The following is a 115,343-nucleotide window of genomic DNA, read 5'->3' as shown; positions in this document are numbered from 1 at the left end:
TGCGCCGGTTTCCGTCACCCGTGGTGGCGGTTATCTGGTCCAGCTTTTCGGGCTGTTGTGATGTCGACATGGTGTCGTACCTATCGTGCAGGGCTGTGGTGCCGGTACGGGTGGGATTTCGACGAGAACTGTACGGACCCACGGCGCGGGCGCCGTGACTCAGGTTACGGACGTCGACCGACGGCCTCGTTAGCGTCATTCATCGATGCCAACCCGTTCAGAAGGCCACGTTCCCGGTGCGCGATGCGTACCGGGCGGCGGGAATTCTGGACCGAAAAAGGAGAAAGTCATGCCGACCGGCTACGACACGGGCACACAGCGGCAGGAGCTGTTCATCGGGGGCGGCTGGACGGCGGCGGCCGACGGCGCCGTGTACGAGTCGCTGGACCCGTACACGGGCGAGGTCGCCTGCCGGGCGGCCGCTGCCTCGGCGGCGGACGTCAACCGTGCGGTGGATGCCGCGAGCGCGGCCTTCCCGGACTGGGCCGGCCGTTCGCCCGCCGAGCGGTCACGAATCCTGCTCGCCTGCGCGGACGCGATCGAGGCGCGTTCCGCGGAGATCTCCGAGGCGGTGACCGCGGAGATGGGCGGGCCGTCCGGGTGGGGTCACTTCAACATCAAGATCCTGGTCGACAAGGTCCGGTACGCCGCGATGTCCGCCTATGAGGGGCTGACGGGCGAGGTCATTCCGTCGGACGATCCCCGTCGCACCGCGCTGGCCGTCCGCAAGCCGGTCGGCGTCGTGGCGAGCATCGTGCCCTGGAACGCCCCGGTCCTGCTCGTGGGCGCGTCGGTGCCGGCGGCTCTCGTCCTCGGCAACACCGTGGTGATGAAGGCTTCCGAGCAGACCCCCCGCACGCACGGACTGGTCGCGTCCTGCTTCGCCGAGGGCGGCCTGCCGGACGGCGTGATCAACCTGATCACGAACGCCCCCGAGAACGCGGCCGAGGTCGTCGACGCGCTCGTCTCCCACGAGGCCGTGCGACGTGTTCACTTCACCGGATCGACGCGGATCGGGCGGGTCATCGCCGACCTGGCCGGCAAGACGCTCACGCCGGTCGTGCTGGAGCTCGGCGGCAACTCTCCCTTCATCGTCCTCGCCGACGCCGATCTGGACGTCGCGGTCAGCGCGGCCGCCTTCGGCTCGTTCGCCAACACCGGACAGGGCTGCCTGTCCACCGGCCGGATCGTGGTGGACCGCAGCATCGCCGACGAGTTCAGCCGCCGCCTGGTCAAGGTCGCGAATTCGATCGTCTACGGCGACCCCCGCCGCAAGGAGTCGATGTACGGCCCGCTGATCAACGCGAACTCCGTGCGGCACCTCCAGGAGCTCGTCGCCGACGCGGTCGCAGGAGGAGCCGACCTGCTCGCGGGCGGAGTCGCCGACGGGCCGTGTTTCGCGCCGACCGTGCTCGCCGGAGTCACCCCGGCCATGCGCGCCTACCGGGAGGAGTCGTTCGGGCCCATGGTGACGGTCATTCCGGTTGACGGCCCCGAGGAAGCCCTGGCCGTCGCCAACGACAACGAGTACGGACTCAGCTCGGCCATCTTCAGCCGGGATGTGACTCTCGCGCTCGATCTGGCCAAGCGGCTGGACGTCGGCATGTGCCACATCAACGGCGCGACGCTGGACGACGAGGCGCAGATGCCCTTCGGCGGCGTGAAGAACAGCGGCTACGGGAAGTCCGGTGGCCGCACCGGCCTCGCCGAGTTCACCGAGGTCCAGTGGATCACTATCGAGGGCCCGGACACCCCGCACTACCCGATCTCGGAATGACCGAGGTCATGCCCACCACCCGCCGGGGCGCCACGGCCGACACCGCACGGCGCCCGGAAGGAGCAGCAATGGAGTTCTTGGTCAGGTTCGAGACCAACCTCCCCGACACGATGCCCGCCGCCGAACGGAACCGGTTGAAAGCTCTCGAACGCGACCGCGCTCAGCAGCTGCGGAGCGAGGGAACGCTTCTGCGCCTGTGGCGGGTCCCCGGGAGGCAAGCGGTGATCGGTCTCTGGAACACCACGGACGCCACCCACCTGCACGACGCGCTGGTGTCCCTGCCCGCCTTCCCCTGGATGGACGTCACGGTCGAGGCGCTCGCCACCCATCCTCAGGAGCAGCGATGACCACCAAGCCGGACGTGCCCGGGACGTACGTCTTCGACATCGCGGACAGCCGTCACGGCCATGCGATCAACGAGCTGTGCTCGACGCTGACGACGCCGGCGCACCGCGCCCGCTTCCTCGCCGACGAGGCGGGCTACTGCGATCACTTCGACATGACGCCCGCGCAACGCACTGCCGTGCTGCAGCGTGACTGGCGGTCGCTGCTGGACCTCGGGGGCTCGATCTTCCACGTCTTCAAGCTGGCGACGGTGGACAAGCTGTCGATGCAGCACCTCGGGGGCGTCTTCACCGGCATGACGACCGAGGACTTCATCGCGGCGATGAGAGCAGGAGGACGCCGCTGTGGCTGAGGTGACATGGGGGCTGGCGACGAGCCACGTCCCGTCCATCGGCGCCGCCATGGACAACCACAGGACGCAGGAGCCGTACTGGAAACCGCTGTTCGACGGCTACCGGCAGGCCCGCGACTGGATGGCCGACCACACGCCCGACGCCATCGTCCTGGTGTACAACGATCACGCCAACGCGATCGGCCTGGATCTCGTCCCGACCTTCACGTTGGCGACGGCGGCCAGCTTCCCGGTCGCCGACGAGGGCTGGGGACCCCGTCCGGTCCCGACCGTGTACGGCCATCCCGAGCTCGCGCAGCACCTCGTCGAGTGCCTTGTCGACGACGCGTTCGACATCACGGTCGCCCACCGGCTCGCGGTCGATCACGGCTTCACGGTCCCGCTCTCGGTGTACCACCCCGACCCCGGTGACGCCTGGCCGTGTCCGGTGATCCCGCTGCTGGTCAACGTCATCCAGTACCCGCAGCCCACCGCGGCCCGGTGCTACGACCTCGGCAAGGCCCTGGGCAGAGCCATCCGCGCCTACCCCGAGGACCTGAAGGTCGCCGTGTTCGGGACCGGCGGGATGTCGCACCAGCTCGCCGGGGAACGCGCCGGACTGATCAATCCGGTCTTCGACGCGATGTTCATGAGCAAGATCCAGAGCGACCCGCAGACGCTGGCGTCCCTCAGCCGCGAGACGTACATCAGGGAGGCCGGCTCCGAAGGGATCGAGATGATCATGTGGCTGGTCATGCGCGGTGCGATGGACGAGGACATCACGAGGATCTCGGACACCTATCACGTGCCGGCGTCCAACACCGCCGCGGCGCTGGCGCTCTTCGAGAACAGGGCCCCGGGACGGTGACCACCTTTGTGCTCCTGCATGGAGCGTGGCACGGAGGCTGGTGCTGGACGAGGGTGGCCACCCGTCTCCGCGACGCCGGGCACTCGGTGTTCAGCCCGACGTTCACCGGCGTGAGTGACCGCGCGCACCTGCTGTCCCCGCAGATCGACCTGCACACGCACGTCGACGACATCGTGCAGCTGATGGACGCCGAGGATCTGCACGACGTGATCCTCGTCGGCCACAGCTACGCGGGAATGGTGGTCGCCGGCGTCACCGAGCAGCGCCCCGACCGGATCCGGACCCGGGTCTACCTGGACGCCTTCCTCCCGCGCGACGGCGAGTCCGCGATCGATCTGCTGCCCGACCACATCGCCCGTCACTACCGCAAATCCGTCAGCGGCCCGGGATTCGGCTGGCTCATCCCGCCACGGTCGCTCGAGGTGCTGGGCGTCACGGCCACCGAGGACCTCGACTGGCTGACTCCCCGGCTCACGCCGCAGCCGTGGGCCACCTACACGGCGCCGCTCACGCTGACCGCGCGGGAACGAGACGTACCGGCGGCCTACATCGAGTGCACGTCCTGGATGCGCGTCTTCGCTCCGTCGGCCGAACGGGCGCGCGAGCTCGGGTGGCCCGGATACGAACTCGACACCGGACACGAGGCGATGGTGACCGCGCCGGAACCACTGGCGCTGCTCCTCGACCGACTGGCCGGCTGAGAGAAGGGCCGGCACGCGGCGGTGATGTCTCGACTTCGTCGGGCGCGCCGCCGTCACGGTCGCATGCCCGCCGGGGATCCGGGACACCCCTTCGCCGATCAGGGCGTCGACCACGTCATGTGGGAGGATCGGCGGGGCCGCTGAGGATCCTCGGGCGGCGGCATGGTGTCCTTCCCGTACCAGCGGTGGCGATCACCCGGACGGGCGTGTCTCCGCGGTGTGCGGCGCCGTGCGAGAGAGAGCGAGCGCGGTGCATGAATGCTCCGGAGTCCTTCCCCGCAGCGGCACGGGCCGCGTGGAACGACAGTCTGCTCGCCCAGTTCCCGGAACACGCCGCCGGGATCCTGGCTGAGCGGGCCACGCTGAGGCACTTCGCCAGCGGCGACGCCATCCGCGGTGCGGGGGAGCCGTCGGGGGTGGTGTACCTGATCGTCGAGGGGCTGGCCCGTGTCTTCGTCAGCTCGACCACCGGCCGCGAGGTGACGGTGCGGTACGCGGCACGAGGTGAGCTGGTCGGCCTGCCCGCCCTGGCAGCCGGCCGCCACAACCCGGACGTCGCGGTCAAGGCCATGATCGACACCGATTGCGTGTCGTTGTCGGCGAGCAGCCTGTCCCGCCTCGCGGCGACCGAGGTCGGGGTGGCGTGGCCCGTCGCGCGGTACGTCGCGGAGACGCTGCACCTCTCCGAGCAGCTGTGGAGCAACAACGTGTTCCAGCAGGTGCCGCCCCGCGTGGCCTTTCACTTGTTGGAGCTGTGCACGCGGGAGGCCGGCGGTCTGGTCGTGCACGCCACGCAGGACGAGCTCGCGCGCGCGGTGGGATCCGTGCGCGAGGTCGTCGCCAGAACCCTCGGGGACTTCGCCTCCCGCGCCCTCATCGAGCGGGAGCACCGCGTCATCCGCCTGCTGGACCCCGCGGGCCTGCACCGGATCGCGGCCACCCAGCCGCGTTGAGTGCCCCGTCCGCCCACCCTCCCGTGCCACGACGGCGGCGCCGAAGGCGTGAATGCCGGTCACGGGCGCAGTACGTCGGCCTTTACCGCCGTGACGAACAGGGCCCAGCTCGTACGCGGGAAGACCACCGCCGGGCCGTGCGGGGTCTTCGAGTCGCGGACGGGGATGCCGACGGCCTGGTCGTCCAGGACTTCCAGGCAACTGCCGCCCTCGCTGTTGCTGTAGGAGGACTTGCGCCAGCCGCCGGGTATGGGCGCGTTCGGATTGCCGGTGTTCTCAGCCATGGTGTCCGTACTCCTTCGCCGTCATCCTGAGCAGCGCCAGTGAGTCCCTGAGCGGCAGTGCGTCGCTCAGGGCGAGATCGTAGCGATGCTGTAGCCGCTGCACCACGGACGGGGCGTCGTACAACTTCCCCGTCAGCAGGCCTTCGCTGTACGCGAGCGGTGGTTGGTCCTCGAACCACATCAGCGTCAGCATGCCCTCCAGCAGGGGGTAAAAGCCCGCCGCGTACGGGATCACGTGGAGGCGGATGCGCTTGGCCTCGACCAAGTGAATGAGGTGCCTGATCTGCTCAGCCATGACGTCAGGGCCGCCGATCGCACGTCGCGGCACCGCCTCGTCCAGCAATGCCCACATCACGGGAGTGACAGGGGAGTCCAGGAGTTCGGCCCGTCCGAGCCGTGTGACAACGAGCCTGTCACATTCCTTCTCACCCACCGGAGGGAACGACGTGCTCAGAACCGCACGTGCGTACCTTTCCGTCTGGAGGATGCCGGGGACGAACGACAGGGCGAACTCCCGGATCATCACCGCCTGTTGTTCGAGCAGGCGGGCCGACTCGAAGTAGTCGGCGACCGCCGCCTCCTCCGGTGGGAGGAAGCTGCTGAGCACGTTTCCCGTGTTCAGCGCCCTGTCCAGGCGGCGGGCGTCCTCCTTGGACGGGGTGCGGCGGCCCGCCTCGATGTGGGCGATGTGTGAACGCGTCATCACCGCCGCGTCCGCCAGCTGCTGCTGCGTCAGTCCCGCCTTCTCGCGCTGCTGTTTGAGCCAGTCGCCGTAGATGCTGCCCAATCGGGCCTCCTCGTGTGACAGATCATTCGTCACGCTCCAACCTCTGGCGGGCCTAGCCGCGACCACTCCACTCTGTGAGTGAGTCGCTACAGAAAGCGAGACCCCCGCGACCGCGCGACCGGTCCGGGGGCATGGCCCTCAACCCGCTGAGCTCCAAGGAGTTGACGACGTGCGTCACCGTATCGCCAGGCTCGTCGAGCCGTTGCTGCGGCTGCTGTATCCCCCGGAGGGCAGGCACCGTGTCGAGCCGCGCCCGGCACCTGCCCCCATCGCGGTCGAAAACCCCCTCCGGCAGTGCTACTTCGCCGACGGGCCCTGTCCCGAGGCGCGTCGGCGCGCGCTGGAGCGGCGGCGTGAGCTGTGGCGTGCGGAGTACGCCGCCGGGCTCGCGGCGCACCGCGCGGCGGCCGGACACGCGACGGGAGCCCGTCGATGAGGGCGGCCGGTCCCGGTGAGACCCGCCTGCTGCCGTGGGCCGGGGAGGACGGCAAGCCCTGCTACCTGGTCACGGACGGGGACGGGCCGCTCTCCCGCGCCGCCGACGCCGTCGAAGCCGTACAGCTCTCGATGGCCGTCGGGCTGCTCCGGCACGCCGACGACCTGCTGGGATACGAGCGGGCGTCCGCCGTCCAGCTCCGGTATCTGCTCGCCCGGATGTCCGAGTCGCTGCGTGACGTGCACCGGGTCGCCGAGAGCCGGGGCGCACGGCTCGTCGATGCGGACGGGAGTGTCAGTGGGGACAAGTAGCCTGGGGCGCAGGGGAGTTACCTGACGCTTACGGGGGGTTACGGGTTGAGGCCGTTGATCGCTGTGGTGGGGAGCGCGGATCCGGTGCGGGTGTACGACCCGCCGCTCGTGTCCGGGGAGCGGGTCGAGGGGGCGTGCGGGGAGATCGGCGCGGCGCTCGCCGAGGCCGGGTGCGACCTCGTCGTCTACTCCAGCGAGGCGCAGTTCGTGGAGGACTGGGTCATCACCGGCTACCTCGCGGCGGGCGAACCCGTGCCCGGGTCCATCCACGTGCGGCCGCCGTACGGGGACGTCGACACGGAATTCCCGCTGCTCGACGAGCGGCCCGAACTGTACGACGTGCGGCACGAGTCGGGGTCGGAGTGGGAGAGCGGCTACTACCGCTCGCTCGCCGAGGTGCACGGCGTCGTGCTGATCGGCGGCGGCCGCTCGACGCTGATCACCGGCATGGTCTGCCTCGCCTTCGGCATCCCCGTGTACGCGGCGGCCTGCTTCGGCGGGGCGGGCCGCAAGGTGTGGGACGTGATGAACAGGGTCGACCGGCACCCCACCCCCGAGGAGGTGTCGGCGATGGGCGCGGAGTGGGGGCGGGACACGGCGGCCCGGTTGGTGCGGATACTGGCCGCGCAGCGGGAGCGCAAGGACGAGCGGCGCCGTCTGGACACCCGCGCGGTGCGCCGCGCGGCCTGGCGCAGCGCCTTCGGCATCACGGCCGGGCTGCTGCTGCTCTGCCTGGGGCTCGGCATGATCCCGCTGACCTACGCCCTGGACGCGAGTGCCGCCGTCAACCTCACCGGGCTGATCGTCGGCGCGCTGGCCACCGGCACCTCCGGTGCGATCACGCGTAACGCCTTCGACCGGGGGGAGCACTGGGCGCGTACGGCGGCGCTCGGGATGTCGGCGGGCGCCGTCGCGTTCCTGCTGTTCGTCTCGGCGCAACTGGCGGCCTCGCCGGACATCCTGACCGGCGAGGGCGCCCGCCGCCTGCTCTTCTTCGTGCTGACGGTCGGCTTCGTCTCCGGGTTCACCTTCGACGCCGTCTACGGCCGCCTCAAGCAGACCGAGCCGTCTCTGCCCCCGCCCCCGGGTCCCCCGCCCGGCCCGCCGAACGGAACGTGAACCCCGTGGTCTCCCCTACGTCACCCGCGCCCCCTACCGTGGCGCGCATGCGTCTGCGAAACGTGATTGCCGTTGCCGCCGCCGGTCTCGCGACCGCCGCCTGCCTGACCGCCGCCGGGCCCGCCGCCGCCCACTCCCCGAACGGGAACGGGAACGCCTGTTCGTCCGCCGTCTCCCTCGCCGGGTTCTCCGACGTCCTGGACAAGACGTCGTACGACGGCACCTACGTCGGGAACCTCTCCGCCCTCGCGCGGGACCGGGACGGCGCGCTCGTCGCGCTCTCCGACCGGTCCTCACTGTTCCGGCTGGACGCGAAGACCCTCCGGCCCAAGGGGGTTGTCGCGCTCGCCGACGAGAGCGGAACCGCGCTCGACTCAGAGGGGGTCGTCGTCGACCGTGACGGCAGCCGGCTGGTGACCTCCGAGGTCGAGCCCTCCGTACGGCGCTACTCCCCGGACGGCCGCCTCCTCGGCCGGCTGCCCGTGCCCGCCTCGCTCCAGGTCGCCCCGGCCGGCCGGGCCACCGCCAACGGCACGTTCGAGGGGCTCACCCTGCTGCCCGACGGCCGTACCCTCGTCGCCTCCATGGAGTACGCGCTCGCGGGCGACAGCGCCGGCACCGTCCGCCTCCAGACCTGGCGGCGGCACGGCGCGCACTGGCGGCTCGGCGCGCAGTACGCCTACCGCGCCGACGACGGCCTCGGCGTCCCGGAGATCACCGCCACCCCCGACGGCCGGCTCCTCGTCCTGGAGCGCGGTTTCACCTCCGGCGTCGGCAACACCGTCCGCCTCCACCTCGCCGACCTCCGGCACGCCACCGACACCAGCGGGATCGAGCACCTCACCGGGCAGCGCGGCGTACGCCTGGCGAAGAAAACCCCGCTCGCCGACATCGCCGACTGCCCCTCCCTCGGCGCCACCGCCAGGCAGCCCCAGCCCAACCCCCTCCTCGACAACATCGAGGGCATGACCGTCACCGGCCGCGACCACCGCACCGGCCGCCTGGACGTCCTCCTCGTCAGCGACGACAACCAGAACGCCGCGCAGACCACCCGGTTCTACCGCCTCACGGCGCGCGTCCGGTAGGCCGACCGGGGCCGGGGGTCCTACGCCTGCGGTCCCGCCTCCTCCGCCCATGGGCCCGTCATTGTTGCGGCGGGATGAAATGCCACGTCACCGATGTTGGTGTCTTCCGGACGAGCAGGACCGGCAGGAGCGACGGAAGGCACCCGCGTGGCAGCGCAGCAGGGGCAGGAGCAGGGGCGAGCGGGATCCGGGTGGGCCCGGCGGCTCGCCGGGTACGCCTGGCGGTATCCGAAGGACGTCGTCCTCGCGCTCGGTTCCTCGCTGGCCGGCATGGCCCTGCTCGCGCTCGTCCCGCTGATCACCAAGGTGATCATCGATGACGTGATCGGCGACCACAGCCGCTCCATGGGCCCCTGGGCCGGCTCGCTGGTCGGCGCCGCCGTCCTCGTCTACGGGCTCACCTACGTCCGCCGCTACTACGGCGGACGGCTCGCGCTCGACGTGCAGCACGATCTGCGCACCGGGATGTACGACACGATCACCCGGCTCGACGGCCGCCGCCAGGACGAGCTGTCCACCGGGCAGGTCGTCGGCCGCGCCACCAGCGACCTCCAGCTCATCCAGGGGCTGCTGTTCATGCTCCCGATGACCATCGGGAACGTCCTGCTCTTCGTGATCTCCCTGGTGATCATGGCGTGGCTGTCGCTGCCGCTCACCCTCGTCGCGCTCGCCGTCGCCCCCGCCGTCTGGTTCATCGCGGGGCGCAGCCGGTCCCGGCTGCACCCCGCCACCTGGTACGCGCAGGCCCAGGCCGCCGCCGTCGCCGGGGTGGTGGACGGCGCCGTCAGCGGCGTCCGCGTGGTGAAGGGGTTCGGGCAGGAGGAGCAGGAGACCGGCAAGCTGCGCGAGGTCGGCCGGCGGCTGTTCGCGGGGCGGCTGCGCACCATCCGCATGAACGCCCGCTACACCCCCGCCCTCCAGGCCGTGCCCGCGCTCGGGCAGGTCGCGATGCTCGCGCTCGGCGGCTGGCTGGCGGTACGCGGGCACATCACGCTCGGCACGTTCGTCGCGTTCTCCGCCTACCTCGCCCAGCTCGTCGGCCCCGTCCGCATGCTCGCCGTCGTCCTCACCGTCGGCCAGCAGGCCCGCGCGGGCGCCGAGCGCGTCCTGGAGCTGATCGACACCGAGCCGTCGATCGTGGAGGGCACCAAGGAACTGCCCGCCGACGCCCCTGCCACCGTCGAGTTCGACGACGTCTCCTTCGGCTACGAGGACGGCCGTCCCGTCCTCCAAGGGCTCAGCTTCGAGATCCGCCCCGGCGAGACCCTCGCCGTCGTCGGCTCCTCCGGCTCCGGCAAGTCCACCGTCTCCCTCCTCCTCCCGCGCTTCTACGACGTCACCCACGGCGCCGTCCTCGTCGGCGGCCACGACGTGCGCGAACTGACCTTCGAGTCGCTGCGCGCGGCGATCGGACTGGTCCCCGAGGACTCGTTCCTCTTCTCCGACACCGTCCGCGCCAACATCGCCTACGGCCGCCCCGACGCGACCCAGGAGGAGATAGAGGCCGCCGCGCGCGCCGCCCAGGCGCACCGGTTCATCGCCGAACTGCCGGGCGGCTACGACACCAAGGTCGGCGAGCACGGACTCACCCTCTCCGGCGGCCAGCGCCAGCGCGTCGCGCTCGCCCGCGCGATCCTCACCGACCCCCGTCTGCTCGTCCTGGACGACGCCACCTCAGCCGTCGACGCCCGCGTCGAGCACGAGATCCACGAGGCGCTCAAGGAGGTCATGCGCGGCCGTACGACGCTGCTCATCGCGCACCGCCGCTCCACCCTCAACCTCGCCGACCGCATCGCCGTCCTCGACGACGGCCGCCTCGCCGACGTCGGCACCCACGAGGAACTCCAGGCCCGCAGCCCCCTCTACCGCAGGCTCCTCACCGATCCCGACGAGCTCGGCGGCGTCTCCCCGGGCCACACCCCGCCCGCCGCCGCCCTCCAGGAGGAGGACACCTCCGTACGGGCGGAACTGGACGCCGAGTTCGACGCCGAGCGCGGGGTCACCCCCCGGCTGTGGAGCGGCGACCGCGAGCCGAAGGACACCGCGCTGTCCGGGATGCCCGCCACTCCCGAACTCCTCGCCCAGGTCGACGCGCTGCCCCCGGCCACCGACAGCCCCCGCGTCGACGAGGCGGCCGCGGTACGGCCCGAGGAGTCCTACGGGCTGCGCCGCCTGCTGCGCGGCTTCGGCAGGCCGCTGCTGGTCAGCCTCGCGCTGGTCGCCGTCGACGCCGGAATGGGCCTCCTCCTGCCGATCCTGATCCGGCACGGGATCGACCAGGGCGTCGACAAGCTCGCCCTCGGCGCGGTCTGGGCCGCCGCCGCGCTCGCGCTGCTCGCCGTCGCCGCGCAGTGGTCGGCGCAGGTCGCCGAGACCCGGATGACCGGCCGCACCGGCGAACGCGTCCTGTACGCACTGCGCCTGAAGATCTTCGCCCAGCTCCAGCGTCTCGGCCTCGACTACTACGAGCGCGAGCTGACCGGCCGCATCATGACGCGGATGACGACGGACGTCGACGCCCTGTCCTCCTTCCTCCAGACCGGCCTGGTCACCGCGTTCGTCTCGGTCGTCACCTTCTTCGGCATCATGGTGGCGCTGCTCGTCCTCGACCTCCAGCTCGCCCTCGTCGTCTTCGCCACCCTGCCGCCGCTGATCCTCGGCACGTTCTTCTTCCGCCGGGCCAGCGTGAAGGCGTACGAACTGGCGCGCGAGCGCGTCTCGGCCGTCAACGCCGACCTCCAGGAGTCGGTGTCCGGGCTGCGGATCGTGCAGGCGTTCGGGCGTGAGCGCGACGGCCGGACCCACTTCGCCGCCGGCAGCCACAGCTACCGCGAGGCCCGCATCCGCGGCCAGTGGCTGATCTCGGTCTACTTCCCCTTCGTGCAGCTCCTGTCGTCGGTGGCCGCCGCGGCCGTCCTGGTCGTCGGCGCCCACCGGATCGGCGCGGGCACCCTGACCACCGGCGCGCTGGTGGCGTACCTGCTCTACATCGACCTGTTCTTCGCCCCCGTGCAGCAGCTCTCCCAGGTCTTCGACGGCTACCAGCAGGCCACGGTCTCGCTCGGCCGCATCCAGGAACTGCTGCGCGAGCCCACCTCCACGAAGAGCGCCGGGGCCCCCGCCGAGGTGGGGCGGCTGCGCGGGGAGATCGTCTTCAAGGACGTCCACTTCTCCTACGGCGACGAGGAGGAAGCCCTCTCGGGCATCACCCTCACCATCCCCGCCGGGCAGACCGTCGCCTTCGTCGGCGAGACCGGCGCGGGCAAGTCGACGCTGGTCAAGCTGGTCGCCCGGTTCTACGACCCGACCCGGGGCCGGGTCCTGGCCGACGGCACCGACGTGCGCGACCTCGACCTCACCGCCTACCGGCACCGGCTCGGCGTCGTCCCGCAGGAGGCGTACCTCTTCCCCGGCACGGTCCGGGACGCCATCGCCTACGGCCGCCCCGACGCCACCGACGCGGAGGTGGAGGCGGCGGCACGGGCGGTCGGCGCGCACGAGATGATCGCCACGCTGGAGGGCGGCTATCTGCACGAGGTCGCGGAACGCGGCCGCAACCTGTCCGCCGGGCAGCGCCAGCTCATCGCGCTGGCCCGCGCGGAACTCGTCGACCCCGACGTGCTCCTCCTCGACGAGGCGACCGCCGCGCTCGACCTGGCCACCGAGGCCCAGGTCAACCAGGCCACCGACCGCCTCGCCGGCCGCCGCACCACCCTCGTCGTCGCCCACCGCCTCACCACGGCGGCCCGCGCCGACCGCGTCGTGGTCATGGACCACGGCAAAGTCGTGGAAGACGGCACCCACGAGGCGCTGCTGGCCCGGGAGGGCCGCTACGCCCACCTCTGGCGCACGTTCGTGGGCGAACCGGTGGCGGCACCGACGTAGGAAGCGCCCCCGAGGGGCCGCATCCCTCAGGGGCACGGGGCTGTGCCGGTCCGCGGCCACCGCCGCACGGGCGTGAGCATCGCGCCCCCAAGACCCTGTCCCACGGTGCCGCATCGCCCTTGTGGCGGGCTTGTGGCGGGCTTGTGGCGGGCGGCCCGGTACGGAGATCCCCGGATCAGCGCGGGCACTGGGCGCGGTACTGACCGGGTGCCACGTTGTAGGCGCGCTTGAACGCCTTGCCGAACGCGTACTCCGAGCTGTAGCCGCAGCGGGCGGCGACCGCGCGGAGCGAGGCGTCGGACTCGCGGAGGAGGCGGGCGGCGGTCGTCATCCGCCACCAGGTCAGATACGCGAGGGGAGGCTGGCCGACGACCGTGGTGAAGCGTTTGGCGAACGCCGCGCGGGACAGGCCCGCGACCGCCGCGAGGTCCTCGACGGTCCACGGCTTCTCCGGGCCGTGGTGCATCTGGCGCAGCGCGCTCGCGATGGCAGGGTCGCGCAGCACGGTGGCCCACCCGGCCGCGTCGCCGGGCTGCTCGGCCAACCACGCCCGCAGCACGTACAGCAGCAGCATGTCGATCAGTGCCGGGAGCGCTGCCTCGGCGCCGGGGCGCGGGTCCAGCAGCTCGTTGCCCAGCAGCTCCACCACGCTGCGCAACGACGGGTGCTGCCCGTCCCGCGCCGGCAGGTGGATGATCGCCGGGAGGTCGGCCACCAACAGGTGCGGGCGGGCCGGGTCGAACATGTAGTAGGCGCACAACAGCTCGGTGGCCACGCCGGCACCGTCGATGCGCATTTCGCTCATATGGGTGGCGTCGTCGGGTCGCGGCTCGTATTCGACGATCGGGCTGCCCAGCTTGTCGACGAGCGCCAGGCCGTCTCCGTGCGGGGTGAACAGGACGTCACCGACGCCCAGTGCGAGCGGCTCGCCATGGTCGGACAGAAGCCAGCAGTCGCCCGCCAGGACGACATGGCAGCCCGCCATCGTGCTCTGCTCGAAGCGCACACCCCACGGGGCGTGGTTGATGGAGCGGGACGCCTTCGGGTTTCCGGTGCGCATGGCCACCAGCACGTCGCTAAGTACATCCACGCGAAAGACTCTAAGACATCTTTCTGCGATTCTGGGCCATCCACAGTCTTCCTGTGCGTCGATAACTTCGAGGGCATGACATTCCATGTTGTTGTTGGTGCCGGACCGACCGGCACCGCCACCGCGCTTCTGCTCGCCGAGTCCGGGGACGACGTCCGGGTGGTCACGCGACGCGGCACCGGACCGGAGCACCCACGGATCGAGCTTGCCGCCGCGGACATCACGTCCGGGCTGGCCGGCCTGGTCACGGGCGCCGCCACATTGATCAACTGTGCGATGCCGGCCTACACCCGATGGCCGGAAGAGGCGCCCGCCTTGTCGGACGCCCTGGTGAACGCGGCCGAGCAGACCGGCGCGGGGTACGTGAGCCTGAGCAACGGCTACGGCTACGGCCCGGTCGACGGTCCGCTGACCGACGATCTGCCACTGCGCCCGACCACCGTCAAGGGCCGCGTGCGGGCGCGGATGTACAGAGACGGCCTCGCCGCGCACGAGGCGGGCCGGCTGCGGTTCGCGGAGGTCCGGGCGGCCGACTACCTCGGCGTGAACGCACTGGCCACGTTCAACCTGTTCGTCGGTCCCCAGGTGCGGGCCGGTCAGGAGGTCGTGGTCCCGGCTGATCCGGACGTGGCACACAGCTGGACCTACACGGGTGACGTGGCCAGGACGCTCGTTGCGGTGGCGCGGTCCGAGCGGTCGTGGGGCGGCGTCTGGCACACGCCGCAGACCTCGGACCTGTCGATCCGTGAGCTGGCGAACCGGTTCGCGGCGGTGGACGGCCGTCCGCGCCCGGCCGTCCGCGAGATGACGCCGCTGGAGCTCCACACGGCGATGGCGGACCCGATGATGGTCGAGCTGGCGGAGATGCAGTACCTGTTCTACCGCGAGAGCGTCCTGGACGGGTCACGGACGGCGGCCGAGTTCGATCTGAAGCCGACGCCGCTCGACGACGTGCTGCGGGAGTCGGCCGCCGCGGTCTAGGGAGGTGGGTCCAGGCTGTGTGACGGCCTGACGCAAGGACTGGACGGGTGAAGGGCCCCCGGTCGTGGAGCAGCGCCGTCCAGGCGCCGCTCCACGACCGGGGGCCTTCGTGATGCACGGCAAAACGGCTTTGACCCCGCGCGCACGTCTGGGTCCGGCGCGTCTGATCGTCGAAGACCGGGATCCGGCCAGTATGTGACCGGCTGACCGACCCGGAGGAACTGTGGCGCGGCCCTTGTGAGGGGCGCGGGGAACTGCGCGGCGCACCCCCACCGGCCGGCAGCCGACAACGCACCCCGGGGTTCAAGGGGCAGCGCCCCTTGAAGGGACGAGGGGGGTCCCCTGCTCGAACGAAGGTGAGAGCTTGGGGGAGGGCAGGGGCGGCGGGGGCGAAAACCCCTTACGCCCCCGTGCAACCACCTCCACCCCTCACGCGTCCGTACGCCTGTACGGAAACAAGCCCGTGCGGCGAACGGAGACGAACCCGTACGGAACCACCCCGCACCCCCGAAAGGACACCCACGTGACCCGCGGCGCACCCCACCGAACCGCCGCACTCACCCTGGCCGCACTGATCACCACCGGCCTCCTCGTCCTCGCCGCCCCCACCTCCGCGACCGCAGCCACCCCCACCACAAACGCCACCGCCCTCTGCCCCGGCCACAAGGTCCGCACCCTCTCCTTCAGTACCGGCTCCGTCCAGGTCTTCCGCCGCGGCGACTACCTCTGCGCCCTGACCTACCCGAAGAAGAAGAGCGGCAAGAAAACGATGTCGGTGAGCGTCCAGGCCCGAGGCAGCCGCGCGGTCGTCGACAGGGGCCGCTTCACCCACCACGCGGGCCCCATCAGCGTGCACGCGGGCCACCGCTGCGTCTGGATCCGCGGCTCGGTGGACTCCGGGTCCGTCAGCTCGGGCTGGATCCTCTGCTGAAACCCGCCTCCCGAGGCACAAGCACCCCTGGTGCCAGGCCAGTTGCTCCGCTAGGTTCCGGCGGACATCTGGACTCCCAGGAGGACCCATGCGCAAGGCGCTCAGATGGCTGCTGGCGCTCACCGTGCTGATCGGCACGCTGGGCGCGGCGGGCACGGCCACCGCCGCCCCACCGGCCGCCGGCAGTACCGGTGACCGGGCCGCCGCCGGCGACACGGCCGACATCAAGGACCGGCTGCTCGCCATACCCGGCATGAGCCTCGTCGAGGAGAAGCCGTACACCGGTTACCGCTTCTTCGTGCTCAACTACACCCAGCCGGTCGACCACCGGCACCCGGACCGGGGCACGTTCCAGCAGCGGATCACCGTGCTGCACAAGGACGTCTCCCGCCCCACCGTCTTCTACACCGGCGGCTACAACGTCTCCACCACCCCCGGCCGCAGCGAGCCGACCCGGATCGTGGACGGCAACCAGGTCTCCCTGGAATACCGGTACTTCACCCCGTCGCGGCCCGCGCCCGCCGACTGGTCCAAGCTGGACATCCGGCAGGCCGCCAGTGACCAGCACCGCGTCTTCACCGCGCTGAAGCGGGTCTACGACAGGCGGTGGCTCTCCACGGGCGGTTCGAAGGGCGGCATGACCGCCACGTACTACGAGCGGTTCTACCCGCGCGACATGGACGGCGTCGTCGCGTACGTCGCGCCCAACGACGTCGTCAACGACGAGGACTCCGCGTACGACCGCTTCTTCACCACCGTCGGCACGGCCGACTGCCGCGCGCGGCTCGAAGGCGTGCAGCGGGAGGCGCTGGTGCGGCGCACCGCGCTGGAGAAGAAGTACGCGGGCTACGCCGCCGACAACGGGTACACCTTCACCACGATCGGCAGCCTCGACCGCGCGTACGAGGCGGTCGTCCTCGACTACGTCTGGGGCTTCTGGCAGTACAGCCTGGTCTCGGACTGCGGCACGATACCGGCCGACGCCAAGTCCGCGACGGACGACGAGATCTGGGGCTCCGTCGACACGATCTCCGGCTTCTCCGCCTACACCGACCAGGGCCTGGAGCGCTACACGCCGTACTACTACCAGGCGGGCACGCAGCTCGGGGCGCCGACGATCCACTTCCCGTACATCGGGAAGGGCCTGATCCGGTACGGGTACCAGCCGCCGCGCAACTTCGTTCCGCGCTCCATCCCCATGCGGTTCGACCGCGCCGCGATGCCGGACGTGGACCGGTGGGTGCGGCACCACGCGCGGCACATGCTCTTCGTGTACGGGCAGAACGACCCGTGGGGCGCGGAGCGGTTCCGGGTCGGCGCGGGGGCGAAGGACTCGTACGTCTTCACGGTGCCCGGGATGAACCACGGGGCGAACGTGGCCGGGCTGCCGGCCGGGCAGCAGGAGCTGGCCACGGCCCGGATCCTGAGCTGGGCGGGCGTCGCTCCGGCCGGGGTCGAGAGCGGCGCGGCGGCGGCGAAGCCGCTGGCCCCGTTCGACGCGCGACTGGACCGCCAGGGAGTGGAACGGGGGTTGCGGCCGTAGGGCCGACGGTGGGGTGCGGGCGCCTCCCCCGTGGCGCGCCCGCACCCCACCGACGTTCGGTATTCCGGGCCTCAGCACCCCGGGCCTCGGTACCCGGGCCTCAGTACCCCAGCCCGTACCCGATCGGGTAGAGGGTCTTCTCCGGATCGTCCGCCCGTGCCACCGCCACCGGCAGGTGCCCGCGCGGGCGCACCTTGCCCGCCAGGACCCGGGCTGCCGCGCGGACCTCGACGTCCGTCCATGTGTACGAGGCCAGGACGGCGTCCGCGTCCGGGAGATGGGCGACGTCGTACGGGTTGCGGACGGCGACCGCGATCACCGGCACCCCCGTGGCGGCGAGTTCCCGTACCAGCGTCGCCTGGGCGCTGTCCGCAGTCACGTTGTACGTCGTGACGACTACCGCGTCCATGCCGTCGGCCGCCGCCACCGCCGCGGCGATCGTCGCGGCGGAGGGCGCGGTTCCCGTGGACAACGAGGTGGCGGAGAAGCCGAGTTCGGCGAGCGCGCCGGCGAGGACGACGGTGGGCGGGCCGTCGGTGCCGGACGGGGAGGCCGGGTCCGCGCCCGCCACCAGCAGCCGGCGGTGGGTGCGGCGGGACAGCGGGAGCAGCCCGCGCTCGTTGACCAGCAGCGTGGTCGTCCGGTCCGCGAGGCGGTCGGCGGCGTGCAGATGGGACTCCGTGCCCACCGCCCGGTCCACGCCCCGCCGGGTGACGTACGGCTCGTCGAACAGGCCCAGTCTCGCCTTCAGCCGGAGGATCCGAAGAAGCGATGCGTCGAGGCGTTCCTCGGTCAGCTCGCCCGCGTGGACCGCGTCGAGGACGGCGTGGAAGGCGACGTCGAGGGAGGGCGGGTTGAGGAGCTGGTCGACGCCGGCCCGGAGTGCGAGGACGGGGACGCGGGCGTCGCCGTACTTGGTGCGTACGCCCTGCATGCCGAGGGAGTCGGTCACCACCACGCCGTCGTAGCCGAGCTGTCCGCGCAGGATCCCGGTCAGGATGGGGTGCGAGAGGGTGGCGGGGTCGCCGGAGTCGTCGAGCGCGGGGACCATCAGGTGCGCGGTCATGATCGCGTCGATGCCCGACCGGATCGCCGCGCGGAACGGCACGGCGTCCAGCGTCTCCCACGTCTCGCGGCTGTGGGTGATGACGGGGAAGCCGGTGTGGCTGTCGACGGCGGTGTCGCCGTGCCCCGGGAAGTGCTTGGCGGTCGCCGCGACTCCCGCCGACTGATAGCCCTTCACCTCGGCGGCGACCATCCCGGCCACCGCCTCCGGATCGGCGCCGAAGGACCGTACGCCGATGACCGGGTTGGCCGGGTTGACGTTCACGTCGGCGACGGGGGAGTAGTCCTGGCGGATGCCGAGCGCGCGCAGCTCGGTGCCGGAGATCCGGCCGAGGGTGCGGGCGTCGGCGCGGGAACCGCCGGCGCCGAGGGCCATCGCGCCGGGCAGGAGGGTGGCGGGCCTGCCCACGCGGGCGACGATGCCGTGCTCCTGGTCGGTGGCGATGAGCACCGGCAGGCCGTTCGGGCGGGCGAGGGACGCCTTCTGGATGCCATTGGAGAGCCCGGCGATCTGGTGCGGGTCGCGGGTGTTGTGCGCCCAGGTGAAGTAGATGATGCCGCCGACGTGGTACTTCTCCACCAGCTCGGCGGCGGTGCGGACGCCCAGTTCGGTCAGGTTGGCGTCGATGTCGGCCTGGTCCGGGTCGGTGGCCGAGTGGCCGTAGACCCGGCTGACGAAGAGCTGGCCGACCTTCTGCTCCAGGCTCATCCGGGAGATCAGCGCCCGCAGCCGGTCCTCGTTCCCGTGCCCGTTCCGGTTCCCGTTCCCCTCCCCGTTCACGCCCTCGGGCTCGTGCGGGACGTCGGCGTGGGCCCGTCCGCTGCCGAGGGAGCCGAGGGCGAGCGTGGCGGTCAGCCCGGCGGTGGCGGCGAGGACGGTACGTCGTGCGGGCGGCTCGGCGGGCTCGCCGGCCCCGCCGGGACCGCCGTGTCTGTGGGGGTCGGCGGCGTCCGAGTGGGCCGCGCTGATGTCGGGCACGTGCGCTCCTTCCGGAGAAAGATCCACTGAAGGAAACTTCCGTGAGGCCACGAATAACCGGAAACTAACTTCCAGTCAAGAGACGGCGCACGCGGAAGAGGGCGCGCCCCACGGGGCGCGGAACGTGTCCCTCCGCGGCTCCGCGGCTCCGCCACCGGGCGCGGGCCGTGCTCCCTCATGGCCCGACACCGGGCGCGGGCCGTGCTCCGTGGCCCCCAGGCTCCGTGGCCCCCATGGCTCCGCCGTCGGGCGGAAGCGGCCGCATCAGGCCCGTATCGCCGCCGCGCCACCTCCCCCGAGCGGTCACATCAAGCCCGTACCCGTCACCGCGCCACCTCCCCGGTGCGGGACGGCGCCCCGCACCGAAGGGGGCGCGGTTCCTTGTGCGGCCGGGGCGGGCCGGAGCGGCGGCAGCCGCCCGACCTCTCGCGGGCAACGGAACGTTGACGCCAAGTTCACCCCATGCCCCTGACAACTATCGCCGCCCGCGCGCACAGTGAACGGCAGGGCCCGCCCCGCAGTCACCGCACCGCCCGACGACACGAAAGGGCACCGCATGACCCCGCCGCCGCTCACCCGCCGCAGACTCCTCGGCTCCGCCGCCGCCGCGTCCACGCTCACCCTCCTGCCCCCGAGCGTCCAGAAGGCCGTCGCCGCCGGACCCCCGAAGCAGGGTTCCCTGCGCGACATCGAGCACGTCGTCCTGCTGATGCAGGAGAACCGGTCCTTCGACCACTACTTCGGCACCCTCTCCGGCGTTCGCGGCTTCCACGACCCGCAGGCCCTCAAGCTCGACACCGGCCGCTCCGTCTTCTTCCAGCCCGACGCCCAGAACCCGCGCGGCTACCTGCTCCCCTTCCACCTCGACACCCACACCTCCAGCGCCCAGGCCATCCCGTCCACCAGCCACGCCTGGACCGTGCAGCACGAGGCGTGGAACGGCGGCAGGATGGACCAGTGGCTGCCGGCCCACCGCAAGGCCGACGGCGTCAACGGCCCCTACGTCATGGGCTACTACACCCGCGAGGACATCCCCTTCCAGTTCGCCCTCGCCGAGACGTTCACCGTCTGCGACAACTACTTCTGCTCGGTCTTCGGCCCCACCTGGCCCAACCGCCTGTACTGGATGACCGGCACCATCGACCCCGGCGGCACGCGGGGCGGCCCGATCCTCACCAACAAGGCGCCCAAGCCGTACCAGTGGACGACGTACGCCGAGCGGCTCCAGGCGGCCGGGGTGAGCTGGAAGGTGTACCAGCAGGACGACGACTACGGCTGCAACATGCTGGAGGAGTTCGCCGCGTTCCAGGACGCCGAGCCCGGCTCCGACCTCTACGAGCGCGGTATGCGCCCGCAGCCCGAGGGCACCTTCGAGGACGACGCCCGCAACGACCGCCTCCCGGCCGTCTCCTGGATCATCCCGACCAGCTACCAGTCCGAGCACCCGGACTACCTGCCCGCCGCCGGCGCCGACTTCGTCGCCTCCAAGATCGAGGCGATCGCGTCCAACCCGAAGGTGTGGCGCAAGACCGCCTTCATCCTCAACTACGACGAGAACGACGGGCTGTTCGACCACGTCCCGCCGCCCACCCCGCCCGAGGGCACGAAGGACGAGTTCGTGAAGGGGCTCCCGATCGGCGGCGGCTTCCGGGTGCCGGCCATCGTCATCTCGCCGTGGACGGTGGGCGGCTGGGTCGCCTCCGAGTCGTTCGACCACACCTCGGTGCTCCAGTTCCTGGAGCGCTTCACCGGGGTGGCGGAGCCCAACATCAGCGACTGGCGCCGGGACACCTTCGGCGACCTCACCTCCGCCTTCCGCTTCCACTCCGCGCACCGGCACGTGCCCCGGCTGCCCGACGACACCGCCGAGCAGCTGGAGAAGGCGAAGGAGGAGGTGGCGACCCTGCCGGAACCGACGCTCCCGGGCGCCGACCAGTCCTATCCGCCGCAGGAACGGGGCCGCCGCCCGCACGCGTGAGCGGCCCCGGTCCGGGCCCCCGCCCGGCGCCCCGGAAAAATCTTGTACGCCCGTGCAACCGTCGGCGCCCGTCGCGGGTCGTACGTGGCATCAGGACCGCTGGGGGGAGGATCTGGGGGGATCCGCGGGGGTTCTGACATGGGGAGGCGCGAGGGGCCCGGTCGACGACCGGGCCCCTCAGACGTACCCGGCCCCCGTCCGGCGGCCGTTCCTAGAAGAACACCCCGCACCGCAGCAGCACGTTCGCGTACGGGCGTGCCTCGCCGGTGCGCACCACCAGGCGGGCCCCCGCCGACAGTTCCTTCAAGCGTTCGTGCGGCACCAGTGCCAGTTCGCGCCCGGGGCCCGCGAAGCGGGCCCGCAGCACGTCCGCCGCGGCCGGGTTGGCCGCGTGGACCTCCTCGGCCGCGACCGCCCCCTCCACCACCAGCTCCTCGAGGAGACCGTCGAGCACCTCGACGAACGCCGGGACACCGGCCCGGAACGCCAGGTCCACCACGCGCGGCCCGGCCGGGATCGGCATCCCGACGTCGCACACCAGCACCCCGTCGCCGTGCCCCAGTTCCGCCAGCGCGCCGGCGAGATGACGGTTGAGGATCCCGGACCGCTTCATACCGCCGCGACCTCCTCCGCCGTCGGGAACGACGCCTGCGCCCCCGCCCGCGTCACCGCCGCCGCGCCCACCCGGGCCGCGTACGCCGCCGCGTCCGCCAGGGCCTCGCCCGCACCCAGCCGCCAGGCCAGCGCGGCGGTGAACGCGTCGCCCGCGCCGGTGGTGTCGACCGCGTCGACCTTCACCGACGGCACCCGCACCGGGGCGCCCGTGCCGTCGGAGACCACCGCGCCCGCAGCGCCGAGCGTCACCACGACCGACCGCGGCCCCAGCGCCAGCAGCGCCGCCGCCCACTCCTCGGGGGTGTCCCCGAGCCCGGCGTCGCCCGCGACGACCCGCGCCTCGTGCTCGTTGACGATCAGCGGATCGCAGGCCGCGAGCACCTCGCCGGGCAGCGCCCGGGGCGGCGAGGGGTTCAGCACGAAACGGGTGCCGTCCGGCAGGTTCCGTACGACCTCCACGACCGTCTCCAGCGGGATCTCGAGTTGCGCCGAGACGACCCGGGAGGCGCCCAGCGGACCGCCGGCGGCGCGGACGTCGTCCGGGGTCAGCCGGGCGTTGGCGCCGGGGGAGACCACGATGCTGTTGTCCCCGGAGGGGTCCACCGTGATCAGGGCCACCCCGGTCGGCGCCCCGCCGACCAGCACGCCCGCCGTGTCCACGCCGGACGCCCGCTGCGAGTCCAGCAGCAGCCGCCCGTGCCCGTCGTCGCCGACCCGCGCCAGCAGGGCCGTACGGGCCCCGAGCCGGGCGGCGGCGACGGCCTGGTTGGCGCCCTTGCCGCCCGGGTGGACGGCGAGGTCCGAGCCGAGGACGGTCTCCCCGGCCGCGGGCCGCCGCTCGACCCCGATCACCAGATCGGCGTTGGCCGACCCCACGACCAGCAGGTCGTAGTCGTACATGCGTCGTCTCCCTGTAGAGGGAACGGGGCTCGCCCGTTCCGCGCGGTGGTCCCTCAGCCGGCCCGTCAGCCGGTGAATCCGGCGACGTTCTTCTTCGTGACCACCTTCACCGGCACCTTCACCGTCGCGTCGACCTTCTTGCCGTCGACCGCCCGCAGCGCGTTGTCCACCGCGATCCGCCCGAGCTGGGAGGGCTGCTGCGCCACGGACGCGTACAGCGTGCCGTCCTGCACCGCCTTCAGCCCGTCAGGCGTGCCGTCGAAGCCGACCACGGCCACCGACTTCCCCGCCTTGGAGCCCAGCGCCTTGATCGCGCCGAGCGCCATCTCGTCGTTGGCCGCGATGACGCCCTGCACGTCGGGGTGGGCCTGGAGCAGGTTGGACATCACGTCGAGCCCCTTGGTGCGGTCGAAGTCCGCGGGCTGCTCGGCGAGGACCTTGATGCCGGGGTAGGCCTCGAGCCCCTTGGCGAAGCCCTCGGCGCGTTCCCGGGCGGCGGAGGTGCCCGCCTGGCCCTGGAGGATGACGATCCTGCCAGTGCCGCCGAGCTTCTCGGCGACCGTCTTCGCGGCGAGCTCGCCACCGGCGACGTTGTCCGAGGCGACCAGCGTCCTGGTCTTCGCCTTGTTGACGCCGCGGTCGACGGCGACGACGGGGATGTCGGCCTTGTCGGCGGCGCGTACGGAGGGTGCCGCCGCATCCGAGTCGACCGGGTTGACGATGATCGCGCCGTAACTCGAACTGGTGAAGTTCTGGAGCTGGTTGGCCTGCTGGGAGGCGTCGTTCTGGGCGTCGGTGACCGTCAGGTCCACGCCCCGCTTCTTCGCCTCCGCCTGCGCGCCGGACCGGATCTGCACGAAGAACGGGTTGTTGAGGGTGGACAGCGAGAGCCCGACCTTCGGGTTCTTCGAGGCGTCGGACCCGCCGTGCAGGAAGGAGGTCGCGCCCACGACCGCCACGGTGACCACGGCCGCGAGGACGTACGTCGTCGCCTGCTTCCTCCTGTCGCCCGGCGTCCCGGCGCCCGCGGCCGGCGTGCTCGCCCCCGCCTTGCGCCGCGCGGTGTCCAGCAGTACGGCCAGCGCGATGACGACGCCGATGACGACCTGCTGCCAGAACGCGGACACCGACAGCAGGTTGAGGCCGTTGCGCAGCACCGCGAGGATCAGAGCGCCGATCAGCGTGCCCGACGCCTTGCCGGTGCCGCCCGCGAGCGAGGCGCCGCCGATGACGACCGCGGCGATCGCGTCCAGCTCGTAGCCGTCGGCGGCCTGCGGCTGCGCGGAGGAGAGCCTGGAGGCCAGCACGATGCCCGCGGCGGCCGCGAACAGGCCGGAGAGGGCGTAGATGGCGAGCTTCTGCTTCTTCACCCGCAGCCCGGAGAGCCGGGCCGCCTCCTCGTTGCCGCCGATGGCGTACATGGAGCGGCCGATGTAGGTACGGCCCAGGATCAGCGCGGCCACGAGGCCGAGGACCACCATGACGAGGACCGGCACCGGCAGCCAGCCGCCGAGGGTGTCGCCGAGGTGCGAGACCGAGGCGGGGAACGGGATCGGGGAGCCGCCGGAGACGACCAGCGACAGACCGCGGCCCACCGACAGCATGGCGAGCGTCGCGATGAACGGCGGCAGCTTCCCGTACGCGATGAGGAAACCGTTCACCAGCCCGGCCGCCACACCGGTGGCCACCGCGAGGAGCACGGCGAGCACCACCGGCACCCCGTGGGAGGTCGCGGACCAGGCGAGCACGGTGGCCGACAGCGCGGCCACCGAGCCGACGGAGAGGTCGATGCCCGCCGAGACGATCACGAAGGTGACGCCGAAGGCGAGGATCGCCGTCACGGCGGCCTGGACGCCGACGTTGAGCAGGTTGTCCGTGGTCAGGAAGTCGCCGGACAGCGCCGACATGGCGATGACCAGGACGATCAGCGCGGTGAGGGCGCCGTTGTCGAGAAGCAGCCGGCGCAGGCCGGCCGTGGCGCCACCCTGCGCGCCCGGCTCTTTCTTGAGCGTGTCAGTGGCCACCGTCGGCCTCCGTTCCGTGCGTTCCGTTCGTTCCGTGTGTTCCGTCTGTGTGCTTGCTGACGGCGAGGGCCATCACCGTGTCCTGCGTGGCCTCGGCGGCGCTGAGTTCACCGGCGACGCGGCCCTGTGCCATGACGACCACCCGGTCGCTCATGCCGAGCACCTCCGGCAGATCGCTGGAGATCATCAGCACGGCGGCACCGGCGGCCGTCAGTTCGTTGATGAGCTGGTAGATCTCGACCTTGGCGCCGACGTCGATGCCGCGCGTCGGCTCGTCGAGGATCAGCACCTTGGTGTGCGCCAGCAGCCACTTGCCGATGACGACCTTCTGCTGGTTGCCGCCGGACAGCGTGCGCACCTGCTGGCCGAGCCCGGCCATCCGCACGCCGAGCTGCCCGGCGACCTTGGCGGCGGCGGCCCGCTGCCCCTTGCGGTCGACCAGCCCGGCGTGGGTCGCCGACCGCATGGTGACCAGGCCGAGGTTCTCCTCCACCGAGGCGTCCAGCACGAGGCCCTGGCCCTTGCGGTCCTCCGGCACGAGCCCGATCCCGGCTTCCATGGCGGCGTTCACGTCGTGACGCCGCAACGGCGCGCCCTCGACGCGCACGGCGCCGGCGTCGTACGGGTCGGCGCCGAACACGGCCCGGGCGACCTCGGTCCGGCCGGCCCCGACGAGGCCCGCGATGCCGACGACCTCACCGGCCCGCACCTCGAACCCGATGTCGTGGAAGACGCCGCTGCGGGTCAGCCCCTGCACGGTGAGGAGTGCCTCGCCGGTGTCGGGGCGCTGACGCGGGTACTGCTGTTCGATCGAGCGGCCGACCATCAGCCGGACCAGCTCGTCCTCGGGCGTGGACGCCGGCACCTGGCCGACGCTGCGGCCGTCACGGAGGACGGTGACCCGGTCGCCGAGCGCGGCGATCTCCTCCAGGTGGTGCGTGATGAACACGATTCCGACGCCGTCCTCGCGCAGCCGCCGCACGATGGCGAACAGCTTCTCGACCTCCTCGGAGGTCAGCACGGCGGTCGGCTCGTCCATGATCAGGACGCGCGCGTCCAGGCTGAGCGCCTTGGCGATCTCGACCATCTGCAGCCGCGCGACACCGAGTTCGCGCACCCGGGCGCGGGGGGAGACGTCCACCCCGACCCGCTTCAGCAGCACCTCGGCGTCGGCCTCCATGCGCCCCCGGTCGATCAGACCGAAGCGGCGCGGCTGCCGGCCCAGGAAGACGTTCTCGGCGACCGTCAGATCGGGAACGAGGTTGAACTCCTGGTAGATGGTGGCGATCCCGAGCCGCTCGGAGTCCTGCGCACCATGGATGCGCACCTCCTCGCCGCCGACCACGATCCGGCCGGCGTCGGGCGTGTAGGCACCGGAGAGCATCTTGATCAGCGTGCTCTTGCCGGCACCGTTCTCGCCGAGGAGCACGTGCACCTCGCCCCGGCGCAGATCGAAGTCGACGCTGTCGAGCGCGACCACGCCGGGGAAGGTCTTGCGGATGCCCTCGATGCGCAGCAACTCGTCCGGGCTGCTCACGGCGTACTCCTTCGTACGGGGGACGGGGACGGGGAGGCGGCCTCGGCGGGGGACGTCGGGGCCGACGGTGTCGATGGGCCGGCCGGCGGCGGGTCCGCCGGTGCCGGCGGGGCCGCCGGTTCGCCGCACGAGCGGCGTACGACGAGCCGGGCGGGGAGCGTGACGGACTCCCCGGGGCGGCCCTCGATCCGGTCGACGAGCGCGCGTACGGCCGCCCGCCCCAGCTCGCCCGTCGGCTGGGCGACCGCCGTGACCGGCGGATCGGTGTGCACGAACCACGGGATGTCGTCGAACGCGGCGAGCGCGAGGTCCCCTGGGACCCGCAGCCCGCGCGCGCGGACGGCGTCCAGCGCGCCGAGCGCCATCAGGTTGTCGGCGGCGAACACGACCTCGGGCGGCTCGTCCAGGTCGAGGAAGCGCTCGGTGGCGCGGCGGCCGCTCGTGGCCTGGAAGTCGCCCTGGCCGATGTAGTCGTCGGGGAGGGGGAGCCCGTACTCCGCGAGCGCCTCCTGGAACGCCGTCACGCGCTCCCGGCCGGTGGTGGTGGCCGCCGGGCCCGCGATGATCGCGAGCCGCCGGTGCCCCAGCCGGTGCAGATGGGCGACGAGCGCGCGCACGGCCGCCCGCCCGTCGGACCGCACCACGGGCACGTCGAGGCCCGCGATCCAGCGGTCCACGAAGACCATGGGGGTGCCGGCCCGCACCGCGTCCAGCATCAGCGGGGAACCGCCGTCGGTCGGCGAGACCAGCAACCCGTCGATGCGCCGGTCCAGCAGGGTCCGCACATGGTGGTCCTGGAGGTCCGGCCGCTCGTCGGCATTGCCGATGATCACGCTGTACCCGAGCGCGCGGGCCTCCTCCTCGACGGAGCGGGCCAGCTCGGTGAAGTACGGGTTCATCACGTCGCTGATGACCAGGCCGAGCGTGCGGGTCTGGTCGGTGCGCAGCGACCGGGCGACGGCGTTGGGCCGGTAGCCCAGCGTCTCGACGGCGGCCAGCACACGGGCGCGTGCGGCGGCGCTGACCGACGGGTGGCCGTTGAGCGCCCGCGAGACCGTCGCGACGGACACACCCGCCTCGGCGGCGACATCCTTGATGCTCGCCATCGCCGTTCCACCTCCTCGTGGAATCGATTACACGGAGGATTGGAAACGATTACACGAGTGCGTGACAAGAGGGTGGAGTGGCCGAAATCGAATCGTGACCGACCGGGAGGGTGCTCCCCGAGGCGGACATATCGGGCCGCGTCGCCCGGGGGACGCCGGCCCGAACGACTCCACCGCCCGGTCGGCGGACCGTCAAGCGGGCGTAGGGAAGCGGCACTTGCCCGCCTGCCCCTACCAGTGCCACTGCCGTGCCGCGGACCACCGGCGGCCGTCCTCGTGGCGGTCGGCGGAGCGAGGTCACCACCCGGGCTCCACCCGGCCCCGCCCGCCCGGCGGAGCCACCCGCGCCCACCCCCCTGTCACACCCCACCGGTACCGTCGGCTCATGCCCAACCAGCCCCCCGCGGCCCCCGGTGAGAGGCGGCTCGCCACCCTCGAAGGCGTCCTGGAGCGCATCACGTACGCCAACGAGGAGAACGGCTACACGGTCGCCCGCGTCGACACCGGCAGAGGCGCCGGCGATCTGCTGACCGTCGTCGGCGCGCTGCTCGGCGCGCAGGCGGGGGAGTCGCTGCGGATGGAGGGACGCTGGGGCTCGCACCCGCAGTACGGCAAGCAGTTCGTCGTCGAGAACTACACGACCGTCCTGCCCGCCACCATCCAGGGCATCCGGCGCTATCTGGGCTCCGGCCTGGTCAAGGGCATCGGGCCGGTCTTCGCCGACCGGATCACCCAGCACTTCGGCATCGACACCCTCACGATCATCGAGGAGGAGCCGGGGCGCCTCATCGAGGTGCCCGGCCTCGGCCCCAAGCGGACCAGGAAGATCGCCGACGCCTGGGAGGAGCAGAAGGCGATCAAGGAGGTCATGCTCTTCCTGCAGACCGTCGAGGTGTCCACCTCCATCGCCGTGCGCATCTACAAGAAGTACGGCGACGCGTCCATCTCCGTGGTGAAGAACCAGCCCTACCGGCTCGCCGCCGACGTGTGGGGCATCGGATTCCTGACCGCCGACAAGATCGCCCAGTCCGTCGGCATCCCGCACGACAGTCCGGAGCGGGTGAAGGCGGGGTTGCAGTACGCGCTGTCGCAGGCCACCGACCAGGGGCACTGCTACCTCCCCGAGGAGCGGCTGATCGCCGACGCGGTGAAGCTGCTCCAGGTGGACACCGGGCTCGTCATCGAGTGCCTGGCCGCGCTCGCCGCCGAGCCCGAGAACCCCGAGGACGACCCCGGCGTCGTCCGCGAGAAGATCCCCGACCCCGACGGCGGCGACCCCGTCACCGCCGTCTACCTGGTGCCGTTCCACCGCGCCGAACTGTCCCTGGCCGGGCAGACGTTGCGGCTGCTGCGCGCGGGGGAGGACCGGATGCCCGGCTTCGCGGACGTCGACTGGGACAAGGCGCTCGGCTGGCTGAGGGGGCGCACGGGGGTCGAACTCGCGCCCGAACAGGAGGCCGCCGTCAGGCTGGCGCTGACGCAGAAGGTCGCCGTGCTCACCGGCGGGCCCGGCTGCGGCAAGTCCTTCACCGTCCGCTCGATCGTGGAGCTGGCGCGCGCCAAGAAGGCCAAGGTGGTCCTCGCCGCGCCCACCGGGCGGGCCGCCAAACGGCTCGCCGAGCTGACCGGCGCCGAGGCGTCCACCGTGCACCGGCTCCTCGAACTCAAGCCCGGCGGCGACGCGGCCTACGACCGGGAGCGGCCGCTCGACGCCGACCTGGTCGTCGTCGACGAGGCGTCCATGCTGGACCTGCTGCTCGCGAACAAGCTGGTCAAGGCCGTGCCCCCGGGCGCGCACCTGCTCTTCGTCGGGGACGTCGACCAGCTCCCCAGCGTCGGCGCCGGGGAGGTGCTCCGGGATCTGCTGGCCGCCGGCGGACCGGTCCCCGCCGTGCGGCTGACCCGGGTCTTCCGGCAGGCCCAGCAGTCCGGCGTCGTGACCAACGCGCACCGGATCAACGCCGGGCAGCATCCCGTCACCGACGGCATGAAGGACTTCTTCCTCTTCGTCGAGGACGACACGGAGGAGGCGGGGCGGCTCACGGTCGACGTCGCCGCCCGCCGCATCCCGGCGAAGTTCGGGCTCGACCCACGGCGCGACGTTCAGGTGCTCGCGCCCATGCACCGGGGCCCGGCCGGCGCCGGCACGCTCAACGGGCTGCTCCAGCAGGCCGTCACCCCGGCCAGACCCGACGTGGCCGAGAAGCGGTTCGGCGGCCGGGTGTTCCGCGTCGGCGACAAGGTCACCCAGATCCGCAACAACTACGACAAGGGCGAGAACGGCGTCTTCAACGGCACCGTCGGCGTCGTCACCTCCCTCGACCTCGTCGAGCAGCGCCTGACGGTGCTCACCGACGAGGACGAGGAGGTTCCCTACGACTTCGACGAGCTGGACGAACTGGCACACGCCTACGCCGTCACCATCCACCGCTCCCAGGGCAGCGAGTACCCGGCGGTCGTCATCCCGGTGACCACCGGCGCCTGGATGATGCTCCAGCGCAATCTGCTCTACACGGCGGTCACCCGGGCCAAGCGGCTGGTCGTCCTCGTCGGCTCCCGCAAGGCGATCGGCCAAGCGGTGCGCACCGTCTCGGCGGGCCGCCGGTGCACCGCACTGGATTTCCGCCTCGCCGGCTCCGCCGTCCACAAATGATCGATCAAATGAGTCGCGAAGGTCACAGAGCACTTCCGCAACCGGAGCGAAGGGGGCAGGATGAGCAGGTTGGCGGCACTCAGTGCCGCCAATGCGCCCAACGGCCGACCCCGAGTGCACGCTTCTGCGCCGAATGGGGGATGGTAGAGACAGTCAGGGCACCTCGAAGATGAGGCACTACGTCGGGTGAGGGAAGACGTGAGCGACAACTCTGTAGTACTGCGGTTCGGCGACGGCGAATACACCTACCCGGTGGTCGACAGCACCGTCGGCGACAAGGGCTTCGACATCGGCAAGCTCCGCGCCCAGACCGGTCTGGTAACCCTGGACAGCGGCTACGGCAACACCGCCGCCTACAAATCCGCCGTCACCTATCTCGACGGCGAGCAGGGCATCCTCCGGTACCGCGGCTACCCGATCGAGCAGCTCGCCGAGCGGTCGACCTTCCTGGAGGTCGCCTACCTGCTCATCAACGGTGAGCTGCCGACCGTCGACCAGCTCTCCACGTTCAAGACCGAGATCACGCAGCACACGCTGCTGCACGAGGACGTCAAGAACTTCTACAAGGGCTTCCCGCGCGACGCCCACCCGATGGCCATGCTGTCCTCGGTGGTCTCCGCGCTGTCCACCTTCTACCAGGACAGCCACAACCCGTTCGACGAGAAGCAGCGCGACCTCTCCACGATCCGCCTGCTCGCCAAGCTCCCGACGATCGCGGCGTACGCGTACAAGAAGTCGATCGGTCACCCGTTCGTCTACCCGCGCAACGACCTCGGCTACGTCGAGAACTTCCTGCGCATGACCTTCTCCGTGCCGGCCCAGGAGTACGACCTCGACCCGGTCGTCGTCTCCGCGCTGGACAAGCTGCTCATCCTGCACGCGGACCACGAGCAGAACTGTTCGACCTCCACCGTGCGCCTGGTCGGCTCCTCGCAGGCGAACATGTTCGCCTCGATCTCCGCCGGCATCTCCGCCCTGTGGGGCCCCCTGCACGGCGGCGCCAACCAGTCCGTCCTGGAGATGCTCACGGGTATCCAGGAGTCCGGCGGCGACGTCGACACCTTCATCCGCAAGGTGAAGAACAAGGAGGACGGCGTCCGGCTGATGGGCTTCGGCCACCGGGTCTACAAGAACTTCGACCCGCGCGCCAAGATCATTAAGGCTGCCGCGCACGACGTGCTCTCCGCCCTCGGCAAGTCCGACGAGCTGCTCGACATCGCGCTCAAGCTGGAGGAGCACGCGCTCTCCGACGACTACTTCACCGAGCGCAAGCTCTACCCGAACGTCGACTTCTACACCGGTCTGATCTACCGGGCCATGGGCTTCCCGACCGAGATGTTCACGGTCCTGTTCGCCCTCGGCCGGCTCCCCGGCTGGATCGCCCAGTGGACCGAAATGATCAAGGAGCCCGGCTCCCGCATCGGCCGCCCGCGCCAGATCTACACGGGCGTGGTCGAGCGCGATTTCGTCCCGGTCGAGCAGCGCTGACGTCGTCTCCCCGGGCCTCGACAAGGGGCGCGGGGCCGTGTCGACATGCGGCTCCGCCGCGTGGGCGCAATCTTTGAGGGGTGGTCCGGGGGGGCGAAGCCCCCCAGGCGAAGAAGGGGAGGGGCGGCGGGGGCGAAAGAACCGGCCCGGCCCCCCTCCCCGCACCCGACGACGGAAACGACAGAAGGCGCCCTGGTTCACCGGTCCCCCCACGGGCCGGCGACCAGGGCGCCTTCCCGTGTCCCGGTACGGATTCCCCCCACGGGATCCGGCCGGGCGTCTGGAGACAGCGCCTGAATCGCTGTGGGCACGGCCGAGCAGAACCCGCCGTACCACTGTGTCCGCGGCTCGCGCCGCATGTTGTCGCCTGCCGGGACGCGCACGCGCGGGAGGGCCGCTCAAAGCTCCCCGGTGTACGTGCCCCGGCAACGCTTCCTTCTGCTCTCGGCCGGCCACGGGCCTGCCTCGAGCACAAGGCACCTCTTTCCGGGAACGTCCCCCAAGACATCCCCAGATGTCAGTCGCGCCCCCCAAGACGCTTCTGACATCGCCAACTTAGACCCACGAACCCCTTCGATGGTTACATTCACATCACTGTGATCTGCGTCTCTTGCATATCCCCCGAAGGTGCGCAAGTGCCTCGATATGGCGATCGAGACCCAGCGTAAGGAAGATGCGCGAGCCTTGTGAAGAGCTTATGTGAGGCGCGCTCCGGACTCTAGGGGGTCTCTTACCTCGTCATCAGAAGAATGCTCATCGTAATAATCGAAGGCCAGGAGCTTCGGCCGAGACCACGGGGGCGCAGGGGGTGCGGGGGCAGTGGGCCCGAGCCCGAGCCCAGGCCCGAGCCCGCCCCCGAGCCTCAGGAGAACGACCGCAGCCGCAGGCTGTTGGTCACCACGAACACCGACGAGAAGGCCATCGCGGCCCCCGCGATCATCGGGTTCAGCAGCCCTGCCGCCGCCAGCGGCAGCGCGGCCACGTTGTAACCGAACGCCCAGACCAGGTTCCCCTTGATCGTGGCGAGCGTCCGCCGGGACAGCCGGATCGCGTCCGCCGCCGCCCGCAGATCGCCCCGGACGAGGGTGAGGTCACCGGCCTCGATCGCGGCGTCCGTCCCGGTGCCCATGGCCAGCCCCAGATCGGCGGTGGCCAGGGCCGCCGCGTCGTTGACGCCGTCGCCGACCATGGCGACCGTACGGCCCTCGCGCTGCAGCCGCCGGACCTCGGCGACCTTGTCCTCGGGCAGCACCTCGGCGATCACCTCGTCGATGCCGACGCTCCGCGCCACCGCCTCGGCGACCGCCCGGTTGTCCCCGGTCAGCAGCACCGGCGTCAGCCCCAGCGCGCGCAGCCGCCGTACGGCCTCGGCGCTGGTGTCCTTGACCGCGTCGGCCACCGCCAGTACGCCGGCCGCCGTTCCGTCGAGGGCGACGACCACGGCCGTACGCCCCTCGGCCTCCGCCGCCGCGCGTGCCCGTGCCAACTCCTCCGGGAGCGCGGCCGTCGCCTCGGCGAGCCGGCCCACCGCCACCTCGCGCCCCGCCACGCGCCCGCGCACACCGCGCCCGGGAACGTTCTCGAAGTGTTCGACGGCGGGCAAGGCGCCCTCGTCCTCCCGCGCGCCGGGGGCGTGCGCCGTGCGGAGGCGTTCCCGGGCGCCTGCGGCGATCGCGCGCGCCACCGGATGCTCCGATGCGTCCTCCAGCGCGCCCGCGAGCCGCAGCAGCTCCCGCCGGTCGGTTCCCTCGGCCGCGCAGACGTCCTGGAGCGTCATCCGACCGGTGGTCACGGTGCCGGTCTTGTCCAGCACCACCGTGTCCACACGACGGGTGGACTCCAGTACCTCGGGGCCCTTGATCAGGATGCCGAGCTGGGCGCCCCGGCCGGTGCCGACCATCAGCGCGGTCGGCGTGGCCAGCCCCAGCGCGCACGGACAGGCGATGATCAGCACGGCGACCGCCGCCGTGAACGCGGCCACCGAGTCGCCGGTGACGCCGAGCCACACGCCGAACGTGCCGGCCGCGAGCAGCAGCACCACGGGGACGAAGACCGCGGAGACCCGGTCGGCCAGCCGCTGCACCTCGGCCTTCCCGTTCTGCGCGTCCTCCACCAGCCGCGCCATCCGCGCGAGTTGGGTGTCCGCCCCGACCCGGGTGGCCTCGACGACCAGTCGGCCCCCGGCGTTCACGGTGGCCCCGGTGACCGTGTCGCCCACGGTCACGTCCACCGGCACCGATTCGCCGGTCAGCATGGCGGCGTCGACGGCGGAGGAGCCCTCCACCACGGTCCCGTCGGTGGCGATCTTCTCGCCGGGCCGTACGACGAACCGGTCGCCGACGCCCAGCGCGTTCACCGGCACCCGCACTTCACGGCCGTCCCGCAGCACGGCGACGTCCTTCGCGCCCAGTTCGAGCAGGGCACGCAGCGCGGCGCCCGCCCGCCGCTTGGAGCGGGCCTCCAGGTAGCGGCCGAGCAGGATGAGGGTGATCACCCCGGCGGCGACCTCCAGATAGATGGTCGACGCCCCGTCCGTGCGGGTCACCGTCCACTCGAAGCCGTGCCGCATGCCGGGCATGCCGGCGTCGCCCCGGAACAGTGCCCACAGCGACCAGCCGAAGGCGGCGAGCGTGCCGAGCGAGACGAGGGTGTCCATGGTGGCCGCCCCGTGCCGCACGTTGGTGTACGCGGCCCGGTGGAACGGCAGCCCGCCCCAGACGACGACGGGCGCGGCGAGCGTGAGTGAGAGCCACTGCCAGTTGTCGAACTGCAGCGCGGGGACCATGGCGAACAGCACGACCGGCGCGGCGAGCAGCGCCGAGATGACGAGCCGCTGCCGGAGGGAAGCGAGCTCGGCGCCGGGGCCGCCCGACCCCGGCGCCTCGCCGCCCGCCTGCGCTGCCTGCGGCGCATCCCCCTGTCGGGGCCGCGGTTCCGGTGGTGGCGGCGGGGTCTTCTCCCGTGCCGTGTACCCGGTCCTCACCACCGTCGCGATCAGGTCGTCGACGGCGACCTCCGTCGGGTACGCCACCTTGGCCTTCTCGGTCGCGTAGTTGACCGTGGCGGTGACGCCCTCCATGCGGTTGAGTTTCTTCTCGACGCGGGCCGCGCAGGAGGCGCAGGTCATCCCGCCGATGAGCAGCTCGACCTCGGCGCGGGAGGTGTCGTCCGGCGCCGGGGTCCCCGTGGCGGGCCCGGGGGCGGTGGTGCTGGTCATGGGCTACCGGCTTCCGTCTCTCGGATTCTCAGAGGGTGCCGACGAGCTCGAATCCGGCCTCGTCCACCGCGGCGCGGACGGCGGCCTCCTCGAGCGGGGCGGCGGAGACGACGGTGACCTCACCGGTGGAGGCGACGGCCTTGACGGAGCTGACCCCGTCCAGTTCGGAGATCTCGCTTCCGACGGCACCCTCGCAGTGCCCGCAGCTCATGCCGCTCACCTTGTAGACGGTGGTGACGCCGGTCGTGGTGTCGCCGGTGGAAGTCATGGGGTGCTCCTCAGCTGCGGTACATCGGTACGTATGGGGTCTACGGTACGCAGAATATACCCCTAGGGGGTATCAGGCAAAGGTCCCGCCGCCCCGGCACGCGCCGACCGGTACCCCGGGCGGCGCCCGAGGTACTGGTCGTTCCGTGCCCCCTACTGGTTCCGCCGGCCCCGGTTGCCGGGGCGGGCCGCGACCCACGCGCGGACGGTCTCGGCGTACCAGTACGGCTTCCCGCCCTCCGTGTGGTCGGGTGGCGGCAGCAGTCCGTGCTTGCGGTAGGACCGCACGGTGGCCGGCTGCACCCTGATGTGCGCGGCGATCTCCTTGTACGACCAGAGTCGGTCCTGGGTCATCGCTGTACCTCCCCGCGAGCGCCCGGCGGCGACCCGGACGGGCCGGCGGGGGAGCCGGGCGCTGCGCTCGGCGATCACAAAGCCTGTGCGGGGTGAACGACGCAGGGTGACGACGGGGAAGGCGCTGTCACCGGGCCGGGACGAACACATCGCGCCTCGGTGACGTCCGTAACAGATTCGATGCGTCCGCGACCGTACGGTTCCGGTCGGCTCGGCATGTCGTCCGAATGTCCGGACAAAACATTGACAGGGCTCCCGCGCCGCCGCTAGACCTGTGTGCAGCCGGGGGCGAGGGGGCCGCCGGGGCGAACCGCTGCGAGGATTTCGATGAGCCGCACGACGACCGACACCGGCAGCGCCGACGGACTGCACCTCCCGCACGGCAGCACCGCCCGCGGCCCGTACGCACTGGACATCGACCCCGAGCGGGCCGGCTGGACCCACAGCGCGCTGCGCGTCGTCGAACTGCCGCCGGGCGGCACGCACAGGTTCGACGCCGGCGACAGCGAGTGGCTCGTCGTCCCGCTGAACGGCGCCTGCACGGTCACCGTCGAGGACGACGTCTTCTCGCTCTCCGGACGTGACGACGTGTTCGCGTCCGTCACCGACTTCGCGTACGTCCCCCGCGACACCCACACCCAGATCGCCTCCGGCGCGGGAGGCCGCTTCGCCCTGGCAGGAGCGAAGTGCGAGCGCCGACTCCCCGCCCGCTACGGCCCCGCGCCGGAGGTACCCGTCGAGGTCCGGGGCAGCGGCGGCTGCGCCCGCCGGGTACGCAACTTCGCCTCCGCCGACGCCTTCGCGTGCGACCGGCTCATCGCCGTGGAGGTCATCACCCCGGGCGGGAACTGGTCGTCGTACCCGCCGCACAAGCACGACGAGGAAGTGCCGGGCGAGGAGACGCGGCTGGAGGAGATCTACTACTTCGAGATCGAGGGCCGGGGCGGCTTCGGCTACCAGCGGGTGTCGCCGTCCCGGGAGGGCGGCGCCGACGTGCTGGCCGAGGTCCGCACGGGCGACACGGTCCTGGTCCCCGACGGCTGGCACGGCCCGTCCGTCGCCCAGCCGGGCCACGACATGTACTACCCTCAACGTCATGGCGGGCCCGGGAGAGCGCGAGTGGCGCATCCGGTTCCACCCCGACCACGCGGACGGATACCGCTGACCCGGACAGCGGCGGGACTCGGGGCGCGGGACGGCCCGGGCCGTGAGACGTACGGCCGCGTGGCCGCGGAGGAGGACGGGGCCTCCTCCGCGCCGCCCCGCCCGGTTGCTCAGCCCGCCTGCGAACCCGCCGCCTTCACCGCGTCGGTGAGGTCGCCGGTCTGCGCGGCGGGCGGGGCGGTCACGTCCTTGGTGGCGCCGAACTTCTCGAAGTCCATGGTGACCTTCATGACGCCGAAATTCTGCGTGATGCGCACCGGGAGGTCCTCGGCGCCCACCCAGACGTCCATGGTGATGCTGTCGGAGCCGCCGGTCATCGAGTCGAAGAGGGTGTCCTCGTCGGTGTAGGCCTTCTTCAGCCTGCCCATGTCGTTCTGGTCGATCACGGCCCGGTAGTGGGTCGTCGACCTGCCGTCGACCTTCTCCTCGCCCAGGTCGTCGACGTCGCTCGCGTACTTCAGGCTCTTCATGGACGCCGACGGGCTGCCGCCGCCTGCGGAGCTGAGCGCGTCGGCGCCGGACTTCCCGAACACGGCCGAGCTGTCGACCTTCATCCACTCCTTGCCCGCCAGGGGACCGGAGGGCTGCGGGTCGACGTCGTAGTAGTAGGCGCCGTCCACGAACAGCATGCGCGTCGTCGGGGAGTCCTGGAGCGTCTGCATCTGCGCCGCCGCGGTGTCCATCTCGACGTCGAACGCGTACCCGTGGCCCCAGGAGTACGTGCCGTCCGCGGTGACCGGCCGCCCCGAGCCGGTGTCGGTGGTCATCCGCACCTGGGCGGAGCCCAGCTGCTCGGTGCGGTCGGTGGCGCGGGACAGCGCCGCCATGATCGTGCCGGTTCTGCCGACGGCCTTGTCGACGGCGTCCGACGCCGTCTTCGTGCCCTGGGAGCCGCACGCGGAGGTGACGACCATGGCAGCCGCCGTCATCCCCACCCAGGCCGCCGTGTACCTCAGCTTCATGAGTCCCCACCCGTAGCCGTGAATCCGTGAATCAGCTGTGTGATCCTTCTGAGCGCGGGAGCCTACCCGGCCCCACTGACAGCGCCCCGAGGAGCCCCGCGCCGACCTGGCCCGATGTCCGGCCGCCGGCGGTGCCGCCCCCCCCGGCGCCCCCTCCGCGTACCGCGTCCGTGGTACGTGACCGGGGCCGTGTACGTCCGAGGGAGGGCGGCGCCCTCACCCCCGGGGCCGCTCCGGTTGTCGGCGGCGGCCCGTACGGTTGAGCCATGGATCTTCGACTGTCCCGCGCCCGGAGGCTGCTGCGGGGGCCGCGGCGGCTGGCGGCCGCCTTGGCCGCCGTCGTCGTGCTCGCCGGCGCGGGGACGTGGACGGCCGCCGCGTCCGACGACGCGCCGGCCGTCCACGTGAGCGACGCGGCGCTGCCCATGGGCGGCGGAGTCCGCCTGGACACCTCCTACTTCACCGCCGGCCCCGCCGGCCGCCGCCCCGCCGTCCTGCTGGCGCACGGCTTCGGCGGCAGCAAGGAGGACGTGCGCGGCCAGGCCGAGGACCTCGCCCGCGACGGCTACGCCGTGCTCACCTGGTCCGCCCGCGGCTTCGGCCGGTCCACCGGGAAGATCGGGCTGAACGACCCCGAGGCCGAGGTCGCCGACGTCTCCCGCCTCCTCGACTGGCTCGCCGACCGCCCCGAGGTGCGGCTGGACAAGGCGGGCGACCCCCGCGTCGGCATGGCCGGCGCCTCCTACGGGGGCGCGATCTCGCTGCTCGCCGCCGGGTACGACGACCGGGTCGACGCCATCGCCCCGTCGATCACGTACTGGAACCTCTCGGACGCCCTGTTCCCGAACGGCGTCTTCAAGAAGCTGTGGACGAGCCTGTTCCTCAACTCCGGCGGCGGCTGCGCCCGGTTCGAGCCCGCGCTGTGCCGGATGTACCAGCGCGTCGCCGAGTCCGGGAAGCCCGACGCCGAGGCCCGCGCCCTGCTGACCGCGCGCTCCCCGCAGAAGGTCGGCGACCGCATCGAGGTGCCCACCCTGCTGACCCAGGGCCAGACCGACTCCCTCTTCCCGCTCGGCCAGGCCGACGCCGCGGCGAAGGCGATCAGGGCCAACGGCGCCCCGGTCGACGTCGACTGGATCAGCGGCGGCCACGACGGCGGGAACATGGAGACAGCCCGCGTCGAGGGCCGCGTGACGTCCTGGTTCGACCGCTACCTCAAGGGCGACAAGGGCGCCGACACCGGCCCGGCCTTCCGCGTCACCCGCACCGGCGGCGTCGACTCCACCGACGGCGAGACCCTGCTGCGCGGGGCGAGTGAGGACCGGTACCCGGGCCTGGCGAGCGGACCGCGCGCGATCCCCCTCACCGGCGGCGAACAGCGCTTCGACAACCCGGCCGGCGCCGGCCCGCCCGCCATCTCCGCCCTGCCCGGCCTCGGCGACTCGGGCGGACTGTCCCAGCTCTCCTCCCTCGGTGTCGGCGTCTCCCTCGACTTCCCCGGCCAGTTCGCGGCGTTCGAGTCCGCGCCGCTCACCCGGGACCTGCAGGTCACCGGCTCGCCCACCGCGACCGTCCACGTGCGCTCCACCGGCGAGGACGCCGTCCTGTTCGCCAAGGTGTACGACGTCGCCCCCGGCGACTCCCGGCCCGGGCTGCCCGCGCAACTGGTCACCCCGATCCGGGTCGAGGACGCCCGCCGCGGCAAGGACGTCACGCTCACCCTGCCCGCCGTCGACCACGAGTGGCGCAAGGGCCACCGGCTCCGGCTGGTGCTGTCCTCCACCGACCTCGCCTACGCCTCTCCGACCCACCCCGCCACGTACACCGCCGCCCTCGAGGGCGAACTGACGGTCCCGACCGCCCCCGGCGTGCGCACCGCCGACACCCCGCTGCCCTCCTGGGTGTGGTGGCTGCCGCTCGCCGGGGCCGCGCTCGCGGCGGCCCTGCTGCTCACCGCCCGCCGCCGCACCACCGCCCCGGCCCCTGACCCCGCACTGGCCGGCGTGCCCCTGGAGATCACCGGCCTGAGCAAGCGGTACGCCAAGTCCGCCGACAGGTACGCCGTCAAGGACGTCTCCTTCCGCGTGGAGCGCGGCCAGGTGCTCGGCCTGCTCGGCCCGAACGGCGCCGGCAAGACCACCACCCTGCGCATGCTGATGGGCCTGATCACCCCGGACGACGGCGAGATCCGCGTCTTCGGCCACGCCGTCCGCCCCGGCGCCTCCGTACTGTCCCGGGTGGGCGCCTTCGTCGAGGGCGCCGGCTTCCTGCCGCATCTGTCCGGCCGGGACAACCTGCGGCTGTACTGGCAGGCCACCGGCCGCCCGGCCGAGGACGCGCACCTTCGGGAGGCGCTGGAGATCGCCGGGCTGAGCGACGAGGCGCTGGCCCGCGCGGTGCGCACGTACTCGCAGGGCATGCGCCAGCGCCTGGCCATCGCCCAGGCCATGCTCGGCCTGCCGGACCTGCTGATACTCGACGAACCCACCAACGGCCTGGACCCGCCGCAGATCCGCGAGATGCGCGAGGTGATGATCCGGTACGCGGCGGCCGGCCGCACGGTGATCGTCTCCAGCCATCTGCTGGCCGAGGTCGAGCAGTCCTGCACACATCTGGTCGTCATGGACCGCGGCCGACTGGTCCAGGCCGGCCCGGTCGGCGAGATCACCGGCGCCGGGGACACCCTGCTCGTCGGCACGCAGACACCCGTCGGCGAGCCGCTGGCGGAGAAGGTCGCCGCCCTGCCCGGCATCACCTCGGCCGTGGCCGTCGAGGGCGGGCTGCTGGTCGGGCTGGAGCCGGACGGCAGCGTGCCGCGGCTGGTCGCCGAACTCGTCCGCCTGGAGGTCCCCGTGGCGTCGGTGGGCCCCCACCGCCGCCTGGAGGACGCCTTCCTGACCCTGATCGGAGGCTCGGCATGAGCAGCCTCGCCGGTCCCGCTTCGCCCGGCCGCCCGTCGCCGCCCCCCGAGGTCGCCGACGGGTACCGGGCCGGGCGCACCCTGCCGCTGCGGGTCGAGCTGATCCGCCAGCTCAAGCGGCGCCGCACGCTCGTCATGGGCGCGGTGCTCGCGCTGTTGCCCTTCGTGCTGCTGATCGCGTTCGCCGTGGGCGACCCCGGCTCGCAGGGCGACCGCGTCACCCTGATGGACACGGCGACGGCGTCCGGCGCCAACTTCGCCGCGGTCAACCTGTTCGTCTCCGCCGGGTTCCTGCTGGTGGTGCCGGTCGCCCTGTTCTGCGGGGACACGGTCGCCTCCGAGGCGAGCTGGTCCTCGCTGCGGTACCTGCTGGCGGCGCCCGTGCCGCGGGCCCGGCTGCTGTGGTCCAAGCTCACCGTCGCACTGGCGCTGAGCCTGGCCGCGATGGTGCTGCTGCCACTGGTCGCGCTGGCCGTCGGCTCGGTCGCCTACGGCTGGGGACCGCTGCACATCCCCACCGGCGGCACCCTGGCCACCGGCACCGCGGCCCAGCGGCTGGTCATCGCGGTGGCGTACATATTCGCCTCCCAACTGGTCACCGCCGGGCTCGCGTTCTGGCTGTCCACCAAGACCGACGCACCCCTGGGCGCGGTCGGCGGCGCCGTGGGCCTGACGATCGTGGGCAATGTGCTCGACGCGGTCACCGCGCTCGGCCACTGGCGCGACTTCCTGCCCGCGCACTGGCAGTTCGCCTGGATCGACGCCGTCCAGCCGCGGCCCGAGTGGTCCGGGATGGCGCAGGGCACCGCCGTGTCGGTCGCCTACGCGCTCGTCCTGTTCGCGGCGGCGTTCCGCGGCTTCACACGGAAGGACATCGTGTCGTAGCGAGGTGCCGTTGCACACGGAAGCGGGGCGCCGGACGATCGGTGCCCCGCTTCCGTGTACGGGCGCTCGGCGCCCGGACCCGCTCGGTCCATGCCGACGAAATGACCGCCGACCGCCTGGACGTCGTTGGCCAGGCCTTCCTTCCGGGCGCCCGCGTCCAACCGGGTGAACCCCAGCAACCAATCCTGCGGCGCCGAGTTGATGAGGCCGTAGGACATGCGTTGCCGAAGAGAGGGACGCGGAGTGCTCAGGAATCCGAAGGTCGCCGTGACGGCCGCCGGGCCGCTCCGGCCCGCGCGACCGGGCGGAGAGAAGTCGCGGAGCCGTCACCGCAGCCGCACGGAGGATCACTGCGGTGATTACCTTTCGCGCGTCGGTGCGGGCGTCGCGGCTTTCTCCGGGGTACCGCGTCGACCAGGTCCGCGGCGCTCGGGCGTCGTCACGGACGACACGCGTTCCGCGGCTTCCTTCTCCTCCGACCGCTCCTGGACCACGGCTCGCGGATCGTGCCGCCGGCCGTCCATGCGGTGCTCGCTCGGTTCCGGCCGGCGCAGGGAGCACGACCGAGCAGGAAGGAAAGCACGAGAAGCACGAGAAGAGCGCTGCCGCCGTCGGCGGCGCGCTGACCCCGCGGTCGGCAACGTCTGCTGCGACGACTGAGCCGACGGTGTGGCAGCCGCACGGCTGCCACCGGCTGGTCTCGGACTGTCCCGTGCGGCTTCACGGCCGGCCTTTCCCACCTCCACCAGTAGGAAGACAAGCTGAATTGCGACAGACACTGAACAGAGGAATGATCGCGGCGGCGGCCGCGACGGGCATCTTCTCCCTCTGCGCCGCTCCCGCCATCGCCGACTCGAACGCCGACGGCACGGCGGCGAATTCGCCCGGCGTCGCCGCGGGCAATGTGGTGCAGGCGCCGGTGGACGTTCCGGTCAACGTGTGCGGCAACTCCGTGGACGTGGTGGGCGCGCTGAACCCGACGGACGGCAACCGGTGCGAGAACGACGGGTACGGGGAGGCCTCCGAGCCGCCGAAGAAGCACGCCCCCGAGGAGGAGCCGCCGGAGCACCACACCTTGCCCGCACCTCACACGCCCTCGGTGGCGACGCACACCGAGCAGTCGTACGCACAGCCGCCGGCGCTGGCCGAGACAGGCGGTCGAGGGCTGGTGGCCGCCTCGCTGGCGAGCGCCGGTCTGCTGACCGGCGGCATGGTCCTGTACCGCCGTGGCAGGGCGACGGCGCAGCGCTGACCGTGCCCGGCGGGGGTTCGCGGTACGCCGCTCGCGCCCCCGCCAGGACCTGGCGTACGAGTCCCGCCCGCCGGGCGGGACTCGCGAGGCAAGCCCTATCCACCCGCCCCCGAGCCGCCCGTCGGCGCCGGGGGCGCGGTGTGTGCGGACACCGGATGCGCGGGGGCGGGCACCTGGGCCTCAGCCCCGGCCCTGCCGCGCCCGCGCGGCACCCGCACCTGTCCGGCGGACCCGCTCAGTCGGCCCCGTACGCCCCTCACCAGCGTGCGCGCGGTGAAGTCGGCACCCTGTACGAACCGCATGGCGGGCCCGAAGGCGGGCGCCGTCATCAGCCCGGCCAGGAACAGCCCCGGGACCGTCGACTCGAACAGCGGACCGACGGTCGGCGCCTCGTGCGCACCGGGCGCCAGCCGGGCCCGTACCTCTTCGTCCAGCATGTCCAGACGCCCCGCCGTCGCGGTGAAACCCGTGGCGGCGACGACGTGTTCGGTGCGCAGGACGCCCGGCACGCCGGACCCGGTCACCGTGTCCAGATGGACTGCGCCGGCCACCTCCCTGGCCCGGACGATCTCCTGCCCGAGGCGCAGTTCCACCGCGCCCTCCACCCGGTCGCGCACCCACCACGCACCCGCCGGCCCCAGCGCGTTCGCGGCCACGCGGGAGCGCAACGTCCCGGGCAGCCGCCGGTAGAGGCCCGGTCGCTCGGCGTAGAACCAGTTGCGCCAGCCGGGGCCCAGCCCGCTGTGCGGTGAGCGCGCCGAACGCCACCACGACCGCTCCAGCGGCGGCGGCACGTCGTTCCAGCACAGCCGGTCCGCGCGGGCCAGCACCCGGACCCGGGTGCCCTGCTCGGCGAGGAGCGCCGCCGTCTCCAGGGCCGCCTGCCCGCCTCCCACCACCGTGACGTCCCGGTCCAGGAACCGGCTCAGTTCGGCGTGGTGGCTGCTGTGCGTGACGTACTCGGGGTCCAGCCCGTGCAGCGCCTCGGGGAACCGTACGAACGGCAGGACGCCCACGGCCAGGGCGACCGTCCGGGCGTGCAGTACCTCCCCGTCCTCCAGCACCGCCTCGAAGCCACCGGGCCGGGGACGCAGCAGTGTCACCGTGCGCACGTCGACGTCGTCGGGCAGGGCGTGGCGGGCGAACCACAGGCCGTAGGAGGCGAACGTCTCGACCGGGATCGGTTCCCCGTGCCGTGCGCCGACGCCCTGTCCCGCGCAGTACCGGTCCAGCCGCCAACGCCCCGAGGGATCGGAGAGGTTGGAGGCCCACGGCTCCGACTTCAGGAACATCCCGGTCGGCATGTGGTCCCGCCAGGACGCCATCGGGCGGCCCTGCACACGCAGGGACAGCCCGGCGGCCGCGGCGTGGGCCGCGATGGACAGGCCATAGGGGCCGGAGCCCACCACCAGTAGGTCGTACATCAGTGACTGCTCGCTTTCTCGTCGTCGATCGGGGAGGTCGGGGAGGTCGATGGTGTGGCGCCGCCCTGCCGTACGAGGCACGCGGCACCGGCGGGGTCCGCCTGCGTCGGTGCGGTCCGTGCGGGGTCGGCGAGCCCGGCCGGTAGGGGCCCGGGCCGTCCGGCGGGCCGCGGTGTGGACACCGGCTCCGCGGGTGGGGCCGACTCGCTGGAGCGGCCCGCGGCAACGGAGGCCGCGGGGCCGTGAGCCCCCTGCCCCGCCGTCCCGGCGGCGGCCCGGCCGGGACGGGCGGCGGCGCGGGCGCGGTCCACCGCGCGACGCACGACGCGCTCCGCCACGCGCCCTGCCACATGGCGGGACCACAGCGCCCACATCACGAGACCCGGCGCCGGGTCGTCCGGGGCGTGCCAGGCGAGCTCCCTGCCCTGCGGCCGGCGGCGCAGGGCGGCCAGTGGGGCGTAGTTCTCCACGACGAAGCCCCGCCCCGGCCGGGGCGTCGGCGCGGGCAGCCCACGGCCCGTCAGGTCCAGGTGCAGCGCGCGGACGACGTCCAGCCCGGAGGCCTCCGTGAACAGCCGGAACTGCGCCCCCGGGCGGGGGTTGAAGTCGAGCAGGTGGTAGCCGCCCGTGCCGGCGTCACGGCGGAAGTCCAGGTCGAGGATGCCGCGGTAGCCCAGCGCCTCCACCAACCGCTCGGCCGACGCCGTCACCCGCGGGTTGTCCGCCCACTCGCCCACCGCGGTCAGCCCGGCGCCGCGCGGCCACGACCGGTGTTTGCGGCCCGGGCCGCCCGCACGCAGAAAGCCGTTCCGGTCCGCGTAGCCGTGGAAGAACCAGTCACAATCAGGCCCCGGCGGCAGGAACGCCTGGAGCAGCAGTCGGCTGCCCGCCTCCGCCGAGCGTGCGTACAGCTCCCGCGCTTCCCGCGTCGAGCGCAGCAGCACCGTGCTGCGCAGTCCGCGCCCGGTGGGCAGCAACCAGGGCCGGCTCCACTTGGCCACCATCGGGAGCCCCAGCCGGCGGACCCCGGCGGCCGCTTCCGCAGGGCTGTCCGGCACGAGCGTGACCGGGTGCGGCACGCCCACTCGCGCGCAGGTGGCGGCCAACTCGGCCTTGTCCGCGACACGTTCGGCGAGCACGCCGGGCTGCGGGGGAAGCAGGAACGCGGACGAGAGCTGCTCCCGCAGGCGGCTCACCGCCACCGCGCCCGCGTCGTCCATCGCGACGAGCACGGCAGGGCGGCCGAGCTGCCCGGCGACCCGGTGCAGTACGGCGGCGATGTCGGCGGGGCGGGCATCGGGTGCCGGCGGGGGATGCAGCCGGCGGATGAACCGTGAGTCGCGTACGGGGCTGGCGGCGCAGTCGGCGACCAGGTGCACCTCCACACCCGCCCGGCCGAGCGAGCGCACCGCGCCCAGCGTTCCGTGGTGGAAGGGGTTCCGGTCGATCCGCAGCAGAACGGCGGGGACAAGGGGGTCGAGCAGCGGCACGGTGGCTCTCCTTCAACTCCGTCGGCGTGGCGGCATCGGCATTGGCTTCGGCATTGGCATCGGATCCGGCTTCTGCTTCGGCTTCGGTTTTGGTTTCGATTTTGGTCTTGGTTTTGGTCTTGGTTTCGGATTTGATCTCTGCTTCGGCTTCGGTCTCGGTGGAATTCCCCGATGGTTCTCTCAACGTGTCGCGCCGGCCTCTTCCGAACCGGTTCACCCGTGCGAGCGACAACACCACCCGAAAGCCGCAACCACCGTTGGCGTGACGGGCATTCATATGACGGAATGTCAGTATCGGAAATCCGCCGAATGGATACCGGCAGGGCCCGGACGATGCTCGGGCCGGGTCGGCGACGGCGCATCGCGAACGGGAGCGTGCATGGGAGTACAAGGGCAAGGACGAGCTCGCACGGACGTAACGCGGAAACGACCCCGACGGCCGGTGGTCCTCGCCGCGGCGATGGTCGCGTCGGCCACCCTCGCCGCGGTGCCCTGCCATGCCATGGGCGCCGCGGACCCGCCACCCCCGGCGCCCGCCGTCGCCCCACCGGCCGCGTCCGCCACGCCCCCCGCCCCCCTGCCCGCACCCGCTGCGGCCCCGGCACCGCGGCCGCCGGCAAGCCCCTCGCCCGGCGCCCCGCTCCCCGCGGCCGCCGAGGGCTCGCCCGCCGGACCGGCCGCACGATGGCCCGCCTTCGGCGCCTACCTCGACTTCGACGCCCGCGGCGTGTCCCGCATGGCGGAACTCGGGAAGTGGCTCGGCGGCACCGAACCGAGCGTCGGTCACACGTACCTGCCCGGCGACCGGTGGAGCAACATCGAGGGCCCGGAAGGCTTCCTCGACGTCTGGGCGCGCTGGCGGCGGCAGCGGGACGACCGGACGCTCGTCCTCAACGTGCCGATGATGGAGCGCAACGAGGCGCACGTCCCCGACGACGAGGTGCGCGCGCTGCTGCGCCGGGGCGCGGCCGGCGAATTCGACCGGCACTTCACGGCGCTCGCCGAACGCCTGGTCGCGCTGAAGGTGCCGGACACCGTGATCGTGCTCGGCTGGGAAATGAACGGCACTACGTACACCCATCGCTGCGGGCCCGACCCGGAGAACTGGAAGAAGTACTGGAAAAGAGTCGTGTCGACCATGCGCGCGGTGCCGGGGCAGAGATTCCGGTTCGACTTCGCGCCGAGCCGGGGCCGCGACGCCGTTCCCTGGACGCTGTGCTATCCGGGGGACGACACGGTCGACATCATCGGCATGGACGCGTACGACCAGCCGCGCGGCCTGTCATTCGAGGAGCAGGTGAAGGAGCCCTACGGACTGCAGGCGCAGGTCGATTTCGCGAAGGCGCACCACAAGCCGGTGTCGTATCCGGAGTGGGGGCTCTTCCGCAACGGCGACAATCCGGCGTACATGCGGGGAATGCTGGACTGGATGGCCCAGCACCGGCCGGTGTACAACACGCTCACCGACTACTGCCCCCACGGCGTGTGGAGCTGCGACGAGAACCCGAAGGCGTCCGAGGTCTACCGCACGCTGCTCTCGCACCTGCCACACATCAGCCCGATGCCCATGCCCGTGCCCACTCTCACGCCGGCGCCGGCGCCGGCGCCGGCGTTCCCGGCTCAGCCGGCGGGCTGTACGCCGATCAGGCTGGGGGACTGGGTGGAGTACTGGCTCGGCGGCAGGCTCTGCGTGCGGTTCGACTGGTGGTCGCGCGTCCGCTGAACGGTGGGAGTCCGCGGGGGCACGGAGGGTGCGGTCAGCCACTGCCGCCTCCGCGCTCGCGTCGGCGCCGCAGCAGTTCCTTCCCGTGGCGGCGCGCCGCGACGTCGCACAGGACCGCACCGATCAGCGGCGCGGTGTGCCGGCGGGCCAGCAGCAGCCGCTGGTTGGCGACCGGGGTGGGGCGCCAGTGGTGCTTGTACGGTTCGTCGCCGCGCAGCAGACTCAGCGTCGTACGTCCGTGCTGTGGACCGGTGTTGCCGCTGCACGCGTCAAGCAGCATCACCGCGACGTCCGCCTTGCGCTCGCGCAGCCGCGGGTGGGCGCCGTACAGATAGCCGCCGGCCAGGCTCGGGGAGAGCAGGGTGAGGTCGACGGCGGCCACGGAGCCGTCGAGGCGGAACTCGGTCACCACCGCGTCGCCGGAGCGCACCATCGGCCCGACCGCCCGCACCAGATGCACGGCGAACCGGTCCGTGAGGTGCTCCGAGGTCACCTTGCGGCCGCGCCACTGCAAGCGGTGCAGCTCCAGCAGCCGGTGCAGCGCCGCTTCGACCTCGTCCGGCGGCACGACCGTGCGCTCCACACCGAGTGCGTCCAGTTTGCGGAGCTTGGCGCGCACCCGTTGCGCCTTGCCGGAGGGGAGGCGGGCGATCAGTTCCGCCATGGGGGCGGCGGGCAGTTCGAGGCAGAGCGAGTCCTCCAGGCGTCGGCGGGGCCCGCGCCAGAGGTCGTATACCTGTTCGATGGCGCCGCCGGGCCGCACCTCGCGGAAGTCGATCACCGCGGTGCGGGAGGCGGCGGCCAGGCCCTCGGCGAGCGCGGCGGCGGCGGGTTCGGCGTACTCGTCGTCGAGCAGTACGTCGGCGTAGTCCGAGATCGCGCCGCCGAGCGGCACGAGGGCGGGCACCGATGTGCGCACCCGCGTCAACGGGGCGACCGCGCGCAACTCGGCGCCGTCGCGCACCAGTACGAGACGCAGTCGGCCGCGCCGGCCGTACGACAGCCACCAGGAGTGCGACCAGGCGTGACTCTGGAACGGCGTGGCCGCACCACACCGTCGGTGCAGGCGCCCCCAGGCCGGCGCGAGCGCCGCGAACTCCCGCTCGTCGTCGACGACCTCGACGACGAGCCCGCCCCCGCCGGCCCGCCTCGGGGCCGCGGCAGGTGTTCCGGCGCCGCGGCGTGCGTCGGCCGGGGCGGCTCGGGGGCGGGCGGCGGCGGACGAGGTCCCCACGACCTGTGCCGCGCGACGGACCGCGGCGGCATCCGCGGCCCGCGGTCCTTCCGTGCCCGCGCCCTGCGGCGCGGCCGTTCCAGCCCCCGGCTCCGTGTCCCGCGACGCGGTCGGGGGCGCGGCGGTCGGGCTGTCGGGCGCGGGGGCCGAGGCCGGGAACTGCCGCGTCCCTCCCGCGCGGACCTCGTGGCTCACAGCTGGCCGTGGACGTCGGCGGCCTGGGCCGGGCTGGGCACGGAGGCCGGGCGGGGCGGGTCCTCGGGGGCACGCCGGGGCCTTACCAGCAGAGCGAGGCCGCCGAGGAGGCCACCCGCGCCCGCCCCGACCAGCCCGGTGAGCGGCGCGGAGGGCGAGGAGGGCGAGGCCGGTTCGACCGCGCGCGAGAAATTCAGGAGCTTCACGTGCGTACTGGACTGCGTGTCGTTGGCATGCCGGGTCAGCGAGCGCGCCACCGCGTTGGCGATGTCCGCGGCCAGGTCGGGCCGTGCGGACGTCGCCGTGACCGAGATCATCGGTGCGTCCGGCGAGGTCGCGGCCCGCACGCTGTTCCGCAGCGTCGACACCGGCACTCCCGCCCACACCTGCGCGTCCCCGAGCACCGCGAGCTGCGTGGCGACCCGCCCGTACGCCTGTGCGAACCCGGTCGCCGAGGCCGGGTCCGACTTCGCGGTCGGTACGGCGACGACATAACTGGAGGCGGTGTACTCCGGGGCCCGCAGCTCCCCGTACGCCCCGCCGGCGAGCCCGCCGCACAGGACGCCGGCCGCGACCGTCGTCCACGGCGGGAGCGCCCTGACGCGGGTCGACAGCGCGCCGGCGAAGCGGCGCCTTCGGGTGGGATTCTCGGTCATCGGGAACTCGCTCCTGCTGGTGTGGGACGGGCGACGGCGGCCGCGTACACGCCCATCAGTCGGGCGGCGCTGCGCGTGACGCAGTAGTGATGGGCGGCGTCCGCGGCATCGCGCGGGAGCGCACCCCGGGCGCGGACATCGGTGACGGCGCGGGCGAAGGACTCGGGGGCGCACTCGACGCGCTCCGCGCCTCCCGTCGCGCCCGGCGGCAGATCCTCGACCGCCGGGCAGGACACGTACCGCACGGGCAGTCCGGCCGCGAGCGCCTCGACCGCCGCGAGGCCGAACGCCTCCTCGGGCGACGGCGAGGCGAACAGGTCCATCGCGGCGAGCAGCGACGGCAGGTCGGGTCCGGGCGTGCCGTCGGGCAGGGCGGGCCGCTCCCCGGCGAACAGCACCCGCTCCGCGACCCCGGCCCGGCGCGCGGCACCGCGCAGCGCGCCCTCCTCGGGCCCGGCGCCGACCAGCAGCAGCCGTACGTCACCCGGCAGCAGCGCGAGCGCGTCGACGAGAACGTCGAACCGCTTGCCCGGCGCCAGCCGCCCGACGCCGCCGACGACGTACGCCCCGGCAGGCAGCCCCAGCTCCCGCCGGGTGCGCGCACGCCGCTCCGCGTCGAAGCGGAACAGGCCGGCGTCGATGCCGTTGGGCACGACCTCGATGCGCGGCGCCGGCACCCCCCACCGCGTCAGCCGGTCTGCGACGGTGGGGGAGACGGCGACCGTGGTCCGGCCCAGCCGCTCGCCCGCCAGATACAGCGCGCGCACGCCGGGGCCCAGCGCGCGCCCCTCCATCTGCGAGCCGCCGAGCGAGTGTTCGGTGGCGACGACCGCCCGGACGCCGGCCAGCCGCGCCGCGATCCGCCCGTAGAGGCAGGCCCGGTACAGGTGGGTGTGGACGAGGTCGTAGCCGCCGCGCCGGACGAGCCGGACCAGGCGCGGCAGCGCGGACAGGTCGCGGTTGCCGGTCATCCCGAGGTGGTGCACGCGGACCCCGTCGGCAGCCAGACCGGCGGCGACCGGACCCGGGTTGGTGAGCGTGACGACGTCGCAGGTCACCGGCAGGTGACGGAGCAGCAACCGCAGCTGCTGCTCGGCGCCACCGATCCCGAGACCGGTGATGACGTGCAGGACCCGCACCGCGGTCACACCCCCTCGACGGAGCGGCGGCGCCACCGGTGCAGCCGCCGCTTGAGCGCCAGCCGCAGCGGCGTGTCGCGCTCGCCGAGATGCAGCCGGGGCAGCGCGAACGGCCCGGTCAGCGGGCCGGGGTCGATGGCGCACCCGTACACGTATCCCGCGTTCCGTACCGCCTCGACGACCCGGCGGTCCACGGTCCCGTACGGGTAGCAGAAGCCCGGCACATGCGCGCCGACCAGCTCGAAGAGCGCGGCCCGGCTGTCGGCGACCTCGGCGCGCAGCGTCTCGTCGTCGACCCGGGTGAGGTCGAGGTGGGTGAGCCCGTGCGAGCCGATCTCGATGCCGTCGGCCGCGGCGGCCTCCCGGATGCCGTCCGCGTCGAGGAGCGGCTTGCGCGGGCCCAGCGGGTCCCAGGCGTTGTCGCCGCCGAGCCGGCCGGGGAGGACGTAGAGGGTGGCGCCGAAGCCGTGCCGACGCAGCAGCGGCAGCGCGGCGGAGACGAAGTCGGCGTAGCCGTCGTCGAAGGTGAGGCCCACGAGCCCCGCGCCCGCGCCGCGCGCGCGGGCGGCCAGCAGTTCCGTCACGCCCACCCCGCGCAGGCCCCGGCGGCGCAGCGCGCCGAGCTGCTGGTCGAGCCGCGCGGGGGAGACGGTGACGCGGTAGGGGTCGTCGGAAGCGTCGCCCACCGAGTGGTACATCGCGATCCACGGCACGGCGGGCATGGCCGCACGGGAGGCGGGGGCTCTGGGGGAGACGGGTACGGCGGGCACGGTGCTGGGGCCCGGCGCGGCGGACCCGAGGGAACGCATTGCGTCAGCGGGAACGGACATGGGTGAGCCTCCGGGAGACGGCGCGGGTGACGGAGCGGACGGCGGGGGCGACCGCCTGGGCACCGAGCGCCCAGGCGACGAGGAAGAACACGACGGCCACGACCACCAGGCCGACGGCGAGGCCCAGCACGGGGGAGTCCGGGCGGCTCGCGCAGAACGTGCCCAGCGCGGCGGCCGCCGCCGCCGCCCGCACCGGCCTGCCGATCTCGGTGAGCACCGCGCGGATCCGGACCGGCACGCTGCGCGCGCCCGTCCCGTACAGCAGGGCGGCGGCGCTGAGCGTGACACCGGCCGCGTTGGCGGCGGCGATCCCGCACACCCCCCACGTGCCGACCGTGAGCACGCCGAGACAGGAGGTGACGGCGACGCCCGCGGCCATCGCGGACATCGGGTACCAGGTGGGCCGGCCGCCGGAGAAGTACGAGCGGGCCAGCGCGCCGACCAGCGTGTGGCCGAGCAGTCCGAGCGCGTACACCCGCATCACGGCGGCGGTGGCCTCGGTGTCCTTCGCGGTGAACGCGCCGCGCTGGAAAAGGAGTTCGACGATCTGCGGGGCGCACGCGACCACGGCCGCGGCGCCCACCAGCACCGTGCAGGACACCAGCGCGAGATCCCGCTCCACACGCCCCCGCGCGCGCTCGGTGTCGCCCTCGGCGAGCGCCTGCGCCACCACCGGGAAGGTGACGGTGCAGAGCATCAGCGCGATCACCATCGGCATCTGCGCGACCTTCTGGGCGTAGTTGAGGTGCGAGATGGCCCCGGCCGGGAGCGAGGATCCGAGGAACCGCTCGACGAGCACCTGCGACTGCCGGGCCAGCGCGAACATCAGCACGGGGGAGATGGTGGCGAGGTCGACGGAGGACCGGAGGGAGCCGGCCGACGGGGAAAGCGCCGCGGCGCCGGGGGACGCGCCGGTTCCGGCGACCCCGGCCGACGGCCCCCCGGCTCCGGCGGCTTCGGCCGCGGGGCGGGCTTCGTGGGGCGCGGCCGGTCCGGTGGCGCCGGGGAGAGCCCCGGCTGTTCCGGTGGGTTCGATCGGCGCGGTGGTCGCGGTGTGTGCGACCGTCCCGTTCGTTCCGACCGTCCCGTTCGTTCCTGCTGCCCCTGCCGCCCCTGCCGCCCCTGCCGCCCCTGCCGCCCCTGCCGCCTCTGCCGCCCCGGCTGTCGGCCCCGCGCTCCCGGCCCGCAGCCGACGCCGCAGCGACGGCAGTTGGACGGCCGCCATGAGGAGGCCGCCGGCCGCCACCCCGGCCGCCGCCGACCGTACGCCCCAGTCGCTCCCGAGCAGGAACATCGCCGCGATGATGGCGATGTTGTAGGCGACGTAGATCGCGGCCGGTGCCACGAACCGCCGATGGGCGCGCAGCGCCGCGCTGCAGTACCCGGCCAGCCCGAAGCTCAGTACACACGTGGCCGTCAGCCGCGTGCAGTCCACCGCGAGCCGCGGGTCGGGCAACCCGGGCGCGAGCGCCGCGACCAGGTACGGCGCCCCGGCGATCAGCAGCGCGGACACGGCGAGTAACACCGGGAGGAGGCGCGGCAGGGTCGCGCGGACCAGCGCGCGCACCGGGTCTTCCACGCCGCCCTCGGCCCTGCGCGCCAGCGCGCGGCTGAACGCCGGTACCAGGACGAACGCGAGCCCGTCCTCGATCAGCAGCGTCGCCGCGAACTCCGGCACCGTCCAGGCCACCAGGAAGGCGTCCGTCTCCGGCCCGGCGCCGAACAGCCGGGCGAGCGCCTGGTCGCGGCCGAGTCCGAGCACCGCTCCCGCGACCGACAACCCGATGGTGACGAGGGCGGCCCTGGCGAGGAACCGCCCGGTGGCGGGGGCGAGACCGGCGCGTGCCGGGTCGGTGGCCGCACGGGCCGCGGGGACCGGTGGAACGCCGGTGGCGGTCCCCGCCGCAGTGGTGGCCGCGGCGTCGGCGTCGGTGTGGGGTGGGGTCACCGTCATCGTGCCGCGGCCTCCTTCGAGTACGACGGGGCGTGCGTACGGGGCCGGACGGGCGGGCCGGCCGCGCAGGCCGGGTCGGCCAGCGCCCAGCGGGCCACCAGACCGAGACAGACGGCGGTCAGCGTGGTGGAGGGCCCGCCGATGTCGCCGTACGCGAAGTCGACGAGCTGCCAGATCAGCAGTCCGCACGCGAGGAGTGCGCAGTCGAGCCCGCGCGGAACGCCCTCGTGCGTCAGGCCCCGGACGCGCGCGCCATCGGGTGCGCCGGGCGTGCCGTACGCGCCGGACGTGCCCCGGCGTACCCGGATCAGCCCCCGCATCCCGCACACCAGCAGTGCCAGCCAGCCGCCGACGAGGGCCGTCGCGCCGAGCGACCCCTGCTCGCTCAGCACCAGCAGGTACATGTTGTGCGGTGACAGCAGCGGCTGCTTGCGGAAGGCGGCGCCCGCCCCCTCCGTGTCGCTGCCCGAGGAGAGCGCCAACGAGGCGTAACCGTCGCGGTGTTCGGGGAAACCCTTGAGGCCGACACCGGTCAGTGGGTGATCGCTCCACATGCCGACCGCCGCCGACCACATCGTGTACCGGTCGGTGACGGACTGGTCCGGCGCGTCCGTGACCTGCCCGATGCTGCTCAGCCGTTCCCGCAACACCGCGGAGCCGACACCGAACCCGCCCACGAGCACCAGACCGGCCGCCACCACGACCGCCAGTACCCGCAGCGCCCGCCGTACCCCGGCGAGCAGCAGCTGGGCACCGCAGGCCACGGTCGTCGCGATCCACGCCCCCCGGCTGAACGACAGCGCGAGCGGAGCGAGCAGCGCCAGCGCGCACACCAGGGCGCCCGCGCGTTGCCGCACGCCCCCGGCGCCGAGCGCGAGCCCGACCGCGCACACCACCCCGAACGACACCACCGCCGCCATTCCCATGACGTCCGTCGCCCCGAAGGTCCCCACGGCCCGGATGTCCTCGCCCCGGTACGAGGCGCCGGTCCCGGTGGCGTACTGGTGCACACCGAGCGCCCCCTGCCACAACGCGAGCCCCACCAACGACCAGGCGAGCAGCCGCAGATCCGTCCGGTCCCGCAACAGCAGGACGACCGCGGCCGGGACCAGCACGAAGACCTGCAGATAGCGGCCGAAGCCGACCAGGCCCTCGGCCGGCGAGGGAGCCCCGAGGGCGGCCGCGGCGAAACCGAGGACGGGCAGCCCCAGCACCACCGCGGCGGTGACCGACAGCGGGCGCCGGCGCCCGCGTACGAGCCGGAGCGCGCAGTACACCACCAGTGCGCCGGAGGCGGCGTCGGCCGCGGTCGCGCCGCCGTCGCCGCCGGGGGCGACGGGCAGCGCGAGCAGGGCGACGACCGCGACCACCGGCAGCACCGGTGCGACGGCGGCGATCCGGCGGCCGAACGACGTCGAGGCGGCCGGGAGGTGAGTGACGGGGGGAAGGGGCCGACCGGAGGGGCCCCCGGGGTGGGGGAGCGGCGGGGCGACGTGGCTCACCGGTCAGCTCCCCGTCGGACGGATCAGCGCGGCGGCCGTGCGCATGAGGATGCAGACGTCCTGCCAGAGCGACCAGTCGTCGATGTAGGCGTTGTCGAAGCGGGCCCGGTCCTCGATGGACGTGTCCCCGCGCAACCCGCTGACCTGGGCGAGCCCGGTGATCCCGACCGGCATCCGGTGCCGGGCGGCGTAACCGGGGTACGCCTGGCTGAAGGTGTCGACGAAGTACGGCCGTTCGGGGCGCGGGCCGACCAGGCTCATGTCGCCCCGGAAGACGTTCCACAGCTGCAGCAGCTCGTCCAGCGAGGAGCGGCGCAGGAACCGGCAGAACCGGCTCATCTCCGGCTCGCTCGCGACACTCCACCGGGTCGCGGCCTCGTGCGCGTCGGCCGGCCGGTGCGTACGGAACTTCAGGAGGGTGAACGGCAGGCCGTCCTTGCCGATCCGCTCCTGCCGGAACACCACGCCGGGCCCGTCGGACAGCCGCAGCACGAGGACGCAGCCCAGCAGCAGTGGGGAGACGAGCAGCAGCAGGGTGCCGGAGACCAGGACGTCCAGCGTCCGCTTCGCGCCGGTGGCGAGGCGCGGGCCCGGCCGCCCGGCGTTGTCGAGCCGTCGGCAGACGAAGCCGGCGAGCCGCTCGGTGGGGGTGCTCAGGGCGGAGGAGGCGCCGGCGTACGGGGCCTGCACGGCGTACGGCGTGAAGTGCGCCTGCTCCGTGCCGTACGCCGGTGGCGTCGCGTCGACCTGCCACAGGGCGCAGCCGGCCGCGACCAGTTCGCGTGCGAGCACCAGGTGCTCGGGGCCGGGCGGGATGTCGGCGGGACCGGTACCCGTGCCCGTGTGCGCGCTCGGGCCCGAGTGGGGATGCGTGCTGGGGCCCCCGCCCGCGACGAGCAGGACCGCGCGGACGCCGTTCTGGATGAACGCCCGCCGCACCTCTTCGGCCGTGGTCAGTACGGGGAGCCCGTCGCCGCCCGGGGCCGGGGCCGGCGCGACCACGCCGACGGGACGCAGCCCGCAGCCCGGGTGGCGCAGAAAGGCCGCGGCCACCCGCTGGGCGGTGGCGGCGTCCCCGGCCACCAGCGCCGCGCCGGGACGGCGGGCCAGCGTCCGGCGGCGCAGCCAGTGCACCGTGCCGCGGCCCGCACCGCTCACCGCGGCTTGCAGGACGCAGCCGAGGACGAGAGCGTGCGCGGACAACGCGTACGCCGGGGCGAACGCCGCGGTGAGCGCCGCGAGCGCGCACCAGCTCACCGCGATCCGTCCGCACACCGCGGGCAGTTCGTCGAGGAGCACGGGCACGGCGGGCGGGCGGTGCAGACCCGCCCGCGCGTTGAGCGTGAGCACGCCGAGCAGCAGCGCCCCCACGACCAGCGGGTGGCCCCGGGTCCCGTCCACCGCGAGGCCGGCGAGCAGTGCCGCCCCGGCGTCCACGGCGAGCAGCAGCGCCGCCGACGGTCGGTGCACGACGGGCCGGCGGCCGGTGGGCAACTGGTGATCGTCGACGGCCTCACGGGGAGGGACGACCGAGACGGGCGAGTGTCCGTACTCCCGCGGCTGTCCGCCGGGGGAGGGAACGGTGCTTTCCGCAGTCACGTGTGGCTGGACTCCCTGCACTCGGTGGCTTCCGCGCCGGTGGTGTGCTCGGCGCGCACGGCGCACGAGGCGCACGGGACGGACCCGCCGCCCGGCACGTGGTCGGTGCGTCTGGCACGCACGGTTTTCGGGAGGTGCGCGGTGCGGACGGAGGCGCGCGGTGCGGCGGCAGAAGCGCTCCATGCGCCCGTCGCACCCCACATGGCCCGTACGCCCGCCATGCGCCGTGCGTTTCCCGCGCTCCGCGGCTGCCCGGTGAGCCCCGCGCGTCCGGGCGCCGCCCCCGGCGTCGGCCCGGACGGCGTCGCGGGGGCGAGCAGTTCGCGGTAGACCTCCATGACTGCCTCCGCCGTCCGCCGCACGTCGTGCGTGGCCACGACGTGGTCGCGGGCCTCCGCACCGAGGCGGGCACGCAGCGGGGAATCGAGCAGCAGAGCGACGATCCGGTCGGCCAGCGGGCCCGGCCGCTCGACGGGTACCGGCTCCTCACCCGGCGGCAGGCACTCCCGGGCGCCGGCCACCTCGGTCAGCACGACAGGCCGCCCGCACGCCATCGCCTCCAGGGGCGCCAGCGCCATGCCCTCCCAGCGGGAGGGCAGGACGACCAGGTCGGCCGCGCGGTACCAGGGCACGACCTCGTCCACGGCGCCGGCGAACAGCACCGACGCGGGTGCCGCTGCCCGCAGCCGGGCCTCCTCCGGGCCGTCCCCGACCAGCACCAGCCGCGCCCGTGGCACCTGCCGGACCACCGCGGGCCAGGCGCGCAGCAGCACATCCTGCCCCTTCTGCCGGCACAACCGCCCGACGCAGACGACGAGCGGGCCCTCGTGGCCGTCGGAGCCGGTGTCGGAGAGGAGAGCGAGTCCGGAGCGCGCGTCAGCGTGCGGTGCGGGGTGGTGGTGTGCGGTGTCCACCCCGTTCGGCACGACACTCCACGCGGCGCGCACTCCGGCGCGTACGCCGGTCTCGCGCTCCGCCTCGCTGACGCACACCACGCGGGAGGCCCAGCGGGCGCCCCAGCGTTCCCAGCGCACCGACAGCGCCGCCAGCGCACCGTCCACCGCCTCGAACGACCAGGCGTGCGGCTGGAACACGGTCGGCACCCGGCCCCGCACGGTGAGCCGGGCCACGAGCCCGGCTTTCGCGCTGTGGGCGTGCACCAGGTCCGGTCGCGTCCCGGCGAGCACGCGCCGGAGCCGCCGTACCTCTCCGGGCAGCGCACGCCCCGGGGAGCGGGTCGCCGGCCAGTCGTGCACCTCCGCGCCGAGTGCCCGCAACGTGCCGGCGAGCCGGGAGCCGTCAGGGCAGGCCACGGCCACGCGGAGACCGGCGGCCCGCTGGGCGTGCACCAGGTCGCCCACCACGCGGGCCACTCCGCCGTCGACCGGCTGGGTGATGTGCAGGACGAGTGGCCCACGGCCGGTCGTTGGCTGGCGCATGCTCGGTTCCTCGGTCACGGACGGCGCCAGGCGGCGCGCGTCACTGCTGGGCATCGACTGCGGTGAAGAGCACCCCGGCCCAGGCCGCGTCGCGTTGTGAAACGATCTGAAAGTCCAACCGGTCACCCCCGTTCCGGGTCGCGTCGCCGAGATCGAGCACGTCGGAGTCGTATCCGAGGGTGTTCACGGGGCCCGATCGGCGCGGGCCCGGGCCACTCGGAGAAGAAGTCGGCCGATACGGCCCGGCAAGTCCGGGCGATCCGGTCATTTCCTCTGACGATCCGTCCGGTCCCGCGATGGTCGAGTTCAATACGTCGGTAGGCGGATTGGCGGAATCACTCAGTACCGTGCGCGCCCCCTCGCCCGCCGACACGCTCAACGAGTCGCCCGTACGCCCCCGGTCGCCGTTGTAGGCGACCAGTCCCACGAGGCCGTGCGCACCCGGCGCGAACGGCAGCCGGTGCATGCGCACCAGTGCGCGCGTGCCCGGCGCGAGCGCCTCGAACCCGTCCCACAACGCCAGGTGCCGCAGGGGTTCCGACGCCTTCTCGTACGCCACCACCAGCGTCCAGCCGCCCCAGGAACCGGCGGCCGAACGGCCCTTGGCCACATTGATCTGCGCCACCGTGTACGCGCCCGAGCCGCTCGACCGGACCAGCCCGGTGACGTCCGCCGAGGCCTGGTAGGCGTCCGCGCCGTCGGTTGCCCGGTGACCGACGACGGTGTCCGCCGACAGCTCCTTGTAGTGGCCGCCCGGCTCGGCGACGAGCACCCGCCCGTTGTCCGCGGGCGGCTTCTGCTCGCCGACGCGCAGGTTGCCGCCCCAGTACAGGCGTGCGTAACGGACGTACGCACCCGGCGGCAGACCGAGTTCGGCGCGACTGGAGTTGTAGGTGTTCGGATCGTCGTCGACGTCGACGTACGTCATGTCGAAGTCTCCGTTGGCGCCCTCACCGCCGGCGCGGGCGTCGAGACAGGCGCGGCCGCCGCCCGGGGTGTGGGCGGGCCCGCCGGAACAGGTCACGGCGGTACCGGCCGCCCGGACAATGCCGCCGTGCCGCAGGGCGCGATACCGCTCGGCGAACGGAACGCGCCACTGTTCCGGCACGAAGGCCGGGGCCGGCGCGGCCTGCGCGGCCGACGGGGCGGGCGGGGCCGCAGTGGCTGTGGTGGCCGCGGGGGCCCAGAGGGAGAGGAGGGCGCAGGCGCACGCGATCGCGCGGCCCAGGGAATGACCGGAGGAAAAACGCATGACCGTCGGTGCACCCTTCGCGGCTCGTGGGTGGTCTCGGACGGCTCGCCACTGTAGCCACAAGGGGGATGTAATGGATAAAACCGGCAACTGTGTCGAGCTGGTCAATCGCCGTACCGCCGAGTTTCACCCCATCGGCGCCACAACCCGGGCGGCGGCCACGCGTTGGTTCAGCGTCGGGCATTCCGCCCGGCCGTTGTGACAACCCAAGGAGCACTTCTCCATGTCGCGTATCGCGAAGGGCCTGGCCCTCACCACCGTTGCCGCCGCGGCTGTGGCGGGCACCGCCGGCATTGCCGCTGCCGACGCTGACGCCGGGGCCGTCGCCGCCCACTCGCCGGGTGTTGTGTCGGGCAACGCCATTCAGGCTCCGATCCACGTGCCGGTCAACGTCTGCGGCAACACGATCAACGTCATCGGCGCGCTGAACCCGGCGTTCGGCAACACCTGCGTCAACCACTGACGTTCGAACGACTGACGTCTCGACGGACCGGCCGTTCCCCTGGCGGGGGCGGCCGGTCCGCGCTGTCCGGCCGCTCCGTTCATGGGGTGGTTGGTTCTCGCTGTCAGGCCGCTCCCCTCGGGCTGCGCTGCCCGGCCCGAATGGCGGCGCGCGGCCGGGGGGCCGGTGCGGGCGCTCCCACCAGGGGTGACGCCGTGTGTGGAGCGTCCGCGATATCACGCTCCGCGACTCAAGGGTTGCAGTGAGTCATCGATCCTTTCATGGTGAGCAGAGGATTCCATGCCCCGCTGAAAGGAACATCCATGCGTGCTCTGCCCGCACGGCACCTCGCGGCCCCGGCACTCTGTGCCGTGCTCCTGCTCGGGACCGCCGGCCCCGCCGCCGTGGCGGCCGACGGCCGGTCCGCCTCCGGCCCGTCCGGGTCCGGCACGTCCGCCTCCGCCCACGGCCGGGCGCAGGTGCCCGTCCCCGGCGCGGACGGGCTGCGCGCCCAGGTCAGGTCGCTCTCCACCGCCGGCGGTGTGCTGACCCCCGTCACCGACCTGCTCGACACGGCTCTCAAGGCGGACAACGGTCAGCTTCCCGTGAGCCTGGCGGCCGAGCTCGGCCGGGCGGCCAAGGACGCCATCCGGGAGGCCGCGGCGGCTGCTTCAACGGTCGCGCAGCCCGCGAAACCCGTGGTGAGGCCCACCTCACCGGCCGGGTCCGCGAGCCTGGCGAAGCCCGCCGATCCGGCGAAACCGGTGCAACCCGCGAAGACGGCGGCTCCAACTGCGGCCGCGTCGCCGGGCGCCTCCGCTTCCGCCGGCGCGTCCGCGGCTCCTGGGGTGTCCCATAAGCCGGCAACGCCTGCGGCCCCGCCGCTGTCGAAGACCGCCGCCGCCGGCGGGGAGGGGCGAGGGCACGGTGACAGGGCCAGGGGGAAAGACACCAGGCAGGACGCGCTGACGGCCCTTCAGGAGGCGGTCGACGCGTTGGTGAAGGCGTCCACCTCCGGTGACGTCGGCCAGGTGGTGCCGGCCGTCTCCGGCGCGGTGAACAACCTCGTCGACGTGCTGCTCGCCACGCTCACCGACGGCAGCCTGACCGACACCGCCCTGACCGGCCCCGCCCTGACCGGCCCCGCTCTGACCGGCCCCGCTCTGATCGACCCCGACCTGGCGGGCCTGATTTCGTCGGCGAGCGACATCGCGGCCGGCACTCTCCCGGCGCCGCCGTCGCTGCCGAGCGATCTGATCCTCCTGGCGAGTTGACCTACCTGACGAGTCGAGCCTCCCGATGAGTTGATCTGCCCGGCGGGTCGGTCCTTCCGACAGGTCGATCCGACGAGTGGAGCGAAAGGCGGGCGAGAACGCTCGCGCGCCGCCGAGTGACGGCGCCGGCCCTGCCCATGGCCGGTGCCGTTCGTGTACGGCGCCGTTCGTGTACGGCGCCGTTCGTGTACGGCGCGGAGGCCGTGGGGCGCGGCTCGGCTGCGGGGCGCGGTCCGGTGACTGCGGGGGCGCGGCCCGGCGACCGAGGCGAACCGCCCGTATCCGTGGTCCTCGGAACTCGTTAGGCCGTGCGCAACGCCGCCCGGCGACGTACGCGTGCGTCGCCGAAGAAGGAGGAACACGCTGAAGTCGCTCAAGGCGGTCGCCGTCGTTGCCGGGTGCCTCACCGCAGCAGGAGCGGCCGCCCCCGCGCTTGCCGCCGCGCCGCCGCGCCGGCTTCGGGACATCCACCTGCCTCGCCGGCGGTGTGGAGAAAGTCCTCAGCACGCGGTTGCTGAACCTGTGCCCGCCGCGGCACCGGCCGGACACCCTCGACGCCGGGAACGAGAGCTCCGTGCTCAGCACGGTGAACGGCGTGGGGGAGACCTCGGTGCCCGCTCCGGCCCCGGCTGCCCCGGCCCCGGATCCCGCCCGGCCGCCACCGCCGGAGGCGACGGCGCCCACCTGGCCCCGCCACCTTCCACACGAACGGCGGTGCCGCCCGGCCCCGGGACGGATTCCCGCTGCCGAGCGGACTCTCGGTCGTACTACTGCGTCACCCGCAGGGAGAGCAGTGCCGGCACTCTCCCCCGGCCGTTGTCCGATACGCAGGCAGCGCCATGCCCCGCCGAGAGGCACCGCACCCGACATGTGGCCGACCAGCCGAGCAACGCTCGCCGCCACGGGCACCCGCATGGCGGCCACCGTCTGCGCCACGCCCGTAGCCGTGGCGCGCACGGTGCCGGTGCCGCTGGCCACCGTCGAGAAGTCCTGCGCGGGAGACGCCCCACGTCTGGAGACGCCCCGCCTCATTGGGGACCCGGTGGTGCCCGTCCCGGACACGCCCGAGGGCACCCGGCCCGCCGAGCGGCACCTGCCGCCGGAGCGGGCCAGACCCTAGCCGCGGGGACCGCTCGGCGGGAACGTGCGCGCCCCACTGCCGCACGACCTCGGCGACGGATTCGGCCACCCAGGCATCAGCGCCCCGACCCGCGTACGGCGAGGCCGGGGTCGCGCCTCGGCCCATCGCCGAACCGGCCGGACGCGGAGAACGGGGGGCGTGCACTCGCCCCAGGAGCCCCGCGGCACGCTCGGTGACCCGCTGCTGCTGCCGCCGGAAGCCGGGATCGTCATGGATGCCGCGCAATCGTCCCTCCAACCCGCTCCCCCACCGCTCCCCCACAACCCACTCTCCCCACACGAACGAGGCCGAGGAGGAAGTGTTGGCCGAGAGAACTCGCAGGGAAGCCATCCGGGCACTGATCGTGACGGTCGGCGCCCTGGCTGTGGCGCCCGCCGTCACCGCGTCCCGTTGCCGACGCACGCGGGACCTGGCCGCCGGACCGGACGCCCTCAGGGGCGACGATGGCGCCCCGGGCGCTCCGGCCGACGACCCCACCGACCCCCGCTCCTCCACGGGCCGGCCCGGCGACCCGGCGGGAGCGGACGGGCAGCGGCGGAGGTTCACACAGACGTACCGGGGCCGCCGTATCGAGGGCACCTGGGCCGCGCCGAGCCGGGCCGCCCGGAGCGGCGCCGGCGCGGGCGACGCCACGAGCGGCGGAGACGACGCCGGGCAGTGGCACATCACCGTGGACGGCCGCCCGCTGCACCTGATGCGCCGCGCGGACGGCACCTGGATCAGCATGGTCGACCACTACGAGTCACGCGCCACCCCGTTGGCCGCCGCCCGTGCCGCCGTCGATGTGCTCAGCCCCGGCAGCCACCTGCGCGAGGCCGGTAGGGCGCACGACGGAGGGCGGGCCGTCGCGGGCCGGACACCCGCGGACCACCGCTCGATCCACGACATGTGACAGACAGGACGCACGGCACGGCACATCACGGCCGCCCGGTGCCGAGAACCGCCGTGGCGTGCCGAGCAGAGGGAGAACTGGATGGCGGTCCACACACGGAAGAACGTCACCGCGCTGTCCCGCACGGAGCGGCGCCGCCTTGTCGAGGCGCTGCTCGCGCTCAAACGGCGCGGTGAGTACGACGAGTTCGTCCGCACGCACATCGACCACTACGTCGCCGACGGCGAGGACGGGCTGCGCACAGCCCACATGACGCCGTCCTTCCTGCCTTGGCACCGGCGGTTCGTACTGGAACTGGAGCGTGCTCTGCAACGCCTCGACGCGTCGGTGACGGTGCCGTACTGGGACTGGACCCGCACACGTGACGCGTCCGCCGCGCCCTGGACCGACGACCTGCTCGGCGGGAACGGGCGCCGCTCCGACGGCCGGGTGACCACCGGCCCGTTCGCCTACGGCGGGGGTGCCTGGACGATCAAGGAGAGCGTGACGGACGCCGAGTACCTGATGCGGGACCTCGGCCGCCACCGCGACCCGATCGGCCTCCCCACGCGTGCGGAGCTGGACCGGGCCCTCGCCGAGCCCCTGTACGACGTCGCGCCCTGGAACTCGACGTCGGCGAAGGGGTTCCGCAACAAGCTGGAGGGCTGGGGCCGGGGGACGGGCAGCGCGGCCTGGCTCACTCACAACCGCGTCCACCGCTGGGTCGGCGGTCACATGCTCGGCGGCGCCTCGGTCAACGACCCCGTCTTCTGGATGCACCACGCCTTCGTCGACCTGCAGTGGTCGCGCTGGCAGCAGCGGCATCGGGGGGCGCGTTACCTGCCCGCGCGGCAGCCGGGACACGAGGACCCCCAGCACGGACGAATCGTGGCTCGCGACGAACGGCTGCCGCCGTGGGACGTGACCCCGGCGGACATGGAGGACATGAGCGACGTCTACCGGTACGTATAGCGGCTTCTCCTGGTCGCGTGTACGGCGAAGCCCCCGGTGGTCGGACCACCGGGGGCTCGCTCATGTGCCCGGCGCGTGACGAGGGTGAAATCGATCAGCCGCCGTAGCCGCCGGCGTGCCGCTTGTAGCCCGACTTGCCGTCGTCGTGCCGCTTGTGCCCCGACTTGCCGTCGTCCTTGGAGTGACCGGACTTCTTCTCGTCCTCGTCGCCGTTGACACAGACGTTGCCGAAGGCGGGGTTGAGGGCGCCGATCACGGTGATGGTGTTCCCGCACACGTTGACGGGGATGTGGACGGGGACCTGGACGACGTTGCCGGAAAGGACACCGGGCGACCCGACGGCCGTACCCTGGGCACCCGCGTCCGCCATGGACAGGCCGGCGCCGCTGAGCACCACGGCACCCGTGCCGAGGGCAACCGCGGTCGCCTTCGCGATGCGAGACATCACATACTCCTTCGGTGAAAGGACGAGCACGGTGATCGCCACCGTGCTCACCTTTCAACGCGCCCGAGCCCGCCCGGTCACGGCGTTCAACCGGGAGATCAACTCTTCCGATCGGAGTATGGGTCCGGCGTGCCACTCCCCGAGGGCGGGCTCACGCCCGTACGGAGTCGTAGGGGAACGTCGGGCGCCGACGACCCCGTCCTCTCCGCGGACCTACGCCGGTCCCAGGACGCGTATCGGCTCCCCGGCCAGGTAGGCGCGGATGTCTTCCACAGCCTGCCCGTAGAAGCGTTCGTAGTTGGCCCGGCTGACGTATCCGAGGTGCGGGGTGGCCAGCAGGCGTGGGGCGGAGCGCATGGGGTGGCCGACGGGCAGCGGCTCGCTGTCGAACACGTCGATGGCGGCGCCCGCGATACGGCCCTCGCGCAGGGTCGTGAGCAGCGCCTCCTGGTCGACGAGGCCGGCGCGCGAGGTGTTGACCAGGTAGGCGGTGGGCTTGAGGAGGGTGAGTTCGGCGGCGCCGAGCATCCTCCGGGTGCGCTCGCTCAGCACAAGGTGCAGCGAAACGAAGTCACTCGTGCGGAGCAACTCCTCCTTCGACCCCGCGCGTTCGACACCGACCTCGTCGGCACGCTCCTGGGTGAGGTTCCGGCTCCAGGCGCTCACCCGCATCCCGAACGCGAGCCCGACCTGGGCCACCCGCCCACCGATTTTCCCGAGCCCGAGCAATCCGAGCCGCTGCCCGTGCAGATCGGCGCCGAGGGTGCTCTGCCAGGGGCCGCCCGAACGCAGCGCGGCGTTCTCGGTGACGATGCCACGGGCCAGCCCGAGCAGCAGCGCCCAGGTCAGCTCGACGGGCGGGGTGGGGGAGCTCGCCGTACCGCACACGGTCACACCGTGCGCCTCGGCGGCGGCGTAGTCGATGACGCTGTTGCGCATCCCGGAGGCGACGAGCAGCCGCAGCCGCGGCAACCGGGAGAGCACGGATCCGGGGAACGCGACGCGTTCCCGCAGCGTGACGACGATGTCGAAGTCGGCCAGCGCGCCCACGAGGGCGTCCTCATCGGCGAAGTGCTTCCCGAAGGACACGACGTCGAGGTCACCGGCGAGCCCAGACCAGTCGACCACGGAGGTCGCCACCCCCTGGTAGTCGTCCACCACCGCACACCTGAGCCGCACCCGACCTGCCCCCTTTTTCCCCGTCTCCACCACGGCCCTCACACCCTAACGGCCCCCACCGACAACGCCCCGAACAGCGAGAAACCCCGCCCCCGACGAGCTGACTTCCGCCCGTCACCCAGCAGTCATCCGGCACCTGGCACCTGGCACCTGGCATCTGGAAATCTGCCACCTGCCACCTGCCACCTGAAATCTGGAATCTGCCACCTGACATCTGGGGGCTGGGGTCTGGGGTCTGGAATCTGCCACCTGACATCTGGCGGACATGGAGCGAGCATCGAACAGTCCGCGCAGCGATCCACCGCCGAGGTACTTCACTCGCTCAGTCCCACGACGCACCACCCTTGCCGCGCTGCCTCGGCCAGGACATGACCTCACTCCGTCAGCAGGTCCACGAACACGTCGAAGTCCTGGACCCGGCCATCGGGGACCGCGGCCTGCTCGCCGAAGGCCCCTCGCATCCGATCGAGGTGAGGGACCGCCCGCTTCCGGGCCATGGCCGGTTCCCGCACGCTCTCCGGCGACCGTGCGAGCGGCACGCCATGACCGCTCTCACCGAAGACACCCGTATCGATGTGCCCGGCCTCGCGGTCTCGTACACGGCGAGAAGGGCTCCGTTCGGCCCCTGCGGCCACGCCCGTCCCGTCCCGCCTGCCAACGCCTCGTGGTCCCACAACCCCGTCTCGTCGGCGTGCCAGGCATCCCTCAACCGCGCCACCCGCTCCCGCGGCGGAACCCGCGTCAGCCATGAACGGCCGGCGATCAGCACAGCGATGCCCAACCCCATGCCGGCGTACCTGCCGACCCCGCGCGTCCGCGCACTGAGTCGTCAAAAGGTTCCCGGGACTACGTCACGTCGGCCGGCACTCACGGCGAACAGTGAAGATCCCTCCCGAACGGGAGGACGGAAAGAAAACGGCGCCCCCGGCAGGACTCGAACCTGCGGCCAAGCGCTTAGAAGGCGCCTGCTCTATCCACTGAGCTACGGGGGCCGATGTGGTGGCCTGTGTCGTGGTGCCCGGGTGTGGGGCGATCCGTGACTCGCCGGGGACAAGGATAGGGCTCCCGAGCCCTTGTCCCTGTTGCTTCGCCTCCGTGGCTCGATGTGGAGGTTCGGTGAAGCGGGTCCGATAATCGCAGGCAGGTACGAATCCTGCATCGCTTTTGGCCGCTCGCGCATCGGGTGTTGTGCACTCGTTATGCCTGGACTGTGCCCATGTCCCGGTCGTCCTTTCCGTCCCGTGTGTCCAATCGGCGCGCAGAACCAGTTATATGCTTCAGAAAGACTGCAAAATTGGGCATTCTTCACATGTGGTGACCTTGGATGTACGGCCCCAGTTGCTCGACGCACTCTCCGCCCTGCGCGACCGTGTGGCCTGCGCACGCTTTCCGCTCCCTCTCGCGGGAGCGCCACGTGCGCGTGCGAACCGGGACGAACTCCTCGCGCAACTCGACGACTATCTGGTGCCCAGACTCCGTCAACCAGAGGCGCCGCTGCTTGCCGTGGTGGGTGGTTCGACCGGTGCCGGCAAGTCGACGCTCGTCAACTCCCTGGTGGGGCGCAAGGTCAGTGAGGCCGGCGTCCTGCGGCCCACGACCCGCACCCCCGTGCTGGTCTGTCATCCCGAGGACCACCACTGGTTCAGCGGCATGCGCGTCCTGCCCGAACTCGGCCGTGAATGGCTGCCCCACGGGGAGACCGGCGACGACGACCTGCCCTCCCTCGGCGATCAGGGACAGCGCGTACTGCGTATCGAGACCGCCGAGACCCTGCCACCGGGCCTCGCCCTCCTCGACGCCCCCGACGTCGACTCCCTCATCGCCGACAACCGCACCCTCGCCGCCGAACTCATCTGCGCGGCCGACATCTGGGTCATGGTCACCACCGCCGCGCGGTACGCCGACGCCGTCCCCTGGCACCTGCTGCGCACCGCCAAGGAGCAGCGGGCGACGCTCGTGACCGTCCTGGACCGCGTTCCCCACCAGGTCGTCACCGAGGTGTCACGGCAGTACGCCGCCCTGCTCACCAAGGCCGGACTCGGCGACGTGCCCCGCTTCACCGTGCCCGAACTGCCCGAGTCGGCCTGGGGCGGCGGCCTGCTGCCCGCGACCGCCGTCGCGCCGCTGCGCACCTGGCTCACCCATCTCGTGCAGGACCCGGCCACCCGGAGCGCCGCCATGGCCCGTACCGCTCACGGAGTCCTGGGCTCGCTCGACTCCCGGCTGCCCGAACTGGCCGGCGCCGCGGCCGCGCAGTACGCCGCGGCGCTCCGGCTCACCGCCGCCGTCGACAGCGCGTACGACAGCGAGTACGCGCGTGTGCGGGGCCGGTTGCAGGCCGGTGCCGTACTCGCCGGGGACGCCCTCAAACGGTGGCGCAGCTTCCCGTTGGACTGCACCGCCCGGGAACTGCTCGACGCCCTGGTGGAGAGCCTCGGCGCGTTGCTGCTGTGTGCCGTCACCGCCGCCGACGAACGCATCGACGAGGCCTGGCGCCTCGAACCCGCCGCCGACGCCCCGGAACTCGCCGGCCACGATCCGGCTGCCGACCACACCGAGCACCGGATCGGCCTGGCGGTGCGCCGCTGGCGGCGCGTGCTGGAGGAGTACGCCGAGGAGGAGGCGCGCGATCTCGACCGGAGCGTCGCGCCGGACGCCGAGATGGTCGCGGCGCTGGTTGCCACCGCGCTGCTGGGCGGCCGCCGGGCGCGTTCCGCGGGCGAGCGGCTCGCCGAGCGGATCGGCGCCCACGGTGCCCTGCGGCTGCGCGACCGGGCCGCACGGTTGCTCTCCGACTACGTCGACCGGGTGCTGCACACCGAGCGGGAGCGCCGGCTCGCCCCGCTCGACGCCCTGGAGGTCCATGCCGAACCCCAGGCGGAACTCATCGCCGCGCTGTCCCTACTGCAGAAGGAGAGGTGACCGGGGTGACCGCCGTCACTGACCGCACGGACCACGCCCCAGAACGGCCCGGGGGGCCCGTGGGGGCCGACAGACCGGAGGAACCGGACGGCCGGGAGGGCCTGGACAGCCGGGAGGGTCCGAACAGCCCGGAGGGTCCGGACAGTGCGCAGGGTCCGGACGGTGCGCAGGGCGCTCCCTTGGAGGGTGGGGCGGGGCAGGAAGTCGCGCCGCACGTCGCGGGGAAGGGCTCGGAAGGAGCGCCGGGGACGCCAGGAAAGGCGGAATCGGCGGTAAGGACGGCTACGGCGGCAACGGTGGAAGCAGGGCAACCGGAGGGGGGCCGCGGCGGGGGCGACGAGGTCGGCACGGGCGGCGAGCGAGGCAAAAGCGGGGAGCGAGGCAAGGGCGACGAGCGAGGCAAAAGCGGGGACAGCGTCGCGGACGGGGAGCCCGGCAAGGGCACAAGCATCGGCGCGGGCGGGAGCGTCGGCAAGAACGCCGGTGGGACGGAAGCCTTCAGGGATCCTCGGGCCCACATGGCCCTCCAGCGTGCCCAACCCGACGTCCGTAGGCCGTCGGAGGGCGCCCGGCCGGGCGGCCGTACGGCACCTGAGGGGCGTCCTCCCGCGCTCGCACCGGTACCGGCACCCGAGGGCCGTCCCGCGCCCGAGGTCGGCGACGGGAACAGACGCGCGGCCGCGCCCGAGGACGGTGACGGTGGTGATGTCTGGGACGACGGGCTGATCGCGCGGCGGGTGAACGAGAAGAACGCCGCCCAGGAGGCGCCGTCCGCAGTGGAGACCAGGAGCAGCGCCGCACGGCGGCCCGCGCCCCTCGCCTACGACGGTCGCCTCCGGTCGCGTCTCGACGCGCTGCGCGAACTCGTCGGGTTGTCGCGCACCCGACTGGACAGCCGCACGCTGACCGAGGCGAGCCGCGTACTGGAGGAAGCGGCGGCGCGCCGCAGGCTCTCCGGGCAGCACACGGTCGTCGCCCTGGCCGGCGCGACCGGCAGTGGCAAGTCGGCGCTGTTCAACGCGCTCGCCGGGGTCGCGATCTCGGAGACCGGCGTGCGCCGGCCCACCACCGCCGCACCCATCGCGTGCAGTTGGAGTGACGGCGCCGCGCCGCTCATCGACCGGCTGGGCATCCCCGGACGGCTGCGCAGACGCCCCGTCCAGGGACCCGACGGAGACCCGCAGCTGCGCGGGCTGGTCCTGGTGGACCTGCCCGACCACGACTCGGCGGCCGTGGCCCACCGCGAGCAGGTCGACCGCGTCCTGGCGCTCGTCGACGCCGTCATCTGGGTCGTCGATCCGGAGAAGTACGCCGACGCCGTCCTGCACGAGCGCTATCTGCGGCCCATGGCGGGCCATGCGGAGGTCATGTTCGTCGTCCTCAACCAGGTGGACCGGCTCCCCGGCGAAGCCGCCGAACAGGTGCTCGACGACTTGCGGCGACTGCTCGACGAGGACGGTGTCGCCCTCGGCGAGTACGGCGAGCCGGGCGCCACCGTGCTTCCGGTGTCGGCGCTCACCGGTGACGGCATCGGGGAACTGCGCGAGGCGCTCGGGCAGTTCGTGAGCGAACGGGGCGCCCCCGGGCGCCGGGTCTCGGCGGACGTGGACGCGGCCGCCGCTCGGCTGCGGCCGGTGTACACCACGGGGCTGCGCGCGGGGCTCAGCGAGAACGCGCGTGACGAGTTCGCCGCGCGGCTCGCGGACGCGGTCGGCGCCACCGCGGCGGGCGAGGCGGCCGAACGCGCCTGGCTGCGCAACGCCAACCGGGCGTGCGGAACACCCTGGTTGCGGCTGTGGCGCTGGTGCCGGGACCGGCGCGAGCCCCCGACGGGACGGCTTCCGCTGCGTGCCCCCGCGGACGAGGAGGCGACGGCGCGACAGCGCGTCGAGCAGGCGGTGCGGACGGTGGCGGACCGCGCGGCGGCGGGGCTGCCCTCGGCGTGGGCACAGGCGGTGCGCGAAGCCGCCGTGCGCGGCGCGAGCGGTCTCCCGGAGGCGCTGGACGCGCTGGCCGTGCGCGCCGGTGCGCCGCCCGGACGGCCACCGCGGCCGGGCTGGTGGCCGGCGGCGGTGCTGGCGCAGGCCTCGATGACCCTGCTGCAGGTGATCGGTGGGTTGTGGCTGATCGGTCAGATCATCGGATTCATGTCGCCGAACCTGGGTGTGCCGGTGCTGTTGATGGCGTTGGGGATCGTCGGCGGACCGGTGGTGGAGTGGAGCTGCCGGATGGCCGCGCGGGGGCCGGCGCGGCGGTACGGGCTGGAGGCTGAACGCAGGCTGCGGGAGGCGGCTGCCGGGTGCGGACGCGCCCGGGTGCTGGACCCGGTGGCGTCCGAACTGCTGCGGTACCGGGAGGTGCGGGAGCAGTACGCGAGGGTCACGGGAGTGGTGGCCGGGGCTGGGGTGGGGGCCGAGGCCGCGGGCGCGGCGGGGGCCGGGGGCCGGAGGCCGAGGGAGATGAACGGGTACCGGTGACGTGGCCGTGCTGTGCTGTGCCGTGCATGGTGAACAGGGGCCGGACGAGTCGGCGGCAGGCAACCGGCGGGTGGCGGACGCACTCGTTCGGGTGGCGGAGATATCCACAGCCGGGCGGTCGTCCACAGCCCTCAGCGGGATCGGGCCGGTGGAGGCAGTCTGATTCCCGCGGCGCTCGCGACGGAAGCGGGTCGCCGCGGCAGACGCCACCGTGCGGGAGGTACCCGTGCGTGGGTCCGCCGTCCCGCCGGTCCTCACCGGCCGGGAGGCGGTGAGGGAGGGGTACGACATGAACGAGACGACTGTGTGCGTGGTCGGCAATGTCGCGACGCAACCGGTGTTCCGCGAGTCCGCGACCGGCCCGTCGGCGCGCTTCCGACTGGCGGTGACGGCGCGGTACTGGGACCGCGAGAAAAGCGCGTGGGCGGACGGGCACACCAACTTCTTCACGGTGTGGGCCCGTCGGGCACTGGCCACTCACGTCGGCGCGTCCCTGGCAGTGGGTGATCCGGTGCTCGTGCAGGGCCGGCTGAAGGTGCGCACCGAGCAGCGCGACGGGCAGAACTGGGCCTCGGCGGACCTGGACGCCTCCGCGATCGGCCATGATCTGGCGCGGGGCACGTCGGCCTTCCGGCGGGCCACGAGGCCCGAGACACCGCAGAGCACGGCGGCCCGGCCCGAGGACGCGCAGCCGGAGCCCGTCTGGGAGGCGGAACCGCCCGGCGAACCGGCCACGCATCCCGGACGGCGGACCCGACCCCAGCCGGTCGCGGCCGGGGCGACATGAGGCAGGCACGGGCGGGCGAGTTCTCGGCCCCCCTCACCGACGCACACGGCCTCCCCGGCAGGCTCGGCCTCCTCGACAAGTGTCGACAAGTCCCCGAAAAGCGCAGCTCATGCACAACCTGTGGACGGGATAACGATTCCGAGTCGGATCAGTCGCACGAGGAGGCGACCGGGAAAAGCGGCGTCTTCGCGTCCTTAGGATGCCGGGCATGACTCACAGGGCTCGTGAGTGTGCCGACGGGACCGCTCCCCGCCACGTCAAAGGGCTCTGTTCTAAGGGGGATTGCTTGTGAAGCCCGCGTTGTCCGCCCTGTCGGGGCTGTCCGCATGGACCGGCACGCTGTCCGCCCGCGGCCGGCGAGCCGTGCGGGCGGTACTGCCGCGGAGGCCCGCGCGTCTCGCCGCCGTGACCCTGGTGTCCGGACTGGTGGCCGCCGGAGCGCTGGCCGGCGCGACCTCCGCCGTCGCCGAGGAGAGCACCCGGACCGAGGGCGGCGCCACGGCGACCATCGGCGGCCTCAAGACGTACGGGGACGCGGTCATCCACGGCGCGGACGGGGACCGGCAGGTGTCCGCGGGGCTGTTCGAGATGACCGTCGAGGGCGGCGGCACACTGCAGACGTACTGCGTCGACATCGACAACCCCACACAGAAGGGCGCCCGGTACCAGGAGACCCCCTGGAGCGGCACCTCGCTCGGCGCCAACAAGGCCGCCGGCCGCATCCACTGGATCCTGCGCAACTCCTACCCCCAGGTCAACGACCTCGCCGCGCTTGCCGCCAAGGCAGGGGCCACGGGCCTCACCGAGCAGGACGCCGCGGCCGGCACCCAGGTGGCCATCTGGCGGTACTCGGACGGCGCCGACGTCGAGGCGCTGAACCCGCGGGCGGAGCGGCTCGCGGACTACCTCGAGCGCACCGCCCGCTCGGCCGTCGAGCCGCAGGCCTCGCTGCGCCTGGACCCGCCCGCCGTCTCCGGGCACCCGGGCGAACGGCTCGGACCGGTCACCGTGCACACCACCGCCGACAGCGTCACCGTGGCACCGCCGGCCGCCGCCACCGCGAACGGGGTGACGGTGGTCGACACCCACGGGAAGCCGATCACCTCGGCCGCCGACGGCAGCCGGATCTACTTCGACGTGCCCGAGGACACGGCGGCCGGGTCGGCCTCGCTGACCGTCCAGGCGTCCACCAGCGTGCCGGTCGGCCGGGCCTTCGTCTCCGACAGCCGCAGTCAGACACAGATCCTGGCCGGCTCCAGCGAGTCGACGGTGTCCGCGACGGCGACGGCCGACTGGGCGGAGCAAGGGGCGATACCCGCGCTGTCGGCCCGGAAGAACTGCGCCGGGGGCGGGCTCGACATCACCGCCGCGAACCAGGGCGACAAGCCCTTCGTCTTCTCCCTGATGGGCTCCGAGCACAGCGTCGAGGCCGGTGCCAGGAAGACGGTCACGATCCCGTTGCAGGAGGACCAGGCGTACGACTTCACCGTCAAGGGGTCGCACGGGGCCGACAGCCGCTTCGAGGGCGTCCTCGACTGCGCGACCGAGACGGCCGAGAGCACCGACGTGGGCGGTGAGTCGGTGCAGACACTGAGCGAACCGAGCCCGGTGACGGTCGGCGGCACCACCGACGTCACCAACCTCGCCGAGACCGGTGGCTCGAACGCGACTCCGCTGATCGCCGGAGTGGCGATCGGCCTGGTCGTGATCGGCGGCGCGGTCCTGCTGCTCCTCGGTCGCAGGAAGAACCCCACCACCCGGCACTGACCGGCAGCACCTTGGCAACTCCACAGTGCGCTCAGGCCCGCCTCCCCCCGGGGGCCGCCCCGGGAGCGGCCGTCGAAGGGCCAGGTCAGAGCCCACCCGCCCCTCGGGTTTTCTCCCTGGGGCGGCGGTGCGGCAAGATGGGTGTGTCTGCCCACTCCCAGATTTCAAGCTGCCGGACGGTTTCTCTTGGCTGAGTTCATTTACACCATGCGCAAGGCGCGCAAAGCGCACGGCGACAAGGTGATCCTCGACGACGTCACCCTGAACTTCCTGCCGGGGGCGAAGATCGGCGTCGTCGGCCCGAACGGCGCCGGTAAGTCCACCGTCCTCAAGATCATGGCGGGCCTCGAGCAGCCGTCGAACGGTGACGCCTACCTCTCTCCCGGTTACACCGTGGGCATCCTGCTGCAGGAGCCCCCGCTGAACGAGGAGAAGACGGTCCTGGAGAACGTCCAGGAGGGCGTCGCCGAGATCAAGGGCAAGCTCGACCGGTTCAACGAGATCGCCGAGCAGATGGCGACCGAGTACACCGACGAGCTCATGGACGAGATGGGCAAGCTGCAGGAGCAGCTCGACCACGCCAATGCCTGGGACCTCGACGCCCAGCTCGAGCAGGCCATGGACGCGCTGGGCTGCCCGCCCGGCGACTGGCCCGTGGTCAACCTCTCCGGTGGCGAGAAGCGCCGCGTGGCGCTGTGCAAGCTGCTGCTGGAGGCCCCCGACCTGCTGCTCCTCGACGAGCCCACCAACCATCTCGACGCCGAGTCGGTGAACTGGCTGGAGCAGCACCTCGCCAAGTACGAGGGCACCGTCGTGGCCGTCACCCACGACCGGTACTTCCTGGACAACGTCGCCGGGTGGATCTGCGAGGTCGACCGCGGCCGGCTGCACGGCTACGAGGGCAACTACTCCAAGTACCTGGAGACCAAGGCCTCCCGCCTCAAGGTCGAGGGCCAGAAGGACGCCAAGCGGCAGAAGCGCCTCAAGGACGAGCTGGAGTGGGTCCGCTCCAACGCCAAGGGACGCCAGGCCAAGTCCAAGGCCCGCCTCGCCCGTTACGAGGAGATGGCCGCCGAGGCCGACAAGATGCGGAAGCTGGACTTTGAGGAGATCCAGATCCCGCCGGGGCCGCGCCTGGGCAGCGTGGTCGTCGAGGTCGACAAGCTCAACAAGGCCTTCGGCGAGAAGGTCCTCATCGAGGACCTCAGCTTCACCCTGCCGCGCAACGGCATCGTCGGCGTCATCGGCCCGAACGGCGCCGGCAAGACCACGCTGTTCAAGATGATCCAGGGCCTGGAGGAGCCGGACGCCGGTTCCATTAAGGTCGGCGAGACGGTCAAGATCTCCTACGTCGACCAGAGCCGCGAGAACATCGACCCCAAGAAGACCCTGTGGGCCGTCGTCTCCGACGAGCTGGACTACATCAACGTCGGACAGGTGGAGATGCCCTCCCGGGCGTACGTCTCCGCCTTCGGGTTCAAGGGACCGGACCAGCAGAAGCCGGCCGGCGTGCTCTCCGGCGGTGAGCGCAACCGCCTCAACCTCGCGCTCACCCTCAAGCAGGGCGGCAACCTGCTGCTCCTCGACGAGCCGACCAACGACCTCGACGTCGAGACGCTCTCCAGCCTGGAGAACGCGCTGCTGGAGTTCCCCGGCTGCGCCGTGGTCGTCTCCCACGACCGGTGGTTCCTCGACCGCGTGGCCACGCACATCCTCGCCTACGAGGGCGAGTCCAAGTGGTTCTGGTTCGAGGGCAACTTCGAGTCGTACGAGAAGAACAAGATCGAGCGCCTGGGCGCCGACGCCGCGCGCCCGCACCGCGCCACCTACAAGAAGCTGACCCGGGGCTGATCGATCTTGCGGCACCTCTACCGCTGCCCACTGCGCTGGGCGGACATGGACGCGTACGGCCACGTCAACAACGTGGTGTTCCTCCGCTACCTGGAGGAGGCCCGTATCGACTTCCTGTTCCGTCCGGACATGGACTTCCGGCAGGGGTCCGTGGTGGCACGCCATGAGATCGACTACAAGCGACAGCTCGTCCACCGGCACGCGCCCGTGGACATCGAGATGTGGGTCACGGAGGTCAGGGCGGCGTCCTTCACCCTCGCCTACGAGGTGAAGGACCCCGGCCAGGTCTACGTCCGCGCGTCGACGGTGATCGTGCCGTTCGACTTCGAGGCGCAGCGGCCGCGCCGGATAACCGCCGAGGAGCGCGAGTTCCTCGACGGTTACCGGGACGACGGCGCGGCGGACGAGGCCACGGGCGCAGCGCAGGACGAGGGCGAGGCCGTCGCCGCATGAGCGTGCTGCACCTCGCGGACGAGGGGGAGGCGGCCGACCTGGCCGGCTTCCTCTCCCGGCTGCTGCACTACGACCGCGCGGCGGCGGTGCGGCTCCAGGCGGCCGGGACGGCGCTCGCCGTGTTCGGCCGGCCGCCCTCCTTCGAGGTGCTGGCCGTGCGCGCGGCGCGGCTCGCCAAACCGTACGAGCACGGTCTCGAGGCCGGGCTCGACGTGACCGTCTCGGCCGGTGACCTGCTGGAGTCCGTGGACGAGGCGGCGGCCACGGCCACCGTTCCGGCCGCGGTCACCGGCCCGCCGTGGGCCGGGGTGCTCCCGCCGCGCGGCGGCTGGCGGCCCGAGCCGGGGCTGCCGGCACCGGACGCGCTGCGGGCGACGGTGGGCGAGGCGGTCGCCGAGTTCCGCTCCCGTACGGACGCGCTGCCCGAGGAGCGGCGGACCCGGGCCGAACTGGACGGGATCGGGCGGGAGATCTGGTCCCGCACCGTCGCCGGCACGGCGCTGCCCGTTCGGGCGGTGCACGCGGCGCAGACCCTCGGCTTCCTGCGGGCGGTCGGAGATGTGCGGGCCGAGGCGGCCCGGCCGGAACTGTTCTCCTCGGGTTCCTGGCTCCGGCTGCGTACCCCCTACGGCTCGGTCGCGGTGCGCCGCACGGGCATCGGCGTGGGTGGACTGGGCGTCAGCGTGCGCTGAGCCGGGTACCCGGGGCGGCCTGAAACGGTCCCCTGGCAGTGGCTGCTCAGCCGCGGTCGCGGCTGCGGTCGTGTTCGGGCCTGGTGGCCGAGTCCGGTTTCGGATCGGGATGCGGGTCCGGATCGGGATGCGGGTCCGGGTTCCGGTGCGTGTCGTCCGGCCGGACGGCGATGTGGTCGGGTTCCAGTTCCAGGGCGACCCGGTCGCGCATGTCGAGGGCCCGTGTGTAGTCGGCGGGCAGTTGGAGCCGGCCGGCCCGGTCCAGCATCGCGTACTCGCGGGCCACCACCGCCTCCCGCCCGGTGGCCGCGTCCACCTCCGTGCGGCGCAGCACCTCGGTCGACGTGCGGCCGTCGCGGATGGCGACCGTGCGTCGGACCTCGCTCGCCACCGCCTGGTCGTGGGTGACGATGACGACGGTGGTGCCGAGGGACTCGTTGGCGGTGCGGAACGCGGCGAAGATCTGCTCGGCGGTGCCGGAGTCGAGTTCACCGGTGGGCTCGTCGGCGAGGAGCACGGCGGGTGCGTTGACCAGGGCGACCGCGATCGCGACCCGCTGCTGCTGGCCGCCGGACATCTGGTGCGGACGGCGGTCCCGGCAGTCGGCGACGCCGAGCAGGTCAAGCAGTTCCAGCGCGCGATCCGTGCGGGCGCGACGGCGTGCCCCAGGACCGCGGACGCCGACCGGGCGGCCCGCCAGCCGCAGCGGGAGCGCCACGTTCTGTGCGGCCGTGAGATAGGAGAGCAGATTGCGGGAGGTCTGCTGCCAGACGAAGCCGACGGTTTCCCGGCGGTAGCGCAGCCGGTCCCCGGCGGTCATGGTCAGCAGGTCCTGACCGGCCACGCGGGCCGCGCCGGCGGTGGGGGTGTCGAGCCCGGCGAGGATGTTCATCAGGGTGGACTTGCCGCTGCCGGAGGCGCCGACCAGTGCCATCAACTCGCCCTCCCGCACAAGGAGATCGAGCCCCTGCAGGGCTTGCACCTCGACGCCGTCGGCGGAGAAGACCCGCACCAGACGGTCGCAGGCGATCAGCGCGTCGTGGCCGAAGGCGGGCCGCGAGCGGTCCGCGCGGGCGCGGTCCGCCAGGTCGGCGAGCGTGGGGTCGGTGGTCATCGTGGCCTCCCGCCGGTGATGTTCATGCGCGTTCTCCCGCCCGTAGCTCCCGCACCGAGCCGCGTCGCCCCGTCACCCACGCCTGCAGTGCCGCGACGGCGACCGTGAGCAGCAGCACGGCCAGGGCCGGCAGCAGCAGGGACGCGGGGTCGGTGCGCAGGTGGCCGACGTCGGCCGCGCCCGGGGTGGCCAGGGCGAGCGTAGTGAGGTCGATGCCGGGGGACAGGAGCCGTACCGCCGCCCAGCCCGTCAGCGTGCCGCCCGCCGCGGCGAGCACGGCCTGCGGCAGCGACTCGAGGATCAGCAGACGGCGGCCCTGGGCGCGGGTGAGGCCCATGGTGCGCAGCCGGGCCAGCAGCGCGGTGCGTTCGGGGGCGGCGCGGACCAGGGCCAGCAGCAGTGCGAGGACGGCGTAGCCGGCGCCGGCTACGACCGCCGCCGTGTAGAGGTGTTCGGCGCCCGCCTGCAGGGGCGAGTGGGCGTAGGCGGCGCGCTCCCGCGCGCGGATCTTCACGCTCGGGGAGTCGCCCGCCGCCCGGCGCAGCGCGGCCGCGCCGAGATGCGTGCCGGTGACGAGGAGGGCGGTCGGGCGGGTGGCGGCCGGGGGTAGTCCGGAGCGGTCGACGACGAGGAACTCCGTACCGGGCACGGCCGGGGTCGCCCCACGCACCAGCGTGATCCGCACCGTGACGTGGCTGCCGTCGGCCAGCAGCACCGGGAAGGGCGCCGTGCCGTAGCGGTGGGCGACGGTGGGCGAGGCGAGCGCGGGCAGCGGCGCCGGGCCTGAGTCGGTCGGGTCGGAAGAGCCGCCTGACCCGGAAGAGCCGGGGGAATCGGGGGAGTTGGAGGAGCCGGGGGTCGAGGAGCTCTGGGATGTCCGGGCGGTGGGCGATGGGGTCAGGGTGTGCGCCGGGAAGGCGCCCAGGTGCAGACGGCCGGCCAGCCGGGCGTAGGCGGACGGAGACACCGCCGCCAAGGGCACGGACTCCGGGCCGTCGTGGGGCTTGGCCTCCCAGGTCACGGCCGCCGTGGTGACCTCCTCGACGCCCGGCGCCCGGCGCACCCGCTCCGCCGCACCGGCCCGCAGCGCGGACGTCGACTCCACGCGGGCGTCCGCGCCCGTGGTGAGCAGAGCGGCGTGGTCGCGGGCGGCCCCGATCCCCGCGGTGACCGAGCCACCGAAGGCGGCCGTGGTCAGCGCGGTGAGCAGGGCGAGGAGTGGCAGGACGGCGGAGACGGAGGTGCGGCTCGCCCGGGCCAGCGCGAGGGGGCCGACCGCGCCCCGCAGCCGGTTCGTCGCCCGGGTCAGCAGGCGCAGTGGCAGCGGGTGCAGCCGGACCAGCACCAGGGCGGCGATCACTCCCACGAGCACGGGCGCCAGGGAGACCAGCGCGTCACCGCGAGTACCCGCTCCCTGGGAGGTGCCCCGCCGACGCAGTGCCTCCACCGCGCCGGCGGCCAGGACGAGCAGGGTGAGCTCGGCGATGGTACGACGCCGGGAAGGGCGTACCGAGACCACGTCCGCGCGGGCCGTGCCGAGGTGGGCGGTGCGGTGCCGGACGACCGCGCGCAGAGGGAGCGTGACGCACGCGAGCAGGGTGACGGCGCCGGCCGCCGCCACCGCGTACGCCGACCGGCCGTGCGGGACGGCCCACAGCGCCGCGGCCAGACCCAGCGCGCCGGCGGGCAGCGCCACCGCCGCCGTCTCGGCCAGCAGCCGCCCGGCGAGGCCGGGCAGCGAGGCGCCGCGGGCGCGCAGCAGCCCCAGCTCGGCGCGGCGGCGGTCGGCGGCGAGGCCGCCCGCCATCAGCAGGACGGCGACGGCGACCGTACCGGTGCCGAAGGCGGCGACGGAGACCAGCGGGGCGATGCGGGAGCGGAGGCCGTCGTAGTCGTCGAGGACGCCGTCGAGGTCGGTCTCGGCGTCGGCGGCCGGGTCTACGGCGTCGCGTATCCGGCCGAGGCCGGGACCGCTCTCCAGGGCGGCGACGGCGGAGCGCAGCGCCGGCAGCGCGTGCGCGGGCGTGCGGGAGGTGTCGGGCGCCACCTGCCAGTAGCGCCAGGGGTTACCGGGTGTGCCGAGCATCGCGGGCGCGGCCTCCGGCGGCAGCAGCAGGGCGCCGAGCCAGTAGGTGGGCGCGTCGGGCGAGTTGCCGTCCCGCACGAGAGAGGGGGAATGCAGCAGGGGCTGGGCGCCCCAGTAGGCGCCGTCGGACTGCCGGGGCGCGACGATGCCGGTGACGCGCACGGCCAGCGGGGCGCGCTCCGCGCCGGGGACGTGGAGCACCGAGCCCACTTCGATGCGCAGGTGGGCGGCGGTCCCGGTGGTGACGGCGGCCTCGACGGCGCCGGTGGTCGCGGTGATCGTGCCGGTGGCGCGGGGCAGCCGGCCGGAGCGCAGCCGGGCGTGACCGGCCAGGTCGTCCTGGGCGGCGAGCACCACGCGCGGCGGGAGCCCGCTGGGCCGGGACAGCCCGGCGTCGGGCACCTCCAGGGGCGTCGAGGTGACGGCGCCGTAGGAGGACTGCGTACGGTCGGCGGTCAGCGGCCGGCGTACCTCGCCGAGCACGGTGGCGTACTGCCGGCGCAGGACGTCGGGCCGCAGCGCGGACTCGCGGCGCTCGCGCGGGAACCCGGGGTCGAGCGGCGGGGCCGTCACCTGGACGGTGGTGCGGCGGGCCTCGGCGTCGGCGACGGCCCGCCGCAGCCCGACGTCCTCGGACCGGTCGACGGCCAGGGGGCAGGCGGCGGCGAGGAAGGCGGTGACGGCCACCAGGACGGCGAGCCCCACCGCGACCCCGGGCGCCACGCGCAGCCGGGTCCGCACCCAGGGGGCGACGACCCGGCCGGCGAGGGGCGTGCGGCGGTGCGGGCGCATGTCAGTCGCCCCCCGGGCGGCGCAGGGCGGCCGCCGGGTGCGGACGGCGGCGCAGGGACAGGTGGACCGTGAGGGCGAGGGGCGCCGCGGCGACCACGGCGAGGAGCAGGACCGCCCGGGGCACGGGTATCCGGACCAGGACGTCCGGCACGGGGCGGGTGGCGCCCGAGGTCATGACGATCAGCGGGACCACGGCCCGGGTGAGGACTGTGCCCAGGGCCGTGCCCACCAGCAGTCCCAGCGCCACCAGGAGCCCCTGTTCCACGGCGACGAGCCGGGCGAGCTGCCGGCGCGGGGCGCCCAGGGCGCGCAGCACGGCGAACTCCCCGGCGCGCTCCCGCAGTGCCCCCGCCGTGCTCACCGCGAAGCCCACCGCGGCCAGGGCGGCCGCGACGACGGCGGCCGCGGCGAACGCCGTCTGCGGGCCCACGCCGAACGGGTCGTCGCGCAGCCGGGCGGCGATCTCGTCGCGGACGACGACCTGCGAGGGTGTCAGCTCCGGGCGCTCCCGCAACGCGGCGGCCACCCGGGCGGTGGCGCCCCGGTCGGGCCGCAGCCACCACTCGGTGGGCGGCGCGCTCTGCCCGTAGCGGGTCCGCAGGACGTCGTTCACGGCCCGCAGGTCGACGAGGAGGGCGCCGCCGTCGGTCTCCTCGCCCCGACCGGCGGCGGATGTACCGGAGGCGGAGGCGGAGGCATCGGCGGTGGAGGTGCCGGTGTCGGAGGTGCCGGTGTCGGCGGCTCCGGTCGTCGGGAGGGCCTTCGTCGTTCCCACGATGCGCACCGGTACCGTCGCGCCGGCGAACTGCACGTCGACGCGTTCACCGCGGTGGGCGCCCGCCGCGCGCAGGAAACGGTCGGTGGCGACGCCGGTCGCCTCCGGCACCGTCGCCCCGCCCGCCCGCAGCCGGACCGTCAGCGTGCTGGACACCCAGGTGAGCCGCCGCGGCACGAACCCGGTGCCGTACCGCACCGAGACCACCCCGTCCGACGTGCGGCTTACGCGTGGCGGAGCGGGGCGGTCGCGGGCGTCGGCGGCGGTGCCGGTGCCGTCCGTCCGGGAGGTCGCCGTCCAGGCGGTGGCGGGCCGCAGGCGGCTGGTGGTTCCGTCGGCCGTGACGGCGGTCAGCCGCTCCACGGTGAACGTCTGCCGCCGCGCGGTGGCGACGGGCTGCGGCACGGTCAGCTCCAGGGCGGTCAGGGTGAGCGGACCGGCCGCCCCGGACAGGTCCAGGGTGACCTCGTGAGGGCGTCCGTCGGCCGGGAGTGCGGCCGTCGACGGGTACGGGACGCCGTAGCGGTCGGTCACGGTGGCCCGTACGTCGGCGGTGGGGTCGGCGTCGTCATCGGGGGGCGGATCGCTGCGCAGCCGCAGCACCATGCGCAGTGCGGTGGCGTCCTTCGGCAGCCGGGTGCCCGCCGTGGAGGCGGCCGAGGGCTTCGGCGCGAGCCCGGTGAGGGGTGTGCCGTCGGGGGTCAGGTCGGGGCGGAGCAGGACCGTGCCGGCGGCGTGTGCGGTGTCCAGGGCCAGCACGGTCGCCGTGCGGTCGCCCGAGAGGGGCACGGTGGTGCGTACGGCGGGGGCGGCGTCGCGCACCCCGGGGAGCGCGGCGAAGGCTCCGGACTCCCCGAGCGTGCCCTCACCGGTGAGCGACACGCGCACCGGGGCGCCCGCGCGGAAATCGGCCTGGTCGTCCTGCGAGCGGCTCCACGAGGCGGCCTGGCCGATACCGAGCAGGCCCAGCGCGACGGCGAGCACCAGCAGCAGCACGGGACCGGCGCCGCGCCCCGGGCGGCGGCTGAACTGCCAGCCCGCCAGCGCCGCGGACAACCCCCGCCCGGCTGCCGCCCGGCGCTCCGCGAGCCGGGCCACCGGCGGCAGCAGCCGCAACGTCAGCACGGTCCCGGCGAGCAGCGCCAGCGCGGGCGCCGCCACCAGCAGCGGATCGATGCCGAGGCCTCCCGCGCCGTCACCGCTCACGGCACCGCCGGCCCGGCGGTCCAGCTGCCAGTACGCCACCCCGGCCACGGCCAGCAGCCCGAGGTCCGCCCCGGCGCGCACGGGGGCGGGCAGCGCCCGCGCACGCCCCGCCGGTTCGTCGGACGCGGTGCTGAGCGCCGGTCCGGTCACCGCGAACGCGCACCCCAGCGCGGCCGCGCCCGCCACCAGCCACACCCCGGGCTCCGCCACCGAGATGTCCGGGCGCAGTCCGATCCGGGCCGGCGGGCCCAGCCCGGACAGCAGCGCGGTGAGCGGGCCAGCGAGCAGCGGGGCGCAGAGCGCGGCCGGCAGCGCGAGCAGCAGCGCCTCCGTGGCCGCGAGTGCGGCCACCCGGCCCCGGGAGGCGCCGCGGGCGCGCAGCAGCCGGGTCTCCGCGGCACGTTCGGCGTTCAGCAGCCCGGCGACGAGCAGCAGCGCGTACCCGGCGAGAAGCACCAGTTGCAGGGCGACGATCAGCAGGGTGGAACGCGCCACCAGCAGCGCGCGTTCCACCCGGTCCAGCACGGCGGGCAGCGAGGTGCTCACCGCCGTCGAGCCGTTCAGGGCGGGGGCGTGGCGCAGCGCCCGCGGCCCCGCGCCGGCCGCGTCCCGCAGCCGGTCGAGGTCGCCGGCGCGCAGGGCGGAGTAGTCGGCGGTGGCCAGCCAGGCGGTGGTGCCCGTGCCGACCCTGCCGGAGGTGAACGCGCCGGGGGCGGTGACGAGGGGGCCGTAGGTGGTGAAGGAGAGGGTGCTGACGCCGCGGCCGCCGAGATCGTCGAGGCGCCAGTAGGGTGCGTCGGGGTGCGTCGGGCGGTACAGCCCGGTGACGCGGACCCGGACGGGCGGGCCGTCCAGGCGGTCGGTGACGGTGAACCGGTCACCGGGCGCGAGCCGCAGGCGGCGGGCGACGGCCTCGGGGAAGGCGGCCTCGACGGCGCCGGTGGCGGTGCCGGTGGCGGCCGGTGCGGAGGGGGCGCGGCCGGAGGTGAAACGGATCTGGCCGCGGTCCAGGGCGGCGAAGAAGGTGAGGTCGGGATTGTCGCCGCCGGTCCCGTCCTCACCGCTGCCCTTGCCGTCGTCCGCGCTGCTGTCCGCGCCACCGTTCTCGGCCGCCGCGTCGGCGGTGGCGGTGCGGCCGGCCGGGTGCAGGGAGCGGGGAAGGGCGTACGGACCCGAGCGCACGAGGGTGCGCACGGTCACCGGGAGCCCGTCGAACGTGCGCCGGGCGCCCGCCCGTACCGCGTCGTCCGCCGCCGCGCGCCGGTCCGCCGGCACCTCCGCCTTGACGACCAGCGCGGCCTCGCCGGCGGTCGGGGGATCGGCGAGGGCATGGCGCAGGGAGGCGTCGCCGAGGGCGCCGGAGTAGGCGGTGAGGGTGGCCAGCACGGCCGTGGTCAGCGCGACGGTGAGCAGCGCGGCCGTGAGCAGCAGGCGGTGCGCACGAGCGCGCGGTAGCACCAGCCCCGTCACCCGGCCCCCCGCCGCTCGTTCCGGTCGCGCTCGTACGTCCGTGTCCGTGTCCGTGTACGCGCGTTCTTGGCGATGTTCGCAGAGCGGAGTGGGCGAGGGTAAGGCGGTGTGGTGCGGCTTTGATCAGATTGTGATCGGAATGCGGGGGGCGGTGACCGGAATGCGCACGTCGCCGGGTCCGGACGAGGCCCGAACTCACGAACTCCCGACTCCGAGCTCTGGGCTCAGTCAGGGGTGTTGATCATCGTGGCGGCGGCGTAGGTCAGGTACTTCCACATCGTGCGGTCGTGTTCCTCGGGGAGGGCGAGGTCGTCCAGGGCGTCGCGCATGTGCTTCAACCAGGCGTCGTGAGCGGCGCGGTCGACGGTGAACGGGACATGGCGCATGCGCAGGCGGGGGTGGCCGCGCCGCTGGCTGTACGTCGTGGGGCCGCCCCAGTACTGGATCAGGAAGAGGGTGAGGCGCTCCTCGGCGGGGCCGAGGTCCTCCTCCGGATACATGGGGCGGAGCACGGGGTCGGCGGCCACGCCCTCGTAGAAGCGGTGGACGAGGCGGCGGAAGGTGTCCTCCCCGCCGACCTGCTCGTAGAAGGTCTGCTCCTGAAGCGTGCCGCGCGGGATGTCATTCACCGTTCCATGGTCTCAGACGGCGTAAGGGTCCTGTGGGGGAGTGGGGCGAAGGCGGGTGGTGCCCTGTCGCGCGGGCGCATGTGCCGCTCGGGGCGCCCCTTACGGGACCCGAGTGGAACAGTGGAGGTATGGGTGGTTTCGCGGACCTCGAACGGGAGGCGCGGGGCGAGCTGGTGCGGGCGATCGGGGCGCGCGGGGTGTGGGAGGGCGAGCCGCGGTGGCGGGAGGCGTTCGCCGAGGTGCCCCGGCACCTGTTCGTGCCGTACTACTACGTCGGCGTCATGGGCGGCTACGAGCGGTGCTGGGGCGAGCACCCCGACCCCCGGCACCGGGAGCGCTGGCTGCGCGGCGTCTACGAGGACGTGCCGCTCGCCACCCGGCTGCGGGACGGGGAACTGGTCTCCTCCAGCAGCCAGCCCTCCCTGATGGCGACCATGCTCGTGGAGCTCGACGTGCGGGACGGGGACGACGTGCTGGAGATCGGCGCCGGCACCGGCTACAACGCCGCCCTTCTCGCCCACCGGCTCGGCGACGACCACGTCACCACTGTCGACCTCGACCCGGAGATCACCGAGTCGGCCCGCCGGCACCTCGACGCCGCCGGGTACCACCCCGCCGTCGTCACCGGCGACGGCGCGCGGGGAGTGCCCGAACGCGCCCCCTACGACCGGATCATCGCCACCTGCGCGCTGCCGTCGATACCGCGTGCCTGGCTCGCCCAGTGCGCCCCCGGCGGCCGCATCCTGACCCCGCTCGCCACCGGGCTCGCCCTCCTCCGCGTCACCCGCGCCGGGCACGCCGAGGGACACTTCCTCGATACGCCCGTCTACTTCGTGCCGTTGCGCGGCGACACCCCGCCCGAGCCGCGGGTCCCGAGGCTGGACGAGCTGCCGCGCCGGGTCCGCGACGACGATCGCTTCCGGTTCCTGCTCACGCTGACCGCCGGCAGCCTCGACCCGCGGGAGACCTGCACTGTGTGGGAGCGCGAGGGCGAACCGCCGCGCGAGCGGTACGGGATCACGGTCGACGGCGACCGCGCCTGGAGCTGGCTGGACGATCCCGGGGGCCCGTACGCCTGGCCGCTGCCCTGAGGGGCGTGCACGCGGCACGCACACACGCGCCCCCCACCCAGGAGGGGGCGCGTGCGGTCGTACGTACGGGCGGTCGCGGCTCAGCCGCGGTGGATGGTGATGGTCGTCCACGCGCCGACGTGGACCCGGTCGCCGTCCCGCAGCGGGACCGGCACGAAGGGCTGGATGGGCTCCTCGCCGCCGTTGACCGTGGTCCCGTTGGTGGAGTTCTGGTCGACGACCGCCCAGGTGCCGTCCTGCTGCTGCACCAGCATGGCGTGCTGGTGGGAGACGCCCGGGTCCTCCGGCGGCACGGCCAGGTCGATGTCGGGCGTGTCACCGGTGGAGTGCCGGCGGCGGCCGATCGTGATCTGGTTGCCGCTCAGGGTGCGCTGCTGCTCGGGCGAGTAGGCGGGCAGGTTCAGCCCAGCCGCCTCCGGACCGGAGCGCTGCATCATCGCCAGGAAGTACTCCCGGTCCGGACCGATGGTGGCAGTCCAGGTCGCCGGCCCCTGGTCGTACGACGGTGGGGCGGCCCGGCCGGAGCCGGGCTGCGGGAAGCCGTAGCCGCCGCCGGGGCCCTGCCCGCCGCCGGCACCGGGGCCGCCGGGCGCGGAGGAGGACGGCGGGTTGAGGACCCAGTCGTCCTCACCGACGCCACCGCCCCCGCCGTAGGGCGGGGCGCCGCCCTGCTGCGGGTAGCCGGGAGGCGCCGTGGGGCCGCCGGGCCGCTGGAAGGCGGACGGCGCACCGGCGCCGAAGCCGGCGGCACCGGGGGCACCGCCGTCGGGACCGCCACCGCGCTCGCCGCCGTAGCCACCGGGGCCCTCCGGCGCGCCCCGGCGGGGCAGGCCGCCGCCGAAGCCGTCGGGGCCGCCCTGGCGGGAGGGGTCGCCACCGAAGCCCCCGGGACCACCCTGTCGACCCTGTCCGCCCTGCCCACCGGGGCGTGCCGGGTCGCCACCGAAGGCGCCGGGGCCACCGGGGCCGCCCTGGCGGGAGGGGTCGTTGCCGAAGGCGTCCGGACCGCCCGGACGACCGGGGCCGCCCGGTCCGCCCGGTCCGCCCGGTCCGTGCGGACCACCCGGCCCGTGCGGGCCGCCGGGACCGCCGGGACGCGACGGGTCACTCCCGAAGCCGCCTCCGGGACCGCCCTGCCCGCCCGGGCCTCCCGGACGCGAGGTGTCCCCGTATCCCGAAGGGCCGCCGGGGCGTGCCGGGTCGCCGCCGAAGGCCGGTCGCTGCGGGGCGCCGCCGAAGGCGCCGGGGCCGCCCTGGCCGCCGGGTCCGCCCGACGGCTCGCCGCCGAACGGCGGGCCGGGCGGGAGCGGTTCCGCCGGGCGGTTCATCTGCGAAGGGCGGGAGCCCTGGTAGTCGTAGGAGTCGGGGCCCGGACCCTGGCCCGGACCCGGCTGGGTCCGCGGTCCCTGACCTCCCGGCCCCTGTCCCTGACCTCCCGGCCCCTGTCCCTGGCCCGGCCCGGGGCCCTGCCCCGGGAACCGCGGCGGCGGTCCGGCGGAACCCGAGGGGCGCGGGGCCGCCGGGGTGTACGTCGTCGCCGTGTTCGTCAGGAAGTTCCACCGGCACTCCTCGCAGAACGGCGCGCCCCCCTCACGGGGCGTGCGGCACTGCGGGCAGAGCTCCGGCTCGGAGTCGCGGCCGCTGTAGGGGTTCCGTCCGCCCGCGGCCCCGGGGGGCGGGGGCGAACCCGGTGGTGGGAAGCCGTAGCCCGCCGCGGGCGGCGGTGGCGGCGGAGGCGCGGCACCGGCCATGCGGTGACCGCAGACCTCGCACCAGTCGTCGGAACCCGACTGATGTCCGTTCGGGCAGGTCGGCATGTCGGCGCTTCCCCCTCTCCTTCTCCGGCCCCACGACCGCCCCGTACGGCCGGAAAGGTCCGGACGGCGGGCCGCGGTGGCCGTTTGCTCCCACCCCTGGGGGTCGGGCTCGATGCTGGCTGTGACCGCTTCAGGTCACTTCTTTACACGGACTGTCTTGGTGGACCTGGTCTCGAGGGTCATTTCGTCCGCCTCTTCGACCTTCGCCTTGAGTCGCACAGTACCTGCCGCCGCGTCGACCACGTCCACCACCTTCGCAAGCAGTTTCGCAGTATCCGCGTTCCCCGAGACCCCGGCGAGCTGCACCGCCCGTCCCAATTTGGCGGTCGCGCCGTCCAGATCGCCTGCTTTGCGAAGGTCGAGACCTTCCTGGATGACATGGGCCAGTTCGGCCTGCCCGGTGTAGTGGGCGACTTGGGGGCTGATCCGGGTGGACGCCGCCATGTCGTCCGTCCACACCGCCCGAACGAGGCCCTGGGCGCCCAGGTTCTGTGCCGTTCCTCCCCCACTCTCGGCTTCGCTGGAGCGGGAGGTGCCCCCAGTCCGCAGCACCACGAGCGAGACGCGGGCGGCGAGCATCTCCTGGCCGATGCCGGCCGGCGGGACCGCCACGCACACGTGGTAGTCGCGGGATTCGTCGCCCCAGGAGCCGGTGGGGTAGTCCGCGGTCCGCGGACCCGCCTCGGCGCGGCGGCCGGTGAGATCTTCCACACTCGGCGCGACCTGCTTGACGAACCGCACGGCGGCGCCCACCGGCGTCCACAGCCGCAGCGCCACGTCGGCGACCTCCTTGCCCATCGCCGTCTCCATCATCGCCGTGAAGTCGGCGGCCAGGCCGGCCGGATCGGCGACGATGTCCGCCGTCCCGAGCAGCGCGGAGGCGATCTGGGTGACCTCCTTGACCTCCCAGTCGGTCCCCACGCCCCGCGCGTCGCAGGTGAACCGTCCGGCGCAGCTGTCCAGGGCGGCCCGCAGGTCCTCGGGCGACTCGTGCTCGTTGCGGCCGTCGGTGAGCAGGATGCCGTGCCGGATGGTGACGTCGGCCGAGGACAGCAGCCGGTCGGCCAGCCGCAGCCAGGTGCCGATCGCCGTGCCGCCGCCCGCGCTCAGCCGCCGCAGCGCCTGCTTGGCCGCGTCCCGGGTGGCGTCGCTCGCGACGGCGAGCCGCCCGGCGCCCGGATAGACCTCCTTGGCGACGTGCGTGCCGCCGACCACCGCGAAGTGGACGCCGTCGCGCAGGGTGTCGATCGCCGCGGCCGTCGCGTCGCGCGCGTGGCGCATCTTCGTCGGCGGGTAGTCCATCGAGCCCGAGCAGTCGACCATGAGCGCCACCGCGGCAGCGGGTCCCCGGTCCGGGGAGTACAGGTGCGCGGCGCCGGCCGCGCCGCCGATCGTGCCGCCGCCGGTCGCGCTGACCGTCACGACGGCATTGACCTCGCGGCCACCCTCGGGGAGGTACTCGTTCTGGTAGACGTCCACCGCGAACCGGGGCACCGTCGGTTTGGAGAAATTGGCCATGCCGTCTCACGTCCCCCTCGTGTGCCCCACCGGGGGTGGGGCGATGACCGGGTACGGACCGGTCCCCTCCGGCCCGCGACCCTCAGGCGGATCCTGCCCCCTGCGGCGGCACCGGGAACGGCACGACGGCCACTGTTACGTTGTCGTGGCCGCCTCCGTCCAGGGCGTGACCCACCAGCACCCGCGCGGCGTGCAGCGGACGGGCGGCGGCGTCGGACGGCAACAGCGCGGCCAACTCCTCGGCGGACTCGGCGTAGTTCCACAGTCCGTCGGTGCACACCACGACCACGCCCGGCCGGTCCGGCTTGAACGCGGCGGTGTGCGGCTCCAGTTCGTACGCGTCGGCGCCGAGCCAGCCGGTGATGGCGTGGGCGCGCTCGTCGGCGTACGCCTCCGCCTCGTTCATCAGGCCCGCGGCGACCATCTGCGCCGCCCACGAGTCGTCCTCGGTCAGCCGGGCGGGGGGCGCGGAGCGGTCGGCCGGGATCCAGTAGGCGCGGCTGTCGCCGACCCAGCCGATCACCAGCAGCGCGTGGGTGACGACCGCGCCGACGAAGGTGCACGCCGGCGCGTTCTGGTGCGGGGCGTGCTCCTGCGCCGTCTCCGGCTCCTCGGCCAGCGCGGTGACCGCCCGCGCGGCGGTGAGGATCGCGTCGTGCATCGCGGCCTGCGGGTGCGTGCCGCGCGGCAGCGCCTCGCACAGCGAGGTGCCCGCGGTCTCGGCGGCGGCGAGGGAGGCGTCGTCGGGACGGGTCGCGGACGACACACCGTCACAGACCAGGGCGAGCACCGCCGGTGGGGCACCGTCGGGGAGCGGGGCGGTGAGCACCGCGAACGCGTCCTCGTTGCGGTGGTGGCGCAGCCCGCGGTCGCTGACGGCGGCCACCGGGCCGAGGTCCCGCTCCATGTGGTCGCGCTCACGGGGCTGGGCGTGGCCGCAGTTCTCGCAGTAACCGTCGCTGTCGACGGTGCCGGCGCGGCAGGCCACGCAGACGCCGGGTCCGGCCGGGGCGCCCGGCTGCGGGCCGCGGGCCCAGGGGTCGCCCCCGGGCGGCGCGGTCGCCGCGGGGGGCTCCGGCGGGGCGAGCGGGTACTCGTCGGGCTCACCGGGCTCACCGGGCTCACCGGTGGGCCCGCCCGGGCCGTCGGCCGCCGTGTGGTCCGGCCGGTCGGCGGGGCGCGGCCGGTCCAGCCGTACGCCGGCGGTGCCCGCCGCGTGCGGCTCGGCGCGCGCCGGGCGTGGCACCGGTGGTGGTCCGTCGGCGCCCGGTTCCGTGCCGTGCGCACCGATCGCCAGGTGGACGGTGTCCCCGGCACCAGGGGCACCAGGGGCGGGCGGAACGGCAGGGGCGGTGCCCGGGACCCGGCCCGCGACCGCCGCGCCGTCCATGGTGAGCGTCGGGGTGTCCCCGGACGCTGCCGGCCCCGTCGGCACCGCCGACAGGTCGTGTCCGCACGCACCGCAGAAGCGGTCACCGGATTCCAGCGGCTCGTCGCAACTGGGGCACCTGGCCGGTGCCGTCTGCTGGGGCATCTGCGACATCACTTCACACCCATGTCCGGGGGCGGTAACGATTGGCACGTTCCACCAGGTCGATCCTCTCCTCGCCACCGCGCGCCAGCCGGGCCAGCGTGCGGTACGAGCGTTCCAGGCCGAACCGGAGTCCCCGCTCGTCCAGTCGGCTGCCGAGCAGCGCGGGGCCGGCCGGCACCGGAGCGGGTGTCCGGCTACCGGAGAGTACCCAGTCCAGGGCGGCCCCGAGGACCTCCGTGGTCAGTCGCTCGCGCCGGACGGCGTCCAGACCGTATCCGTCGAGGGCCTCCACCTGCCGTGCGGCGGCGGTGAGTTCGTCCAGGAACGGGGTGTCCGGCGTTTCGTTCGTACGGTGCCGCAGCCGCGCCCGTACGGCGGCCACCCGGGCCGCCGTGTAGTGGATCGACGACTCCGGCACGGATTCCAGGGTACGGACCGCTCCGCCGCCGTCGCCGGTGGCCAGTTGGACGCGGGCCAGGCCGAAGGCGGAGCTGACGTGACTCGGGTCGGTCGTCCAGACGATGCGGTAGTACTCGGCGGCGTTGTCCGACTGCCCGAGGACCTCCGCGCACAGGCCGAGGGCCAGCTTCGGGGCGGGCTCGCCCGGGAACGCGTCGTAGACCGCGTCGAAGGCCAGCGCGGCGCCCTCGTGGTCGCCGGTGACGAGCGCGGCCAGGCCGTAGTACCAGACCACCCGCCAGTCGTCCGGCTGTTCGTCCGTCAGCCGCCGCAGGACCTCCACGGCGGTGCCCGAGTCACCGCCCTCCAGATGGGCGCGGACCTGACGCAGCCGGGTCTCCAGGGAGGGCGAGGGGGCGTTGTCCAGCGCGGCGATCAGTTCCGCGGGGCCGGAGGTCAGCAGCCCGGCGAGGAACCCGGCGTCGGGATCGGCGGGGTCGACCCTCGGCACGGGCAGCGCGAGCGCGGCGGCGCGGGTGTCCAGCGGCTTCGTCACGGACCTCATGGACGCCACGGACCTCACGGACCCGGAAACGGCGGAGGGGTCCGGGACGGCGCCCGGAGCGGCAGGGGCCAGGGCGGCCCGCCGGAAGGCGCGGCCCCTCAACCGACGCCGTTCCGCCGTGGCCGGGCCCGGTACCGTCACGGCCCGTGCCCCGAGCCGCGACACCTCCTGCTCCCGCGTCGGACTGGCGAACAGCTCCGTGTCCGTGACCTTGACCTCGGGGCCGAACAGCGTCGACAGCGCCGGGCGCGGACGGCCCGTCCGCAGGGCCACCACCTCCCGCAGCACGCCCGTGAGCTGCTCCGTCATCTCCTGCGCGGAGGCGAACCGGCGTGCCGGGTCCGGGTCGGTGGCCCGGACCAGCAGCCGGTAGAAGGACTCGTACCGGCCGAAGACGTCGACGGTGTCCGGGTCCGGCAGACAGTCGGCGTAGACGGTGGTGTACCCCTGGAAGTCGAACGTGAGGACGGCGAGGGTGCGGGCCACCGTGTACAGGTCGGAGGCGACGGACGGGCCGGCCTCGGCGACCTCCGGGGCCTGGTAGCCGACCGTGCCGTAGATGGCCGACTCGTCGTCGTCCATCCGGCGCACCGCGCCCATGTCGATCAGCTTGAGCTGGTCCTCGGCCTGTATCGCGTTGTCGACCTTGAAGTCGCAGTACAGCAGGTTGCGACTGTGCAGATGGCCGAGCGCCTCCAGCGCCTCGATGCCGTACGCGCAGGCCTGTTCCACGGGGAGCGGGTCCCGCCCGCCCGCGGCGGTGCGGCGGTCGTTGGCGATCTCCTTGAGCGACTTGCCGCCGACGTACTCCATGACGATGTAGCCGTCCAGCGAACCGGTGCGCGGGTCGAGGTGCTCGACGAAGTTGTAGATCCGCACGATGTTGGCGTGCTCGATCTCGGCGAGGAAGCGGCGCTCGGAGATCGCGGCGGCCATCGCGTCCTGGTCGCCGGTGTCCAGCAGGCCCTTGAGCACGACCCAGCGGTCGGAGACGGCGCGGTCCACGGCGAGGTAGATCCAGCCGAGGCCGCCGTGCGCGAGGCAGCCGACGACCTCGTACTGGCCGTGCACGACGTCGCCGGAGCGGAGCTTGGGAACGAAGGAGTAGGGGTGGCCGCACTTGGTGCAGAACCCCTCGGTGCGGCCCCGGTGTTCACCACGGGAGCGGCCCACGGGGGCACCGCAGTCCGAGCGCGAGCAGAACCGCTTGCGCTCGGGCACCTCGGGATCGTCCAGCACCATCGCGCGTGGGTCGGGGCGCGGGACGCCGGGCACCTCCACCAGGCCGATGCCGAGTCGGCTGCGGCCTGAGGAGCCGGCGGCCGAACCGGCGCTGCGCACGGAGACCGAGACGGAGCCGCGGCCGGAGGCCGAGGGCGACAACCGTCCGGACACGGACCTCCGTGACGACACCGACCTCCGCGACGACGCGGACGGTGCGGAGCCCCGGCCGGACGCCTGACCGGACGCCCCCGCCGAGGTACGCGCGGAGGTGCGGCCACTGGTCAGGGACCCGGCACCGGCGGACCCCCGGCCGCCGTCCGCCGGTACGGCGGGGGCCAGGCCGCAGGTGTCGCAGTACAGTTCGCCCTCGCCCACGTCCTCGTAGGCCCCGCCGCACCCCTGACGCCGGCACGCCCCGCCGGCGGTGGCCCCGGACGTTCCGGCGCCCCCGGCCGCGCCCGCCGGTTCCGGCGGGGTCGTCGGCCCCGCCGCCCCCGTCCCCGCCGCCCCCGTCCCCGCCGCCCCCGTCCCGGCCGCCGCCGGTCGCGCGGCCACGTGGGTGTCCGGTTCGGTCACCGGCGGTGCCGCTGCCTGCCCGGAGGAGCCCGCGCTCTCCGGGCGCGCCGCACCCACCGGCGCCGGCACCTTTGAACGGGCCTTCGAGGGCGCCTCCGAAAGGGCGTTCCCCGCCTCGGTCGGCGTCGGTGGGGCCAGGCCGCAGGTGGTGCAGTACGGCAGGGCCCCGCCCATGTCCTCGTACGTGCCGTCGCAGTCGGGGCGACGGCAGGGGGACGGCGGCTCGGTCATGGTGTTCCCCCTCGGTCGTCGCCCCGCCCGTCGCCCCGTTCGTCGTCGGGGACGCGCGGGTTCAGGAGGTCCATCGCCGCGTGCTGGTAGCGCAGGACCGCCTGCTCGGCGACGCGCAGGTCGCAGGGGGCGCTCCACAGCATGCGGCGGGCCGCGTCGTACCGCTCGACCAGCAGCGGATCCTCCCCGAGCCCGTGCCGGGAGACCTTCGCCCGGTACGCGTCCAGCCGCCCGCGCAGCTCCGCGCGGACCGCGAGCGGCGCGGTGACCGCCGTCAACGACTCACGCGCGCGCAGCAGTTCGTCCTCCGCCTTCTGCTCCAGCGACTCCAGCAGCGGCGACAGCCGGTGCCACTGCGCGTGCCGCCGGTACTCCGCCGCCCTCGCCAACTGCTCCTGCAGCGCCGTGGGCGGACCGCTCACCGCGGGCACCTCCGACGCCGCGATCTTCGCCAGCACCTCGCCGCGCGCGCTGCGCGCCTCCGCCAGGGTGCGGTCCGCGCGGGAGAGCAGGTCCCGCAGCCGTACCAACCGCTGCTCGGCGTCCTGCCGCACCGTCAGCACCGCGTCGATCTCGCGGCGCACCTCCTCCAGCGCCCGCGCCTGCCGGTCGTACGTCGTCGTGTCCGGGCGACCGCCGCCCGGCACCGAGCTGCCCGGTGCCGGCACCCAGTGGGCCAGCGGGTCGGAGATCACCTCGGCGCGCAGGGCGGTCAGCGACCGCGTGATCCGCTCCAGGTCGTCCCCGGCCGGGTGCTCGCCCGGCCGCACCCCCACGGAGTGCGCCAGGCGCCGGGTGCGCCGCAGTTCCTCGGCGAGCAGATCGATCCGCGCGGGCAGCGCCGACCACACCGCGTCGGCGGCGACCACCATGTCCAGGGAGGACGCGTACAGGTCGTTCATCCGGTCCACCAGCCCGGCCAGCGTGAACCGTTCGCTGAGCCTGCCCGAACCGGACAGGGTCGGCGCGTTGGCGGTGGCCGTCGTACTGCCCGCGACGGTGACCCCCGCACCGTTCAGCAGTTCGGTCAGTTCCATCAGGTCCTCCCTGCTGGACCAGCGCCGGCGGGAACGCACCCGGCGGGCGTGGTGCAGGGCGTCGGAGTACGCGTCGAAGTACGCCCACAACAGCGTGATCGACGCCTCGGCGGCCGTCCAGCGCTCCCGGGTGACGCCGGTGAGTTCGGCGCCCTCGAGGAGTCTGCGGCCCGCGTGGTCCTGCAGGGCGAGCAGCGAGGTCTCGATGGCCTCGTGCTCGGCGCCGAGTCGCGCCAGCGCACGGTCCACCTCGTCCCGGTCCATCACCGGCCCGGCGGGTCCAGCGACGCCCATCGATCACCTCTCGCTCTCGCGTCGTTCCCGCGCGCGTGTCCGATGCGCCCGGGCAACGGTTCACCTGTCCGACTGTTCGACCGTTCCAACTGCCCAGTCGTATCAGTTCGGTTGGTTCGGGTTGTCCGCTTCGGTCGTCCGATCCCGTCCGTGCCGTTGTCTGTATCTGTGGTCCGTATCCGGTGGCGGTATTCGTATCCCGCGCCGGTATTCGTGATCAATGAGTTTCCGCCCGTTGTCGCGTGCCGGCCCGGCCCGCTCAGCGGTACGTGGGCGACGGCGGAGCGGACGGCGTCGGGTCCTCGCCCAGCGTGGCGGCGAGCCACTTCTCGTACGAGGCCCGCCAGCCGTCCCCGCGGTAGTCCTCGAGGACCCGGTTGACCCGGCGGACCAGGTCGTCGGCGTCCTTCTTCATGGCCACCCCGTAGTACTCGGTCGTGAACGGTTCGCCCTTGAGTTCCACCGTCGGATCCTGCGCGGCCTGGCTCGCCGCGAGCGCGCCGTCGGTGACGACCGCGTCGACCTGCCCCAGCTGCAACCGCACCAGGCAGTCGAGCTGGTTCGGCACGGTGACGGAGATGTCGGTGGAGGGCGGTATCCGCCCGCTGCGGCGGTCCGCCGTCAGCTGGGACAGCGCGGTGGACCCGGTCGCCGAGCACACCCTCCTGTGCGCGAGCGTGTCGTCGTACCCCGTGATGTCCGACGTCCTCGGGGCCAGCACCTGCTGCCCGGTCCGGAAGTAGGGCGCGGAGAACGCGACCTGCCTCAGCCGGTCGCAGGTGATCGTCATGGTGCGCACCACCATGTCGACGCGGCCCGAACGGATCGCGTCGATCCGCTCGTTGGTGGGGATCGCGCGGAACACCACGGCCTCCGGGTCGCCGAGGATCTCCCGCGCGATGCGCCGGGCCAGGTCGATGTCGAAGCCCTCCAGTTCGCTGCCGCCGCCGCGGTTCGGGTCGCGGTAGCCCCAGCGGTAGCTGTTCTGGTCGACGCCGACGACCAGTTTGGGGTGGGCACGCCTCTTGATGGCGTCGATGGTGGACCCGTCGGCGTCCGACGGCGACAGGCTCTGCCGCTCCGGGTCCTGGCACGAACGGGCGCTCGCCCGGACGCCCTCGGCGAGGCCCCCCGGACCCCCGGCGGTCTGGTCGGTCCCGCCCGCGCGGGCGAGCGGCAGCAGGACGAAGACGGCGGTCAGCACGAGGACGATGGCCATCGCCCCGACGCCGCCCCAGCCCTTCAGACCCGCCCGCAGGCGTCGTACACGCATTCCCGCTCCTCCTCCCACCGCTCCTCCTTCCACCGCTCTCCCCCTCACCGGTACTCCGAGAGCCGTCGGCCGATGCCCAGCACCGCGCCCGCCGCGCCCAGCACCGCCAGCACCGCCGCGCCGGCGGGCAGCCCGCCCAGCGCGTCGCGCCCGTCGGCCGCCGCCCGGTGGAACTCGCTCTCCTCGTGGTCGACGGCCCGGCCCAGGTTCTTGTCGACGCCGTCGAAGCACTCGCCCGTCGACTCGTCCCCCGCGCCGCCGATCACCTTGTCCAGCGCGCCCTGGTAGTCCCCGCCGTCGTCCGCCTCGCGGGCCACCGCGTGCCGCTGCCGCCACACCTTCATGTTCCCGGTGGCCGCCTCGACCGGCTCCCGGCCCGCACCGTCGTCGGCCAGCGTCCCGGCGTGCGCGAGACCCGCGGCGAGCGCCTTCATCTCCCGGCCGAAGTCGTAGTCGTACAGGTCGACGACGTCGCCGTCGGCCAGCGTCCTGGTCTCCGCGCCCCGGCTGACCAGCGTCAGGTTCTCGTTGCCGCGCGCGTTGAGCGAGGCGATCCGCGCGTCGTGCAACACGCTCAGCGAGCGGATGCCGTGCTCGTAGGAGGAGTCCAGGCCCGCGCGGGCCACGGTGTGGCCGACGGCCGTCCACAGCAGCACGACCGCCGAGGCCGCTGTCGCCGCGACCAGGCCCCGGTTGAGCACCCGGTTGGTGCGCCGGTAGTGGCGCCGCTGCGCCCAGGCCAGCGCGGCGAGCGCGGCGACGCCCAGCGCGAGCGCGAGCCAGGGGTACGGGGTGGCGTCCCCGTAGTCGGCGCGCAGCCGCTGGTTCTCCTTGGTGTACAGGTCCTGGGCGGCCGGCAGCATGCGGTCCTGCATCATCGCGTTCGCCGCGCGCAGGTAGGCGCCGCCCACCGGGTAGCCGAGCCGGTTGTTGGCACGGGCCCGCTCGATCAGGCCCTCGTACTGCGGCAGCAGCCGGTTGAGCTTCGCGATCGTCGCGGCGGCGGGCGAGCCGGGGTCGGCGGCGGCCGCGGCGGTGACCAGTTTGGTGGCGGCGGTCTCCAGGTCGCGCTCGTAGCGCGCGCGGGCCGCGGCCGGTTCCTGACCGCCCGCCAGGAAGCCGCTCGCGGCGGCGGTGTTGGCGTCGGCGAGCGAGCGGTAGATCTCGGCTGCGCCCGCGCTCAGCGGCTGACTGCGGTTCAGGACGTCGTCGGCGGCGGTGGCGCGGTCCGTCATCTGCCAGGCGGTGACGGCGCCGAACGCGACGACCAGCGCGGCGAGCAGGGCCCCGATGAGGCGCAGCCGGCCCGGTTCGGTGCCGGCGGCGTGCCGCAACCGGTCGAAGCCCTCCGCGAAGGCGGTGCGGCGGGGGGCGGTAGGGGCGACGGTGACGGTGGTGGCGGGGTCCGGGGAGGGCGACGCGGACGGGAGGCCCGGTGGTGCCGTGCCCCGCTGCCTCGAACTCGTCGTCACGCGACCTCCCCCGTGGTCAACCCGTCCCGGCGCCAGTATCGCCGCCCGGTGCCGTCCCCGAACAGGGCTCGGCACCGCGACGGGCCCACTGCCCCGCGGTGAGGAATACGCGTGCGGGCCGGGCACGGTTCCCCGGCCCGACCGGACCGCTCGGCCCCCGTGCCGGTTCACCGGGCCCGCGGGCCGGTGGCCGGCTCAGCCCCCGTGCCGGTTCCCGCCCCCCGACCCGCCCTCGAAGAAAGCCCGCACCCGCTCCTTCGCCTCCGCCGGCGCCCCCACGTGGTCCAGGCCCAGCAGGGCCGCGCCCAGGACCGGCGGGGAGGTCACCACCCGGGCGGTGGCCCGGGGGGCGCGCGCGGCGAGAAGGGTGCGGACCGCGTCGTCGAGCCGACGGTGCCGGGCCGCCAGCACGCTGCCGCCGAGCAGGACCGGCACCTCGGCCTCCAGCAGGTCCAGGCGGGCCAGGGCCACCGTCGCCATCGTCACCACCTCCTCGGCCAGCCGGTCCACCAGTGCCCGGGCGATCCGGTCGCCCGCCCCGGCGGTGGCGAACAGGACCGGGGACAGTTCGTGGCGGCGGCGCCCAGGGATCTCCCCGAGGTGCAGGGCCTGCAGGAGGTCGTACATCGTGGACAGCCCGAAGTGCGCGGGGAGCGTCCTGGCCAGCGCGGTGTCCTCGCCGCGACCGTCCTCGGCGCGCGAGGCGTACCAGAGCGACTCCTCCGCGAGCCCCCAGCCGCCGCCCCAGTCGCCCGAGAGCCGTCCGAGCGCCGGGAAACGGGCGGTACGGCCGTCGGGCCGCATGCCGACGCAGTTGATGCCGGCGCCGCAGACGACGGCGACCCCGTACGGCTCGGTGACCCCCGCCCGCAGGAGCGCGAACGTGTCGTTGCGCACCTCGGTCCGCGCGCCCCAGCCGCGCGCGTGCAGGGCGGTGCCGAGCCGCTCCTCCTCGACGGGGAAGTCGGCGTTGGCCAGGCACGCCGAGACGTGCGTGACCGCCGTCAGCCCGGCGGCGGCCAGCGCCTCCTTCACGGGGACGGCGAGGGCGTCCACCGCCGGGTCCACGCCCACCGCGGGCGGCCGGAAGCCCTCGCCCCGTGCGGTGCCGAGGACCCGCCCGTCGGCGGTCACCACGGCCACGTCCGTCTTGCTGTTCCCGGCGTCGACGGCGAGTACGGAGAGTGCGGAAGGTGCGGAAGAGGTGTCCGTGCCCCCTGTCGTCATGCCCACGGCAGGTGCTCCCGGTTGTGCGCGAGCAGGCGGTCGGTGAGGGCGTCGGCGTACGCGTACTGGCCGATCAGGGGGTGGGCGAGCAGCGCGCGGAAGACCCGGTCCCGGCCGCCGTGCAGGGCGGCCTCCAGAGCCAGATCCTCGTACGCGGTCACGTTCGCCATCAGCCCCGCGTACAGCGGGTCCACGGGGGCGACCGGCAGCGGCCGCGCGCCCCGCGCGCCGACCGCGGCCTGCGTCTCGATCACCGCGTCGTCGGGGAGGAAGGGCAGCGTGCCCCGGTTGAACGTGTTCACCACCTGGTACGGCGATCCCGCGCCGGCCAGCAGCGCGGCGGCGAGGTCCACCGCGGCCTCCGAGTAGTACGCGCCGCCGCGCCGGGCCAGTAGTTCCGGCTTCTCGTCCAGCGCCGGGTCGCCGTACATGCGCAGCAGTTCGCGCTCCATGTCCGCCACCTCCGCGGCCCGCGAGGGCTTGGTGCCGAGCTCCCGCACCACCTCGTCGTGGGCGTAGTAGTAGCGCAGGTAATAGGAGGGGACGGTGCCGAGGCGGTCCAGGAGGGGGCGGGGCAGCCGCAGGTCGGCGGCGACGGTGTCGCCGTGCTCGGTCAGCAGCTCGGCGAGGACGTCCTCGCCCTCGGGGCCGCCCAGGCGTACGCCCGTCTCCCAGGTGAGGTGGTTGAGGCCGACGTGGTCCAGGTGGACGCCGGCCGGTTCCACGCCGAGCAGCGCGGCGAACTTGCGCTGCAGCCCGATCGCCACGTTGCACAGACCGACCGCCCGGTGCCCCTCCTTGAGCAGGGCGCGGGTGACGATGCCGACGGGGTTGGTGAAGTCGATGATCCAGGCCCGCGGGTTGCGGCGGCGGACCCGCTCGGCGATGTCCAGGACCACCGGGACCGTGCGCAGCGCCTTGGCCAGGCCGCCCGCGCCGGTGGTCTCCTGGCCGACGCAGCCGCACTCCAGCGGCCAGGTCTCGTCCCTCTGCCGGGCCGCCTGCCCGCCGACGCGCAGCTGGAGGAGGACCGCGTCGGCGCCGTCGACGGCCGCATCCAGGTCGGAGGTGGTGACGATCCGGCCGCCGTGCCCCTGCTTCGCGAAGATCCGGCGGGCCAGGCCTCCCACCAGCTCCAGCCGGTCGGCGGCGGGGTCGACCAGCACCAGCTCCTCCACGGGCAGCGTGTCCCGCAGCCGGGCGAATCCGTCGATCAGTTCGGGGGTGTAGGTCGATCCGCCGCCGACCACGGTCAGTTTCATTCGGTACGCAGCCCTTCGCTCCGGTGACGGGGATCACGGTGTCACGAGCGGTGCGGTCCGGGCCACGGAGCGGGACGTCCCCTGCCACTTCGACGGACGTCCCTTGCCTGCTTCGGCGGACGTCCCTCGCCCACTTCGTCGGAGCCGTCCCTACTTCGGCGGGGCCGTCCGGGCCTGCGGGATCGGCTCCGCGGCCTGTGCCTGCGGGGACGCCGGGTCCGCGAGCGTGGCCGGCGCGGCCATCGCCGCCGTCGGGTCGGCCGGCTCCTCCTCCGGCGTGGCCGTCGCCCCGCCGACGATGCGGATGTCCGCCGCGTCGAACGCCCGCTTGATCCGCCAGCGCAGCTCCCGCTCGACCGTCACCGACTTCCCCGGCATCGTCTTGGCCGTGACGCGTACCACCATGGAGTCGATCAGCACGCTGTCCAGGCCGAGCACCTGGATGGGCCCCCACAGGAGCTCGTTCCAGGGCTCCTCCTTGCTCATCTTCTCGGCGACCGCGTCCAGGGTGGCCTTGAGCCGGTCCAGGTCCTCGTCCGCCCGGACGGTGACGTCGACGCCGGCGGTGGCCCAGCCCTGGGAGAGGTTGCCGATGCGCTTGATCTCGCCGTTGCGGACGTACCAGATCTCGCCGTTGTCGCCGCGCAGCTTCGTCACGCGCAGCCCGACCTCGATGACCTCGCCGGAGGCGACGCCCGCGTCGATGGTGTCGCCGACGCCGTACTGGTCCTCCAGGATCATGAAGACACCGGAGAGGAAGTCGGTGACCAGGTTGCGGGCACCGAAACCGATCGCGACACCGGCGACACCGGCGGACGCCAGCAGCGGGGCGAGGTTGATCTGGAACGCGCCGAGGATCATCAGCGCGGCCGTGCCGAGGATCAGGAAGGACGCCACCGAGCGCAGCACCGAGGCGATGGCGGCCGAGCGCTGCCGGCGCCGCTCGGCGTTGACCAGCAGACCGCCGAGGCCGCTGCCGTCCACGGTCTGGCCGGTGCGGTTCATCCGCTCGATCAGCTGGGTGACGGCCCGCCGCACCATCGCCCGCAGGACGACCGCTACCGCCAGGATCAGCAGGACCCGCAGCCCGATCGCGAGCCAGGTCGACCAGTTCTGCTCGACCCAGCCGGCCGCGTTGGTCGCGCCCTCCTGGGCGTCCTCGAACGTGGTCGTGGCCGCGTTCCCCGTCGAGGACGGGGAGGGGGACGGCGACGGCGCGGCGCCGGACGCGTGGAAGGCGGACGCCCGGAGGACGGACGCCGTAAGGGCGGACGGGGACACGACGGATACCTCCTGGTGCGGCCTGCCGCCGGCGCCGGACGGCCGTAGCGGTCGGCCGGCCGGCGTCGATCGGATCACGGGAAGGTCACCGGACGGGCAGGAGGCACCACACTAACGGGGCATGTTGAGCGGATTCCCTCCGATGTGGGGAGAAGAGACGGCGCTCACCTGCGTATGCGGGGAGCACGGTCCGGGAATCGCTTCGGGTGTGGTCGAAAACACTCCCAGCCCGTTACCGGCACATGGTGGCGCTTCCCGCAGCCATGAGGGGAGACTGACTACCTGTCGTCCCGGCGCGAGCCACGCGCCGCCGGCGTACCAAGGAGGCCATCCGTGCCGCATGTCCTGGTCCTCAACGCGTCGTACGAGCCCCTCGGCGTCGTACCGCTCCGCCGCGCACTCGTCCTCGTCCTGGAGAACAAGGCCATCAGCCTCGAGGAGTCCGGCGCCTTCCTGCACAGCGCGACCGTCACAGTCCCCGCACCCAGCGTGGTCCGGCTGAAGAGGTTCGTCCGGGTTCCCTACCGGGGGCCCGTGCCGCTGACCCGGCGGGCGCTGTTCGCCCGCGACGGAGGGCGGTGCATGTACTGCGGGGGCATCGCCACCAGCGTCGACCACGTCGTTCCGCGCAGCCGCGGGGGACAGCACGCGTGGGACAACGTGGTCGCCTCCTGCCGCCGCTGCAACCACGTGAAGGCCGACCGGCACCTCGTCGAACTGGGCTGGCGCCTGCGGCACAAGCCCGCCCCGCCGACGGGACTGGCCTGGCGCATCATCGGCACCGGCCACCGTGACCCCCGCTGGCTGCCGTACCTGCAACCGTACGGGGCGGACGACGCGCTGGCCCGCATCGACGGGATCTCGGCGTAGGGCGTCCGGCCCCTCGGACGGAGACCCGGCCCCTCGGACGGAGACCCGGCCCCTCGGACGGAGACCCGGCCCTCGGACGGAGACCCGGCTTCTTCGGACGGAAGCGGAGGCGGGGCGGGGTGCGGGGGACCCCGTACGCACGCCCCCGGCCCCGCCCCGGCCGCACACCGTCACTCGTGGCGCAGTTCTCCCGGCCGCACCCCCCGCTTCAGTCCCGGCACGGCCGTCGCCGCGGCGGCGACGCACGCGCCCCACACCAGCACCGGCACCGCGAGCGACTCCCACGGCAGGCCCCCGCCGCCCGCGAGCGCCGCGTACCCCCCGCCGAGCGCCAGGCCTCCGGCCCCGGCGAGAGCCACCCCGGGCGCCAGCGGCAGCGCCGTCTCCAGCAGCAGCGCCCGCACCAGCACCCCGCGCGGCACCCCTGCCGCGACCTGCGCGGCCGCCGCCCCCCGCCGCGTGGCCGGCGGCTCGGCGATGTGCACCGCGAGCCCCATCAGCGCGACCACGAGGGCGGCCGACAGCGCGGCGGCCGTCAGGTTCAACCCCGCCGTGTAGAACGACGCGTTCCCGGCCCCGCGACCGGTGTCCCCCTCGCTCAGCCCGTCGAGCAGCACCCGGCGCACGCCTACGAACCCGGTCCCCACCACCGTCACCAGCAGCACCGCCCCGTGCGCGCGGGCCGCCGCCCAGGGGTCCTGCCGCAGCCGTCCGGCGGCGATCAGCACCGCGGGGCGGCCGGTGCGCCCGGCCAGCCGTCGGCCCACCAGTCGGGCGGTGACCCCGGACAGCCCGACCGCGCCCGCGCCCGCCGACGTCACCACCGCGCACACCAGCAGCGCGGTCCACACGGCACCGTGCCGGGCCCCCGCCGTCACCAGGCCGAGCGCCGCGAGCGACAGCACCGACGCCGCACCCGCGCACACCAGGGCGGGGCCCCGACCGGTACGCGGCCGGGACCGCCGTACGACGCCCAACGGCGAGGCGATCACCCGCCGCAGCGCCAGGACCGCCACCAGCGCGCCCAGTACCGGCACCGCCACCGCGACCAGCGCGGCCCCCGCCCACATCAGGGCCGGCGGGCGCTGCCAGACGCGCAGCAGGAGCAGGACGCAGAACACGGTGGCGGCCGTGGAACCCGCCGCGCAGGCGAGCCCCGTCTCCAGCCCCGCGATCCGCCGCACGCGGCGCGCGGGGGCGCCCGCCAGCCGCAGCGCGGCCAGCCGCCGGTCCCGGTGCACCGCGCCGATCCGGGCGCACTGGCCGAGGAGGACGAGCACCGGGACCAGCAGGAGCAGCAGGGCGGCGACCACACCGCGGCGCTCCCCGGGCCGGTCCAGCAGACCGTGCGCGAACGGCACGCTCACCTGCCCGCGCGGCCCCGCGACGGCGAGCGCGGCCAACGCGCACCCGGCGACGAGGGCGGCGCCCGTTCCGGTCAGCAGCAGCCGCCACCACTCCCGCCGGTCGGACCCGCGCACCAGCGCGTGGGCCAGCCGCAGGTCGGCCCGTACCGTCGTCGCTCCCGGGGTGCTCATCGGCCCGCCCCCGCCGTGGCACCGGATCCGGTGACCGGCGAGGACGCCCACCCCGGCTCGTGCGCCAGGACCCCGTCCCGCAGCGCCACCTCGCGGTCCGCGTACGCCGCCACCTGCGCGTCGTGCGTGACCAGCAGCACCGCTGTGCCCGCCTCGCGGGCCGTGCGCACCAGGGCCGTCATCACCTGCTCGGTGGCCAGCGAGTCCAGCGCGCCCGTCGGCTCGTCCGCGAACACCACCCGCGGCGCCGTGACCAGCGCCCGGGCCAGTGCCACCCGCTGAGCCTGGCCGCCGCTGAGCTCGCCCGGCCGCAGTTCCATCCGCCCGCGTACGCCGAACCGCTCCAGCCACTCGCCCGCCCGTTCCCGCGCCGTCGCGCGGGAGGCGCCCGCCAGCAGGAGCGGCAGGGCGACGTTGTCGGCCGCCGTCAGCTCGGGGACGAGCTGGCCGAACTGGAACACCACCCCGAACTCCGTGCGCCGCAGTTCGCTCAGCCGGTGCTCCGGGAGCCGGTCGACGCGCTCGGCGCCGTAGCGCACCGCGCCCGAGTCGGGACGCGTGATGCCCGTGAGGCAGTGCAACAGCGTGGACTTGCCGCTGCCGCTGGGGCCCGTGACGGCGACGATCTCGCCGGCGCGCACCTCGATCGAGGCGCCGCGCAGCGCCGGTGTCGCGCCGTGCGCCTTGGTCAGGTCCTGGCCCGCCAGGAGCGGACTGTCCGTGCCGAGTGGATTGTTCATGTCGCGTGGACCTCCGCGGTCAACGTGGTGAGCCGGGCCGCCGTGGTCGTCATCCAGCGGAGGTCGGCGTCGAGGTGGTGGAGGGCGTAGTCGGCCGAGAGCACGGTCGCCAGATCGGCGCCGGGTGCCGTCTTCACCGCGGTGAGCTCACGCATCCGCGCCATGTGCGCGGCGCGCTGGTCCCGCAGGTAACCGGCGGGGTCGCCCGGGGCCAGGATCGCGACGACGACCTTGGCGAAGATCTCGTTCGTCACGAACGGCGCCGGGGGAGTGACGGCTCCCGCCCAGTGGGCCAGCTCCCGGCCGCCGGCCTCGGTGGAGCGGTACAGGGTGCGCTCGGGGCCGCCGTCGGAATCGGTCCCCTCGACCTGGGCGAGGCCGTCCCTGACCAGCCGTTGCAGCGTCGTGTAGACCTGCCCGTACGCCAGGGGACGTGCCTGGGGGAAGCGCTCGTCGTGCCGCCGCTTGAGGTCGTAGCCATGACTCGGCCCCGCGGCGAGCAGCCCGAGCAGGATGTGGCGGGTGCTCATGAAGATCAGTATGTACTTACGACATGTACTGAGTGAATAGTTGGGTCCCGCGCACCCGGAAGTGTGACGCGGAGCACGTTGTGCGGTGAGTTGCGTCTGCGGGTCCACCCTCGGGGTAGGGCTAAGTCCCATCCGCCAACCCGCCACGCGCGACGGGCCACGCCCACACCGGACCGTCCGATGACAAGGAGGCCCTCGTGGCCGCACCGGTACGCCTTCTCTTCCCCGCCCAGTCCAAACGCCCGGCGGACCGGTCCGCCGGGGCCGCCGAGTCCGCCGAACCCGCCGAGCCGACCGAACCCACTGTGCTCGACCTGTGCATGCTCAGCTCGGAGAGCAGCTGCGCCGAGGCGCCGCTGACCAGCGAACCGCCGCTGCCCGACTTCGAACCCCTCACCAGCGAACCGCCGTTGTCCGACGCGGCCCCCCTGACCAGCGAACCCTCCGTCGTGGGCGCCGGACCGACCGGGGCGTGCGCGGACCCCTCGGAGCTGTAGATGCCGCCGGCCGAGCGGGACGAGACGCCGACGGGGGCCGAACCCGACGCGACGCCGACCGGGGCGGAGTCCGGCGACACGCCGACCAGGGCGGCACCAGAGGGCACGCCGCCGACCGGGGCGCCCCCCGACGACACCCCGTTGGCCAGGCTGGCCGGCCTCCACGGCGTCGCCGCCTCCTACCGCCCCTCCCCGGACCGTACGGTCGCCGCCTCGGACCGTGCCGTGCGCGCCGCACTGGCCGCCCTCGGCGTCGACGCGGGCGACCCCGACGCCGTGCGCCGCGCCCTCGACACGCGCGAGGCAGAGCTGCGGGAGCGGCTGCTGCCGCCGACGGTCGTGCGGTGGCTGCCCGGCCCGGAGGACGAGTCGGCGGCGCCGGACGCCCTCGCCGCGCTACCACCCGGCACCCGGCTGCGCGTCGACACCGAGCAGGGCGAATCCCGCGACGGGGCCGACGACCTCCCGCCCGGAGTGCACACGCTGCACGCCACCGCCCCGGACGGCCGCACCGCGACCGCGCACCTCGTCGTCGCCCCGCCCCGGCTGCCCGCCCCGCCCGGCCGCACCCACGGACTCCTCGTCCAGCTCTACTCCCTGCTGTCCGAGCGCTCCTGGGGCATGGGCGACCTCGGCGACCTCGCCGAGCTCACCGCCTGGGCCGGCCGGACGCTCGGCGCCGGATTCGTGCAGGTCAACCCGTTGCACGTGGCCGTGCCCGGCGCACCCACCGACCCCTCCCCGTACCGGCCCTCCTCCCGCCGCTACCCCGACCCGGTCCACCTGCGGGTGGAGGACGTGCCCGAGTACCCCTACGCCGACGACCCCGGCCGCCTCGCCGCACTGCGCGCGGCGGCCGCCCGGCTGCGCGCCGCCGTCCTGCACGAGGACGCGCTCATCGACCGCGACGCCGTCTGGGAACTGAAACGGCAGGCCCTCGAACAGATCCGCACCGCCCCCCTCGGCCCCGGCCGCGGCGCCGCCTACGCCGACTTCCTCGCCCGGGAGGGCCAGGCCCTGGAGGACCACGCGACCTGGTGCGCGCTGGCCGAGGTGCACGGCCCCGACTGGCACCGGTGGCCCCGGCCGCTTCGCGGCCCCCGCTCGGCCGAGACCGCCCGGGTGCGCGGCGAACTCGTCGACCGGGTCGACTTCCACAGCCGGCTCGCCTGGCTCACCGACGCCCAGCTCGCCGCCGCCCAGCGCTCCGCGCGCGACGCCGGCATGGCGATCGGGCTCGTGCACGACCTCGCCGTCGGCGTCCACCCCGGCGGCGCCGACGCCTGGGCGCAGGCCGACCACTTCGCCGCCGGCATGTCGGTCGGCGCCCCGCCCGACGCCTTCAACGCCCGCGGCCAGGACTGGGGACTGCCGCCCTGGCGCCCCGACCGGCTGGCCGCCTCCGGCTACGCCCCCTACCGCCGTCTGCTGCGGGCCCTCCTCCGGCACGCCGGCGCCCTCCGCATCGACCACGTCATGGGCCTGTTCCGGCTCTGGTGGGTGCCGCAGGGGCAGCCGCCCACCGAGGGCACCTACGTCCGCTACGACGCCGACGCCATGCTCGCGATCCTCGTCCTGGAGGCCTCGCGGGCCGGTGCCCTGGTGATCGGCGAGGACCTCGGCACCGTGGAGCCCGGTGTGCGCGAGGCGCTGCAGAGGCGCGGGGTGCTCGGCACGTCCGTCCTGTGGTTCGAGCGGGACTGGACCGGGGACGGCCGCCCGCTGCCCCCCGAGCGCTGGCGCACCGACTGCCTGGCCACCGCCACCACCCACGACCTGCCCTCCACCGCCGCCCGCCTCACCGGCGACCACGTCGACCTGCGCGACCGTCTCGGCCTGCTGACCCGCCCGGTGGAGGAGGAGCGCGCCGAGGCATCGGCGGACGTCGCCGAGTGGCTGGCCCTGCTCGACCGGCTCGGCCTGCTGGAGGGCGCCGGCGGCGGGCTGCCCGAGCTGCGGGAGGAGGCCGAGATCCAGGCACTGCACCGGTTCCTGATGCGCACCCCGGCCCGCTTGGTCGGCGTCTGGCTCCCCGACGGGGTCGGCGACCGGCGCCCGCAGAACCTGCCCGGTACCTGGGACCAGTACCCCAACTGGCGGCTGCCGATCGCCGACGCCGACGGCCGCCCGGTCACGCTGGAGGAGCTGGCCGCCTCCCCCCGCGTCCGCGCGCTGACGGACGTACTGCGCGAGCGGGGGGAGCGGTGACCGGAGCGGCGACGCCGGCGCGGCCCGCCGGGCCCGGCCGCGTGCCGTACGGCACCCCGGGCGCGCGGGGCGTGCGGCCGTTCGCTACGTTTGCACCGTGGACAAGAAGAACGCCCTGCGCGCCGGCGCCCTGGCCGCCGGTACGACGCTGATGATGCTGCTCATGTCGTCCCCCGCGCTCGCGCTGGCCCGCGACGACGGCGACGACCCCGGCCAGGGCCTCAGCGTCGGCGAGACGCTGGGACTCTACGTCGCCGCGCCGCTCGTGCTGTTCGCGGTCATCGCCGGCCTGGTGATGGTCCTGGACAAGTCCCACAAGCAGGAGCAGCGCTGACGCCGCCGAACTGACCCAAGGGCTGACGCGACGGGACCGGCACGGCCCGGTCGACGCGACCCTTCCGTCGAGGGAGTCCGCACACCACACGGTGCGCGGGCTCCCTCGTCGCGTTTCCACGGCGCAGGCCGGCGCACATAGGTCCACGCATGTTTGCCAACAACTGTTGACGTCCCGGCCGTTCGCCCCTAAGTTGGCGAACAAGCGTTGGCCCACACCCGTTGGCCTACAGGCGCGGACGCGCAGACCTTGGTGAGGCAGTCATGACGGACCAGTCCCGCACCACCCGTACCAGCCCCGTTCCCGTTCCCGCCCCCCGCGTGCTCGTCGTCGGCGCCGGGCCGACCGGGCTGCTGCTCGCCGGGGACCTCGCCCTCGCCGGGGTCCCCGTCACCCTCGTCGAGAAGCGCCCGCGGCGGATCAGCAACCTCTCCCGCGCCTTCGTCCTGCACGCCCGCACGCTGGAACACTTCGACGCCCGCGGGATCGCCGACGACATGGAGGCCACCGGGCGGCAACTCGCCGACATCGGCCTCTTCGGCCGCCTCTCCGTCCGCCTCGACGAACTCCCCTCCCGCTTCAACCACCTGCTCGTCGTTCCGCAGTACGAGGTGGAGAAGGTGCTGCTGCGGCGCGCCGAGGAGGCCGGGGTGGCCTTCCGGTACGACACCGAGGTGACCGGCCTCGCGCAGGACGGCGACGGCGTCACCCTCACGGTGCGCGGTCCCGGCGGGGAGGACGAGGGGGAGCCGCTGCGCGCGGAGTACGCCGTCGGGACGGACGGGATGCGCAGCGCGGTGCGGCAGGCGGTGGGGCTGCCGTTCCCGGGCCGCTCGGTCATCCGCTCCGTCGTGCTGGCCGACGTACGGCTCGGCGAGGAGCCGGAGAACCTCCTCACCGTCAACGCGAACGGCGACGCCTTCGCCTTCCTCGCCCCGTTCGGCGACGGCTACCACCGCATGATCGGCTGGCGGCGGGGGCGCGACGTCGCCGACACCGCGCCGCTCGGTCTGGACGAGGTCAAGGAGATCACCCGGCTCGCCCTCGGCCACGACTACGGCATGCGCGACGCCCGCTGGATGTCCCGCTTCCACAGCGACGAACGGCAGGTACCGGACTACAGGGTCGGCCGGGTCTTCCTCGCCGGGGACGCCGCCCACGTGCACACCCCGGCCGGCGGGCAGGGCATGAACACCGGGCTGCAGGACGCCGCCAACCTCGGCTGGAAACTCGCCGCGGTGCTGCACGGCCACGCCGGCCCCGGCCTGCTCGACACCTACCAGGCCGAACGGCACCCGGTCGGCCGGGCGGTCCTGCGCAGCAGCGGCGGCATCGTGCGGCTGGCGATGGCCAAGCGGCCGTGGACCCGCGCACTGCGCGCCGGTCTGACCACCTTCCTCGACCACTGCGGCCCCGCCCGCCGGCGTCTCGCCGGCCAGGTCACCGGCATCGACCACGCCTACGCCGCCCCGCGCGGCGCCCACCGGCTGACCGGCAGGCGGGTCCCGGACGTCGCCCTGGAGGGCGGCACCCGGCTGTACGAGTCCCTGCGCGGGGGCCGCTTCGTGCTGGTCCTGCCGCGCGGCGAGGAGACACCCGGCACCGCCGGCCGCGAGGACCGCCTCGCGGTCCGGCACTGGACGAGCCCCCGCCGCACCACCCTCCTGGTCCGCCCCGACGGCCACACGGCCTGGGCCGCGAACGCACCCGCGTCCGCGGCCCGGTTGAAGGACATCCTCGCGACCCACGTCGGCCCATGAAGGGGCGCGGGGAACCGCGCGTCCCCAGGGGGTCCGGGGGCGGAGCCCCCGGGGGACGGGAAGGGTAAGGGCGGCGGGGGGCGAAAACCCCTACCGCCCGGCCCCCGCGTCCACCCCCTGCGCCCGCAACGCCCGCTCCACCCCGGCCCGCGCCTCGGACATCAGCCTCCGCAGCGCCGCGTTCGGCCCCGCCGAAGCCAGCCACGCGTCCGTCTTCTCCAGCGTCTCCCGCGTGACGTGCACCGAGGGGTACAACCCCACGACCACCTGCTGCGCCATCTCGTAGGACCGCGACTCCCACACGTCCTCGACCGCCGCGAAGTACCGGTCCACGTACGGCGCCAGCAGCTCCCGCTGATCCGTCTGCACGAACCCCGCGATCACCGCCTCCTGCACCGCGTTCGGCAGCTTGTCGGACTCCACGACCGAGGCCCACGCCTCCGCCTTGGCCTCCTGGGTCGGCCGCGCCGCCCGCGCACTCGCCGCGTGCCGCTCACCGGCCGCCGTGCGGTCCCGCTCGTACTCGCCGGCGATCTCGTTCTCGTCGAACCGCCCGACCGCCGCCAGGCGCTGCACGAACGCCCAGCGCAGCTCGGTGTCAACGGTCAGGCCCTCCACGGTGTGCGAACCGTCGAGCAGCGCCTCCAGCAGGTCGAGCTGCTCCGGCGTACGGGCGGTCGCGGCGAACGCGCGCGCCCAGGCGAGCTGGTGGTCGCTTCCCGCCTCGGCCGACCGCAGGTGGGCCAGCGTGGCATCGGTCCACCGGGTGAGCAGCGCCTCGCGGGCGCCGGGGTCGGCGTACAGGTCGACGGCGAGCTTGACCTGGCGGTGCAGCGACTGCACCACACCGATGTCGGACTCCTTGCCGATGCCGGACAGCACCAGGGACAGGTAGTCGCGGGCGGCGAGTTCGCCGTCGCGGGTCATGTCCCACGCCGACGCCCAGCACAGGGCGCGCGGCAGCGACCACTCGAAGTCGCCCAGGTGCTCGGTGACGAACGCCAGCGACTCCTCGTCGAGGCGGACCTTGGCGTACGACAGGTCGTCGTCGTTGAGCAGGACGACCGCCGGGCGGCGCCGGCCCACCAGCTGCGGCACGGCGGTGAGCTCGCCGTCGACGTCCAGCTCGATCCGGCCGTCCTCGGCGCGCACCAGCTTGCCCGTCGTCCCGTCGACGTCGTAGAGGCCGATCGCGATGCGGTGCGGCCGCAGCACGGCCTCGCCCTTCGCGCCGGCGGGCAGCGCCGGGGCCTCCTGGCGGACGCCGAAGGAGGTGATGACACCCTCGGCGTCGGTCTCGATCTCGGGGCGCAGGATGTTGATTCCGGCCGTCTGCAGCCACTTCTTCGACCAGGTGCTCAGGTCGCGCCCGGAGGTCTCCTCCAGCGCGCCCAGCAGGTCGGACAGGCGCGTGTTGCCGTACGCGTGGCGCTTGAAGTACGCCTGCACGCCCTGGAAGAACTCGTCCATGCCCACGTACGCCACGAGCTGCTTGAGCACACTGGCGCCCTTGGCGTAGGTGATGCCGTCGAAGTTGACGAGCACGTCCTCGAGATCGTTGATCTCCGCCATGATCGGGTGCGTGGAGGGGAGCTGGTCCTGCCGGTACGCCCAGGTCTTCATCTGGTTGGCGAAGGTGGTCCACGACTGCGGCCACTTCGTGCCCGGCGCGTGCGCGAGGCAGGCGGCCTCGGCGTAGGTGGCGAACGACTCGTTCAGCCACAGGTCGTTCCACCACTCCATGGTGACCAGGTCGCCGAACCACATGTGGGCCAGCTCGTGCAGGATCGTGGCGGCCCGGCCCTCGTACGCCGCGTCCGTCACCTTGGAGCGGAAGACGTACTGGTCGCGGAAGGTGACCGCGCCCGCGTTCTCCATCGCGCCCGCGTTGAACTCCGGTACGAAGAGCTGGTCGTACTTCTTGAACGGGTACGCGTAGTCGAACTTCTCCTGGAACCAGTCGAAGCCCTGCCGGGTCACGCCGAAGATCGCGTCCGCGTCGAGGAACTCGGCGAGCGAGGGCCGGCAGTAGATGCCGAGCGGGACGGACTGCCCGTCCTTCTCGTAGACGCTGTGCACGCTGTGGTACGGGCCGACGATCAGCGCGGTGATGTACGTCGAGATGCGCGGCGTCGGCTCGAACACCCAGAGGTTGTCGCTGACGGTACTGGGGTCGGGCGTCGGCGAGTTGGAGATGACGGTCCAGCCCTCGGGCGCCCGCACGGTGAACTGGAAGGTCGCCTTCAGGTCCGGCTGCTCGAAGTTGGCGAACACCCGGCGGGCGTCGGGCACCTCGAACTGGGTGTAGAGGTAGGCCTGGTCGTCGACCGGGTCGACGAACCGGTGCAGGCCCTCGCCGGTGTTGGTGTACGCGCAGTCGGCCACGACCCGCAGGACGTTGGGGCCCTCCAGCAGCCCGCGCAGCGCGATCCGGGAGTCGGCGAAGACCTCGGCGGGATCCAGCGCGTCACCGTTGAGGGTCACCTCGTGCACGGCCGGGGCGATCAGGTCGGCGAACGAGTCCGCGCCGGACTCGGCCACGTCGAAGCGCACCGTGGTCACGGACCGGTAGGTCCCCCCCTCCTGGGCGCCCGAGAGGTCGAGGTCGATCTCGTAGGAGTCGACGGTGAGCAGCTTCGCCCGCGTCCGTGCCTCTTCGCGGGTCAGGTTGGTGCCAGGCACGCGGTCATCTCCTCCATATGTGTCGGTTCCGTCATCCTTCCACGATCGGTACGGCGATGGCTGCCGGGAGTTCGTGGAAGGGCCGGCCGGCCGGACACGTCGAGGGAAAGCCCTGCCGTGATCGCGGCCGACGAGGGGAAACCCCTCCCGGCCACCCCGGACGGTACGGGCGAGCCGCATGACGGAGCGGGCGGCACGAGGACGGGGCCCCGTCCGCCCTGCGGCGGCGGGACCCCGGTCATCCGTCGGGCCGGACGGCCCGGCTGCTGAACCTCTACCGCTGCGCGGCCTTCTCGTTCAGCTCCGCCGCGACCAGTTCCGCGATCTGCACGGCGTTCAGCGCCGCGCCCTTGCGGAGGTTGTCGTTGGAGATGAAGAGGGCCAGCCCGTTGTCCACCGTCTCGTCCGCACGGATGCGGCCCACGTAGGAGGGGTCCTGGCCGGCGGCCTGCAGCGGGGTGGGGATGTCGGAGAGGGCCACGCCGGGGGCGCCGCCCAGCAGCTCGGTGGCGCGCTCGGCGCTGACGGGGCGGGCGAAGCGGGCGTTGACCTGGAGGGAGTGGCCGGAGAAGACCGGCACGCGCACACAGGTGCCGGAGACCTTGAGGTCCGGGATCTCCAGGATCTTGCGGGACTCGTTGCGGAGCTTCTGCTCCTCGTCGGTCTCGTTCAGGCCGTCGTCGACCAGGTTGCCGGCGAAGGGCAGCACGTTGAAGGCGATGGGGCGCTTGTAGACGTTCGGCTCGGGGAAGTCCACGGCCGAGCCGTCGTGCGTCAGCCTGTCGGCCTCCGCGACCACCTTCTGTGCCTGCCCGTGCAGCTCGGCGACGCCCGCGAGACCGGAACCGGACACCGCCTGGTAGGTGGCGACGACCAGCGCCTGAAGCCCCGCCTCCTCGTGCAGCGGCTTGAGGACGGGCATCGCGGCCATCGTGGTGCAGTTCGGGTTGGCGATGATCCCCTTGGGGCGGTTCAGCGCCGCGTGCGGGTTCACCTCGGAGACCACCAGGGGTACGTCCGGGTCGCGGCGCCACGCCGAGGAGTTGTCGATCACGACGGCGCCCTGGGAGGCGACCTTCTCGGCCAGCGCCTTGGAGGTGGCGCCGCCCGCGGAGAACAGCACGATGTCCAGGCCGGTGTAGTCGGCCTGCGCGGCGTCCTCCACCGTGATGCCGTCGACGACCGAGCCGGCCGAGCGGGCCGAGGCGAACAGCCGCAGCTCGGTGACCGGGAAGTCGCGCTCCACCAGGATCCTGCGCATGACCGTGCCGACCTGTCCGGTGGCTCCGACGATTCCGACCCTCACGGTGTCTCCCTGCTTCTCGGCGGTACGCGACGTTGTTCGGCGTTGGTCCCATCATGCGGTGGTGCCCGGGCCGCGTGTCCAATCCTTTGCCGTCCCGCTCGGGGAGTGGGACGCGGCCGCCCGCTCCTCGGGCGTGGCGACCCTGCCGATCGCCCGGCGCGGGACGGGCGATTGACAGGTTTGGTTAATGGCATTAGCTTTTAGTTAATCGCATTAGCCAAACGCCTGGAGGACGGGTCATGACCGAGTTTCTCGCCGTGGAAGGTGGAACCCTCGCCTACGAGGTGGCGGGGCAGGGCCCCCTCGTCGTGCTGGCGCACGGGGTGGGGGACAGCCGGCACGCGTACCGGGCCCTGGCCCCCCGGCTCGTGGCCGCCGGGTACCGCGTCGCCGCCGTCGACCTGCGCGGGTGCGGCGAGTCCAGCACCGGCTGGGCCTCCTGGAGCCGCACCGACGTCGCCGGCGACCTGCTCGCCCTCGTCCGGCACCTCGGCGGGCCCGCCGTGCTCGTCGGGCACTCCTTCTCCGGCGGTGCCGCCACCATCGCCGCCGCGCGGGAGCCCGAGCTGATCGACGCCGTCGTCGAACTGGCGCCGTTCACCCGCAAGCAGTCGGTGAGGCTCGGCGACTTCAGGGTGAGGCGGTTCCGGAAGGGCAGCCTGCGGCTGATCGGCGCCGGACTGTTCGGCAGCCTGCGGCTGTGGCGCGCGTACCTGGAGGTGGCCTACCCCGGCGTCCGGCCGGCCGACTGGGCGGAGCGGATCGCCCGGATCGAGGCGATGATGCGCGAGCCGGGCCGGATGAAGGCCCTGCGGGGCATGGGCCGCAGCACCCCCACCGACGCCGGGGAGCAGCTCGGCAACGTGCGCTGCCCGGTGCTGGTCGTCGAGGGCACCCTCGACCCGGACTGGGCCGACCCGCACGCCGAGGGCGAGGCGATCGTCGCGGCGCTGCCGGACGGGCTGGGCCGGCTGGAGATGATCGAGGGCGCCGGACACTACGCGCACGACCAGTACCCCGAGCGGGTGGCAGCGCTCCTGCTGCCCTTCCTCCGCGCGGAGGCCGCCCGTGCCTAGGGCGGGACTCGACACGGCGGCAGTCGTCGCGGCGGGCGCCGCACTCGCCGACGAGGTCGGCGCGGGCCGCCTCACGATGGGCCTGCTGGCCGAACGGCTGGGCGTGCGCACGCCTTCCCTGTACAAGCACGTGACCGGGCAGGAGGACCTCAACCGGCGCATCGCCGCCCTCGCGCTGAGCGAGGCCGGCGCCGCGGTCGGCGCCGCGATCCAGGGGTACGCCGGCCGGGACGCCCTGGCCGCGGCGGCCCGCGCCTTCCGCACCTATGTCCTCGACCACCCCGGCCGGTACGCCGCGACGATCGGCATGGAACCCACCGGCCCCGACGACCCGCTGACCGCCGGCGGCCGACGGCTGCTCGACGCGCTGATCGCCGTGCTGCGCGGCTACGACCTGGCCGAGTCCGACGACACCCACGCCCTGCG

The 115,343-nt window shown here is 73.6% G+C and carries 88 protein-coding genes, 1 tRNA gene and 1 pseudogene (2 of these 90 cut by a window edge); 42 read left to right on the top strand and 48 right to left on the bottom strand.

Annotated elements, in window-relative coordinates:
- Positions 1 to 70, bottom strand: partial view of an amidohydrolase family protein gene (locus tag QFZ64_RS12955; protein WP_307065247.1) — the 5' portion only. Its footprint begins 1,271 nt before the window's first position; 70 of the gene's 1,341 nt are visible here — the first part of the coding sequence; it begins with the start codon at positions 68 to 70; the stop codon falls past the left edge of the window.
- A 219-nt stretch (positions 71 to 289) separates the two neighbouring features.
- Between QFZ64_RS12955 and QFZ64_RS12950 the strand changes: the two genes are divergently transcribed.
- The 6 genes from QFZ64_RS12950 to QFZ64_RS12925 all read left to right on the top strand — a co-directional run bounded on the left by QFZ64_RS12950 (position 290) and on the right by QFZ64_RS12925 (position 4,975).
- The gene (locus QFZ64_RS12950) at positions 290 to 1,777 is read left to right on the top strand and encodes an aldehyde dehydrogenase (protein ID WP_307065245.1); all 1,488 of its coding nucleotides are present in this window, start codon (positions 290 to 292) and stop codon (positions 1,775 to 1,777) included.
- Positions 1,778 to 1,845: 68 nt separating this feature from the next.
- Complete coding sequence (locus QFZ64_RS12945; RefSeq protein ID WP_307065243.1) at positions 1,846 to 2,124, top strand: muconolactone Delta-isomerase family protein; 279 nt, start codon at positions 1,846 to 1,848, stop codon at positions 2,122 to 2,124.
- A complete protein-coding gene (locus QFZ64_RS12940) occupies positions 2,121 to 2,474 on the top strand; it encodes a protocatechuate 3,4-dioxygenase (RefSeq protein ID WP_307065241.1) in 354 nt (117 codons plus the stop codon). Before QFZ64_RS12945 ends, QFZ64_RS12940 begins: the two co-directional genes overlap by 4 nt.
- Positions 2,467 to 3,321 carry a class III extradiol dioxygenase subunit beta gene (locus tag QFZ64_RS12935; RefSeq protein WP_307065239.1) on the top strand — a complete coding sequence of 285 codons (855 nt, stop codon included), beginning with the start codon at positions 2,467 to 2,469 and terminating at the stop codon, positions 3,319 to 3,321. Before QFZ64_RS12940 ends, QFZ64_RS12935 begins: the two co-directional genes overlap by 8 nt.
- Positions 3,318 to 4,022 carry an alpha/beta fold hydrolase gene (locus QFZ64_RS12930; protein ID WP_307065237.1) on the top strand — a complete coding sequence of 235 codons (705 nt, stop codon included), beginning with the start codon at positions 3,318 to 3,320 and terminating at the stop codon, positions 4,020 to 4,022. Before QFZ64_RS12935 ends, QFZ64_RS12930 begins: the two co-directional genes overlap by 4 nt.
- A gap of 254 nt (positions 4,023 to 4,276) precedes the next feature.
- Complete coding sequence (locus QFZ64_RS12925) at positions 4,277 to 4,975, top strand: Crp/Fnr family transcriptional regulator (protein ID WP_307065235.1); 699 nt, start codon at positions 4,277 to 4,279, stop codon at positions 4,973 to 4,975.
- Between the two features lie 59 nt (positions 4,976 to 5,034).
- Here QFZ64_RS12925 and QFZ64_RS12920 read toward each other — a convergent pair whose 3' ends face one another.
- Both QFZ64_RS12920 and QFZ64_RS12915 read right to left on the bottom strand, forming a co-directional pair.
- A complete protein-coding gene (locus QFZ64_RS12920; RefSeq protein ID WP_307065233.1) occupies positions 5,035 to 5,259 on the bottom strand; it encodes a DUF397 domain-containing protein in 225 nt (74 codons plus the stop codon).
- On the bottom strand, positions 5,252 to 6,046 hold the full coding sequence (locus tag QFZ64_RS12915; RefSeq protein WP_307065231.1) for a helix-turn-helix transcriptional regulator: 795 nt from the start codon (positions 6,044 to 6,046) through the stop codon (positions 5,252 to 5,254). The genes QFZ64_RS12920 and QFZ64_RS12915 overlap by 8 nt, the downstream gene beginning before the upstream one ends.
- A 169-nt stretch (positions 6,047 to 6,215) precedes the next feature.
- On the opposite strand from QFZ64_RS12915, the gene QFZ64_RS12910 reads away from it, so the two are divergent.
- The 5 genes from QFZ64_RS12910 (at position 6,216) to QFZ64_RS12890 (ending at position 12,882) form a co-directional block, all read left to right on the top strand.
- Positions 6,216 to 6,482, top strand: a complete 267-nt coding sequence (locus QFZ64_RS12910; RefSeq protein WP_307065230.1) for a hypothetical protein — start codon at positions 6,216 to 6,218, stop codon at positions 6,480 to 6,482.
- Positions 6,479 to 6,793 carry a hypothetical protein gene (locus tag QFZ64_RS12905; RefSeq protein WP_307065228.1) on the top strand — a complete coding sequence of 105 codons (315 nt, stop codon included), beginning with the start codon at positions 6,479 to 6,481 and terminating at the stop codon, positions 6,791 to 6,793. The genes QFZ64_RS12910 and QFZ64_RS12905 overlap by 4 nt, the downstream gene beginning before the upstream one ends.
- Before the next feature lie 63 nt (positions 6,794 to 6,856).
- Positions 6,857 to 7,912: a hypothetical protein gene (locus QFZ64_RS12900; RefSeq protein WP_307071675.1), complete on the top strand. Its 1,056-nt coding sequence runs from the start codon at positions 6,857 to 6,859 to the stop codon at positions 7,910 to 7,912.
- A 47-nt stretch (positions 7,913 to 7,959) separates the two neighbouring features.
- Positions 7,960 to 8,997: an esterase-like activity of phytase family protein gene (locus QFZ64_RS12895; RefSeq protein ID WP_307065226.1), complete on the top strand. Its 1,038-nt coding sequence runs from the start codon at positions 7,960 to 7,962 to the stop codon at positions 8,995 to 8,997.
- A 147-nt stretch (positions 8,998 to 9,144) separates the two neighbouring features.
- Positions 9,145 to 12,882, top strand: coding sequence for an ABC transporter ATP-binding protein (locus QFZ64_RS12890; RefSeq protein WP_307065224.1), 3,738 nt, complete (start codon positions 9,145 to 9,147; stop codon positions 12,880 to 12,882).
- Positions 12,883 to 13,057: 175 nt separating this feature from the next.
- Here QFZ64_RS12890 and QFZ64_RS12885 read toward each other — a convergent pair whose 3' ends face one another.
- On the bottom strand, positions 13,058 to 13,972 hold the full coding sequence (locus tag QFZ64_RS12885; protein ID WP_307065222.1) for an AraC family transcriptional regulator: 915 nt from the start codon (positions 13,970 to 13,972) through the stop codon (positions 13,058 to 13,060).
- Between the two features lie 75 nt (positions 13,973 to 14,047).
- Here QFZ64_RS12885 and QFZ64_RS12880 point away from each other — a divergent pair, with 75 nt between their 5' ends.
- The 3 genes from QFZ64_RS12880 to QFZ64_RS12870 all read left to right on the top strand — a co-directional run bounded on the left by QFZ64_RS12880 (position 14,048) and on the right by QFZ64_RS12870 (position 17,427).
- On the top strand, positions 14,048 to 14,953 hold the full coding sequence (locus QFZ64_RS12880) for an NAD-dependent epimerase/dehydratase family protein (protein WP_307065220.1): 906 nt from the start codon (positions 14,048 to 14,050) through the stop codon (positions 14,951 to 14,953).
- 523 nt (positions 14,954 to 15,476) lie between these two features.
- On the top strand, positions 15,477 to 15,884 hold the full coding sequence (locus tag QFZ64_RS12875; RefSeq protein WP_307065218.1) for a hypothetical protein: 408 nt from the start codon (positions 15,477 to 15,479) through the stop codon (positions 15,882 to 15,884).
- 88 nt (positions 15,885 to 15,972) lie between these two features.
- On the top strand, positions 15,973 to 17,427 hold the full coding sequence (locus QFZ64_RS12870; protein WP_307065215.1) for a S28 family serine protease: 1,455 nt from the start codon (positions 15,973 to 15,975) through the stop codon (positions 17,425 to 17,427).
- 100 nt (positions 17,428 to 17,527) lie between these two features.
- Here the strand turns inward: QFZ64_RS12870 and QFZ64_RS12865 are convergent, their stop codons facing one another.
- Positions 17,528 to 19,471: a glycoside hydrolase family 3 protein gene (locus QFZ64_RS12865; RefSeq protein ID WP_373430597.1), complete on the bottom strand. Its 1,944-nt coding sequence runs from the start codon at positions 19,469 to 19,471 to the stop codon at positions 17,528 to 17,530.
- Positions 19,472 to 20,027: 556 nt separating this feature from the next.
- Between QFZ64_RS12865 and QFZ64_RS12860 the strand changes: the two genes are divergently transcribed.
- Positions 20,028 to 21,449 carry an alkaline phosphatase family protein gene (locus tag QFZ64_RS12860; RefSeq protein WP_307065213.1) on the top strand — a complete coding sequence of 474 codons (1,422 nt, stop codon included), beginning with the start codon at positions 20,028 to 20,030 and terminating at the stop codon, positions 21,447 to 21,449.
- A 211-nt stretch (positions 21,450 to 21,660) separates the two neighbouring features.
- On the opposite strand, the gene rbsD is transcribed toward QFZ64_RS12860, so the two are convergent.
- From rbsD to QFZ64_RS12835, 5 genes are all read right to left on the bottom strand, one after another.
- Positions 21,661 to 22,062 (bottom strand): D-ribose pyranase, encoded by a 402-nt coding sequence (gene rbsD, locus QFZ64_RS12855; protein ID WP_307065211.1) that lies wholly within the window; start codon positions 22,060 to 22,062, stop codon positions 21,661 to 21,663.
- Positions 22,059 to 22,964, bottom strand: a complete 906-nt coding sequence (locus tag QFZ64_RS12850; protein ID WP_307065209.1) for a ribokinase — start codon at positions 22,962 to 22,964, stop codon at positions 22,059 to 22,061. The genes rbsD and QFZ64_RS12850 overlap by 4 nt, the downstream gene beginning before the upstream one ends.
- Positions 22,965 to 23,029: 65 nt before the next feature.
- Positions 23,030 to 24,988, bottom strand: a complete 1,959-nt coding sequence (locus QFZ64_RS12845) for a substrate-binding domain-containing protein (protein ID WP_307065207.1) — start codon at positions 24,986 to 24,988, stop codon at positions 23,030 to 23,032.
- Complete coding sequence (locus QFZ64_RS12840) at positions 24,978 to 26,525, bottom strand: sugar ABC transporter ATP-binding protein (protein WP_307065206.1); 1,548 nt, start codon at positions 26,523 to 26,525, stop codon at positions 24,978 to 24,980. Before QFZ64_RS12840 ends, QFZ64_RS12845 begins: the two co-directional genes overlap by 11 nt.
- Entirely contained in the window at positions 26,522 to 27,631 is a 1,110-nt protein-coding gene (locus QFZ64_RS12835; RefSeq protein WP_307065204.1) for a LacI family DNA-binding transcriptional regulator, read from the bottom strand. Before QFZ64_RS12835 ends, QFZ64_RS12840 begins: the two co-directional genes overlap by 4 nt.
- 385 nt (positions 27,632 to 28,016) lie before the next feature.
- Between QFZ64_RS12835 and QFZ64_RS12830 the strand changes: the two genes are divergently transcribed.
- Both QFZ64_RS12830 and QFZ64_RS12825 read left to right on the top strand, forming a co-directional pair.
- On the top strand, positions 28,017 to 30,284 hold the full coding sequence (locus QFZ64_RS12830) for an ATP-dependent RecD-like DNA helicase (protein WP_307065202.1): 2,268 nt from the start codon (positions 28,017 to 28,019) through the stop codon (positions 30,282 to 30,284).
- A 198-nt stretch (positions 30,285 to 30,482) separates the two neighbouring features.
- Entirely contained in the window at positions 30,483 to 31,772 is a 1,290-nt protein-coding gene (locus tag QFZ64_RS12825; RefSeq protein WP_307065200.1) for a citrate synthase, read from the top strand.
- Positions 31,773 to 32,634: 862 nt separating this feature from the next.
- Here QFZ64_RS12825 and QFZ64_RS12820 read toward each other — a convergent pair.
- The 3 genes from QFZ64_RS12820 to QFZ64_RS12810 form a co-directional block, all read right to left on the bottom strand.
- The gene (locus QFZ64_RS12820; protein WP_307065198.1) at positions 32,635 to 34,989 is read right to left on the bottom strand and encodes a cation-translocating P-type ATPase; all 2,355 of its coding nucleotides are present in this window, start codon (positions 34,987 to 34,989) and stop codon (positions 32,635 to 32,637) included.
- 28 nt (positions 34,990 to 35,017) lie between these two features.
- A complete protein-coding gene (locus tag QFZ64_RS12815; protein ID WP_307065197.1) occupies positions 35,018 to 35,257 on the bottom strand; it encodes a heavy-metal-associated domain-containing protein in 240 nt (79 codons plus the stop codon).
- A 152-nt stretch (positions 35,258 to 35,409) separates the two neighbouring features.
- Positions 35,410 to 35,610 (bottom strand): AlpA family transcriptional regulator, encoded by a 201-nt coding sequence (locus QFZ64_RS12810; protein WP_307065195.1) that lies wholly within the window; start codon positions 35,608 to 35,610, stop codon positions 35,410 to 35,412.
- A gap of 327 nt (positions 35,611 to 35,937) precedes the next feature.
- Here QFZ64_RS12810 and iolB point away from each other — a divergent pair.
- Positions 35,938 to 36,775 (top strand): annotated as a pseudogene (gene iolB, locus QFZ64_RS12805) (5-deoxy-glucuronate isomerase).
- 109 nt (positions 36,776 to 36,884) lie between these two features.
- Here iolB and QFZ64_RS12800 read toward each other — a convergent pair.
- Complete coding sequence (locus QFZ64_RS12800) at positions 36,885 to 37,736, bottom strand: hypothetical protein (protein ID WP_307065193.1); 852 nt, start codon at positions 37,734 to 37,736, stop codon at positions 36,885 to 36,887.
- A gap of 266 nt (positions 37,737 to 38,002) precedes the next feature.
- Between QFZ64_RS12800 and QFZ64_RS12795 the strand changes: the two genes are divergently transcribed.
- The 3 genes from QFZ64_RS12795 to QFZ64_RS12785 all read left to right on the top strand — a co-directional run bounded on the left by QFZ64_RS12795 (position 38,003) and on the right by QFZ64_RS12785 (position 42,793).
- Positions 38,003 to 40,657 (top strand): alpha/beta fold hydrolase, encoded by a 2,655-nt coding sequence (locus tag QFZ64_RS12795; protein ID WP_307065192.1) that lies wholly within the window; start codon positions 38,003 to 38,005, stop codon positions 40,655 to 40,657.
- Complete coding sequence (locus QFZ64_RS12790) at positions 40,654 to 41,541, top strand: ABC transporter permease (protein WP_307065191.1); 888 nt, start codon at positions 40,654 to 40,656, stop codon at positions 41,539 to 41,541. The genes QFZ64_RS12795 and QFZ64_RS12790 overlap by 4 nt, the downstream gene beginning before the upstream one ends.
- Positions 41,542 to 42,307: 766 nt before the next feature.
- Positions 42,308 to 42,793: a chaplin gene (locus QFZ64_RS12785; protein ID WP_307065190.1), complete on the top strand. Its 486-nt coding sequence runs from the start codon at positions 42,308 to 42,310 to the stop codon at positions 42,791 to 42,793.
- A gap of 95 nt (positions 42,794 to 42,888) precedes the next feature.
- Here QFZ64_RS12785 and QFZ64_RS12780 read toward each other — a convergent pair whose 3' ends face one another.
- Positions 42,889 to 44,217, bottom strand: a complete 1,329-nt coding sequence (locus QFZ64_RS12780) for an NAD(P)-binding domain-containing protein (protein WP_307065188.1) — start codon at positions 44,215 to 44,217, stop codon at positions 42,889 to 42,891.
- On the bottom strand, positions 44,217 to 45,707 hold the full coding sequence (locus tag QFZ64_RS12775; RefSeq protein ID WP_307065187.1) for an ATP-grasp domain-containing protein: 1,491 nt from the start codon (positions 45,705 to 45,707) through the stop codon (positions 44,217 to 44,219). The genes QFZ64_RS12780 and QFZ64_RS12775 overlap by 1 nt, the downstream gene beginning before the upstream one ends.
- 460 nt (positions 45,708 to 46,167) lie before the next feature.
- Here QFZ64_RS12775 and QFZ64_RS12770 point away from each other — a divergent pair, with 460 nt between their 5' ends.
- Positions 46,168 to 47,430 carry a glycoside hydrolase family 26 protein gene (locus QFZ64_RS12770; protein ID WP_307071673.1) on the top strand — a complete coding sequence of 421 codons (1,263 nt, stop codon included), beginning with the start codon at positions 46,168 to 46,170 and terminating at the stop codon, positions 47,428 to 47,430.
- Between the two features lie 34 nt (positions 47,431 to 47,464).
- On the opposite strand, the gene QFZ64_RS12765 is transcribed toward QFZ64_RS12770, so the two are convergent.
- The 9 genes from QFZ64_RS12765 to QFZ64_RS12725 all read right to left on the bottom strand — a co-directional run bounded on the left by QFZ64_RS12765 (position 47,465) and on the right by QFZ64_RS12725 (position 59,230).
- The gene (locus QFZ64_RS12765) at positions 47,465 to 48,496 is read right to left on the bottom strand and encodes a GNAT family N-acetyltransferase (RefSeq protein ID WP_307071672.1); all 1,032 of its coding nucleotides are present in this window, start codon (positions 48,494 to 48,496) and stop codon (positions 47,465 to 47,467) included.
- 359 nt (positions 48,497 to 48,855) lie between these two features.
- The gene (locus QFZ64_RS12760) at positions 48,856 to 49,515 is read right to left on the bottom strand and encodes a lipopolysaccharide biosynthesis protein (protein ID WP_307065186.1); all 660 of its coding nucleotides are present in this window, start codon (positions 49,513 to 49,515) and stop codon (positions 48,856 to 48,858) included.
- Positions 49,512 to 50,654 (bottom strand): glycosyltransferase, encoded by a 1,143-nt coding sequence (locus tag QFZ64_RS12755; protein ID WP_307071671.1) that lies wholly within the window; start codon positions 50,652 to 50,654, stop codon positions 49,512 to 49,514. The genes QFZ64_RS12760 and QFZ64_RS12755 overlap by 4 nt, the downstream gene beginning before the upstream one ends.
- A 5-nt stretch (positions 50,655 to 50,659) precedes the next feature.
- A complete protein-coding gene (locus QFZ64_RS12750; RefSeq protein WP_307065184.1) occupies positions 50,660 to 51,376 on the bottom strand; it encodes a polysaccharide deacetylase family protein in 717 nt (238 codons plus the stop codon).
- 91 nt (positions 51,377 to 51,467) lie between these two features.
- Complete coding sequence (locus QFZ64_RS12745; protein WP_307065182.1) at positions 51,468 to 53,438, bottom strand: lipid II flippase MurJ; 1,971 nt, start codon at positions 53,436 to 53,438, stop codon at positions 51,468 to 51,470.
- Complete coding sequence (locus QFZ64_RS12740) at positions 53,435 to 54,940, bottom strand: O-antigen ligase family protein (RefSeq protein ID WP_373430596.1); 1,506 nt, start codon at positions 54,938 to 54,940, stop codon at positions 53,435 to 53,437. The genes QFZ64_RS12745 and QFZ64_RS12740 overlap by 4 nt, the downstream gene beginning before the upstream one ends.
- A gap of 3 nt (positions 54,941 to 54,943) precedes the next feature.
- Positions 54,944 to 56,539: a sugar transferase gene (locus tag QFZ64_RS12735; RefSeq protein WP_307065180.1), complete on the bottom strand. Its 1,596-nt coding sequence runs from the start codon at positions 56,537 to 56,539 to the stop codon at positions 54,944 to 54,946.
- On the bottom strand, positions 56,536 to 57,978 hold the full coding sequence (locus tag QFZ64_RS12730; RefSeq protein WP_307065178.1) for a glycosyltransferase: 1,443 nt from the start codon (positions 57,976 to 57,978) through the stop codon (positions 56,536 to 56,538). The genes QFZ64_RS12735 and QFZ64_RS12730 overlap by 4 nt, the downstream gene beginning before the upstream one ends.
- A gap of 40 nt (positions 57,979 to 58,018) precedes the next feature.
- A complete protein-coding gene (locus tag QFZ64_RS12725) occupies positions 58,019 to 59,230 on the bottom strand; it encodes a DUF3344 domain-containing protein (protein WP_307065176.1) in 1,212 nt (403 codons plus the stop codon).
- Positions 59,231 to 59,453: 223 nt separating this feature from the next.
- On the opposite strand from QFZ64_RS12725, the gene QFZ64_RS12720 reads away from it, so the two are divergent.
- The 5 genes from QFZ64_RS12720 to QFZ64_RS12700 all read left to right on the top strand — a co-directional run bounded on the left by QFZ64_RS12720 (position 59,454) and on the right by QFZ64_RS12700 (position 63,930).
- On the top strand, positions 59,454 to 59,693 hold the full coding sequence (locus QFZ64_RS12720) for a chaplin (protein WP_307065174.1): 240 nt from the start codon (positions 59,454 to 59,456) through the stop codon (positions 59,691 to 59,693).
- Positions 59,694 to 59,995: 302 nt separating this feature from the next.
- Complete coding sequence (locus tag QFZ64_RS12715; RefSeq protein ID WP_307065172.1) at positions 59,996 to 60,946, top strand: hypothetical protein; 951 nt, start codon at positions 59,996 to 59,998, stop codon at positions 60,944 to 60,946.
- 868 nt (positions 60,947 to 61,814) lie between these two features.
- Entirely contained in the window at positions 61,815 to 62,066 is a 252-nt protein-coding gene (locus QFZ64_RS12710; RefSeq protein ID WP_307065171.1) for a hypothetical protein, read from the top strand.
- A gap of 322 nt (positions 62,067 to 62,388) precedes the next feature.
- Positions 62,389 to 62,979: a tyrosinase family oxidase copper chaperone gene (locus QFZ64_RS12705; RefSeq protein ID WP_307065169.1), complete on the top strand. Its 591-nt coding sequence runs from the start codon at positions 62,389 to 62,391 to the stop codon at positions 62,977 to 62,979.
- A gap of 81 nt (positions 62,980 to 63,060) precedes the next feature.
- Complete coding sequence (locus QFZ64_RS12700; RefSeq protein ID WP_307065167.1) at positions 63,061 to 63,930, top strand: tyrosinase family protein; 870 nt, start codon at positions 63,061 to 63,063, stop codon at positions 63,928 to 63,930.
- A 94-nt stretch (positions 63,931 to 64,024) separates the two neighbouring features.
- Here QFZ64_RS12700 and QFZ64_RS12695 read toward each other — a convergent pair whose 3' ends face one another.
- From QFZ64_RS12695 to QFZ64_RS12680, 4 genes are all read right to left on the bottom strand, one after another.
- On the bottom strand, positions 64,025 to 64,375 hold the full coding sequence (locus QFZ64_RS12695; protein WP_307065165.1) for a chaplin: 351 nt from the start codon (positions 64,373 to 64,375) through the stop codon (positions 64,025 to 64,027).
- Positions 64,376 to 64,588: 213 nt separating this feature from the next.
- Positions 64,589 to 65,554 carry a D-2-hydroxyacid dehydrogenase family protein gene (locus QFZ64_RS12690; RefSeq protein WP_307065163.1) on the bottom strand — a complete coding sequence of 322 codons (966 nt, stop codon included), beginning with the start codon at positions 65,552 to 65,554 and terminating at the stop codon, positions 64,589 to 64,591.
- 374 nt (positions 65,555 to 65,928) lie between these two features.
- Entirely contained in the window at positions 65,929 to 66,051 is a 123-nt protein-coding gene (locus QFZ64_RS12685) for a hypothetical protein (RefSeq protein ID WP_307065161.1), read from the bottom strand.
- 422 nt (positions 66,052 to 66,473) lie between these two features.
- A tRNA-Arg gene (locus QFZ64_RS12680) sits at positions 66,474 to 66,546 on the bottom strand.
- A gap of 319 nt (positions 66,547 to 66,865) precedes the next feature.
- On the opposite strand from QFZ64_RS12680, the gene QFZ64_RS12675 reads away from it, so the two are divergent.
- The 7 genes from QFZ64_RS12675 to QFZ64_RS12645 all read left to right on the top strand — a co-directional run bounded on the left by QFZ64_RS12675 (position 66,866) and on the right by QFZ64_RS12645 (position 76,503).
- Entirely contained in the window at positions 66,866 to 68,476 is a 1,611-nt protein-coding gene (locus QFZ64_RS12675; protein WP_307065159.1) for a dynamin family protein, read from the top strand.
- Positions 68,477 to 68,481: 5 nt separating this feature from the next.
- On the top strand, positions 68,482 to 70,953 hold the full coding sequence (locus QFZ64_RS12670; RefSeq protein ID WP_307065157.1) for a GTP-binding protein: 2,472 nt from the start codon (positions 68,482 to 68,484) through the stop codon (positions 70,951 to 70,953).
- Positions 70,954 to 71,242: 289 nt separating this feature from the next.
- Positions 71,243 to 71,740 (top strand): single-stranded DNA-binding protein, encoded by a 498-nt coding sequence (locus QFZ64_RS12665; protein WP_307065155.1) that lies wholly within the window; start codon positions 71,243 to 71,245, stop codon positions 71,738 to 71,740.
- A 288-nt stretch (positions 71,741 to 72,028) separates the two neighbouring features.
- Complete coding sequence (locus QFZ64_RS12660) at positions 72,029 to 73,507, top strand: TQXA domain-containing protein (protein WP_373430595.1); 1,479 nt, start codon at positions 72,029 to 72,031, stop codon at positions 73,505 to 73,507.
- Between the two features lie 186 nt (positions 73,508 to 73,693).
- Positions 73,694 to 75,358, top strand: coding sequence for an energy-dependent translational throttle protein EttA (gene ettA / locus QFZ64_RS12655; RefSeq protein ID WP_307065153.1), 1,665 nt, complete (start codon positions 73,694 to 73,696; stop codon positions 75,356 to 75,358).
- Between the two features lie 6 nt (positions 75,359 to 75,364).
- Positions 75,365 to 75,811 carry a thioesterase family protein gene (locus QFZ64_RS12650; RefSeq protein ID WP_307065150.1) on the top strand — a complete coding sequence of 149 codons (447 nt, stop codon included), beginning with the start codon at positions 75,365 to 75,367 and terminating at the stop codon, positions 75,809 to 75,811.
- Entirely contained in the window at positions 75,808 to 76,503 is a 696-nt protein-coding gene (locus QFZ64_RS12645) for a hypothetical protein (RefSeq protein WP_307065148.1), read from the top strand. The genes QFZ64_RS12650 and QFZ64_RS12645 overlap by 4 nt, the downstream gene beginning before the upstream one ends.
- Before the next feature lie 46 nt (positions 76,504 to 76,549).
- Here QFZ64_RS12645 and QFZ64_RS12640 read toward each other — a convergent pair whose 3' ends face one another.
- The 4 genes from QFZ64_RS12640 to QFZ64_RS12625 all read right to left on the bottom strand — a co-directional run bounded on the left by QFZ64_RS12640 (position 76,550) and on the right by QFZ64_RS12625 (position 84,575).
- The gene (locus tag QFZ64_RS12640) at positions 76,550 to 77,617 is read right to left on the bottom strand and encodes an ABC transporter ATP-binding protein (protein ID WP_307065147.1); all 1,068 of its coding nucleotides are present in this window, start codon (positions 77,615 to 77,617) and stop codon (positions 76,550 to 76,552) included.
- 22 nt (positions 77,618 to 77,639) lie between these two features.
- Positions 77,640 to 80,495 (bottom strand): FtsX-like permease family protein, encoded by a 2,856-nt coding sequence (locus QFZ64_RS12635; RefSeq protein WP_307065145.1) that lies wholly within the window; start codon positions 80,493 to 80,495, stop codon positions 77,640 to 77,642.
- A 1-nt stretch (position 80,496) separates the two neighbouring features.
- Positions 80,497 to 83,934 carry an FtsX-like permease family protein gene (locus tag QFZ64_RS12630; protein WP_307065143.1) on the bottom strand — a complete coding sequence of 1,146 codons (3,438 nt, stop codon included), beginning with the start codon at positions 83,932 to 83,934 and terminating at the stop codon, positions 80,497 to 80,499.
- A gap of 236 nt (positions 83,935 to 84,170) precedes the next feature.
- A complete protein-coding gene (locus tag QFZ64_RS12625) occupies positions 84,171 to 84,575 on the bottom strand; it encodes a globin (RefSeq protein WP_307065141.1) in 405 nt (134 codons plus the stop codon).
- A gap of 128 nt (positions 84,576 to 84,703) precedes the next feature.
- Between QFZ64_RS12625 and QFZ64_RS12620 the strand changes: the two genes are divergently transcribed.
- On the top strand, positions 84,704 to 85,666 hold the full coding sequence (locus QFZ64_RS12620; protein WP_307065139.1) for a methyltransferase domain-containing protein: 963 nt from the start codon (positions 84,704 to 84,706) through the stop codon (positions 85,664 to 85,666).
- An 80-nt stretch (positions 85,667 to 85,746) separates the two neighbouring features.
- Here QFZ64_RS12620 and QFZ64_RS12615 read toward each other — a convergent pair whose 3' ends face one another.
- The 10 genes from QFZ64_RS12615 to QFZ64_RS12570 all read right to left on the bottom strand — a co-directional run bounded on the left by QFZ64_RS12615 (position 85,747) and on the right by QFZ64_RS12570 (position 101,376).
- A complete protein-coding gene (locus tag QFZ64_RS12615; protein WP_307065137.1) occupies positions 85,747 to 87,483 on the bottom strand; it encodes an FHA domain-containing protein in 1,737 nt (578 codons plus the stop codon).
- A 135-nt stretch (positions 87,484 to 87,618) separates the two neighbouring features.
- Positions 87,619 to 89,001 (bottom strand): VWA domain-containing protein, encoded by a 1,383-nt coding sequence (locus tag QFZ64_RS12610; protein WP_307065135.1) that lies wholly within the window; start codon positions 88,999 to 89,001, stop codon positions 87,619 to 87,621.
- A gap of 82 nt (positions 89,002 to 89,083) precedes the next feature.
- Positions 89,084 to 90,544, bottom strand: a complete 1,461-nt coding sequence (locus tag QFZ64_RS12605) for a PP2C family serine/threonine-protein phosphatase (RefSeq protein ID WP_307065133.1) — start codon at positions 90,542 to 90,544, stop codon at positions 89,084 to 89,086.
- A 4-nt stretch (positions 90,545 to 90,548) separates the two neighbouring features.
- On the bottom strand, positions 90,549 to 93,530 hold the full coding sequence (locus tag QFZ64_RS12600; RefSeq protein WP_307065131.1) for a serine/threonine-protein kinase: 2,982 nt from the start codon (positions 93,528 to 93,530) through the stop codon (positions 90,549 to 90,551).
- Complete coding sequence (locus QFZ64_RS12595) at positions 93,527 to 94,861, bottom strand: hypothetical protein (RefSeq protein WP_307065129.1); 1,335 nt, start codon at positions 94,859 to 94,861, stop codon at positions 93,527 to 93,529. Before QFZ64_RS12595 ends, QFZ64_RS12600 begins: the two co-directional genes overlap by 4 nt.
- A 259-nt stretch (positions 94,862 to 95,120) precedes the next feature.
- Complete coding sequence (locus QFZ64_RS12590) at positions 95,121 to 96,134, bottom strand: glutamate ABC transporter substrate-binding protein (protein ID WP_307065127.1); 1,014 nt, start codon at positions 96,132 to 96,134, stop codon at positions 95,121 to 95,123.
- 44 nt (positions 96,135 to 96,178) lie between these two features.
- Positions 96,179 to 97,606, bottom strand: a complete 1,428-nt coding sequence (locus QFZ64_RS12585) for a hypothetical protein (protein ID WP_307065125.1) — start codon at positions 97,604 to 97,606, stop codon at positions 96,179 to 96,181.
- A gap of 195 nt (positions 97,607 to 97,801) precedes the next feature.
- Positions 97,802 to 98,833 carry an N-acetylglucosamine kinase gene (locus QFZ64_RS12580; RefSeq protein ID WP_307065123.1) on the bottom strand — a complete coding sequence of 344 codons (1,032 nt, stop codon included), beginning with the start codon at positions 98,831 to 98,833 and terminating at the stop codon, positions 97,802 to 97,804.
- On the bottom strand, positions 98,830 to 100,095 hold the full coding sequence (locus QFZ64_RS12575; protein WP_307065121.1) for a 6-phospho-beta-glucosidase: 1,266 nt from the start codon (positions 100,093 to 100,095) through the stop codon (positions 98,830 to 98,832). The genes QFZ64_RS12580 and QFZ64_RS12575 overlap by 4 nt, the downstream gene beginning before the upstream one ends.
- A gap of 150 nt (positions 100,096 to 100,245) precedes the next feature.
- The gene (locus QFZ64_RS12570; RefSeq protein ID WP_307065119.1) at positions 100,246 to 101,376 is read right to left on the bottom strand and encodes a mechanosensitive ion channel family protein; all 1,131 of its coding nucleotides are present in this window, start codon (positions 101,374 to 101,376) and stop codon (positions 100,246 to 100,248) included.
- A gap of 333 nt (positions 101,377 to 101,709) precedes the next feature.
- Between QFZ64_RS12570 and QFZ64_RS12565 the strand changes: the two genes are divergently transcribed.
- A complete protein-coding gene (locus QFZ64_RS12565) occupies positions 101,710 to 102,246 on the top strand; it encodes an HNH endonuclease (protein ID WP_307065117.1) in 537 nt (178 codons plus the stop codon).
- A gap of 170 nt (positions 102,247 to 102,416) precedes the next feature.
- On the opposite strand, the gene QFZ64_RS12560 is transcribed toward QFZ64_RS12565, so the two are convergent.
- From QFZ64_RS12560 to QFZ64_RS12550, 3 genes are read right to left on the bottom strand one after another with little or no spacing between them, the layout of a single operon-like run.
- Positions 102,417 to 103,784, bottom strand: coding sequence for an ABC transporter permease (locus QFZ64_RS12560; protein ID WP_307065115.1), 1,368 nt, complete (start codon positions 103,782 to 103,784; stop codon positions 102,417 to 102,419).
- Complete coding sequence (locus QFZ64_RS12555; protein WP_307065113.1) at positions 103,781 to 104,524, bottom strand: ABC transporter ATP-binding protein; 744 nt, start codon at positions 104,522 to 104,524, stop codon at positions 103,781 to 103,783. Before QFZ64_RS12555 ends, QFZ64_RS12560 begins: the two co-directional genes overlap by 4 nt.
- Complete coding sequence (locus tag QFZ64_RS12550) at positions 104,521 to 105,054, bottom strand: PadR family transcriptional regulator (protein WP_307065111.1); 534 nt, start codon at positions 105,052 to 105,054, stop codon at positions 104,521 to 104,523. Before QFZ64_RS12550 ends, QFZ64_RS12555 begins: the two co-directional genes overlap by 4 nt.
- Before the next feature lie 197 nt (positions 105,055 to 105,251).
- On the opposite strand from QFZ64_RS12550, the gene QFZ64_RS12545 reads away from it, so the two are divergent.
- From QFZ64_RS12545 to QFZ64_RS12530, 4 genes are all read left to right on the top strand, one after another.
- Positions 105,252 to 105,551, top strand: a complete 300-nt coding sequence (locus QFZ64_RS12545; protein ID WP_307065109.1) for a hypothetical protein — start codon at positions 105,252 to 105,254, stop codon at positions 105,549 to 105,551.
- Positions 105,552 to 107,759 (top strand): 4-alpha-glucanotransferase, encoded by a 2,208-nt coding sequence (gene malQ / locus QFZ64_RS12540; RefSeq protein WP_307065107.1) that lies wholly within the window; start codon positions 105,552 to 105,554, stop codon positions 107,757 to 107,759.
- A gap of 97 nt (positions 107,760 to 107,856) precedes the next feature.
- Positions 107,857 to 108,093 (top strand): hypothetical protein, encoded by a 237-nt coding sequence (locus QFZ64_RS12535; protein ID WP_307065105.1) that lies wholly within the window; start codon positions 107,857 to 107,859, stop codon positions 108,091 to 108,093.
- A 263-nt stretch (positions 108,094 to 108,356) separates the two neighbouring features.
- Positions 108,357 to 109,853: an FAD-dependent monooxygenase gene (locus QFZ64_RS12530; protein ID WP_307065103.1), complete on the top strand. Its 1,497-nt coding sequence runs from the start codon at positions 108,357 to 108,359 to the stop codon at positions 109,851 to 109,853.
- Between the two features lie 90 nt (positions 109,854 to 109,943).
- On the opposite strand, the gene pepN is transcribed toward QFZ64_RS12530, so the two are convergent.
- Together pepN and QFZ64_RS12520 are read right to left on the bottom strand one after the other, a co-directional pair.
- A complete protein-coding gene (pepN, locus tag QFZ64_RS12525) occupies positions 109,944 to 112,535 on the bottom strand; it encodes an aminopeptidase N (protein WP_307065101.1) in 2,592 nt (863 codons plus the stop codon).
- 274 nt (positions 112,536 to 112,809) lie between these two features.
- The gene (locus QFZ64_RS12520; protein ID WP_307065099.1) at positions 112,810 to 113,841 is read right to left on the bottom strand and encodes an aspartate-semialdehyde dehydrogenase; all 1,032 of its coding nucleotides are present in this window, start codon (positions 113,839 to 113,841) and stop codon (positions 112,810 to 112,812) included.
- A 239-nt stretch (positions 113,842 to 114,080) separates the two neighbouring features.
- On the opposite strand from QFZ64_RS12520, the gene QFZ64_RS12515 reads away from it, so the two are divergent.
- Positions 114,081 to 114,917 (top strand): alpha/beta fold hydrolase, encoded by an 837-nt coding sequence (locus tag QFZ64_RS12515; RefSeq protein WP_307065097.1) that lies wholly within the window; start codon positions 114,081 to 114,083, stop codon positions 114,915 to 114,917.
- A protein-coding gene (locus tag QFZ64_RS12510; RefSeq protein WP_307065094.1) for a TetR/AcrR family transcriptional regulator crosses the window boundary here: on the top strand, positions 114,910 to 115,343 show its 5' portion. The gene runs 130 nt beyond the window's last position; only the first 434 of its 564 coding nucleotides appear in the window; its start codon is at positions 114,910 to 114,912; its stop codon lies off the right edge, out of view. Before QFZ64_RS12515 ends, QFZ64_RS12510 begins: the two co-directional genes overlap by 8 nt.

It is taken from the genome of Streptomyces sp. B3I8 (genome assembly GCF_030816915.1).
Classification (GTDB): domain Bacteria; phylum Actinomycetota; class Actinomycetes; order Streptomycetales; family Streptomycetaceae; genus Streptomyces.
The sequence above is the reverse complement of the archived record's forward strand: the minus strand, read 5'-3'. Positions and strand labels throughout refer to the sequence as shown.

Coding starts and splice junctions, on each gene's coding strand:
- QFZ64_RS12665 (WP_307065155.1), top strand. CDS start 71,243: ATGAACGAGACGACTGTGTGCGTGGTCGGCAATGTCGCGACGCAACCG.
- QFZ64_RS12835 (WP_307065204.1), bottom strand. CDS start 27,631: ATGGCGAGCATCAAGGATGTCGCCGCCGAGGCGGGTGTGTCCGTCGCG.
- QFZ64_RS12720 (WP_307065174.1), top strand. CDS start 59,454: ATGTCGCGTATCGCGAAGGGCCTGGCCCTCACCACCGTTGCCGCCGCG.
- QFZ64_RS12610 (WP_307065135.1), bottom strand. CDS start 89,001: ATGGCCAATTTCTCCAAACCGACGGTGCCCCGGTTCGCGGTGGACGTC.
- QFZ64_RS12925 (WP_307065235.1), top strand. CDS start 4,277: ATGAATGCTCCGGAGTCCTTCCCCGCAGCGGCACGGGCCGCGTGGAAC.
- QFZ64_RS12515 (WP_307065097.1), top strand. CDS start 114,081: ATGACCGAGTTTCTCGCCGTGGAAGGTGGAACCCTCGCCTACGAGGTG.
- QFZ64_RS12800 (WP_307065193.1), bottom strand. CDS start 37,736: ATGAAGCTGAGGTACACGGCGGCCTGGGTGGGGATGACGGCGGCTGCC.
- QFZ64_RS12695 (WP_307065165.1), bottom strand. CDS start 64,375: ATGTCTCGCATCGCGAAGGCGACCGCGGTTGCCCTCGGCACGGGTGCC.
- QFZ64_RS12595 (WP_307065129.1), bottom strand. CDS start 94,861: ATGGGCGTCGCTGGACCCGCCGGGCCGGTGATGGACCGGGACGAGGTG.
- QFZ64_RS12745 (WP_307065182.1), bottom strand. CDS start 53,438: ATGACGGTGACCCCACCCCACACCGACGCCGACGCCGCGGCCACCACT.
- QFZ64_RS12555 (WP_307065113.1), bottom strand. CDS start 104,524: ATGAACAATCCACTCGGCACGGACAGTCCGCTCCTGGCGGGCCAGGAC.
- QFZ64_RS12880 (WP_307065220.1), top strand. CDS start 14,048: ATGACATTCCATGTTGTTGTTGGTGCCGGACCGACCGGCACCGCCACC.
- QFZ64_RS12700 (WP_307065167.1), top strand. CDS start 63,061: ATGGCGGTCCACACACGGAAGAACGTCACCGCGCTGTCCCGCACGGAG.
- QFZ64_RS12940 (WP_307065241.1), top strand. CDS start 2,121: ATGACCACCAAGCCGGACGTGCCCGGGACGTACGTCTTCGACATCGCG.
- QFZ64_RS12530 (WP_307065103.1), top strand. CDS start 108,357: ATGACGGACCAGTCCCGCACCACCCGTACCAGCCCCGTTCCCGTTCCC.
- QFZ64_RS12790 (WP_307065191.1), top strand. CDS start 40,654: ATGAGCAGCCTCGCCGGTCCCGCTTCGCCCGGCCGCCCGTCGCCGCCC.
- QFZ64_RS12795 (WP_307065192.1), top strand. CDS start 38,003: ATGGATCTTCGACTGTCCCGCGCCCGGAGGCTGCTGCGGGGGCCGCGG.
- rbsD (WP_307065211.1), bottom strand. CDS start 22,062: ATGAAGCGGTCCGGGATCCTCAACCGTCATCTCGCCGGCGCGCTGGCG.
- QFZ64_RS12645 (WP_307065148.1), top strand. CDS start 75,808: ATGAGCGTGCTGCACCTCGCGGACGAGGGGGAGGCGGCCGACCTGGCC.
- QFZ64_RS12920 (WP_307065233.1), bottom strand. CDS start 5,259: ATGGCTGAGAACACCGGCAATCCGAACGCGCCCATACCCGGCGGCTGG.
- QFZ64_RS12615 (WP_307065137.1), bottom strand. CDS start 87,483: ATGCCGACCTGCCCGAACGGACATCAGTCGGGTTCCGACGACTGGTGC.
- QFZ64_RS12815 (WP_307065197.1), bottom strand. CDS start 35,257: ATGACTTCCACCGGCGACACCACGACCGGCGTCACCACCGTCTACAAG.
- QFZ64_RS12905 (WP_307065228.1), top strand. CDS start 6,479: ATGAGGGCGGCCGGTCCCGGTGAGACCCGCCTGCTGCCGTGGGCCGGG.
- QFZ64_RS12950 (WP_307065245.1), top strand. CDS start 290: ATGCCGACCGGCTACGACACGGGCACACAGCGGCAGGAGCTGTTCATC.
- QFZ64_RS12685 (WP_307065161.1), bottom strand. CDS start 66,051: ATGGCCCGGAAGCGGGCGGTCCCTCACCTCGATCGGATGCGAGGGGCC.
- QFZ64_RS12850 (WP_307065209.1), bottom strand. CDS start 22,964: ATGTACGACTACGACCTGCTGGTCGTGGGGTCGGCCAACGCCGATCTG.
- malQ (WP_307065107.1), top strand. CDS start 105,552: ATGCCGCCGGCCGAGCGGGACGAGACGCCGACGGGGGCCGAACCCGAC.
- QFZ64_RS12750 (WP_307065184.1), bottom strand. CDS start 51,376: ATGCCCGCCGTGCCGTGGATCGCGATGTACCACTCGGTGGGCGACGCT.
- QFZ64_RS12860 (WP_307065213.1), top strand. CDS start 20,028: ATGACCCCGCCGCCGCTCACCCGCCGCAGACTCCTCGGCTCCGCCGCC.
- QFZ64_RS12710 (WP_307065171.1), top strand. CDS start 61,815: ATGTGGCCGACCAGCCGAGCAACGCTCGCCGCCACGGGCACCCGCATG.
- QFZ64_RS12605 (WP_307065133.1), bottom strand. CDS start 90,544: ATGTCGCAGATGCCCCAGCAGACGGCACCGGCCAGGTGCCCCAGTTGC.
- QFZ64_RS12640 (WP_307065147.1), bottom strand. CDS start 77,617: ATGACCACCGACCCCACGCTCGCCGACCTGGCGGACCGCGCCCGCGCG.
- QFZ64_RS12810 (WP_307065195.1), bottom strand. CDS start 35,610: ATGACCCAGGACCGACTCTGGTCGTACAAGGAGATCGCCGCGCACATC.
- QFZ64_RS12730 (WP_307065178.1), bottom strand. CDS start 57,978: ATGCGCCAGCCAACGACCGGCCGTGGGCCACTCGTCCTGCACATCACC.
- QFZ64_RS12760 (WP_307065186.1), bottom strand. CDS start 49,515: ATGACCGAGAATCCCACCCGAAGGCGCCGCTTCGCCGGCGCGCTGTCG.
- QFZ64_RS12725 (WP_307065176.1), bottom strand. CDS start 59,230: ATGCGTTTTTCCTCCGGTCATTCCCTGGGCCGCGCGATCGCGTGCGCC.
- QFZ64_RS12715 (WP_307065172.1), top strand. CDS start 59,996: ATGCGTGCTCTGCCCGCACGGCACCTCGCGGCCCCGGCACTCTGTGCC.
- QFZ64_RS12600 (WP_307065131.1), bottom strand. CDS start 93,530: ATGACCGAGCCGCCGTCCCCCTGCCGTCGCCCCGACTGCGACGGCACG.
- QFZ64_RS12635 (WP_307065145.1), bottom strand. CDS start 80,495: ATGCGCCCGCACCGCCGCACGCCCCTCGCCGGCCGGGTCGTCGCCCCC.
- QFZ64_RS12820 (WP_307065198.1), bottom strand. CDS start 34,989: ATGACCAGCACCACCGCCCCCGGGCCCGCCACGGGGACCCCGGCGCCG.
- QFZ64_RS12590 (WP_307065127.1), bottom strand. CDS start 96,134: ATGCGTGTACGACGCCTGCGGGCGGGTCTGAAGGGCTGGGGCGGCGTC.
- QFZ64_RS12560 (WP_307065115.1), bottom strand. CDS start 103,784: ATGAGCACCCCGGGAGCGACGACGGTACGGGCCGACCTGCGGCTGGCC.
- QFZ64_RS12945 (WP_307065243.1), top strand. CDS start 1,846: ATGGAGTTCTTGGTCAGGTTCGAGACCAACCTCCCCGACACGATGCCC.
- QFZ64_RS12770 (WP_307071673.1), top strand. CDS start 46,168: ATGGTCGCGTCGGCCACCCTCGCCGCGGTGCCCTGCCATGCCATGGGC.
- QFZ64_RS12620 (WP_307065139.1), top strand. CDS start 84,704: ATGGGTGGTTTCGCGGACCTCGAACGGGAGGCGCGGGGCGAGCTGGTG.
- QFZ64_RS12580 (WP_307065123.1), bottom strand. CDS start 98,833: ATGACGACAGGGGGCACGGACACCTCTTCCGCACCTTCCGCACTCTCC.
- QFZ64_RS12870 (WP_307065215.1), top strand. CDS start 15,973: ATGCGCAAGGCGCTCAGATGGCTGCTGGCGCTCACCGTGCTGATCGGC.
- QFZ64_RS12780 (WP_307065188.1), bottom strand. CDS start 44,217: ATGTACGACCTACTGGTGGTGGGCTCCGGCCCCTATGGCCTGTCCATC.
- QFZ64_RS12895 (WP_307065226.1), top strand. CDS start 7,960: ATGCGTCTGCGAAACGTGATTGCCGTTGCCGCCGCCGGTCTCGCGACC.
- QFZ64_RS12830 (WP_307065202.1), top strand. CDS start 28,017: ATGCCCAACCAGCCCCCCGCGGCCCCCGGTGAGAGGCGGCTCGCCACC.
- QFZ64_RS12550 (WP_307065111.1), bottom strand. CDS start 105,054: ATGAGCACCCGCCACATCCTGCTCGGGCTGCTCGCCGCGGGGCCGAGT.
- QFZ64_RS12575 (WP_307065121.1), bottom strand. CDS start 100,095: ATGAAACTGACCGTGGTCGGCGGCGGATCGACCTACACCCCCGAACTG.